A 114,021-nucleotide genomic window follows, 5' to 3' on the forward strand; every position below is an offset into this window, starting at 1 on the left:
TGGTTTCCATGGGCAATCCCCATGCCGTGCTGCTGGTGGACGACGTGATGGCGGCGGCGGTGCAGGCTGTCGGCCCCGCCGTGCAGGCCTTGCCGGCCTTCCCGAACAGTGTCAACGTCGGCTTCCTGCAGGTGCTCGATCGCGGCCACGTCCGGCTGCGCGTGTACGAGCGCGGGGCTGGCGAAACGCTGGCTTGCGGCACCGGCGCCTGCGCCGCCGTGGTCGCGGGCATTCGCCTGGGCCTGCTCGATTCGCCGGTGCAGGTGGATGCACTGGGCGGCACCCTGCGCATTGCCTGGCAGGGCGGGGATGCGCCCGTGCTGATGAGCGGCCCCGCCACCACCGTGTACCACGGTGAAATTGATCTGCCAGACCACCCCTGGCTTCCGGATGTTTCCAAGGTTCCTGCATGAACGCCAACGAATTTGCCCCCATTACCGAGCGCGATATCGCCGAATTCCTGATCCAGAACCCTGGCTTCTTCGAGCGCAATGCCGAGCTGCTGTCTGCCGTGCAGTTGGGCAGCGCGCACGGCCAGCGCGTGGTCAGCCTGCATGAGCGCCAGGCCGAGATGCTGCGCGACAAGATCAAGGTGCTGGAGCATCGCCTGGTGGAAATGATCCGCCACGGCAGCAACAACAGTGTGACAACCAACCGCCTGCTTAAATGGGCCACCGGCCTGTATCTGGAGCACGACCTGAACGCGCTGCCCGGCAAGATCTGCAACGACATGCGCGACGTGTTCATGGTGCCGCAGGCGGCGCTGCGCGTCTGGGGCGTCACGCCCGAATTTGCCGATCAGCCCTTCGCCCAGGGCGTGAGCGCCGATGCGCGCAACTTCGCCTCGTCCCTGAGCGCACCGTACTGCGGCATGCATGTGGGCGTGGAAGCCGTGAAGTGGCTGGAAGAGCCCACGCAGGCGGCCTCGCTGGCCTTGCTGCCGCTGCGCCCGGCCGGACAGCCGCGCGCGCCGGCCTTCGGCATGCTGGTGCTGGCGTCGCCCGATACCCAGCGCTATCAGGAAGACATGGCGACGGATTTCCTGGAGCGCATTGCCGAGATCGCCAGTGCAGCGCTGTCGCGGCTGACGACGCCGGGGCCATCCGGCACGGGCACGGCGCCATCCGTGGCAGAAGCCGCGCCGGCAGCCGATGCCACCGTCGCGGCCGGTGCGGCCCGGATGGCGGCTGTCGCACCCGCTGTTGGGGACGCCTCCTCCGGAGCCGCGGACGGCGCAGGGACAGCGCCCACCATGGAACCGGTAGAGAGCGTTACGAGCGAGAGCCGGTAACCGGGCTCATCGTCGCTCAAGCACGTCATGTCCCCCGCGCAAGCCCCTGCCAGTCCCGACGCAAACCTCGTCGCCGATCCGCTGGTGCTGCGCTACCTGGATTTCGTCCGCTTCGAGAAGCGCCTGGCCGCGCGCACCGTCACCCTGTACCAGGAAGACCTGCACAAGCTGCAGGACTTTGCCGCCGCCGCCGGCCAGAGGCTGGTGCAGGTGCAATCTGCCCACGTACGCCGCTGGATCGCCACCATGCACAGCCAGGGCCGCAGTCCGCGCGGCATCGCGCTGATCCTGTCCGGCTGGCGCGGCTTCTACCACTGGCTGGCGCAGGAGCGCCTGATCGCGCACAACCCGATCGAGGGTGTGCGTGCGCCCAAGGCGCCCAAGCCGCTGCCCAAGGCATTGCCGGTCGATGCCGCGATGCAGCTGGCGGATTTCCACAAGCCGGTGGCAGCCAGGCCGGATGCTGACAGCGGCTGGCAGGAGCTGCGCGATACCCTGATAGTGGAGCTGCTCTACGGCGCCGGCCTGCGTGTCGGCGAACTGGTCGGCCTGGATGCCGCCGCCGGGCCTGACGCCCGCGGCTGGCTGGATCTGGACGACGCCCAGGCCCACGTGCTGGGCAAGGGCAGCAAGCGCCGCAGCGTGCCACTCGGCAGCCAGGCTATCGCCGCGGCGCGCGCCTGGCTGGAGGCCCGCTCGGCGCTGCCGGTGGCGCAGCGCACGCCGGCCCTGCTGATCGGCCGCAACGGCACCCGCCTCACCGCCCAGTCCATCTGGCAGAAGCTGCGCCAGCGCAGCCAGCAGGCCGGCCTGGCCACCCCCGTGCACCCGCACATGCTGCGTCATTCCTATGCCAGCCACGTGCTGCAATCCAGCGGCGACCTGCGCGCGGTGCAGGAACTGCTCGGCCATGCCAACATCAGCACCACGCAGATCTACACGCGGCTGGACTTCCAGCATCTGGCGAAGGTCTACGATGCGGCGCATCCCAGAGCGAAAGTAAAAAAGGATTCTGATTCATGACAATTCCGAAAGTCAGTGTCATTAAGCAGGGCTTGCTTGAGGTGTTGCAGGACGGTCGTCCGCGATTGTTGCGTGAGACCGTGCCGGAACTGGCGAATCGATTCCAGTTGAGCCCTGAAGACCTGGCGGTACGACATGCTTCGGGTGCTTTGAAGTTCGAGAATCTGGTGCGCTGGGCGCGGCAGCACCTGAAAGATGATGGCGCTATCTCGATTCCAGATCGGGGCATGGTCCAGATAACAGACGTTGGAAGGCGACTCGTAAACGCTGGGGGAGATTTCATTGAGCTGCCTCAACCATCTCTAGCGTTCTCCTCCGAGGTGCAGCAGGGTATTCCACCCGTGCCGCCAGAAGAAGCGCTGGATGCAGCAGTCGAGTCCCTGGCTACGGAGTTGCGCGCCGATGTATTGGAGCGCGTCAAGCAGGTTACACCCCAGCAGTTCGAACGTCTGGTGGTCGATTTGCTGCTGGCCATGGGCTATGGGTTTGATGAATCATCAGGTCATGTCACCCGATATACGGGCGATGGAGGTATTGACGGGCTGGTGCACGAGGACAAGCTGGGTTTGAGTTCGATTTATGTCCAGGCCAAACGCTATACCGAGCAGAACGTGGGACGACCGGAAGTGCAGCAGTTCCTGGGCGCATTGACAGGAGCTGGCGCCGTCAAGGGGGTATTCATTACCAGCGCTGGATTTTCCCGGGATGCGCGCGAGTTCGCGACGCGTCTCCAGAATCAGAAAGTGGTTCTGATCGATGGACCACAACTGGCCCGACTAATGGTGGAGCATGGTGTCGGCGTTGCCACGGTCAAAACCATTGCCATCCAGCATGTGGATAGCGACTATTTCGATGCAGGGTGGAATCAAGCTTGACGCATCTCCGGCATGTCCATGGCTGCAAAAGGTTGCCATGTTGTCAATACAATGGCTTTTTCTTGTCAGGGCAGTGCACCCGACATCTATCTAATTCTTGTGCAGCCTAAGGCTGTGCGTATGGTTGAACAAGTATGGCCCTCATCCCCGCCACCATCCTCACCGGCTTCCTCGGCTCCGGCAAGACCACGCTGCTCAAGCGCGTGCTGACCGAGGCGCACGGCCAGAAAATCGCCGTCATCGAAAACGAGTTCGGCGAAGAGAACATCGACAACGAGATCCTGGTGTCCGACACGCAGGAGCAGATCATCCAGATGAGCAATGGCTGCGTCTGCTGCACCATCCGCGACGACCTGCGCGCCACGCTGCAGCTGCTGGCCGCCAAGAAGCGCAAGGGCCTGCTCGATTTCGAGCGCGTCATCATCGAAACCACCGGCATGGCCGATCCCGGCCCAGTGGCACAGACCTTCTTCATGGACGACGAAGTCGCCGAGAGCTACCTGCTCGATTCCATCGTCACGCTGGTCGATGCCAAGCACGCGCAACACCAGCTCGACGAGCGCCTGGAAGCGCAGCGCCAGGTCGGTTTTGCCGACCAGCTGTTCATCAGCAAGGCCGATCTGGTCAGCAAGCAGGAACTGCTCGACCTGCAGAACCGCCTGCGCGCCATGAACCCGCGTGCGCCGCAGAAGGTGGTGCACTTCGGCGAAGTGCCGCTGAACGAGGTGCTGGACCTGCGCGGCTTCAACCTCAATGCCGCGCTCGAGATCTATCCCGAGTTCATGGAGGCCGACGACCATCACCACCACGGCCATGCGCACGACTGCGATCATCACCACGCCGAAGGCGAGGCCTGCAACCACCATGGCCACCAGCACGCGGAGGATTGCGATCACCACCACGCGGAAGGAGAGGCTTGCAACCATCACGGCCACAAGCACGCCGAGGACTGCGATCACCAGCATGCCGAAGGCGAAGCCTGCAACCACCACGGCCACAAGCACGCCGACGATTGCGATCACCACCACGCCAAGGACGAGCCCTGCAACCACAAGGGCCACCACCACGCCCACCATCATCACCACGATGACGACGTGAAGAGTTTCGTCTACCGCGCGCGTCGCCCCTTCGATCCGGCCAAGCTGGAGGATTTCCTCGGCGCCATCGTGCAGATCTACGGCCCCAAGATGTACCGCTACAAGGGCGTGCTCGACATGAAGGGCACCAACCGCAAGGTGATCTTCCAGGGCGTGCACCAGCTCATGGGCAGCGACCTGGGCCCGGAATGGGGCAAGGACGAACAGCGCGAGAGCAAGATGGTGTTCATCGGCGTCGAGCTGCCGCGCGAGATTCTCGAGCAGGGTCTGAAGCAGTGCGAGGTGTGACATACCGCACCGCATCCGTGCGGATTGCGGTGCGCCATCGACATGTCACGTAAAACCCATACAATCCCTGCTTTTTTAGCGCCCATAATTAGCGAAAATCGCTTATTTGCCACCTGACAGGCATCCCGGCCGATCAGGCGAGGCAACAACAAGACAAGGGGGAGACACCATGGCCACCCATTCGCAGTCCAAGCCGGCTGCGCGCGCCGCCACTGGCAAGGCAGCGCCGCGCAAGAAGGCAGTGGCGGCCGGTATCACCCCTGATGAGGCCGTCCTTACCGCCGGCAACCCAGAGCCGCAGCCCGCTGCGGCAGTTTCCCGTTCCCGATCGACTGACATGACTGACACGTCCCTGAAAAAAGACGCCAAACTCGCCAACAACTGGAAGAAAAAGGCTCCGGAAGAGCTCTCCGATGCCGAAGTGCTGGCCATGCCCGAGTCCGAATACATGAACAACGCGCAGATGGCCTTCTTCCGCCACAAGCTGACGCTGCTGAAGGACGATATCCTGAGCAATGCCGGCCAGACCGCCGAGCACCTGCGTGAAGACGCCGTGGTCACGCCCGATCCGGCCGACCGCGCCACCATCGAGGAAGAGCACGCGCTCGAACTGCGCACGCGCGACCGCGAGCGCAAGCTGCTCAAGAAGATCGAGCAGTCCATCGCGCTGATCGACGCCGGCGACTACGGCTACTGCGACGAAACCGGCGAGCCGATCGGCATCGGCCGCTTGCTGGCGCGCCCCACGGCCACGCTGTCGCTCGAGGCGCAACAGCGCCGCGAGATGAAGCAGAAGCTGTTCGGGGACTGAGCCAGACGGCTGCCCCGGCCCTGGATGGCGCTGCCAGAGGGGCTTTCCCGGTTTTTAAAGACGGTACGGGCGTCGAGCTGGTGCGGCCCTGTACGTTGACTGCGCCTGTGTCCGTCCACTGTCACACTGCGCGTCCAGAATGAAAGATCACCGCCTGCGCGCTTGCAAAGCCGGGCGGTCATCCCCATCTGAGTCGCCATGGAACAGTATCACGGAACCACCATTCTCAGCGTGCGTCGCCAGACGCCCCAGGGCCTGCAGGTCGCCATTGGCGGCGACGGCCAGGTCACGCTAGGCCATATTGTCGTCAAGGGCTCGGCCCGCAAGGTGCGCAAGCTCTACAACGGCCAGGTGCTGGCCGGCTTTGCCGGCGCCACCGCCGACGCCTTTACCCTGTTCGAGCGTTTCGAGGCCAAGCTCGAGAAATACCAGGGCAATCTCACGCGAGCCGCCGTCGAGCTGACCAAGGACTGGCGCACCGACCGCGTGCTGCGCCGGCTCGAGGCCATGCTGGCCGTGGCCAACCGCGAAGCCTCCCTCATCATCACCGGCAATGGCGACGTGCTCGAACCCGAACTGGGCATCGTGGCCATCGGCTCCGGCGGCGCCTATGCGCAGTCGGCTGCCCGCGCGTTGATCGAGCACACCGACATGTCCGCCGAACAGGTGGTGCGCGAGTCGCTCCGGATTGCCGGCGACATCTGCATCTACACCAACCTGAACCACACGATCGAAACGCTGGACTTCCCGGCCTGAGCTAGCACCATGTCCTCCATGACCCCCCAGGAAATCGTCTCCGAACTCGACCGCCACATCGTTGGCCAGAACCAGGCCAAGCGCGCCGTCGCCATCGCCATGCGCAACCGCTGGCGCCGCCAGCAGGTCGACGAGAAGCTGCGCCCCGAAATCACGCCCAAGAACATCCTGATGATCGGCCCGACCGGCGTCGGCAAGACCGAGATCGCCCGCCGCCTGGCACGTCTGGCCGATGCACCCTTCATCAAGGTCGAGGCCACCAAGTTCACCGAAGTCGGCTATGTCGGCAAGGATGTGGACTCCATCGTGCGCGATCTGGTCGAAGTGTCGGTCAAGCAGACGCGCGAGCAGGCCATGCGCCGCATGCGCGCCAAGGCCGAGGACGCCGCCGAGGAGCGCATTCTCGATGCACTGCTGCCGCCCGCGCGCCCGGTGGGCGAGTATCCGGTCGCGTCCAGCTCCACTGACAACGCCACGCGCCAGGCCTTCCGCAAGAAGCTGCGCGAGGGCCAGCTCGACGACAAGGAAATCGAGATCGACCTGCTCGATCCTGCGCCCGCCATGCAGATCATGGGCCCGGCCGGCATGGAAGAAATGGCCGAGCAGCTCAAGGGCATGTTCAGCGCCATGGGGCAGGACAAGCGCAAGACGCGCCGCGTCAAGGTGGCCGAAGCCATGCGCCAGCTGATCGACGAGGAGGCCGGCAAGCTGGTGAACGAGGACGAGATCCGCACCCAGGCCATGGAGAACGCCGAGCAGAACGGCATCGTCTTCATCGACGAGATCGACAAGGTGGCCGGCAGTGCCGAGCGCAGCGGCGCCGACGTGTCGCGCCAGGGCGTGCAGCGCGATCTGTTGCCGCTGGTAGAGGGTACTACCGTCAGCACCAAGTACGGCATGATCAAGACCGACCACATCCTGTTCGTGGCTTCGGGCGCCTTCCACCTGAGCAAGCCGAGCGACCTGATCCCCGAACTGCAGGGCCGCTTCCCGATCCGCGTCGAACTGCAGAGCCTGTCGGTGGCCGATTTCGAGGCCATCCTGACGCAGACACAGGCTTCGCTGATCAAGCAGTACCAGGCCCTGTTGGCCACGGAAGGCGTTACACTGGAGTTCGCTCCCGAGGGCATCACGCGTCTGGCGCAGATCGCCGCCGACGTGAACGAGCGCACCGAGAACATTGGCGCGCGCCGCCTCTCCACCGTGATGGAGCGCCTGCTCGAAGAAGTCAGTTTCGACGCCGTCAAGCTGGCCGGGCAGACCCTGCAGATCGACGCTGCCTACGTCGATGGCAAGCTGGGCGAACTGTCCCGTGACGAGGATCTGAGCAGATACATTCTGTAATCAGTTTTTCTGTCTCAAGCAAAACTTTGAGAGCCTGACCCAAGTCGTTATTTTTGCAGCCATTTTTCGCTCGGATGGCTGCAAAACGCGGCGTAAGTGGTTGATTTCATTAAAAAAATCACGACCCGGACGATTGTTCCGGGTCTTGTTTCCTGATACAGTGTCGAAAAGTGGATTTAAGTGGTGAATATTGCCGCTGGCCACCTGTTTTTGGAGCTGTTTCAGGAATTCTGGCGTGTTTGAAGGTGCTTCTTCCCTCTCGGTGGATGCCAAAGGACGGATTGCGATACCGACCAAGTATCGTGCCGCCCTGTTGGAGGCCGCCCAGGGCAAGCTGCACATCACGCGCCACTTCCAGGAAGACTGCCTGCTGCTGTTCCCCGAGAACGAGTGGGTGCAGTTCCGTGAACGTGTGGCGGCCTGGCCGATGTCGGCCGCCTGGCAAAAGCGCATCGTGCTGAGCAATGCGCTGGGCCTCGACATGGACGAGAACACCGGCCGCGTGTTGCTCTCGCCCGAACTGCGCGAGGCCGCCATGATGGGCAAGGAAGCCCTGCTGCTCGGCAACGGCAGCCATTTCGAGCTGTGGGACAAGGGCGTTTACACCGCCAAGGAAGCCCTGGCACGTCAGCAGCCCCTGCCTGCAGCGCTGCAGGATCTCGTCTTCTGAGGGGTCGGCATGGACGCCAACTGGAAACACACCACAGTCATGCTGGGTGAGGCGGTCGAAGCCTTGGTGCACGACCCTGCCGGCTGCTACGTCGACGGCACCTTCGGTCGCGGCGGCCATACCCGTGCCATCCTCGGGCAGCTCAACGAGCAGGGCCGCGTCATCGCCTTCGACAAGGATCCCGAGGCCGTGGCCCATGCCAACGCCATCGACGACAGCCGCTTCTCCATCCGCCACGACAGCTTCACCGGCATGGAAGAGCTGCCGGCGCACAGCGTGGATGGCGTGCTGCTCGACCTGGGCGTGAGTTCCCCACAGATTGACAACCCGGCGCGCGGCTTCTCGTTCCGTTTCGAGGGCCCGCTGGACATGCGCATGGATCCGACGCGCGGCGAGAGTGTGGCCGAATGGCTCGCCCATGCCGAGACGGACCAGATTGCGGAGGTGATACGTGATTACGGCGAAGAACGGTTTGCTCAACAGATTGCAAAGGCGATTGTTGCTCGCAGACAGGAGCGGGGCCCTGTTGCAGGCACCGCAGAACTGGCCCAGCTCGTGGCTGGTGCGGTCAAAACCCGCGAGCCGGGTCAGGACCCTGCAACGCGGACATTTCAGGCTCTTAGGATTTTCATCAACGCAGAGCTTGAAGAGCTGCAGCAGACGCTGAAGGCCACGCTGCGCCTGCTCAAGCCGGGCGGGCGCCTGGTGGTGATCAGCTTCCATTCGCTGGAAGACCGCATCGTCAAGCAGTTCATGGTGCAGCACTCGCGTGAAGTATTCGACCGCCGCATGCCGGCGGCCTTTGCGCGTGCGCCCGCGCCCATGCGTCTGACCGATGTGACGCGTCTGCGTCCCACTGCCCAGGAAGTGCAGGATAACCCGCGTTCGCGCAGCGCCGTGCTGCGCTACGCCACCCGTACCGAGGTGCCGGCATGATGCGCCTCAACATGATTCTGCTCGCGGCCGTGCTCGGCAGCGCCTTCTATCTGGTGCAGCTGCAGTACGAGTCGCGCACCGTGTATACCGCCATGGACAAGACCCAGGCCGCGGCGCGCAAGCTCACCACCGAGCGCGAGACGCTCGAGGTGCAGAAGCGCGCCCAGACCGCCGCCCTGCGCGTGCAGGGCATTGCCCGCGAACAGCTGGCCATGCGCGAGGCCACGCCTTCCATCACCCAGTACGTCACCATCCGCAACGGGCAGGTGACGGTGAGCACGCCCGTGGCTGCCGCGGGGCAGACCAGCGCGGCCGGGAGGAAGCCATGATCCGTTTCGGCCGCCAGGATCGCCAGGACCGTCAGGACCGCGCTCTGCAGCGCAGCCTCAAGGGGGTCACCAGCGTCAAGGGCGTGAAGAACGTCTCGCTGGGTGCCAACCCGCTGCTGACCAGCCGCACGCCGGTCTGGCGCAGCCGCCTGCTGGTGGGCGGGCTGGCACTGGGCTTTGCCATCATGGCGGGCCGCGCCGCCTACGTGCAGATCTTCGGCAACGACTTCTTCCTGCGCCAGGGCGAGGTGCGCTTTGCGCGCACGCTCGAGATGCCTGCCAACCGCGGCCGCATCCTGGATCGCAACGGCCTGATCCTGGCTTCCAGCGTGCCGGCCGAAAGCATCTGGGCTTTCCCCGAGGAGGTGGACCAGGAGGAAGACGCTGCCAAGCTGCAGAAGATGGCCAAGCTGCTCGGCATGCCGATGAAGGACATCGAGAAGCGCCTCGATATCGAGAACAAGAACTTCGTCTATATCAAGCGCCAGGTCGATGAATCCATCGCCAAGCAGATTGCCGACCTGCACATCAAGGGCATCTACCAGCGCAAGGAATACCGCCGCCAGTACCCCGAGGGCGAGGCCGTGGCCCACATCGTCGGCTTTACCGACGTGGAGGACAAGGGGCAGGAGGGCATGGAGCGCACCTTCAACACCCAGCTGGCCGGCAAGCCCGGCTCGCGTCGCGTGATCAAGGACCGCCTCGGCCGCGTGATCGAGGGCGTGGGCGAACAGGTGCCGCCCACCGACGGCCAGGACATCCACCTGACCATCGACAGCAAGGTGCAGTACTTTGCCTGGCAGAAGTTGCGCGACGCCGTGCAGGCCTACAACGCAAAGGGTGGCAGCGTGGTGGTGCTCGACGTGCAGACCGGCGAGGTGCTGGCGCTGGCCAACTACCCGAGCTACGACCCGAACAACCGCAAGAACCTGTCCGGCGAGCAGCTGCGCAACCGCGCGCTCACCGACATCTACGAGCCCGGCTCCACCATGAAGCCGGTGACCGTGGCACTGGCACTGCAGCAGGGCAAGGTGACCCCGAACACGCTGATTGCCACCGGCAACGGCCGCATGACCATCGGCACCGCCAGCATCGGCGATACCCATGGCTATGGCACGCTCACGGTCGATGGCGTGGTGCAGAAGTCGAGCAACGTCGGCACCGTCAAGATCTCCCAGCGCCTCACCGGCGAGGACATGTGGGAGAACTTCAGCAACATCGGCCTGGGCCAGAAGCCCGACCTGCCGTTCCCCGGCATGGCTGCCGGCCGCCTGCGCCCGTACAAGAGCTGGCGCGAAGTGGAAAAGGCCACCATGAGCTACGGCTACGGCCTGTCCGCCAGCCTGTTCCAGCTGACGCGTGCCTACTCGGTGTTCGCGCGCGATGGCGTGATGATGCCGGTCACCCTGGTGCGTGACGGCGTGGTGGACAGCACCGGCAAGTTCAAGCCGCTCGAGAAGAGCGAGGGCAAGCGCGTCTACAGCCCGAAGGTGGCCAAGCAGGTGATGCACATGCTGCACCTCGTGACGCTGCCCGGCGGCACCGCGCAGCAGGCCCAGACCGTCGGCTACTCGGTGGGCGGCAAGACCGGCACCGCGCGCAAGCAGGAAGGCCGTGGCTATTCCTCGCAGAAATACCGTGCCTCGTTCGTGGGCGTGTCGCCGATTGAGTCGCCCCGCATCGTGGTGGGCGTGATGATCGACGAGCCTCGCGGCAGCATCTACGGAGGTGTCGTGGCCGCTCCGGTGTTCAGCGAGGTGGTGCAGCAGACGCTGCGCATTCTCGGCGTACAGCCCGACATGTCGGTGCAGCCGGGTGTGATTACCGATGCTCCGCAGGAGTCGCTATGACAGACAAGAACCTCCTGCCCCTGTTGACGACGCCGCAGCAAGCGGCGCAATGGTTGCGCCAGCACGCGTCCGTGCTGCGCACCGACAGCCGCAAGATCCAGCTCGGCGATGCCTTCGTGGCCTGGCCGGGCGCGGCGCATGATGCGCGTGCCCATGTGCTGGCTGCGCTGGAGCGTGGCGCTGCCGCCTGCCTGGTGGAAGCCGAGGGCGTGGATGCCTTCGACTTTGCACAGCCGCAGGCGCAAGCGCAGGTGGCGGGCCGCGTGGCGGCCTATGTCGGCCTCAAGCGTGCCACAGCGCTGGTGGGCGCCGAGTTCTACGGCCATCCGTCCGACGCCCTGGCTGTGATTGCCGCCACCGGCACCAACGGCAAGACCAGCACCGCCTGGTGGCTGGCGCAGGCGCTGTCGCAGGTCGCCGCACTGGACGGCCGCTCGCATGGCTGCGGCCTGGTCGGCACGCTGGGCGTGGGCCGCTTCGTCAATGGCCAGGCCGAGCTGAGCTACACCGGCCTGACCACGCCCGATCCGGTACTGCTGCAGGGCCAGCTGCGCCAGTTCGTGCAGCAGGGCGTGCAGGCCTGCGTGATGGAAGCGTCTTCCATCGGCATTGCCGAGCACCGTCTGGACGGCACCCGTATCCGCGTGGCGCTGTTCACCAACTTCACGCAGGACCATCTCGACTATCACGGCAGCATGCAAGCCTACTGGCAGGCCAAGCGCGCACTGTTCGACTGGGAAGGCCTGCAGGCCGCCGTCATCAATGTCGACGACGCCCAAGGCGAGCATCTGGCCCAGGAACTGGCGGGCGGTGCGCTCGATGTCTGGACCGTCTCCTGCGAAGGCAAGCCGGCACGTCTGGAGGCGCGCGACATCCACTATGACGCGCAGGGCCTGGTGTTCACGCTGGTGGAAGAGGGCGGCGAGAGCCAGCTGCTGCGCACCGCGCTGATCGGCCAGTACAACGTTGCCAACATGCTGGGCGTGCTGGCCTCGCTGCGCGCGCTGCAGGTGCCGCTGGCCCAGGCGGTGCCGGCCTGCAGCGGCCTGCTGCCGGTGCCCGGCCGCATGGAATGCCTCACCGCCGCAGGCCAGCCGCTGGTGGCGGTGGACTATGCCCACACCTCCGATGCGATCGAAAAGGCGCTGGAGGCGCTGCGTCCGCTGGCGCAGCAGCGTGGCGGCCAGCTCTGGTGCGTGTTCGGCTGCGGTGGCGACCGCGATCCGGCCAAGCGCCCGCTGATGGCACAGGCTGCCGAGCGCGGCGCCGACCGCGTGGTGGTGACCAGCGACAACCCGCGTACCGAAGACCCCAAGGCCATCATCGCGCAGGTGCTGTGCGGGCTGGAGCAGACCAACGGCGTGCTGGTGCAGGTCGACCGCGCGCTGGCGATTGCGGCGGCGGTGCAGCAGGCAGCGCCGCAGGACGTGGTGCTGGTGGCCGGCAAGGGGCATGAGGATTATCAGGAAATCAACGGGCAACGCACCCATTTCTCGGATCAGGAACACGTGCAGATGGCACTGGACAAGCGGGCGCAACAGGCCCGGGAAGGGGCCACCGCATGAACGCCCCGATGATGACTCTGGAGCAGGCAGCCCGTTGGCTGCCGCACGCCGTTCTGGTGGGCGATGGCGCCACTGCCGTGCAGCGCGTGCATACCGATACGCGCACGCTGCAGCCGGGCGACCTGTTCGTGGCGCTCAAGGGCGAGCGCTTCGATGCCAACAGCTTCTTGGCGCAGGCGCGTGAAGCCGGCGCCGTGGCAGCCGTGTGTCAGCCCGGCCAACTGGCCGCCATGGGCTGGAATGGTCTGGAAGTGGCCGACAGCAAGCAGGCGCTGGGCCAACTGGCCGCCGGCTGGCGAGCGCAGTTCAGGCTGCCGCTGATTGCCGTGACCGGCAGCAACGGCAAGACCACCGTCACGCAGATGATTGCCTCCATCCTGCGCGCGGCCGTGGGCGAGGCCGCGTTCTCGACCCAGGGCAACCTCAACAACGACATCGGCGTGCCGCTGACGCTGCTGCGCCTGCGCGACGCGCACCGTCTGGCCGTAGTCGAACTCGGCATGAACCATCCGGGTGAGATCGCCGGTCTGGCGCAGATGGCGGCGCCGACGGTGGCGCTGGTCAACAACGCCCAGCGCGAACACCAGGAATTCATGGGCACGGTCGAGGCCGTGGCGCACGAGAACGGCAGCGTGATTACCGCGCTGCCGGCCGACGGCATTGCGGTCTACCCCGCAGACGACGCCTACACCTCCGTGTGGCAGACCGTCTCCGGCACGCGTCCCAGCTTGCGTTTTGCGCTGGACGCAGCCAGCGGCGCCGAAGTGCACGCCACGCAGATCAGCTGGGTCGGCGCGCACTGGGAGGTGCAGGCGGTCACGCCGCACGGCCCGCTGTCCTTCACGCTGCAGGTGGCCGGTCGCCACAACGTCAAGAATGCCCTCGCTGCTGCCGCCTGCGCGCTGGCCGCCGGCGTGGCACTGCCCGCCATCGCGCAGGGCCTGTCCGGCTTCGAGCCGGTCAAGGGCCGTTCGCGTGCCTTCGAGGCGCAGTGGCAGGGCCGTGCCCTCACCGTGGTGGATGACAGCTACAACGCCAATCCGGATTCGGTGCGCGCCGCCATCGAGGTGTTGCGCGAACTGCCGGCCCCGCGCCTGCTGGTGCTGGGCGACATGGGCGAAGTCGGCGACCAGGGCGAGGCCTTCCATCAGGAAATCGGCCAATACGCCCGCGAGCAGGGCATCGAGCAGGTGCTGACGCTGGGCAGCCTGGCGCGCCATGTGGCGACGCAATTGCCGGCTGCGCAGCACTGTGGTGATGCCCCGGCCGACATGCCTGTGCTGCTCGACAGAATGCAGGCGTTGCTGCCGCAGGTGAGCAGCGTGCTGGTCAAGGGATCGCGCTTCATGCAGATGGAGCGCGTGGTGGAACTGCTGCAGCAGGCACAACAAGACAAGAAGGAAAATACATGCTGCCCGCACTGACCCAATGGCTGATGGAGCTGTACCCGCAGTACGGTTTCCTGCGCGTCTTCCAGTACCTCACCTTCCGTGCGGTGATGACGGCCATGACTGCGCTGATCCTGGGGCTGCTGGCCGGCCCCTGGGTGATCCGCCGCCTGCGCGAGCTGAAGATCGGCCAGCCGGTGCGCGGCTACGGCATGGAAACCCACCTGAGCAAGAGCGGCACGCCCACCATGGGCGGCATCCTGATCCTGCTGTCGATCGCGATTTCGACCTTCCTCTGGGCCGACCTGACCAACCGCTTCGTCTGGATCGTGTTGATCGTGACGCTGGGCTTTGGTGCCATCGGCTGGGCCGATGACTGGCGCAAGGTAGTGCGCAAGGATCCCGAGGGCATGCCCTCGCGCGAGAAGTTCCTGTGGCAGACGCTGATCGGCCTGGGTGCCGCGCTGTACCTGATGTTCAGCATCTCCGAGAGCGACAACTACCGCGTGATCCAGCTGGTGTACGAGTGGATCCGCTCCGGCTTCGACATCAACCTGCCTCCCAAGGCCGGCCTGATGGTGCCCTTCTTCAAGCAGATCAGCTACCCGCTGGGCGTGTTCGGTTTCGTGGCGCTGACCTTCGTGGTGATCGTTGGCAGCAGCAACGCCGTCAACCTGACCGACGGACTGGATGGCCTGGCCATCATGCCGGTGGTGATGGTCGGCTCGGCGCTGGGCATTTTCGCCTATGTCACGGGCAGCAAGGTGTTCTCGGGCTACCTGTTCCTGCCGCACATCCCGGGGGCGGGCGAATTGCTGGTGTTCTGCAGCGCGATGATGGGCGCCGGCCTGGCCTTTCTCTGGTTCAACACCCATCCGGCGCAGGTATTCATGGGCGACGTGGGCGCGCTGGCACTGGGCGGCGCGCTGGGCACCATCGCCGTGATCGTGCGCCAGGAAATCGTGCTGGCCATCATGGGCGGCATCTTCGTGGTGGAAGCGCTGTCGGTGATGCTGCAGGTGACCTACTTCAAGTACACCAAGAAGCGTACCGGCACCGGGCAACGTCTGTTCAAGATGGCGCCGCTGCACCACCACTTCGAGAAGAACGGCTGGCGCGAGACGCAGGTCGTGGTCCGTTTCTGGATCATCACCATGCTGCTGTGCCTGGCCGGCCTGTCCACCCTGAAGCTGAGGTAAGACCATGGGCGGCATTCTTGATCAAAAAAACGTGCTGATTCTGGGCTTGGGCATTTCCGGTCTGGCGATGGCGCGCTGGTGTGCCCGCCAGGGCGCCAGCGTGACCGTGGCCGACAGCCGCGAGGCACCGCCCAATCTGGCGGTGCTGCAGGCGGAGGTGCCGCAGGCGCGCTTTGTAGCCGGAGCGTTCAGTGCCGACCTTCTGGCCGGCAACTCCGTGCGTGCCGTCTTCGTCAGCCCTGGTCTGGCGCCGCAGGATACCGCCGCCGTACTGGAGCCGGCGCGCGCGCAAGGCCTGTGGGTGGGCGGCGAGCTCGACCTGTTTGCCCAGGCGCTGCGCACGCTGCAGCAAGAGCAGAGCTATGCCCCCAAGGTGCTGGGCATTACCGGCACCAACGGCAAGACCACTGTCACCTCGCTCACCACGCAGCTGGTGGAGCGCGCTGGCCTGAGCGTGGCCATGGCCGGCAACATCGGTCCTACGCTGCTCGATACCCTGTCTGCCGCGATCGACGCGCAGGCGCTGCCGCAGGCCTGGGTGCTGGAACTGTCCAGCTTCCAGCTCAACGACTGCACCAGCTTCGAGCCGACCGCCGCCACCATCCTCAACGTATCGCAGGACCATCTGGACTGGCACGGCGGCATGGAGGCCTATGTGCAGGCCAAGGCGCACATCTTCGGCCAGCAGGGCGTGGCGGTGCTGAACCGCGACGATCCGGTCGTGATGGCGCTGCTGCCGCAGCTGGTGCCGCAGAGCCAGCCGGGCACCAAGGCGGCCAAGGGCGAATTCCAGCGCAACTTGATCAGCTTCGGTTTCGGCATGCCGACGCGCCCGGGCGATTTCGGTCTGGAAGAAGTCAACGGCATGGTCTGGCTGGTGCGTGCCGGCGAGCAGGACGAAACGCTCAAGGGCAAGCGTGCCCGCGCCGCTGCCGAAGAGGAGCTGTTCATCCAGCGCCTGATGCCGGCCGATGCGCTGCGCATCCGCGGCCGCCACAACGCCAGCAATGCGCTGGCCGCGCTGGCACTGGCGCTGCAGACCGGTGCGCCGCTGGCGCCCATGTTGTACGGCCTGCGCGAATACCGCGGCGAGCCGCACCGCGTGGAGCCGGTCGGCATCGTGGAGCAGGTGGAGTATTTCGACGACAGCAAGGGTACCAATGTGGGCGCCACGCTGGCTGCCCTGAATGGTCTGGGCGCCGACCGCCGCCTGGTGGTGATCCTGGGCGGTGAAGGCAAGGGGCAGGACTTTGCCCCGCTGGCGTCCGCGGTGCAGCGCTGCTGCCGCGCCGTGGTGCTGATCGGCCGCGACGCGCCGCTGATCGAAACCGCGCTCAAGGACACCGGCGTGGCGCTGCTGCACGCCGACAGCATGCAGGCCGCCGTCAACACCGCGGCTGCGCAGGCGCAGGCAGGCGATGCCGTGCTGCTGTCGCCGGCCTGCGCCAGTTTCGACATGTTCAAGGACTATGCCGACCGGGCCCACCAGTTCTGCGCCGCCGTGGCGCAACTGGCCGAGGACCGCGGCGCTTCTCTGGAGGGAGCGGCATGAGTGCTGTACTGCCCGGCAATCCCGCCGGCAACCGCTGGCAACGTCTGCGCGACCGGTTCGCCCGTCCCGGCGCGGCGCTGCCGTGGCAACGCGAGAAGGACGAGAACGCCATCCCCGTGCGCATGCCAGCGTCCGCCTATGCACGCGCCCGCACGCCGCAGCTGACCATGGCCAACGTTAGCGTGGACCAGGCGCTGGTCTGGGTGATCGCGGCGCTGCTGCTGTGGGGCTTGGTGATGGTGTTCTCCGCCTCCATCGCCATGCCGGACAATCCGCGCTTTGCCAATTACGCGCAATCGCACTTCCTCACGCGCCACCTGTTCTCGCTGCTGATGGGCGGCGTGGCGGCGTTGATCGTGTTCCAGGTGCCGATCAACGTCTGGGAAAAATGGGCGCCGGTGCTGTTTATCGGGGCCGTGCTGCTGCTGATCGCGGTGCTGATCCCGGGCATCGGCAAGGGCGTGAACGGTGCACGCCGCTGGATTTCGCTCGGCATCATGAACTTCCAGCCATCCGAACTGGCCAAGCTGGCCGTGCTGCTCTACGCCGCCGACTACATCCGCCGCAAGATGGAAGTGCAGGAGCGCGAGCGCAATATGGGCGACATGGAGCGTTTCATCCGCGCCGTGGCGCCGATGGCCGTGGCCGTGGGCCTGGTCGGCGTGTTGCTGCTGCTCGAGCCCGACATGGGCGCCTTCATGGTGATCGCCGTGATCGCCATGGGCATCCTGTTCCTGGGCGGCGTGAACGCGCGCATGTTCTTCCTGATCGCCATCATCCTGGTGGGCGTGTTCGCGCTGATGATCGCCACCTCGCCCTGGCGCCGCGAGCGCGTGTTCGCCTATCTGGATCCGTGGAGCATGGAGCACGCGCTGGGCAAGGGCTACCAGCTCTCGCACGCGCTGATCGCGATCGGCCGTGGCGAGCTGTTCGGCGTTGGCCTGGGCGGCAGCGTCGAGAAGCTGCACTGGCTGCCCGAGGCGCATACCGACTTCCTGTTGTCGGTCATCGGCGAGGAATTCGGCTTCATCGGTATTGCCATCCTGATCGTGCTGTTCTTCTGGCTAACGCGCCGCATCATCGAGATCGGCCGCCAGGCAATCGCGCTGGACCGCACCTTTGCCGGACTGGCCGCGCAGGGCGTGGGCCTGTGGATCGGCTTCCAGGCATTGATCAACATCGGCGTGAACCTGGGCGCGCTGCCCACCAAGGGTCTGACGCTGCCGCTGATGAGCTACGGCGGTTCCGCCATCCTGATGAATCTGGTCGCGCTGGCCATCGTGCTGCGCATCGACCATGAAAACCGCACCCTGATGAAGGGAGGCAGCCTGTGAGCCATCCGAGCAAGACGGCCCTGATCATGGCCGGTGGCACCGGCGGCCACATTTTCCCCGGCCTGGCCGTGGCCGAGGCGCTGCGCGCGCGCGGCTGGAACGTGCACTGGCTGGGCGCGCCCAACAGCATGGAAAGCGAAAAGGTGCCGGCGCGCGGCTTTGCCTTCGAACCGGTCGAGTTCGGCGGCGTGCGCGGCAAGGGCCTGTCCACGCTGCTCAAGCTGCCGCTGCGCCTGAGCCGTGCCGTGGGCCAGGCCAAGGACGTGATCCGCCGCGTCAACCCCGATGTGGTGATCGGCTTCGGCGGCTATCTGACGGCGCCGGCCGGCATTGCTGCCGCGCTGCTGGGCAAGCCGGTGTTGCTGCACGAGCAGAACTCGGTGCCGGGCATGGCGAACAAGCTGGTCTCGAAGATGGCCAAACGCGTGTTCACAGCCTTCCCGAACGTGCTGGGCCATACCGCCAGGCCGCCGTTCGTCGACGGCAAGGTGAGCTGGGTGGGCAACCCGCTGCGCGAACCCTTCCTGCGCCAGCCACCGCCGGCCGAGCGCTTTGCCGAGCGTACCGGCCCGCTCAAGCTGCTGGTGGTGGGCGGCAGCTTGGGCGCCAAGGCGCTGAACGAGACCGTGCCCAAGGCACTGGCTCTGCTGGACGCCACGCACCGCCCGTGGGTGGCGCACCAGAGTGGCGAGAAACAGATCGAGGCACTGCGCCAGGCCTATGATGCCGCCGGCGTCGATGCCGCGCTGCTGCCTTTCATCGAGGACACGGCGCAGGCCTTTGCCGAGGCCGACGTGATCGTCTGCCGCGCCGGCGCCAGCACCGTGACCGAGATTGCCGCCGTCGGCGCTCCGGCCGTGTTCGTGCCCTTTCCCTTTGCCGTGGATGACCACCAGACCACCAACGCCCGCTTCCTGGTCGAAGCGGGGGGCGGCTGGCTGGCTCCGCAAACCCAGCTCACTCCCGAGTGGCTGGCCGAATTTCTGAAGAACGTGACGCGCGCCGAACTGCTGGACCGCGCGCAAAAGGCCAAGAAGATGGAAAAACTGCAAGCCACGGGAGCGATCGTGGCGGTGTGCGAGGAGCTCGTCGCATGAAACACGTCGTCAAGCACATTCATTTCGTCGGCGTCGGCGGCTCGGGCATGAGCGGCATTGCCGAGGTGCTGCTCAACCTGGGCTACACCGTGTCCGGTTCCGACCTGGCCGACAACGCCACCACGCGCCGCCTGGGCGCGCTCGGTATCCAGACGCATGTGGGCCACGCGGCCGATAACATCCAGGGCGCGGACGTGGTTGTCACCTCCACCGCCGTCAAGGCCGACAACCCGGAAGTGGTCGCTGCCCGCGAGAAGCGCATCCCCGTGGTGCCGCGCGCCATGATGCTGGCCGAGCTGATGCGCCTGCGCAAGGGTATCGCCATCGCCGGCACCCATGGCAAGACCACCACCACCAGCCTGGTCGCCAGCGTGCTGGCCGAGGCGGGTCTGGATCCGACCTTCGTCATTGGCGGCCGCCTGAACAGCGCCGGCGCCAACGCCCGTCTGGGCACCGGCGAATACATCGTGGCCGAGGCCGACGAGTCCGATGCTTCCTTCCTGAACCTGTCGCCCATCATGGCGGTCGTCACCAACATCGACGCCGATCACATGGAAACGTATGGCCACAGCTTCGCCAACCTGAAAAAGGCCTTCGTCGATTTCCTGCACCGCATGCCCTTCTACGGCCGTGCCATGCTGTGCATCGACAGCCCGGCCGCACGCGAGATCCTGCCCGAGGTGGGCTGCCCGGTCACGACCTACGGCATGTCCGAAGACGCGCAGATCCGTGCGCTGGATGTGCGCGCCGTCGGCAACCAGATGCACTTCCGCGTGCAGCGCAAGGACGACAACGGCCAGCTGTATGGCCCCGAACTGCAAGTGCAGCTGAATCTGGCCGGCGTGCACAACGTGCTCAACGCCCTGTCGGTCATCGGCGTGGCGATGGCGCTGAACATCCCGGATGAGGCCTTGCTCAAGGGCCTGTCCGAATTCAAGGGCGTGGGTCGCCGCTTCCAGCACTACGGCCCCTTCCCCTGCCGCGAGGGCGGCGAGTTTCTGGTGGTTGACGACTATGGCCACCATCCGGTCGAAATGGCCGCCACCATCGCTGCCGCCCGCGGGGCCTACCCCGACCGCCGTCTGGTGCTGGCCTTCCAGCCGCACCGCTACAGCCGCACGCGCGACTGTTTCGAGGACTTCGTCAAGGTCATCGGCAAGGCCGATCTGGCGCTGCTGGCCGAAGTCTATGCCGCTGGTGAAGAGCCCATCGTGGCCGCCGACGGCCGTGCCCTGATGCGCGCGCTGCGCGTGGCAGGCAAGGTCGAGCCCGTGTTCGTCGAGAAGATCGAGGACATGCCCGAAGCAATCCTCCACGCTGCCCGCGATGGCGACGTGGTGCTGAGCATGGGTGCCGGCTCCATCGGCGCCGTTCCCGGCAAGCTGGCCGCCCTGCAGGAAAAGGCCTGAACCGTCATGAGCAATACCATGAACACCATTGACGTCAAGGCGCTGGGCAAGGTCGCCGTGCTGATGGGCGGCCGCTCGGCCGAGCGCAAGATTTCGCTGATGTCCGGCCAGGGCGTGCTTGAGGCGCTGCGCGGCCGCGGCGTCGACGCCCACCCGTTCGATCCGGCCGAGCGCGACCTGTCCGAGCTCAAGCGCGAGGGTTTCGCGCGCTGCTTCATTGCGCTGCATGGCCGCTACGGCGAGGACGGCACAGTGCAGGGTGCGCTGGAACTGCTGGGCATTCCCTACACCGGTCCGGGCGTGATGGCCTCCAGCGTCGGCATGGACAAGATCATGACCAAGCGCATCTGGCTGTCGGAGGGTATTTCCACGCCGCGCTACCTGCAGATGGCCTCGCGCAAGCTGCAGGACGAGGGCGCGCTGGTGGCCTTCGTGGTCGATGCCGTGCAGCAGCTCGGCCTGCCGATGATCGTCAAGGCGCCGCACGAGGGATCGTCCATCGGCGTGTACAAGGTCAAGACCGCGGAAGAAGCCGCCAACGCCGTGCGCGAGGTGATCGCCATAGACAGCGCCGTGCTGTGCGAGAACCTGATCGTGGGCGAGGAGCTGACCTGCCCCGTCATCGGCACCGGCGAGCAGGCCCGTGCGCTGCCCGTGGTTCGCATCGTGGCGCCGGGTGGCGACTACAACTACGAGGAAAAATACTTCAAGGACAACGTGCGCTACCTGTGCCCGAGCGATCTGCCGGCCGAGCAGGAGCGTGCCATCCAGCAGATGGCACTCGAGGCCTACCTGGTGCTGGGCTGCCGCGGCTGGAGCCGTGTCGACGTAATGGTGCGTGGCAGTGACAGCCAGCCCTTCCTGCTCGAGATCAATACCTCGCCCGGCATGACCAGCCATTCGCTGGTGCCCATGTCCGCCAAGGCGAGCGGCATCAGCTATCCCGACCTCTGCCTGCAGATCCTGGCCAGCGCCAGCCTGGACGGCAGCAAGGCCGCCACGGTCTGAAGGGACAAGGAACACGCGCCATGCAAGCCCCGCAGCCCGTAACCACCACCACCGACATCCGGCTGATGAATGCAACCGCCTCGTTGCTGTTCGGCCTGGTGTTGCTGGGCGCGCTGATCAGCGCGGCCTGGTGGTTCACGCGCCTGCCGCAGTTCTCGCTCAAGGGCATCCAGGTGATGGGCCACACCACGCACACCACGCCATACGCGCTGCGCAGCCAGGTGCTGCCGCGCCTGACGGGCAACTTCTTCTCCATCAGGCTGGAAGAAGCGCGCGACGTGTTCGAGCAGCAGCCCTGGGTGCGCCAGGCGGTGGTCAGCCGCGTGTTCCCGAACCAGCTTGCCGTGCGCCTGGAAGAGCATGAGGAAGTCGCCTATTGGGGCAATGACGAGGAGGGCATGCGCCTGCTCAATCGCCAGGGCGAGGTGTTCGAGGGCAATCCGGAGGAAGTGGCCAACATCGAGCTGCCACGCCTGTCCGGCCCGGACGAGCAGTCGGCCGCGGTGCTGCTGATGTACCGCCGCCTGGGCCCGCTGTTCAACCCGCTGGAGGCGCGCATCACCGCGCTGGAACTGGATCCGCGCGGCTACTGGAGCCTGACGCTGAACAATGACACCGTGCTCAACCTGGGCAGCGGCAATGAACAGGAACTGGCGGCGCGTATCCGGCAGTTCGTGCAGACGATCGGCGCAGTGACTGCGCGCTATGGCCGCAGCTTTGCCGATCTGCAGTATGCGGATCTGCGCTACAAGACCGGCTACGCGCTGCGCCTGAAGGGGGTGGGGACGATGGAGTCTCCGGATGGCAACGCTGGCAAGCGCCAGCCAACGAAACCAAAGACATAAACAGCCATGGCAAAAGAATACAAGGATCTGGTCGTAGGCCTCGACATCGGCACCAGCAAGATCATGGTGGTGGTGGCCGAGGTGCAGGCGGACGGCGCGCTCAAGGTGCTGGGCCTGGGCGTGGCGCCCAGCAACGGCATGAAGCGCGGCGTGGTGGTCAACATCGAGGCCTGCGTGCAGAGCATCCAGCAGGCCGTGCGCGAGGCCGAGATGATGGCCGCATGCAAGATCACGCGTGTCATCACCGGCATCACCGGCAGCCACATCCGCGGTCGCAACTCGGTGGGCATGGTGGCGGTGCGCGACCGCGACGTGTCGCCCACCGACGTGGCCAAGGTGCTGGAGACGGCGCGCGCCATCAACATCAGCACCGACCAGCGTCCGCTGCTGATCGAGCCGCAGGAATTCGTGATCGACGGCCAGGAAGTGAAGGAGCCGATCGGCATGAGCGGCATCCGTCTGGAAGCCAAGGTGCACATCGTCACCTGTGCCCAGAGCGCGGCCGAGAACATCCTCAAGTGCGTGCGCCGCTGCGGCCTGGAGGTGGACCACCTGATGCTGAACCCGCTGGCCAGCAGCATGTCCTGCCTGACCGAGGACGAGCGCGAGCTGGGCGTGGTGCTGGTGGACATCGGCGCCGGCACTACCGATATTGCAGTGTTCGCTGGCGGCGCCATCCGCCACACGGCGGTGCTGCCGGTGGCGGGCGAACTGATCACCAGCGACATCGCCATGGCGCTGCGCACCCCGACCGAGGATGCCGAGGACATCAAGATGCAGAACGGCTGCGCCAAGCAGCTGCTGGCCGATCCGGATACGCATATCGAAGTGGCCGGCCTGAGCGGCCGTCCGCCGCGCCTGCTGAGCAAGCAGGTGCTGGCCGGCGTGATCGAGCCGCGCATCGAGGAAATTTTCTCGCTGGTGCAGAAGGAAGTGCAGAGCTCGGGCTTCGAGCACCTGGTGTCGTCCGGCGTGGTGCTGACCGGCGGCAGCGCCGTGATGCCCGGCATGGTCGAACTGGGCGAGGACATTTTCCTCAAACCGGTGCGCATCGGCACCCCGATCTACAACGGCGCCCTGGCCGACATGGTGACGCAGCCGCGTGCCGCCGTCGTCATGGGCATGCTGGAAGACGCCCGCCAGGCGCAGCAGCGCGGCTACGTGGCTTCGCGCAGCAAGAGCGACTCCGCCGTGCGCGGGGTGTTCGGCCGCATCAAGGATTTCATCGTGGGGAACTTCTGATGGCCATCCAGCAGAAACCCCTCGCGCAGGCACGCTGGCATGACAGCCGGCACGGGAAGGAACGCTTCCCCGCCGCATGAACCGGATTGGACGGGATTGCAAGCTCGTCCATGGCCCCGGCAGGCCCTAAACGCCAGACAGGCAAGTGATTTTTTTCAGAGACAGCAAGGTTAAACAGCAAGGAGAGCAAGATGCCCATCGAAATGATTGACACCGAAGAATTCCACGCAGGCACCCAGATCAAGGTCATGGGCGTGGGTGGCGGCGGCGGCAACGCCGTGCAACACATGATCGACCGCAAGGTCCAGGGCGTGGAGTTCATCTGCGCCAACACCGACGCGCAGGCGCTGACGCGCAGCACGGCGGACCGCGTGATCCAGCTCGGCACCACCGGCCTGGGCGCCGGCAGCAAGCCCGAGAAGGGCCGTGACTGCGCCGAAGTGGCCGAGCACGAGATCCGCTCCGCCATCGAAGGCGCGCACATGCTGTTCCTGACCGCCGGCATGGGCGGTGGCACCGGCACCGGCGCAGCTCCCGTGATCGCGCGCATCGCCCGCGAAATGGGCATCCTGACGGTGGGTGTGGTGACCAAGCCCTTCGAGTGGGAAGGTGGCCGCCGCATGACCAACGCCGATTCCGGCGTGGCCGAACTGGAAGCCAACGTCGATTCCCTGATCGTGGTGCTGAACGAGAAGCTGCAGGAAGTGCTGGGTGACGACGTGACCCAGGACGAAGCCTTCGCCCACGCCAACGACGTGCTGAAGAACGCCGTCGGTGGCATTGCCGAGATCATCAATGTGCCCGGCCACGTGAACGTCGACTTCGAAGACGTGAAGACCGTGATGGGCGAGCCCGGCAAGGCCATGATGGGTACGGCTACCGCCAGCGGCCCGGACCGCGCCCGCATCGCTGCCGAGCAGGCCGTGGCCTGCCCGCTGCTGGAAGGCATCGACCTGTCCGGCGCCAAGGGCGTGCTGGTGCTGATCACCGCGGCCCAGGGCAGCCTGAAGCTGAAGGAATCGCAGCTGGCCATGAACACCATCCGCGCCTACGCTTCGCCCGATGCGCACGTGATCTACGGTACCGCCTACGACTCCCAGATGGGCGACGAGCTGCGCGTGACCGTGGTCGCCACCGGCCTGAGCCGCCAGAACGCCCGCCGCATGGCGCCTCCCATGCAGGTCATCAGCCGTACCGGTACCGACGACATGCCTTACTCTGCAGCCATGCCGCAGACCAGCAGCCTGCCGAGCATGAGCGGCGTCTCTCCCGCCGGCACCGTGGGCGCCAGCGTCTGGGGCACCGGCCGTGACCGCACGCACGCTTCCGAGCGCGTCAGCCAGCTGTCTTCCAGCGGCATGGACGATTTCGAAATCCCGGCCTTCCTGCGCAAGCAGGCGGACTGAGACTCGTGAACACCGGTTGCGCCCTGGCGTAGCCGGAGCGTCGTACGCGCACCTGCAGGGGCAGGGCACGCGCAAGGACGCATGACTCTTCTTGCTTGCTTGCTGGCGTGCGCACGGTTGCCTGTCCGTGCGCACGCGGCCCAAGCGCCGGCCGGCATAAAGGCCACTTGAGAGAAACAAACTGTCGCAGCACCCGAGCGCATGGCGGCAGGCATCGGTGCCGATGATGGCCTCGGCCTATCGCGGGCATCGACAAAACCAAACACTCTGCAGGCGGGCAACTTCTACAATGGACGCATGCTAGAACAGAGAACCATCAAGACACAGACCAAGGCCGTGGGCGTGGGCCTGCATGGCGGTCAGCGGGTCGAGCTCACCTTGCGTCCGGCACCGGCGGACACCGGTATCATGTTCCGCCGCGTCGACCTCCCGGTTCCGGTCGAAATCCCGGTGACCGCGGAGTCCGTCACCGATACCCGTCTGGCCTCGACCATCTCCAATGGTGGCGTCAAGGTCAACACCGTCGAGCACCTGATGTCGGCCTGCGCCGGCCTGGGCATCGACAATCTGTATATCGACATCACGGCGGAGGAAGTGCCGATCCTGGACGGATCTGCCTCGTCTTTCGTCTATCTGCTGCAAAGCGCCGGCGTGGTCAAGCAGCGTGCACCGAAGAAGTTCGTGCGCGTGCTCAAGCCGGTGGAAGTGCGCGAGGGCGAGGGCGCCCAAGGCAAGTGGGCGCGGCTGGAGCCCTACCACGGCTACAAGCTGCGCTTCCAGATCGACTTTGCCCACCCGGCGGTGGATTCCACCGGGCAGAGCGTGGAATTCGACATGTCCACCGGCGTCTACACGCGTGACATTGCGCGCGCCCGCACCTTCGGCTTCACCAAGGATGTGGAATACATGCGCTCGCACGGCCTGGCCATGGGCGGCAGCTTGGAAAACGCCATCGTGCTGGACGACTACCGCGTGCTCAATGCCGACGGTCTGCGCTACGACGACGAATTCGCCAAGCACAAGATCCTGGATGCGATGGGCGACCTGTTTCTGATCGGCCATCCCCTGCTGGCGGCCTACAGCGCCTACCGTTCCGGCCATGCCATGAACAACCAGCTGCTGCGGGCGTTGCTGGCTCAGCCGGACGCCTACGAAATCGTCAGTTTCGACAACGAGCGCAACGCGCCCAAGGGTTTTGGCGAACTGGCCGTGCAGTGGTAAGTCGCGGGTGGCTCGCCTGAACCTGTTACGCTAGCGGCCATGGCCATTGTTCGCGTCCTCTTCATCCTCATGCTGCTGGTGAGTGCCGGCACCATGGGCCTGTACCTGTTCACCGGCAACGAGCGCTACAAGCGGCAGGCGCTGCGCCTGTTCAAGTGGACCATCATCGTGCTGTGCGTGTTCTTTGCGGTGCTGGTGATCGAGCGCATCTAGCCCATGGCGGGCAGCAGATGAACCGTGTGGTGCCAGCAACACCGTGGCAGAGGCGTCGACTTAAACCAACCAGCCTGTTCGAAACCCAGGACGGTTCGGCGCCAGCTTGTTGAACAGCCCAAGAGCAGCCTCAGTAGCTGCGTCCCCCCTTGAACAATGCATGCGTACGCCGCTGCAGCGGCGTGGCTTCGGCCAGCCGCGCCATCGCCTGCCCCGCATGGGCGTGCATGATCGCCAGCCCCAGCGCATCCGCCGCATCGGTGCCAGGCAGGCCGCTCAGGTTGAGCAGGCGGCGCGTCATTTCCTGGATCTGCGCCTTGTTGGCACGGCCGTGACCGGCCACTGCCTTCTTCATCTGCAGCGCGGTGTATTCGGCCACCGGCAGGCCGCTCGAGACCAGCGCCGCCAGGCAGGCGCCGCGCGCCTGGCCCAGCATCAGCGTGGCCTGCGGATCGACGTTGACGAACACGATTTCCAGCGAGGCGACATCCGGCTGGTAGGTCTGTGCGACTTCGCACACGCCCTCGAACAGCAGCTTGATGCGTGCCGGCAGATTGCCCTGGTGTGGCAGGGCGGGGTCGTCCGGGCGTTTTTCGTTAACGGTGCGGATGGTGCCGCTGGCCACGTAGCGCAGGCGCGGGCCGTCGGCTTCGATCACGCCGAAACCGGTGGTGCGCAGGCCGGGGTCGATGCCAAGGATGCGCATGGCGGCCTCAGGGCAGCTCCACGTCGCGCATGCGCGCGGCGATGGTACTGGCACGGCTGTTGAGATAGCCGGAATTGAAGTTCTGCTCGTAGAAGCGCGGGCGCGGCAGCATCACGGCGAGCTTGGCCGCCTCGTAGGCGCTGAGCTGCGCGGCGGGCTTGCGGAAGTAATACTGCGCAGCTGCCTCGGCCCCGAAGATGCCCTCGCCCCATTCCACGTTGTTCAGGTAGATCTCGAGGATGCGCTCCTTGTCCAGCAGCAACTCCAGATACTGGGTGAACACCAGCTCCTGTCCCTTGCGCAGCAGGTTGCGCTCGGGCGAGAGCAGCAGGTTCTTGGCCAGTTGCTGGGTGATGGTGGAGCCGCCGTAGACCTTGGGCGCCGGCACTGTGATGCCGGGTGGCATGATGCTGCCGTCGGCAATGCCGCGCAGTTGCGGATCGACCGGCTTGCCGCGCTTTTCCAGGCGCTCCACCTTTTTGCGTGCGCGTTCGCGGGCCTGCTCGATGCGCGCCTGCGCCTGTTGCAGACGTTGCTGATTGCGTGCTTCGGCGGCCGCGTTGCGGGCACGGGCCTGCTCGATCGCTTCCCACTCCACACCCTGGTGGTTGACGAAATCGCTGTCTTCCGAGGCGATCACGGCGCGTTTGAGGTTGTCCGAGATCTCGTCGTAGGGCACCCATTGCTGGCCCCAGGCCAACTTGCCGCTGGCCACCACGCGCGCCATTTCGGAGCGCTGGAAGCTGGTGGACTGCGGATCGACCACGCGCATCAGCGCGATGCGTGCAAAGAAAAACAGCTGCAGCAGAATGCCGGCCAGCAGCATCCATCCCAGCAGGCGCAACAGGCGTTTCATTGCGCGCTGCCTCCTGCCCTTGCGGCACGGGGAGCAGTGCATGAAGGACGAGCGGCGAACACGGCTTGCATCACGCGGGCTTTCCGGCGGCCGGGGCATCGACCAGGGCGCGCAGTTCGGCCAGCACCGGTGCCGTGTCCGGCGTCACGCCACGCCACAGGGCGAAGGCCAGCGCCGCCTGCTCCACCAGCATGCCGAGGCCGTCGCGCGGCGTGGCGCCGCAGGCCTGCGCGTGCTGCAGGAAGGGCAGGGCGGCGGCACCGTACATCATGTCGCAGGCAAGCGCACCCGGGGCGAAGCGGCGCCGGGGCAGCAGCAGCGGTGCCCCGCCCAGGCTGCTGGCGGTGCCGTTGAGGATGATGTCGAAGGCGTCCGAAAGGCTTGGGTCGTGCGGCGGTGCGTCGTCCAGAACGGCCGCCAGACTGCAGGCGCGCAGGGCGACGCCATGCTCCGCAGCGACCGATGCATGCAGTTGCACCAGATGCCCGGCCTTGTCCACGCTGCGGTTGGCCACCGTCACGCTGGCGGGGGCTTCCGCGAGCAGCGCGCCCAGCACGCCGGCGGAAGCGCCGCCCGCACCCAGCAGCAGCACATGGCGCCCCGCCAGCGGCACGCCGGCGTTGTGGCGGATGTCGCGCATCAGGCCGGCGCCGTCGGTGTTGTCGGCATGCAGACGCCACTGTCCGGCTTGCTCGCGCCAGATCAGGGTATTGGCAGCCTGCGCCAGTTCGGCCCGCGCGCTGCGTACGTCGGCGGCGGCAAAGGCTTCCAGCTTGAACGGCACCGTCACGTTGGCACCGCCGTAGCCTTCACCGCGCAGGCGTTCCAGCGTGGCGGCAAAGCCGTCTACCGGGCTGTCGATGGCGATGTAGCTGAGCTGCTGCCCGGTCTGCCCGGCAAAGCGCGCATGGATCCAGGGCGAGCGGCTGTGGCTGACCGGATGGCCGATCACGCCATAGCGTGCCGGCAGGGGGGAGGAAGTATCAGGCATGGCAGCAATCAGACGGTCTGGCCCGGAGTGCCGTCGGCTTCGGGCTCGTTCACGTCCACGGCAATATGCAGCGGACCGGCGTCAAGCTCCATGGTATCGTCCTCGGACTCGTCGGAGGGCAGGGTGGCCTGGCCGTCATCGTCCAGCCGGGCGATGACGCTGCCATTCACATCCAGCGCCATCAGGTTGACGCCACCCAGGCGCACGCGCACCTGCGCATTGCGCGGCAGCCCGTCGGCACCGATCACGTTGATCACCAGCGGCAGCGTGTTGGCGCGCACCAGGCCGTCCTTGATCACGCTGCAGTCCAGCTCGGTGATGCCGTGGCGCTGCACGTGCAGCAGCGTCCAGAAGCGTTCCATGCTGGCCTGGTAGGCGTTGTAGCCGGTATAGCAGGCGTCGAAGCCGGAGATGATGCCGAACAGGGCAGCATCCTTGGGCTTGAACGGTGCGGCCAGGGCTGCAGTGGCGCCGTGGCGGATGGCGGCGATCAGCTGCCACTGGTTCAGCAGGTCGACATAGCGGCGCAGTGGCGAGGTGCTCCAGGCGTAGCACGGCACGCCCAGGCCGGCGTGCGGCAGTGCCTTGGTGCCCATGCGCACCTTCACGCCGGGCGCGAGTGCCGCCTGGCTGCGGTAAATGCCCGGAATGCCGCCGTTGGCCAGCATCTGGCCCCAGTGGTGGTTCACCAGAATCATCGCTTCCGACACCATCAGGTCCAGCGGTGCGCCGCGCTGGCGCATTTCGATCACCACGGTTTCGCTGCCGTCCGGCGGCGTTTCCTTGAGCGATTCGTCGCGCAGCAGGCGGAAGTTGAAATCGGGGCGGGTGAAGGTTTCGGGTTTGCCGCGCACGATCTCGCGCCGTGCCTTCAATTGCTGTGCCAGGCGCCAGAGGAAGGCCAGTGCCGGGCGATGCGTCTGCAGTTGCGCCTGCGGCTCGGGGCTGTCGGCCGGAGCCGACAGCCATTCGGCGGTGACGACCTTTTCCAGCTGGTCCAGCCGCAGGTTGTCGACCACCGGCACCCGTTCGATGCGGCTCTCGGTGCCCTGCAGTTCCAGCGTGGCTTCGTCGAAGGTCGCGTAGAACGACAGCGCCGGGCGCGGCTGGCCGGCGCCCAGGGTGTAGTGCTGCACCACATCGTGCGGCAGCATGGTGATCTTGTAGCCCGGCATGTAGACGGTGGACATGCGCTGGCGCGCCACTGCGTCGATGGCGTCGCCCGGCTGCACGGCCAGGCCTGGCGCTGCGATATGAATGCCGAGCGTGACGCGGCCACTGCCCAGTCCGCTCACCGACAGCGCATCGTCGATCTCGGTGGTGCTGGAATCGTCGATCGAGAAGGCCTGCACCCCGGCCAGCGGCAGCTCCGAATCGTCGATGAGCGCGGGCTGCAGCGCCGGAAAGCCGGTGCCCTTGGGAAAATGCTCGAACAGGAAGCGCTGCCAGTGGAACTCGTAGGGCGAGTGGATGGCGCCGGCGCGCTGCAGCAGGTCGAGCGGGGCCATCTGTGCCTCTTTCGAGGCATGCACCACGGCCTTGTACTCGGGCGCGTTCTTGTCCGGCTTGAACAGGATCCGGTAGAGCTGCTCGCGGATCGGCTCGGGGCACTGGCCCTGCACCAGTTCGGCGGCCCAGGCGTCGATCTGTGCCTGGATGCGGGCCTTCTTCTCGATGGCGGCGAGCGCCTGCTGCACGATCTCGGCCGGCGCCTTCCGGAAGCGGCCCTTCACGCCGCCGGCACGGCGGAAATAGTGCGGCGCGTGGAACAAGGCCAGCAGCGTGGCGGCCTGCTCCACCAGCGACGGCGGATCCTGGAAGTAGTCGCGGGCCACGTCGATGAAGGTGAATTCTTCTTCGGGGGCAAATTCCCACAGCAGCTGCACATCCACCTCCTGGCTCAGCGCCTGTGCCTGGGCCAGCAGTTCGGCGGGAGCGGGCTTGTCGAAGCTGAGCACGATATGCGCGTGCTTGACCTTGACGCGCTTGCCGGAATCCAGCTCGATCTGGGAGGAACTGTCCGCCTGGGACAGGATGCGGCCGGCGAGGAACTTGCCGGAATCTTCGAACATTGCAAACATGGGGCGCTATTTTCCCATGCCTGCCGGTGTGCGCGTAAAGTTTTCGGCGACGCAGGCTGGCCGTCGTGCGCGCAGCCGTCTCAATTGCCGGGCGGCAGCTGCATCAGGTCGCTTTCGGTCAGCTTGCGCCCGGCCACGCCCAGCTTGCCGCGGGCACGCTGGATCAACTCGCGCACGTAATGCACGCTCAGTTCCAGGTCGCGTGCAATGGCCTTGGGCGCCTCGCCGCGCACATTGCGCACGCACACCTCCATCTCGCGCCGGGTCAGCGGCGTCAGGGAGACGCGGCTGGTCTGCTTCGGCAGGCGCTGCAAGTGTTTTTTCTGCCAGCGGTAGAGATGGGCGGGCAGTTCGAACTTGATATTTTCGGTATCGTCAAAGGAGAAAGGCTCGTCGATCTGGATGCGGTGAAAACCCATCCAGGCCAGCCCATAGGAGTTTTCCACGCCAGAGAGCGCGGCGTGCCGGATGCCGAAGCGCTGGAAGAACTCGCCCACGATTTCGTTGGAGCGCTGCATGGCCGTGCGACGGCGCGGCGCGCTGCCGGGCTCGCCGAAGTAATCGGCCACCGTGATGGCTTGCGGCTCCCACGGGAAATCCATGAATGGCTGCGCCACGCGGTCGTGCTGCGCCACGGCTGCATATTCCGTCACGAACTCCTGCGGCAGGCCTTGTAGCCAAATGACCTGTTCAATGATGACTTGACCATTGTCACGATGTCCGCGACCGGCAAATACAGCATCGAAGCGCACAAGATTCGCCAAGGCGAGAATCGATGCTTCCATACCTACTTTTTTTCTTCAAGTGTTTTTAAGGTTCAAAGCGCGATCAAGAAGCGCTTTGTTTATATGATTAACACTTTGCACGAAAATGTAAATAGAATTTGGAGCCCCGAACATTGGGGGTTGCCTGAAATTCATGTTACATGGGTAGGTGTTGCGTGCAGATGCCCGCGTTTTCGGGTCAGAAAAGCTGCAGGCCGGTCTGCCGCGCCAGCTCCGGCCAATGCAAATCAAAATCACTGATGGCATGGTCATTGCCCGCCAGCACGGTCTGGCGTGCATGGGCGTAGCGCGCCGTCATTTCGCGCCAGTCGAGCACCTCGTCCCCCTCGCAGATCAGGGCCCAGGCCGGAGCCCGGGTGCCGGCGTCCGCGCGCTGCTGTTCCAGTGCCAGCGTTTCCGCCTCAATCGCTTCCAGTTCGCCGATGTAGGCCGGGCTGAAGTAGAAGTGTTCCTCGGGCGCATGCCAGGCCGTGTTGTCACCGATGTAACGGGCCAGGTCGCGCGCGGGGTGCACGGCGGGATTGAGCAGCAGGCTGCGCCAGCCCTTGCGTGCCGCCATGGCCGCCGCGTAGAAGCCGCCCAGCGAGGAGCCGATGACCAGGCTGCCTGCCTGTGGCCAACCGTCCGTCAGCGCTTGCAGCAGGGCCATGGCGGCAGCAGGAGAGGGTGGCAGTTGCGGGCTGCACCACTGCACGTCGGGTCGGTGCTGCGCCATCCAGGCCCCCACATGCAGCGCCTTGGCCGAGCGCGGCGAAGAGCGGAAGCCGTGCAGGTAGAGCACATGGCTGACGGGTGCGACAGCTGTGCTCATGCCCATGGCCAGACTTTCTGGCGCTCGGCGGATTTCTTGCGCGCGCCGGCACCGGGTTCGAGTTTCCATTGCTGTTCGGGCGCGGCCGGCAGCGTCAGCGGCAGGCGCAGCAGCATACGGTCGCGCGCGACGAGGGCAGTGCAGCTGCGCTCCTGCGGCTTGCGGCCGGGCGGCAGATACGCCTGCACGTCGGCCAGGTTGCCGACGCGCCAGGCCGCATGGCTGCCCTTGGCCACGTCCGCCTCCTCCAGTTCGATGCCCAGCCATTCATCCCCTGCAGCCATGCCGGCCGCCTCGGCCACGCCGCCACGAGCCACGCCCAGCACGCTGATGCTGGCGCCTTCCTTGCAGCGCAGTCCCCACTGGCGTGCCAGCGGTGCCGGCGTCTGCACGATGCGCACGCCGGCGCGGCGCAGCAGCTTCTCCAGCGGCAGTTCGGCCGTGCCATGAACCCAGTCGCGCAGTTCGCGCGCAAAGCTGCGGCCACCCAGTTCCTGCAGCACGGCGGCCACGTCGGCCTCGCTCAGGCCGCGCAGTGGCTTCTGCCGGGCGTAGCAACGCTGGTAGAGCGTGCGCATCACGGCATCGAGCGTGGTGCGGCCTTCCTGGCGCAGCGTGAGGTCCAGGCACAGGCCGAGCAGCGCGCCCTTGGTGTAGTAGCTGACGGTGATGTTGGGGGTGTTTGCGTCCTGGCGGTAGTACTTGGTCCAGGCCTCGAAGCTGGATTGCGCCAGGCTGTGGATGAAACGGCCGGGCGAGGCCTGCACGCTGTCCACCGCCTTGTTGAGCAGCCTGAGGTAGCCGGCCGCGTCGATGCAGCCGGCGCGCAGCAGCAGCAGGTCGTCGTAGTAGCTGGTGAAACCCTCGAAGAACCAGAGCAGGTCGGTGTAGTTCTCGCGGCTGTAGTTGTAGGGCACGAGTTCGGCCGGGCGCAGGCGCTTGACGTTCCAGGCGTGGAAATATTCGTGGCTGATCAGGCCGAGCAGCGTGGTGTAGTCGTCGCCCGGCGTTTCGCCGGGGCGCGGCAGATGCTTGCGGCCGGCGATCAGGGCGGTGCTGTTCAGGTGTTCCAGGCCGCCGTAGCCTTCGTCGACGGTGCGCAGCAGGAATACGTAGCGCTCGAAGGGCACGGACTTGCCCGGCTTGTCGCCATGCCAGAAACGCATGGCGGCTTCGCAGATGCGGCGGGTGTCGGCCAGCAGGCGCTCGCCGTCGAAGGCCGGCGGCGGGCTGGCGATGACGAAGCGGTGCGGGATGCCGCACACGTCGAAATCCGCGCTCCAGAAGTTGCCCATCTCGAACGGGCTGTCGGCCAGGGTGTCGTAATCGGGCGCCAGATAGCTGCCGAAGCCGCGTTTGCCGGTGTTGCGCGGCGTCAGGCCGGTGGCGAGGCGCCAGGACTTGTCGGGGGAGAGCACTTCGATCAGGTGCGGCACATGGGTCTGGCCGCTGACCTGCAGGCACAAACTGGTGGGGTTGAAGAAGCCGCGGGCGGCATCCAGCCAGGCGGTGCGTACCGAATCGTCATGCGCGTAGACCTGGTAGCGCAGTTCCAGCGGAGCACCCGGCAGGCATCCGATTTGCCAGCGCTGCTTGTCGAGCTGGCGCACGGGGCAGGGCTTGCCGTCCTGCGTGGCGCTGAGGCACTGCAGGTGCCTGCTGAACTCGCGCACCAGATAGCTGCCGGGAATCCACACCGGCAGGCTGACTTCCTGCCGGATCTGCGGTTCGGCCACCCGCAGTGTGACGTGGAACAGGTGGGTATGGGGCTCGGGCGCACTAACGAGGTAGTGCAGCGGCGCACCGGCCGCAGAAGAGGGCTTGTTCTTGGGCATGCGGCAAGCATAGCGCAGCCGCGCGCCGATTACATGGAGCCGGCGGCTCCGGCCAGGCAGCTCATCACCGCCAGCACGGTGGCGTGGAAGCGCACGGTGAGCCATTCGCTCAGGCCGGCGCGCTCCCAGGTGCGGTCATCCACCACGTAGCAGATGACGAACATCAGGGCCAGGAAGGGCATGCCGGCAGCGGGGTGCATGAGCACGCCGAACCAGCCGGCAAAGGCGGCGAAGGCGCCCCAGATGAAGTGCAGCTTGGGCGCGTTGACGCCGGCACGCAGGCCGATGCCCCAGTGGATGCCGCCGAGAAACGCCACCACGATGCCGCCGTAGCTCGCCAGCGCCGCAGCGACGAAGCCGTGCAGTTCGTCATGCACCAGCCACATCAGCAGGGCCATGATCACCATCGGGATGGTTCCCAGATAGGCGATGGCGCGGATGAAGGTACGGCTGTGTTCAGGAAGCATGCGGTCAGGACCCGGAACGCCCGCAAGGGCACGAACGGAATGCAGCGTGCGGAAACGCCGACAAGCAACACCAAGATTACGTCTGCCAACTGACAGAAAGCTGAATCGGGCTGCTGTGCTCCATTGTGAAACAAAAAGCGGCTCCGGGGGAGCCGCTCCGGTGTCCACGTGGCAAAAAGCACACTTTGGCGCCTGCAGGCGCAGCGTTATTTGCTTTCTGCCAACAGTTTCTCGATCTGTGCGGTGGGGATGGCGCCGGGCACGCGCTTGCCGTTGCTGAACACCATGGCCGGCGTTCCGGTGATGCGGTATTTTTCGGCGAAGGCCACGTTGCGGCGCAACGCGGCGGTGTCGCAGCTGGCAGCGGGTGGCGTGGCGCGGTTCAGCATCCAGCTCGCCCAGGTCTTGCTGCGGTCTTTCGCGCACCAGATGTTGCGCGACTTGGTCATCGAATCCTCGCCCAGGATGGGCAGCAGGAAGGTGTAGACGGTGACGTTGTTGACCTTGGCCAGATCGGCCTCGAAGCGGTGGCAATAGGGGCAGTTGGGATCGGCAAACACGGCGACCTTGCGCGCGCCGTTGCCGCGCGTGGTGACGAAGGCATCCTGCAGCGGCAGCGCCTTGAAGTCGATCGCGGTGAGCTTCTGCGTGCGTTCATGCGTCAGGTCGCGGCGCGTCTTGGTGTCGAGCAGCGAGCCGTTGAGCAGGAAGTCGCCCTTGGCATCGGTGTAGAAGATCTCGGTGCCGTCCACGCGCACTTCGTACAGGCCGGGCATGGGTGTCTTGCTCACTTCGTCGATCTTGGCGAGCTGCGGCAGGCGTGCGGCGAGGTTCTTGCGGATGGTGCTTTCCTGCGCGTCGGATTCCTTGCAGCCGAACAGGGCCAGGGCGGCGAGGGACAGGATGAGCGGACGGGCAAACAGGGGCTTGTTCATGCGGGGAGAGATTCGAGGTGTTGCGGGCAGGTTGCGGAAGTGCGTCAGTCCATGGCGCGGCGGGCCACCCAGTCCTTCACCGGGCCGCTGCGCTCGAACAGGCTCATGCCGAGGTTGCGCAGCTGGCGCACGCCGGCGGCGTTGTGGGAGAACAGGCGCTGGATGCCGTCCATGCCGGCGATCAGCGGGGCGGTTTCGGCCTTGCGCGCGCGTTCGTACTGGCGCAGCAGGCGCATGTCGCCGGGGCTGCGCCAGTAGGGGCGGCCGCCGATGATCTGGTCCAGCAGGGCGACGTCGGCCAGGCCCAGGTTCAGGCCCTGGCCGGCCAGCGGGTGCACGCTGTGGGCGGCATCGCCGGCCAGCGCCCAGTTGTGGCGCGTGACGCCGTCGGCGCCGATGCGGCTGCCGACCCAGCGGCGCGCCAGCCCGAGCTGCAGCGGCCAGGCCACGCGGCGCTGCACGGCAACCACGTTGGGGGCATCGCTGGGCTGCAGATGGGCGGCGTTCTGCAGGTGGGCGGCGAAGGCGGCGTCGTCCAGCGCCAGCAGGTCGCCGACGCGGTTGCGGTCCACCGACCAGACGATGGCTACTTCGCGGCCTTCCGGTCCGTCCAGCGGCAGGAAGGCCAGGATGTCGCTTTCGCTGCCGCTCTGGTTGAACCACTGCCAGGCAATCTGCAGGTGGGGGGCATCCAGCGTGGCGCGGGTGGCGATGGCGGTCTGGCCATAGGGGGTGACGTCGTAGTCCACGCCGAGTTGCTGGCGCGTGCTGCTGTGCTTGCCCTCGCAGACCACGGTAAGCGGCGCCGGAGCGGCATCGGCCTGCTCGGCCGTGATCACGTCGATGCCGCTCTGGTACTGGCAGGCCTGCTGCAGCATGTGCTCCAGCGTGGGCACGTCGGCGATCCAGGTCATGGCTTCCTGTTCCATGCGCGAGGCATCGAACACGGTTTTGGCATGGCCATCGCCGAGCACGCGCATCTGCAGCACAGGGGTGGCACGCTCGGCGCCGGGCCAGCACTTGAGGCCGGCGAGCAGGCGCTGGGAGCGGTGGTTGATGGCGTAGGCACGGATGTCCGGCTGGTTGCCGGCGGGCGCGGGCGATTCGACCAGCCCCACGCGCAGGCGGTGGCGTGCCAGCAGCAGGGCGAGGGTGCGGCCGACGATGCCGCTGCCGCGAATGCAGACGTCGTGAGAACTGTAGGCCATGGCAATGCAAACAGGGAGCCGAAAACCGCATTGTAGGCGGCTGTGCCGGGCGGTCAGCCGTGACAGAGGGCAAATGTCGTCTGGTAGACCTTTGCGGACGGTTGTGCTACTCTGTTTGGCGTAGGACTGATCCTACCTGCGGTGCCAACATGCACCGATGGTATCGTTCAGACTGATACGGTATCTTCATATTTCTGACATGTTCCGGCGTTAGCGTTTTCAGTCTGCCTCGCGTGGAACCGTCGGAGTCGTGTCGTGGCAGGGCAGTTGCGCCTGCGTCAGGTGCGCTGTGGCCGTCGCCGAGGCGGTCATGCAGAAAGAACAAGGAGGAATGCTTCGCTGGCAGCGGGTTTGCCATGCTGCGTTCCGAGAGACAACACAGATCAAGAAGAGTCCGGCATGAAACACGTATTTGCTTCCCCCCGTCTACCCGCCGCACGTACGCGTGCGGCCGCCGAACTGTCTGCCGACATGGCTGCCCTGGGGCGTCAGTTTGCACAATGCCGCGCATCGGCCAGCCGCTGGTCGCAGGCGCGGGAACTGCTTCAGCGCGGCCTGGCCTATCCGGGCACGCATTTCGTCACCACGCTGCTGCTGGCGGTTGTCGCCTTCGAGGCCAGCCTGTCCTGGTTCTGACCGGCGGGTGATGCGACTTGCCGGCACTCAAGGGATTTTCATTACGCGCCGCCCTGGATGGACTGAGGGGATTCCGCTCCCCGATTGAGGCCCCGATCCGGGCCGAACTGTTCGGTCCGGCCCGTTTCCGCCAGCATGGCGAGCATCTGGCCGCCATCCACGAGGCCTACAGCCCGCACTGGCTGCGCAGCAAGCCGTTCTTTCCGCGCTTGCGCCAGAACATCGCCGACCTGCACAAGTCGCGTGAGGTGCTGGAGCAGCTGACGGCCGATGGCCGGCATCCGGGGCCGGCAGCGCAATGGCTGCTCGACAATGCCTCGGTGCTCGATGCGCAGGCGCTGGCCATCCGCGAGGGCCTGCCGCACAGCTTCTTCCGCAAGCTGCCGCGCCTGCGCAGCGAGCCGCTGGCCGGCCTGCCGCGGATTTATGGCGTGGTCTGGGCCTATGTCGCCCATGCCGACAGCCATCTGGATCCGGCGTTGCTGGAAGCCTTTCTCGTGGGCTATCTGGACGAGCGCTACCTGTCGCTGGCCGAACTGTGGTCCTTCCCCACCACGCTGCGGGTGGTGCTGCTGGAAAACCTGGCCCGGCTGGCCATGCGCACCGCCGCGCTGCAGGCTGCGCGCGATGCCGCCCACGGCTGGTTTGACGGCCCGGAGCCGCAGCGCACCATCCGGCAGCTGGATGTGCTCGAGCAGCGCTTTCGCCGGCTCGGGGTGGAAGATGCCTTCCTGCTGCAGGTCGACCAGCGCCAGGAAGACCTGTCGTACGAACACAGCCGGCAGCTGCATGCCTGGCTCAAGGTGCGCCTGCAGGATCCGGTGGGCACCGAGGCACGCCACCAGGCGGCGCTGACGGAGGACGAGCAGAGCATCCGCAACGCCATTACCACGCTGCGCAAGATCGATCAGGTGAACTGGCGCGAACTGTTCGCGCGCAACAATGCGGTGATGCGCATCATGGCCGGCTGTCCGCAGTATGTGGCCGAGAACCTGTCGACGCAGGATCGCACGCTGCATGCCGTCGAGCGGCTCGCGCGCAAGTCCCGTCGTGCCGAGCCGGAAGTGGCGCAGGCGCTGGTGGAACTGACGCGCCAAGGGCAGGGACCGGACGATCCGCTGGTGGCGCCGGCCTATTGGTGGGGCGGCGAGGGCGAACCGCGCCTGCGCCAGGCGCTCGGCCTGCCGGCGCGCCGGCTGCCCGCACGCAGCAGCCGGACGCGGCGGCGCTGGAATGCCTGGGCCTATCTGCTGGTGGTGGTGCTGCTCACCGGGTGGCTGACGCTGCGCCTGATGGATCTGGGCTACCAGGGCGAGGGCCTGCCTGGCTGGATGTGGGGCGTGACCGCCTATCTGCTGCTGGCGCCGCTGGCCGAGACGGTGGTGGCTCTGGTCAACCGCCTGATCAGCGAATCGGTGCCGCCCGCGGCGCTGCACCGCATGGGGCTGCGCCAGGGCATTCCGCTGGCGCACCAGACACTGGTGGTGATTCCCAGCATGCTGACCAGCGAGAAAAGCACGCGCGAGCTGCTGATCCAGCTCGAGCAGCACCATCTGGCCAACCCGGAAACCCATGCGCAGTTTGCCCTGTTGTCGGACTTTGCCGATGCGCCCACGGCCACGGAGGAGGGCGACAGTGCGGCGCTGGAGTTTGCCCGCGCGGGCGTGGCGGAACTTAACCGGCGCTACCCGGTGGAATCCGGGCGGCCGCTGCGCTTTCTGGTGTTGCACCGCACGCGCGAGTGGAGCGACACGCAGCAGTGCTTCATCGGCTGGGAACGCAAGCGCGGCAAGCTGGAGCAACTGGTGCAAGCGCTGGCCGAGGGCCGCGAGACGCCGCCGGCGCCGTTCATCGACCTCGGTGAGCTGTCGCGCGTGGCGCCGGGCGTGCGCCACCTGGTCACGCTGGACAGCGATACCGACATGCCGCCGGGCCGCCTGCGCGAACTGGTGGCGATTGCCGCGCATCCGCTGAACCAGCCGCATGTGGAGCCGGGCACGCGCTATGTCAGCCGTGGCTACGGCATCCTGCAGCCGCGCATTGCCACGCCGATGCCGATTGCCGAGGCGGGCACCTGGTTCCACAGCCTGTTTGCGGGCCGGCTCGGGGTGGACCCGTACAGCGCGGCCAGTTCCGAGATCTACCAGGACGTGTTCGGCCAAGGCACCTTCACCGGCAAGGGCCTGCTCAACGTGCAGGCCACGCACCAGGTGCTGGCCGGCCAGCTGCCGCCCGAACATGTGCTGAGCCACGACCTGCTGGAAGGCGCATTGCTGCGCTGCGCCGGCGTGAGCGACGTGACCTTTGTCGAGGACGCACCCATGCACGCCGACGTGGCCGCCTCGCGCCTGCACCGCTGGACGCGCGGCGACTGGCAGCTGCTGCCGCTGGTCGGGCTGCTGCTGCGCTCGCGCGTGCCGGTGATCAACTACTGGAAGGTGTTCGACAACCTGCGCCGCTCGGTGGTGGCGCCATTTTCTGCGCTGCTGCTGGTGTGGGTGGCGCTGACGCAGACGCTGCCGTTCCACTGGGCGCTGCTGGCCGTGCTGGCGGCCTATGGCGGCGGGCCGCTGCTGGGGGCGCTGGCCGGCCTGGCGCCGCACCGCGACGACATTGCGTTGCGCCACTTCTTTGCCGAGGGCTTCAAGGACCTGGGCCGCGCGCTGGTGACGCCGCTGTGGCATCTGGCCACGCTGCTGGATCAGGCCGTGCTGTATGGCGATGCCGTGATCCGGGCCGTGTACCGGCAGCTGGTGTCGCACCGGCTGTTGCTGGAATGGATGACGGCGGCGGCGGCCCAGGCCTCGGTGCGCACCGATCTGCCTTCGCTGCTGCGCAAGCACCGGGCCACGGTGGTGACGGCCGGCGTGCTGTTGCTGCTGGCGCTGGGGGGGAGCCTGGCCGGCTGGCCGGTGAACTGGGTGGCGCTGCTGCCCTTGCTGGTGCTGTGGGCGCTGGTGCCGGTGTGGGTCGCGCTGATCAGCCGTCTGCGCCCGCGCCCGCGCCGCGAGCGCATCACGCAGCAGCAGCGCAGCTACCTGTTCGAACTGGCGCACGACACCTGGCGCTTCTACGACCGCCACGTGGGCGAGGAGGACAACTTCCTGCCGCCCGACAACGTGCAGCTGCAGCCGTTCCAGATGGTGGCGCACCGTACCTCGCCGACCAATATCGGCATGTACCTGCTGGTGCTGGCCTGTGCACGGCAGCTCGGCTTCATTGGCCGTGCCGATCTGGTGGCACGGCTGCAGGCCACGCTGGCTACGCTGGACCGTCTGCCACGCCACGCCGGCCACTTCTACAACTGGTATGACACGCGCACGCTGGCGGTGTTGCCGCCGGGTTATGTCTCGACGGTGGACAGCGGCAACTGCTCCGGCCATCTGCTGGTGGTGGCGCGCGCCTGCGAGGAGGCCGCTGCGCTCGACCCGCAGGCGCTGGCCGAGCAGCACACGGCGCTGGAATGCACGCTGGAATGGTCGGCCATGCGGCTGCAACCGGTGCTGTCGCAACTGCAGCCGCTGGAATGGTTCCCCTCGGTGGCGGATCTGGTGCATGCCACGCCACCCAGCCCCGGCAGTGCTCCGATGGCGGCGCTGCTGGCGCGGGTGGAGGCATCGCGCGAACGTGCCGAACTGACGCGGCAGACGGCCAGTACCGCGCTGGAGCCGGCGCTGGCGCAACTGGCCGATCATCTGACCATTCTCGCTTCGCTGCTGCGCGACCGCCTGGCCGAGCCGGCCGTGCTGCAGGCGCAACTGCAGGCGCTGGGCACGCGCTGCCGCATGCTGGCGCTGGAGCCGGACTACCGCATCCTGTACGACAGCGACCGCCGCCTGTTGCACATCGGCCTGCGCACCGAAACCGGCGAGCTCGACGCCAACCACTACGACCTGCTGGCGAGCGAATCGCGCCTGACCAGCCTGGTGGCAATTGCCAAGGGCGATGTGCCGCCCGAGCACTGGGCGGCGCTGGGCAGGCCGTATTTCTTCAACGAGCGCGGGCTGGGCATCAAGTCCTGGTCGGGCTCGATGTTCGAATACCTGATGCCGACGCTGGTGCTGGACGAGCCGCCGGCGAGCGCGCTGGGCCATGTGACGCGCCAGGCGATCCTGGAGCAGCGCGCCGACGGCGAGGAGCGGGGAACGCCCTGGGGCATTTCCGAATCGGCCATCGCCGGGCAGGACCAGACGCTGGCCTACCAGTATGGCCCGCAGGGCGTGGCGGCGCTGGCGCTGCGCCGCACGCCGTCCGACGTGCGCGTGGTGGCGCCGTATGCCACCGCCATGGCGACCATGCTGTATCCGGGCGAGGCCATTGCCAACCTGCACCGGCTGCAGGAACTGGGCATGCGCGGCGACATGGGCTTCATCGAGTCGCTCGACTACTCGCCGCAGCGCCAGCTGGCAGGGCGCGTCTCGACGCCGGTGCATACCTACATGGCGCACCACCAGGCCATGAGTCTGGTCGCCTTCACCGACGTGCTGTGCGACAACGCGCCGCGCCAGTGGGCCATGAGCGATCCCTATCTGCGCGCCGTGGCGGCGCTGCTGCACGAGGCCACGCCGCGCGTGGTGCAGCCGCTGCAGCCGCCGTCCACGCGGCCGACGCCGAGCCGCGCCGGACCGACCTACATGGCGCAGCTGGAAGAGCCGCTGCTGGCCGAACCGTCCACGCTGCAACTGCTCAGCAACGGCAGCCACGCGGTCTGGATCAACAGCCGCGGTGCCGGCGTGAGCCGCTGGCAGGGCGTGGCGCTGACGCGCTGGCGCGATGATCCGCTGCGCGATGCCTATGGCAGCTTCCTGTATGTGGAACGGCATGAAGACGGGGTGGCCACGCCGCTGCGCCATTCGCTCACGCTGCTGCCCGCGCGCGATCCGCAGGCGCACTACCACGCCGAATTGCTGCCCGACCGCGCCCTGCTCAAGGCCCATTGGGACGACCTGGAAGCCCTGACCGATATCTGGGTCAGCGCCGAGGACGATTGCGAGTTGCGCCAGGTGCGGCTGGAAAACCTGGGCGAGCATCCGCTCGAGCTCACCATCAGCTACGCCTCCGAAATCACGCTGGCCGCACAGGCCGATGACGAGGCGCATCCGGCCTTTTCCAACCTGTTCGTGCGCACCCACTGGGACAAGGGCGACCGCGCGCTCTACCTGTGCCGCAAGCCGCGCCTGGCCGACCTGCAGCCGATGTACGCGGCGGCCTTCCTGGCGCACTGCGAAGCGGACATCGTGGCGGTGGAACCCTGTGCCGATCGCAACCGCTGGATCGGGCGCTACGGCTGTTCGGCCCACGTGCTTGGTGATGGCGGCTACACGCTGCTGCACGACGACCACAGCGTGCCCGAACTGCCGGGCATTGCCGTCGATACCGGGCTTGATCCGGTCGCGGTGCTGCGCGTGCGCGTGCGTATCCCGGCGGGCGTGCAGGCGCGGCTGGTGTTCGCCATGGCCGCTGCGCGCGATCCGGCGGTGCTGGAACAGCTGGTGGACCGCTACCGGCAGGAAGGCCACGTGAAGCGTTCCAGCAGCATGGCCAACACCATGAGCGGCGTGCGGCTGCACGAAATCCAGCTCGATCCCGATGCCTGGCGTGCGTTGCTGCGTGTGCAGACGCAGCTGTCGGCGCAGCACCACCGTGAGCAGCATCTGGCACTGCAGGGAGGGCGCCCGGCCTGTGACCGTCGCGCGCTGTGGCGCCATGGCATCTCGGGCGACCGGCCGCTGCTGGTGGTGACGATCCAGGAAGAAGCCGGCCTGCCGCTGGTGCAGCAGCTGCGCCGCTCGCTGCGGCTGTGGTCGGCTGGCGGGCTGGGCGTGGACATGGTGGTGATCAACGGCGAACCGGCGTCCTACCTCACGCCGGTGCAGCGCCAGTTGCAACTGATGCGCGAGCGTCTGGTGGCGCGCAAGGACGACCGCTGGCCCGAGCATCTGCGCGCGGCCATGTTCATCCTCAAGGATGACGACCTGTCGGACGACGAGCGCACGACCCTTCATCTGCTGGCCTCGCTGCGGCTGGCGGCCGACGGCCGCCCGCTGGCGCAGCTGATGCTGCGCAACGGGCATGGACAGGAGACCGCCGATGTGCCCGCTGTGGCTTCCGTGCCCTGTCGCCTGCAGGTGCCGCGCCTGGGCACGGCGGCAGGTGGCCGACTGGCACCGCCGCAGGGCCGCTTCGATCCGGCCGATGGCAGTTTCAGCTTCACGCTGGACGATGCGCACCGGCCCTCGCGCCCATGGATCAACGTGCTGGCCAACCCGGGTTTCGGCTGCCATGTGTCGGAAGTGGGCGCGGGCATGAGCTGGGCCGGCAACAGCCGCATGCACCAGCTCACGCCCTGGTCGAATGATCCGCTGGCCGATCCGGCCGGCGAGCGCCTGCTGCTGGAAGACATCGACGAAGGCCTGGTCTGGACGCTGGGCCAGGTGTGCGAAGGGCACGCCGTGCAGGTGACGCATGGCATCGGCTTCACTCGCATGCAGCAGCAATTGCCGGGGCTGGACGTGACGCTGACCTGGTGTGTGGACCGTGAACTGCCGGTGAAGCAGTGCGTGGTGATGCTGCGCAACATAGGTGCCAAGGCACGCCGTCTGCGCCTGGTGACGGTGGCCGAATGGGTGCTGGGCGCCTCGCGGCGCGAGCGCATGAGCGTGGCCACCCAGGTCGAGCAGCATGCCGTCGGCCCGCAGGGCGTGGGCCTGCCGCCGCCGCAGACGGCGCCGGTGCTGTACGCCACCCAGCTCGATCATGCGGGCGGTTTTGGCGACAGCACCGCCTTCCTCATGCTGCAGGCCCCTGCGGGCCAGCCGCAGCAGCCGGACTGGACCTGTGACCGGCGCGAGCTGTTCAATGCCGAGGGCTGCCCGGTGTTGCCCACGCGTTTTGGCCAGCGCAGCGGCCTGGGGCTGGATCCCTGCGCGGCGGTGAGCTGTCTGCTGACGGCGCAGCCGGGCGCGACGGTATCGGCCGTGTCCATTCTTGGTCATGCCTGGAATCCGCAGCAGGCGCGCCATCTGGCCGAGCAGGTGCGCAAGAGCCCGGTGAGCGAGCGCTTCGAGCAGGTGCGTGCCTTCTGGAACGCGCTGTGCGGCGCGCGCGAGGTGCATTCGCCCGATCCGGCGTTCGATGCGCTGATCAACCGCTGGCTGCCGTACCAGACCGTGGTATGCCGCCTGTGGGCACGTGCCGGCTTCTACCAGGCGGGCGGGGCCTTCGGCTTCCGCGACCAGCTGCAGGATGCGATGAGCATGGTCGGTCATGCGCCCGATCTGCTGGCACAGCAGATCCGCCGCAACGCCGGGCGCCAGTTCTCCGAGGGTGACGTGCAGCACTGGTGGCACGAGCCGGGCGGCGCCGGGGTGCGCACGCACTTCACCGACGATCTGCTCTGGCTGCCGCTGGCGCTGGGCCTGTATGTGGAACGTACCGGCGACCATGGCCTGCTGGACGAGCGGGTGCCCTTCCTGCAGGGCGCGCAGGTGCCGCCCGGGCGCGAGGATGTGTACGAATCGCCGCGCGTCAGCGAACATGTGGACAGCCTGTACGAGCACGGCGCGCTGGCCATCGACCGCAGTCTGCGCACCGGCGCGCATGGCCTGCCGCTGATGGGCACCGGCGACTGGAACGACGGCATGAACCGCGTTGGTCACGAAGGGCGCGGCGAATCGGTCTGGCTGGCCTGGTTCCTGTGCGAGGTGGTGCGCATGTACCTGCCGCTGGCGCGAGCGCGCCGCGATGGCGCCCGTGTGGCGGCCTGGGAACAGGCGCGCAACGGCTGGATCGACGCGCTCGAATCGGAGGGCTGGGATGGCAGCTGGTATCGCCGCGCCTTCTTCGATGACGGCTCGGTGCTGGGCAGCGCACGCAACACCGAAGGGCGCATCGACCTGATTGCCCAGGCCTGGGCGGTGCTTTCGGCGGCGGCCAACCCGGTGCGGGCGCGTACGGCGATGCAGCAGGCCGATCGCGAACTGTTCGACCACCAGCACCAGGTACTGCGCCTGCTGACCCCGCCGTTGCAGCATGCGCAGCCGAGCGCCGGCTACATCCAGGCCTATCCGCCGGGCGTACGCGAAAACGCCGGGCAGTACAACCACGGCGCCGTGTGGGGACTGATGGCCTTTGCACGCTTGGGGCAGGCGGGCGCGGCCTGGCGCGTGTTCCAGGGCATCAGCCCGGCGCACCGCTGGCAGAGCAGCCTGTTGGGCGAAACCTACGGGCTCGAGCCCTATGTGGTGGCGGCCGATGTCTATACCGTGCAGCCCTATGCCGGGCGCGGCGGCTGGAGCTGGTACACCGGCAGCGCGGGCTGGCTGATGCGAGCGGGGCTGGAATCGCTGTGCGGCGTGGTGTTGAAACACGACGTGCTGCACATCGACCCCTGCCTGCCGCCGCACTGGCAGGAAACCAGCGTCACGCTGCGCCGCGACGGCCGCAACTGGCGCGTGGTGCTGTGCCAGGGCGAGCGGGCGCTGCAGGCGGCGCTGGCGCGCGAGGGGCAGGAACGGGCGCATCCGGCCGGCACGCCGGTGATGCTGGAGGCCTTCCCGGCCAGCGGGGTGCTGGTGGTGGATGCGCTGCCGCAGCAATGGCGGCCACAGGTAGAATAGAAGGTTGTTTTAATTCAAGCGGCTAGCGCTTTCCAAGGAACTTCCATGAGCCTCAAATGCGGCATCGTGGGCCTGCCCAACGTGGGCAAGTCCACCCTGTTCAACGCCCTGACCAAGGCCGGCATCGCTGCCGAAAACTACCCCTTCTGCACCATCGAGCCCAACACCGGCGTGGTGGAAGTGCCCGATCCGCGCCTCAAGCAGCTGGCCGAGATCATCAACCCCGAGCGCATCGTGCCGGCCATCGTCGAGTTCGTGGATATTGCCGGCCTGGTGGCAGGCGCGAGCAAGGGCGAAGGCCTGGGCAACCAGTTCCTGGCGCACATCCGCGAGACCGATGCCATCGTCAACGTGGTGCGCTGCTTCGAGGATCCGAACGTGATCCACGTGGCGGGCAAGGTCGATCCCATCTCCGACATCGAGGTAATCCAGACCGAGCTGTGCCTGGCCGATCTGGGCACGGTGGAGAAGGCGCAGGTGCGCTATGGCAAGGCTGCTCGCAGTGGCAACGACAAGGAAGCCGCAGCGATGGTCAAGGTGCTGGAAAAAGTGCAGGCCGGTCTGCTCGAAGGCAAGCCCGCGCGCATCCTGGACCTGAACGACCAGGAAAAGGCACTGCTCAAGCCGCTGTGCCTGATCACCGGCAAGCCGGCCATGTTCGTGGGCAACGTGGCCGAGGACGGCTTCGAGAACAACCCGCTGCTGGACCGCCTGAAGGAATTTGCCAAGTTGCACGGCGATGCGCCGGTGGTGGCCATCTGCGCCAAGATCGAATCGGAACTGTCCGAGATGAGCGACGAAGACCGCGACATGATGCTGGAGGAAATGGGCCTGCACGAGCCGGGCCTGAACCGCCTGATCCGTGCCGGTTTCAGCCTGCTGGGGCTGCAGACCTACTTCACCGCCGGTGTGAAGGAGGTGCGAGCCTGGACCATCCACATCGGCGATACCGCGCCGCAGGCGGCAGGCGTGATCCATGGCGACTTCGAGCGCGGCTTCATCCGCGCGCAGACGATTGCGTTTGACGACTTCATCCAGTACAAGGGCGAGCAGGGCGCCAAGGAAGCGGGCAAGATGCGCGCCGAGGGCAAGGAGTATGTCGTCAGGGATGGGGATGTGATGAACTTTTTGTTCAACGTTTGACGCACACCCAAAGCCATGCGATAACCGCCAGTTAGAGCGGCAGGAAGGGGAGCACGCATGACGCCTGAAACGAAAGCACGTCTGCTGATCGACCAGAAACTGGAATCGGCCGGCTGGATCGTGCAGGACATGCGGCAACTCAATCTCTCTGCCGGCCTGGGCGTCGCGGTACGCGAATACCCGACGGATACGGGTCCGGCGGATTACGTGCTGTTCGTCAATCGTGTGGCCTGTGGCGTGATCGAGGCCAAGCGCGATAGCGCAGGCGAAAACCTGACGGTTACCGAGAAGCAGACCGAGCGCTATGCCACCGCAACGCTGAAATGGCGCAAGGACAATGCCCCGCTGCGCTTTCTGTTCGAGGCGACGGGACAGATTATCCGGTTCACCGACGGGCATGATCCCATGCCCCGGTCGCGCGAGATCTTCCACTTTTTCCAGCCGGAGCAACTGGCGGAATGGCTGGCGCAGGCGCACACCCTGCGTCGCCGGCTTGCAGAGCAAATGCCGGCCCTGCCGGAGCGCAACCTGCGGGATTGCCAGATCAGCGCGGTGACAGGTCTGGAGAAATCCCTGGCCCACAACAAGCCGCGCGCCCTCGTGCACATGGCGACCGGTGCCGGCAAGACCTTTACCGCCATTACCTCGGTCTATCGCCTGCTCAAGTTCGGTGGAGCCAAGCGCATCCTGTTTCTGGTGGACACGCGCAACCTGGGCAAGCAGGCGCACCAGGAATTCATGGCCTACACGCCGCCCGACGATGGCCGCAAGTTCACCGAGCTCTACAACGTGCAGCGGCTGGCGTCCAGCCACATTGATCCGCATGCCCAAGTGTGCATCAGCACCATCCAGCGCATGTACTCCATCCTGAGCGGGGAGCCCATCGACGAATCGGCCGAAGACCTGTCACTCAACGAAGTGCAGCAAACCCAAAAGCAGGAAAAGTGGGTGCGCTACAACGCGGCCGTGCCGGTGGAAACCTTTGATTTCATCATCATCGACGAGTGCCACCGCAGCATCTACAACCTGTGGAAGCAGGTGCTGGATTATTTTGATGCCTTCCTGATCGGCCTCACTGCCACGCCCGACAAGCGCACCTACGGTTTCTTCAACGAGAACATCGTGGCCGAGTACACCTACGAGCAGTCGGTGGCGGATGGTGTGAACGTGGGTTATGACGTTTACGAGATCGAAACCGAGATCACGCGCAAGGGGGCGGAACTGAAGGCGCGCGAATGGGTGGACCACCGCGACCGCCAGACCCGCAAGAAGCGCTGGGGCGAGACAGAGGAAGACACTGCCTACACCGGCAAGGAACTGGATCGTTCGGTGGTCAACCCGAGCCAGATCCGCCAGGTGATTCAGGCCATGAAGACGGCGGTAGAAACACAGATTTTCCCGAACCGCCAGGAAACGCCCAAGACCCTGATCTTTGCCAAGACCGACAGCCATGCCGATGACATCATCAACATCGTGCGCGAGGTGTACGGGCAGGGCAACGCCTTTTGCAAGAAGGTCACCTACCGTGCCGAAGAAGACCCGGACAGCGTGCTGAGCAGCTTCCGCAACGACTACCACCCCCGCATCGCCGTGACGGTGGACATGATCGCCACCGGCACCGACGTGAAGCCGCTGGAAGTGCTGCTGTTCATGCGCGACGTGCGCAGCAAGGGCTATTACGAGCAGATGAAGGGCCGTGGCGTGCGCAGCCTGGATGCCGATGGCCTCAAGCGCGTCAGCAACAGTGCCAGCGGTGCCAAGGACCGCTTCGTGCTGATTGATGCGGTGGGCGTGGAAAAGTCGCTCAAGACCGAAAGCCGTCCGCTGGAAAAGAAGCCCACGGTGGCCCTCAAGGACTTGCTGCAGGGCGTGGCCATGGGCAGCCGTGACGATGACACCGTGCTGTCGCTCGCGAACCGGTTGGTGCGCCTGGCCAAGCAGCTGGACGACAAGGCGCTGGCCCGTATTGAAAAGGCCAGCGGCGGCATTCCGGTGCGCGAACTGGGCAAGGCGCTGATTACGGCGCTGGATCCGGATGCGATCGTGCAAACCGCACTGGAAACGGCCAAAGCCCAGGGCATCACACGCAGCGAAGACACCCTGCTGTCGCAGGAGTTGGAGGCTGCCCGCCAGCAGCGCGTGGCCGCTGCCTGCGCTCCTTTCGATCGGCCGGAACTGCGCGATGAAATCGAGAGCGCCCGCCGCGAGCGCGAGCAGATCATCGACCATATCAACACCGACCAGGTGACGTTTGCAGGCTTTTCGGAGCAGGCCGAAGCGCAGGCCCGGGCGGTGGTGCAGGGGTTTGCCGATTACATCCGGCAGCACAAGGACGAGATTGCGGCGCTGGGCTTTTTCTACCAGCAGCCCTACCAGCGGCGCGCACTGGCGTTCGAGATGATCGAGGAACTGCACGAACAGTTGAGCAAGCCGCCGCTGCTGCTGACCACCGAAAAGCTGTGGAGCGCCTATGCGCGGGTGCAGGAAAGCCAGGTGCAGGGTGCGGACCGCAAGCGCCAGTTGACCGATCTGGTGAGTCTGGTGCGTTTTGCCATCGGGCTGGACAAGGAACTGAAGCCCTTTGCCGATGAAGTGGACCGCCGTTTTCAGACCTGGGTCTTTCGCCATAACGCCCAGCGCGCCACTGCCTTCAGCCCCGAACAAATGGAATGGCTGCGCCTGATCAAGGAGCATATTGCCAGCAGTTGCAGCATCAACCGCGATGATTTTGACTATGCGGAGCTGGCGGACAAGGGCGGCTTGCAGAAGGCTTGGGGGCTGTTTGGCAAGGAGCTGGATGGGTTGATGGAGGAGATGAATGTGGAGTTGGTGGCGTGAGTGAGTTGCCAAGTGGCTGGGCTGATGTCACGCTCAGCGATGTCCTGATTTCGGTTGTAGGTGGTGGCACACCATCTCGCAATGTCCCTGCCTTCTTTAAAGGGAGTATTCCTTGGTTCACTGTCAAGGACATGAAGTCCTTGAGGCCATTGGATGCGGAAGAGCACATTAGCGAGCTTGCGCTTGCTAACAGTGCCACCAACCTGATCCCGGCAAATACTTTGATCGTTGCTACGCGAATTGCATTAGGGCGAGCGATGCGGCCTACAGTCGCCTGTGCAATCAATCAAGACTTAAAGGCCTTGTTCTTTGGGAGCGGGGTTAGCGCTGATTTTCTTTTGTATTGGGTTGGAGCAAGTGAACGGATCATTAAAGATTTGGGCTCGGGGACAACAGTAAGTGGTATTCGCTTGGATGCTCTGAATGGCTTGCCATTGAAGTTGCCACCCGCTGCAGAGCAATCCCGCATTGTCGCCAAACTCGAAGAACTGTTGTTCGACCTAGATGCCGGCGTGGTCGAACTCAAGGCCGCGCAGCGCAAGCTGGCGCAGTACCGCCAGTCGCTGCTGAAAGCGGCTGTCGAGGGCTCGCTGACGGCAGAGTGGCGCAAGCAGAACGCGCCTGCCGAGACGGGCGCGCAATTGCTGGAACGCATCCTCGCGGAGCGCCGCGCCCGCTGGGAAGCCCAACAGTTGGCGAAGTTCGAAGCGCAAGGCAAGAAGCCGCCCAAGGACTGGCAGAGGAAATATCCTGAGCCGGTGCAGGCGGACACCACGGCGCTGCCGGAATTGCCGGAGGGGTGGGTGTGGGCGAGCGTGGATCAGCTGTCGGATTTTGTTCGAAACGGTCTTTCAAAGACACCCAACAATGACCAAAAGGGATTTCAAATATTAAGAATCAACGCTGTACGGCCAATGTCGGTGAACTTCGGCGCAATTAAACATATTGAAATCAGAGAGAGCGAAGCCGAGGACTACTGGGTCGAGGAGGGCGATGTTTTGGCCACTCGCTACAACGGCAGCGTTGATCTGTTGGGCGTTTTTGGGATGGTTAGAGGAGTGCATGAACGCACACTTCATCCAGACAAACTCGTCCGGATGAAGCCGGTTACCGGAGGGAAGCTGGGAGCGTGGATGGAGGTATGTGGCAATGTAGGCTTCTCTCGGAAGCATCTGGTGTCACGCGTAAAAACTACCGCAGGCCAAACTGGAATTTCTGGAAGCGATTTAAAGAAAACACCTATCCCGCTGGCGCCTGCTGCCGAGCAGGATATGACACTGACGGTGTTGAATGAACGGTTGGAAGCAGTCAAAGAGCTTGAGCAACCCATCGAGCATTCTCTCAACCAATCCGCTGCCCAACGCCAAAACATCCTCCGCGCCGCCTTCGCCGGCCAGCTGGTGCCGCAAGACCCCAACGATGAACCCGCCAGCGTCCTGCTGGAACGCATCCGCGCCGAGCGCGCCGCACAAGCGCCTGCACGCAAGCCGCGCGGCCCGAAGACCAGAAAGGCCGCCGCATGAACCGCGAGTCGCAAACCATGGACCAGAAATCCCTGCGCCTGGTCACCGGCAAAAGGGCCGACTTTGCCGCCCTGGCAGGTGACTGCGTCTGCTTTGCCAATGCTTCGGGTGGCAGCATTCTGATCGGCATTGAAGACGAGCAGGAATTGCCGCCTTCCGAACAACGCATTGATCCCGCCTTGCCGGAACTGGTGCGCAAGCGTGTGGCCGAACTCACGGTCAATGTCCAGGTGGTGCCTGAAGTGGTGACCGCTGCCAATGGCGGCGAATACATCGCCTTGAGGGTCGCGCGCGCTACTGGGGTGGCTTCTACCAGCGATGGTCGTTATTTCCTGCGTGTAGGCGACAGCTGCCGCCGGGTGCTGGGCGATGACGTGCTGCAACTCATCAACGACCGGCCTGCCGTGCCCTGGGAGGCGATGACCGGCATGCATATTGCATCGGGCCAGGCAGACGCCCACAAGGTGCGTGATGTTCTTGCAGCCCTGCGCGCCTCGGACCGGGTCAAGGTTGGCGTCAAGGGCATGGACGACGATGAATTGCTGGCCCACTACGGCCTGGCGGATGCTGGCGTATTGACCAACCTGGGCGTGCTGATTCTGGGCACCGCGCGGGATCGGGCGCGCCTGGGGACGGCCCCGATTGTGCAGGCGATCAAGTTCGATGAACTGGATCAGAAGATCAACAAGTGGCTGTGGGACGATTACGCGCTGTCTCCCGTTGAACTGGTGGATGCCATCTGGAACACCATTCCGGATTTTCATGAAAGTTATGAGCTGCCGGATGGCCTGTACCGCCAGCATCTGCCGGCGTATGACAAGCGGGTGGTGCGCGAACTGCTGGTCAATGCGCTGGTGCACCGCCCTTATACGCAGCGGGGCGACATCTTCCTGAATCTGCATCCCGACCGGTTCGAGATCGTGAATCCGGGGCGCCTGCCCCTGGGCGTGACGCCGCAGAACATGCTGCATGCCAATCGTCGCCGCAATGATCAGTTGGCACGCCTGTTTCATGACCTGCACCTGATGGAAAAGGAAGGCACCGGCTTTGACCTGATGTACGAGGTACAACTCTCGCAGGGGCGCTCGGTGCCGGTGGTGAAGGAAGGGGCAGACTCGGTATCCGTCACCATCGGGCGTCGTGTGCAAAAGCCTGCGGTCATCCGGCTCATGACGGAGGCGGACGAGCGCTTTCAGTTGCGTCCGCGCGAGCGCATTACGCTGGGCCTGCTGGCCGCACACGAGAGCCTGACAGCCCGTGAGCTGGCGGCTCATCTGGAGCTGCCCAACACCGAGGTGTTGCGGGGGAGTTGGCTGGGACGGCTGATGGCTCTGGGGCTGGTACAGTCATCCGGAAAAACGCAGGCCACCCGTTATTTTGTTCAGCCGGATTGGCTCAAGGGGGCAGGGCTGGATGGAAGAACCACCCTGAAACGCATGGAGCCACATCGCCTGCGTGCGCTGGTCGTGGAAGATCTGTCCCGTTACCCAGGCTCATCGTCTGTCGAGGTGCAGCAGCGCGTGGCTCCCGAGCTGGACCAGCGCACCATCCGGCGGGCATTGGAGGAGCTCCATGCAACCGGTGTGGTGAGGTACCAAGGTGAGCGCCGTTGGCGCCGCTACTGGTACGAGCCTAACGGACAAATCGACTGAAATGGCGGAAAAACTCACGCCAGTGTCCTTTAAAAAAACAAGAAATCTTAATAAATTCAATAACTTGATAAAGACATTCCAGGGATTTTTGTCTTTGGCCATGTGCTTTATGCATGATGACATGCCATGAATACTTCCACCCTCGTCCAGAAAGTCTGGAACTTCTGCCACACCCTGCGCGATGACGGCGTGGGCTATGGTGACTACCTGGAGCAGTTGACGTATCTGCTGTTCCTCAAGCTGGCACACGAATATGCACGGGAACCCTACAACCGCGATACGCGCATTCCGATGGGCTATGGCTGGTCCAGCCTGCGCGTAAAGACCGGCGAACCGCTGGAGGCGCAGTATCTGGCTATCCTGCACAAGCTCGGGCAGGAGCCGGGCATGCTCGGCGCGATTTTCTTCAAGGCGCAGAACAAGATCCAGGATCCGGCCAAGCTCAGTCGTCTGGTGCAGATGATTGATGCCGAGGACTGGATCAGTCTGGATACCGACACCAAGGGTGACCTGTACGAAGGCCTGCTGCAGAAAAACGCGGAAGACACCAAGAGCGGAGCGGGGCAATACTTCACGCCGCGTGCCCTGATCGAGGCGATGGTGGCTTGCGTGCGTCCCGAGCCGATGAAGACCATTGCCGACCCGGCCTGCGGCACCGGAGGTTTTTTCCTGGGTGCGTACAACTGGCTGAACCGACCCGAGGCCAGGCTGGACAAGCGCCAGAAGGCCTTCCTGAAAGACCAGACCTTCTTTGGCAACGAGATCGTTCCCAACACGCGCCGCATGTGCCTGATGAACCTGTTCTTGCACAACATCGGAGAGCTTGTGGGGGAACCTTCCATCGACCGCTCCGATGCGCTGATCAGCGAACCCGGGCGCAAGGTGGACTACGTGCTGGCCAACCCTCCTTTCGGCAAGAAAAGCAGCATGACCATCACCAACGAGGATGGAGAAGAAGACCGGGATGCGCTGACTTATGAGCGCCAGGACTTCTGGGAAACCACCTCGAACAAGCAGCTCAATTTTCTGCAGCACATCGTCAGCATGCTCAAGGTGGACGGCAAGGCTGCCGTGGTATTGCCGGACAACGTGCTGTTTGAAGGGGGCGCGGGCGAAAAGATCCGGCGCAAGCTGCTGGAAAACTGCGACGTGCATACCATCCTCCGCCTGCCGACCGGGATTTTCTATGCACAGGGCGTCAAGGCCAACGTGGTGTTCTTCGACAATGCGCCCAAGGACGGGCGCGTCCATACCCAGGGTATCTGGTTTTATGACCTGCGCACAAACAAGCACTTTACGCTGAAGACGCGCACGCTCAAGCTGGCGGACCTGCAGGACTTCATCCAGTGCTACCACCCGGAGAATCGCCACGAACGGCAAGAGTCGGAGCGGTTCAGGTATTTCAGTTACGAGGAACTGATGGCCCGGGACAAGGCCAGTCTGGATATTTTCTGGCTCAAGGATGAGAGTCTGGACAATCTGGATGACTTGCCGCCTCCGGATGTGCTGCAGCAGGAAATCATCGAGCACCTGGAGGCTGCCTTGTCGGCCTTTCGCGATGTGGCTGCGGCCTTGCCGAAAGTCCAGCCTGCTTCCTGAGCGCGGAGTTACCCGGCATTGCCTGACCTGTCCACCACCCTCTGGCTCTTCACCGCCGCCTTCGCCGCCAGCGCCCTGGGCGGCGTGCTGGGCATGGCCAGCGGCATTTTCATCGTGCCGATGCTGACGCTGCTGTTCGGGGTGGATATCCACGGCGCGATTGGCGCCAGCCTGATTTCGGTGATTGCGTGTTCCTGTGGCAGTGCGGCGGCCTTCCTGAAGGAGCGGCTGACGAATGTGCGGCTGGCCATCGTGCTGGAGACGGCGACGACGATTGGCGCGCTGACGGGAGTGTTCCTGATCGGGATGGTGTCCACCGCCTTTTTGTACGGGCTGTTTGCGCTGATCCTGCTGGTATCGGCGCGGCAGATGCTGGCGCTGCGCAAGGAGCGGGTGGCGGCCGAGACGGCTGATGCACGCAGCTGGTCGACCGCTCTGCTTCTGCATGGCACGTTTTCTGACCGGGTGCTGGGGCGCGAAGTGAGCTATCAGGTGGGTAATCTGCCGCTAGGGCTGGGCCTGATGTACGGGGCCGGCGTTATTTCCGCGCTGCTGGGGCTCCGGCGTGCTGAAAATTCCCGCCATGGACACGGCCTTGCGGCTGCCGATCAAGGTCTCGTCGGCTACCTCCAACTTCATGATCGGTGTGACGGCGGCGGCCAGTGCGGGGGCGTATTTCGTGCGTGGGGACATCGACATCGGCGTTGCCGGGCCGGTGGCGCTGGGTTCGGTGGTGGGGGGCCTTGCTCGGCGCGCGGTTGCTGATGGGCCTGCCGGCGGACCGGTTGCGGCTGTTCTTTGCCGTGGTGCTGGTGCTGCTGGCAGTGCAGATGGGGCTGAGCGCGCTGGGTGTCAGTCTGCCGGGAGGCGGTGCATGAAGCCGCAGGCTCCGAAAGGCATGGAGCGCCGCGATCTGTGGCTGGCAGCCCTGCTGTGGTTCGGCACCTGGCTGGCGTCGGGCGTGATTGCGCTGGGAATCGGGCTGGATCTGCTGCAGCGTTATGCCGGCATGCCCGCGATCGGCATCAGTGGGCTGACGCTGGTGACCGCAGGCGTCGGCCTGTTCATCCTGCTGTCGGTGGCGCGGGTGCTGGCGATGTTGCTGATGTTCCTGCGCGAGCGGGATCGCGTTTATGCGGGCATTGCCGCACTGGTGTTGCTGATCATGGCGGCCGGGGTATGGCTGGGGCTATAGCGCCGGGGAATAGCACGCAGGCGCGCAACTGCGCAACCGCCATCACGCCAGGCGCGATGCAAACCTCCTCCCCGAGACGATGGCCTATTTCACTTCGCCCTTGATCATCACCAGCAGCATCTTGAACCCGCCCAGCGGCTTGATGGCATGCGTGATGTTGGCCGGCATCAGCAGCGAGTCGCCTTCGCCCACGAGGTGCGTCACGCCGCCGATGGGCACTTCCGCGCGGCCCTCGACGCCGACGACGAGGGCATCATAGGGAGCGGTATGTTCGCTCAGCCCCTCGTTGCCGTCGAAGGCGAACAGGGTGACGCTGCCGGCGGAGTTCTTCACCAGCATGCGGCTTACGACGGCCTTGTCCTGGTATTGCAGCAGCTGCTTGAGGTTGCGCACTTCCGGTGCGCTGTCTTTGGCGTCCATGGCTTGCCTCCTTGTGAGGCTCAGTGTACGCCATGGGAGTGCTGGCTGTGCGCGGCGGCTGGGTAGCGGGCGATCAGGGATTCGAGCAGGGCATGCAGTTGCTGATGCCGCCCCGGGCCGATGACGCGGGCCTCGTGCTCTTCGAACTGGTCGAACAGGGTCTGCAGCGCTTCTGCGTCGAGCAGGTTTTCGGCCATGGGAAAGAGCACGTTGTTTTCCTTGGCGATATGGCTGCGCATGAGCGTGACGTAGCCGCGCAGGGCAGTGAGGAAGGCGTCGGGGCGAAACTCCGGGCCCAGCGCCTGTTCCATGGCCTGCAGCCAGGCGCGTCCCTGCGTGTGGTCGTGCAGCATGACGGCGATGGGGCCGCTTTCGGACGGCAGGCCGGCATGGACCATGGCGGGGAACAGGAATCCTTCTTCCTTGCCGTGGTGACAGCTGTCACCGAATTCGCGCAGAAAGCCGAGCAATTCCACGGCATCGCTGGCGGCGATGGGCTGGCCTGCAGCCAGGGCCCGGCTCATGCCATCCAGGAGCCGGAAAGAGGACAGGATGGCGTCGTGTTCATGCATGAGGTCGTCGATAGCCAGACTCATGGGGTTCTCCTTGTTGAAAAGTGGGCGGTATGGATCGCGCAGCTGATACAACAAAGAAAAACATCTGCCGATGTTCGTTTTATAAACGGATCGGCAGTGCAGGGCAAACACGGCGCCTATTCAGACATGGGTAGCGGGGCTATTGGGACGTCGAACGATTGGCTGCGTTCCACCTGGCCGCTACTGTTCCAAGGCGGCCTCAGCGGCTGCTGCCCCAGTACAGCACGCTGCTGCGATCGGGCGCAATGGCGAGTGCATGCTGCACGCCAGAACCGCCATCGGGTTCAGCACAGGCATAAGTGGTGTAGCCGTCGAGTTTTTTCGGGACCCATTTGCGCTCGAAAGCGGGGGCGGGCAACTGGGCTGCCTCGGCCGGCTGGCAGGCGGCCGGAGGTGCCCACTGGTGCTGGGCGGGCAGCGTGAAGGTCACCAGGCTTTCATTGCTGTCCAGGTTGTGGACTTCGCGGATGTTGCTAGCCTCTTCCGGCAGCCAGCGCGGGATCCAGCCCTGGTCCATAGCGCCGGCCTTGGCGGCTTCGATCTGGCTGGAATACTTGGCTTCCTGCACGTCGCCGGAGCAGGCGGCCAAGGTCAGGGTCAGGGTGGTGGCGGCGAACAGGGTGAGGGTACGAGTGCGCATGGATATGAGGTGGTTCTTGTAAAGCCGCGTTTATACGTCACTGTCGCAAATGAAACCGACCGAACGGTCACTTTTGTGCCTGCATGTGACGGTGGCCGCGAAGCCGTCACCTTTGGTCACGACTTCCGACGTTGAAGCGCGTGAATCAGGCCGTAGAGCGTCACGCCCAGCAGCAGAGGGTAGATGGCCAGCAGGTCGATGGCGAATCAGGATATCCATGCCAGTTCCTGTCACGTGGAAGGCAACGCATCACATGTCCATGTGTGCGATAGGGAATTTTGCTGCGCTATCATGGCTCCACTGTTTTTACTTCATGACTGCCATGTCCCGCAAGCCCCATTCCTCCCGCCGCCAGCTTCTCCAGATTTCCGCCGTCGCCACGCTGCTGCCCCTGATGGGCATGGCGCGCGCGCAATCTGCCCTGCCGCAGGTAGAGGTATGGAAAGACGCCAGTTGCGGCTGTTGCAAGGACTGGATCGCGCACATGCAAAAAAACGGCTTCCGCGTGCGTGCGCACGAGAGCGGCAACAACGCCATCCGCGCGCGCTTGGGGCTGGCGCAGCAGTATGCGTCCTGCCATACGGCGCTGGTGGGCGGTTATGTGATCGAGGGGCATGTGCCGGCATCGGACGTCAAGCGCCTGTTGGGCGAGCGTCCCAGGGCGCTGGGTCTGGCGGTGCCGGGCATGCCGATTGGCTCTCCGGGCATGGATGGCCCGGTCTACGGCGGCCGCCGCGACCCCTATGCCGTGCTGCTGGTGCAGCGCGACGGCAGCAGCCGCGTGTTCAAGCGCTACGCGTGACTTCCTGCACACGGATGCTTCGCCAGACCGGCTAGGATATCGGTATTGGCGCCACGGCGGCGCAGCCCGTAGATGCGCTGGGCGCATCGCGGCATTGCCCCCGTGTGCATGGCCCTTGCCAGACCTGATCGCCCCGGTCGAATCCGGGGCGATTGCTTTCTGGCTGCAACCCAAAGGAAAGCAGTGTTCAAGAATCTGATCGTGTACCGCATCGCTGCGGAGTGGAATGCCGGCGCGGCCGACATCGAGTCGGCGCTGGACGGGAGCCGTTTTGTGCCTTGCGGGCCGACGCAGCAGAAATCGCTGGGATGGGTGGAGCCGCGTGGCGAGCCCGGTGGGGCGTTGGTGGAAGTGGTGGGCGGGCACCTGCTGCTCAAGCTGATGACCGAGCAGCGCGTGGTGCCGGGCTCGGCCGTGCGCCAGCGCGTGGAAGAGATCGTGGCGCACATTGAGCAGACCACGGGCCGCAAGCCGGGCAAGAAGGAAACCAGGGAGCTGAAGGAACAGGCGCTGCACGAACTGCTGCCGCGTGCCTTCACGCGCCAGTCCGCCACGCGCGTGTGGCTGGCGCCGCAGGAGCGGCTGCTGGTGATCGATGCAGGCAGCCACTCGAAGGCAGACGAGATCACCACGCTGCTGATCAAGGCGCTGGACGGGCTCTCCCTCACGCTGGTGCAGACGGCCATGTCGCCCGCCGTGGCGATGACGCACTGGCTGGGCACGGGCGAGGAGCCCTACGCCTTTACCATCGACCGCGAGTGCGAGCTGAAGTCCACCGACGAGATGAAATCCGTGGTGCGCTACGCCCGCCATGCGCTGGACACCGACGAGGTGAAGCAGCACATCACCAGCGGCAAGGTGCCGACGCGCGTGGCCATGACCTGGAACGGGCGCGTGTCCTTTGTGCTCACCGACTCCCTGCAGCTCAAGAAGATCGATTTTCTGGAGGATGTGTTCGAGGACATGCCGGAGATCGACAAGCGCGACAAGGATGCGGTGTTCGATTCGGATATGGCGATCACGACGGGCGAGTTGCTGCAGCTGTTGCCGGATTTGATCGAGGCGCTGGGCGGGGAGCAGGTGCTCGGGGCGACGGCTGCGCCCGTGACGCCTTCGGCTGCGCAGGAGAGCGCTCAGGCATCGGCTGCAGCGCCTGCAATTCCCGAGGCTACGGATGCTCCTGCCATGGAGATGGCGACCAGCACGCCGCCGTGGGCAGACTGAAACAGCAGGCAGCAGGCAAGGCCGGATGGTGCATCATGCTGGCGGGGATGCGTGTTGTCCCCACTGGTGAGTCACCAGCGCAATCAGGTCGTATGCCAGCAAGGCGGACGGCGGTAGGCAGCCGTCATGGCTGTGGGGGCGTGCTTGACGCAAGCCCCTGCACCCCGCAGGGCAGAGCGCTTTCGCGGCATACTGGGGCATCCCTTGTACCGATTGGAGGCCCTGATGAGCGATCTGTCCGCATTCCCCATTACCGGCAAGTGGCCGGCGCAGCATCCCGACCGCATCCAGCTGTATTCGCTGCCTACGCCCAATGGCGTGAAGGCCTCGATCATGCTGGAGGAATGCGGCCTGCCCTACGAGGTGCATCGCGTCGACTTTGCCACCAATGACCAGCTGACGCCCGAGTTCATCTCGCTCAACCCCAACAACAAGATCCCCGCGCTGATAGACCCGGATGGCCCGGGCGGCCAGCCGCTGCCGCTGTGGGAAAGCGGCGCCATCCTGATCTACCTGGCCGAAAAAACCGGCAAGTTCCTGTCGCAGGACGCCGCGACGCGCTATCAGATCATCCAGTGGCTGATGTGGCAGATGGGCGGCGTCGGGCCGATGATGGGGCAACTGGGCTTCTTCCACAAGTTTGCCGGCAAGGAGTACGAGGACAAGCGCCCGCGTGACCGCTATGCCGCCGAAACGCGCCGCCTGCTGGGCGTGCTCGACAGGCACCTCGCCGGCAAGGACTGGATCATGGGCAGCGACTATTCGATCGCCGATATCGCCGTATTTCCCTGGGTGCGCAATCTGATCGGTTTCTACGAAGCGGGCGAGCTGGTGGGTTACAGCGACTTTGCCGAGGTGGACCGCGTGCTCAAAGCCTTTGTGGCGCGGCCCGCCGTGCAGCGCGGCCTGTTGATTCCGCCGCCGCCCAAGGCGCAGGACTGAGTCGCTTGCTACCGTCCGGCTGGGCCGGCATCAGCGTCGCGTTTGCGCAGCGCAAGGAGAGCGTCATGAACGAGCAGATTGAACCCGGGCGGCCGCCCGATTCCGGAGCCGCACCGCAGACGTTGGATGTTGATGCGACCAAGCAGGCCCATGCCGCTGAAGAATCCTGTACGGAGGGTGTTTGCCGGCCCGCAGACCTGGCCAACGCTGGTGCCAAACCGGAAACTGCCCATGCGGATCGTGATGCCACCGCCTCCGGGGCAACGGCGGCGCCCGCCCGGGATGCCGAACTGATCTACGTCGGCGACCCGATGTGCTCCTGGTGCTGGGGCATCGCGCCCGAGCTGGACCGGCTGCGCCAGCATGCCGCAACGCAGGGCATGGGGCTGGAAGTGATTCTGGGTGGCCTGCGACCCGGTGGCGGCGATGCCTGGACACCCAGGTTCCGCGACTTTCTGCGTCATGAGTGGCAGCAGGTGCATGCCCGCACCGGCCAGCCGGTGAGCTACGACTTGCTGCAGCGCGACCAGTTCAACTACGACACCGAACCGGCCTGCCGTGCCGTGGTAGTGGCCCGCGGCATGCGCGACGACGGCAGCGCCCCGGGACTGGACCTGTATGGCTTCTTCAAGGCGGTGCAGCACCGGTTCTATGCCGACAATGCGGATCCGTCCGAGGGGGAGTTCTACCGGCTGCCGTGCGAGCAACTGGGGCTGGATGCCGATGAATTTGCCCGCCGCTTTCCTGCGCCGCAGGCCATCGAGGCGACACGCCAGGATTTTGCGCTGGCCCGGCAATGGGGCGTGAATGCCTTCCCCACGGTGCTGCTGCGCGTGGGCCAGCAGCTCTATCTGCTGGCGCAGGGCTATGACTCGGCACAGGCCATGGGGCAGCGCGTGGAGGCGGTGCTGGCGCGGTAAAGGGTGCAGGCTGGGGTCAGCCATCAGCCATCAGCCATCAGCCATCAGCCATCAGCCATCAGCCATCAGCCGACCCCGCTCCGCACCATGCGGCCCATGTCAGCGGCGCACGGAACCCTGGTATTGCAACGCTCCATCCGGCGACAGCGTGTACTGGTCGAAATCCCGCGCCAGATGCAGCGTGCCGCCATACTGCAAAACGGCTTCGCGGCGCAGCTGCGCCATGCCGTCGCCATGATCGTAGCGCGGGCTGAAATGCGTGAGAATCAGGTTGGGCAGGCCGATGCGCTCGGCAAAGGCTGCGACCTGTTCGGCACAGCTGTGCATGCGTTCGGGGCCGACCTTGTCCAGCACCGGGCGGGTGTAGGTGGCTTCGTGCACCAGTAGCTGGGCATCGGCGCAGGCTTCGGCCAGCAGACCGGGGTCGGCATTGTCGCCGGCAATCACGGCGCGGACCTGTTCCACATGCCGGCACAGCACCTCCGTGCTGCGGATGGTGCGGCCCTGCCATTGCACGTCCTGGCCATCCTGCAGCTGGCGCCAGAGCGGGCCGCGCGGCAGGCCGAGCTGGCGCAGCGCGTCGCCATCCAGATGCGTGTGCGAGCGTGATATTTCCAGCCGGTAGGCCACGCTGGGCACGCGGTGCAGCAGGGCGTGGCGGTCGATGCGCAAGCCGGGGCGTTCCAGCACCACGGCGGGAGCGTCTTCCAGCGCCAGCGTTTCGAGCGGGTAGGGCAGGTAGAGGTCGCCGCAGCGGCGCGTAGCCTCCACCCAGTCGAGCACCACCTGCGGGGCGATCAGTTGCAGGGGGTTGGTGCGGCCATGCATGGCGGCGCTGGCCAGCATGCCCGGCAGCCCGTAGCAATGGTCGCCATGGGCGTGCGTGATCAGGATCGCCTCGAGATCGCGCACCGAGAGCTTCACGCGCAGCAGCTGGTGCTGCGTGGCTTCGCCGCAATCGACGAGCACCCAGGAGGCGCCAGGGCCGGTTTGCAGCGCCAGCGCGCTCATGTTGCGGCGGCGTGTGGGCACGCCGGAGGAGGTGCCGAGAAAGGTGAGGGTGAGCATGTCAGGATTCATGGTGCCACGGTTTCTTCGTGCCGGGCCCAGGGCGCGTTGGCCAGGCTGCTGGCGAGGTAGTCCAGCAGCGCCTGCACCCTGGCGGGCCGGCGTCGCCCGGGCGGGGTGACGGTGTGCAGCGCGACTGGCGCCACCTGCCATTCTTCCATGACCGAGAGCAGCTGCCCGGAGCGCAGTTCGCGCCAGACCATGAACTCGGGTTGCAGCGCCAGCCCCAGCCCCGCGAGCAGGGCGGGCATCAGGCCTTCGGCGTTGTTCACGCGCAGGGCGCCGTGTGTTTCCTGCGTGAGCTCGCCGTGGCGGGCATGGCGGAAGCTCCAGTTGGTCCCGCCGCGCGCGTAGGCATACTGCAGCGCCTTGTGCCGGGCCAGGTCACGCGGATGGCGCGGCTTGCCATGGCAAGCGAAATACGCGGGCGTGCCGACCAGCAGCAGGCGGATGGTGCACAACTGGCGCGCCAGCAGACTGGAGTCGACCAGATTGGAGATGCGCAGCGCCAGATCGAAGCGCTGCCCCACCAGATCGATGTGGTCATCGCTGAATTCGATGTCCAGCCGCACCTCGGGGTGCGCCTCGAGAAAGGCGGGCAGCAGCGGCGCCACGTAGTTCAGCCCGAAGGACATGGGCGCCGTCATCCGGATGAGCCCGCGCAGGCTGACGGATTGTTCGGCCAGCTCGGCCTCGACTGCTTCGCCTTCTTCCAGAATGCGGGTGGCGTACTCCAGCGCGGTCTGCCCGCTTTCGGTGAGCGACATGCGGCGCGTGGTGCGGTGGAACAGCATGGTCTGCATGCGCGCCTCCAGGCGCGTGATTGCCTTGGAGACGGTGGCCTGGGACAGGCCCAGTTCCTCCGCAGCTCTGGCAAACGAGCCGGTTTCGGCCACCTTGGCGAAGATGGCCCAGGCTTCCAGATCCGGCAGCTTCTTCATGGCAGTGCCTGCATGTGATTGGTTGAAAAATGGAAAGAGTGATATTCGATATTTTCTATTCTAATCATTCGGCGATTTTCCTACACTGGATTCATCGCGTTCGGATGGCGTCCGTCATGGGCTCCAGCTGATCGGTTCATCCCCCAATTCCAGGAGTTTTCATGAGCAACACCGCCATCCACAGTTTCACCAAGCGCCGCACCCAGTATGCCCTCGGCAAGCAGCTGCCGTTCAGCCAGGAGGCTGCCGCCAACCTCATCCAGGAAGCCATCCGCCAGGCGCCTTCCGCCTTCAACTCGCAGAGCTCGCGTGCCGTGATCCTGTTCGGCGCACAAAGCGTGAAATTCTGGGATCTGGTGAAGGAAGCGCTGCGCCCCATGGTGCCCGCCGAGAGCTTCGGCGCCACCGAGAAGAAGCTGGACAGCTTTGCTGCCGGCGCCGGCACCGTGCTGTTCTACGAAGACCAGGACGTGGTGAAAGGCCTGCAGCAGCAGTTTGCCGCCTATGCCGACAACTTCCCGATCTGGTCCGAGCACTCCACCGGCATCGCACAGTTCGCGGTGTGGACGGCGTTGGCCGAAGCCGGCATCGGCGCCAGCCTGCAGCATTACAACCCGGTGGTGGACGAGGCGGCGCAGAAGGAGTGGAATATCCCTGCTTCCTGGAAGCTGCGCGCGCAGATGCCCTTCGGCTCGCACGAGGCACCGTTCGGTGACAAGGCTTTCATGGACGACGCTGCGCGTTTCCGTGTGTTTGCCTGAAACCAAGCTCCTTGTGTCACTGGCGTGATGCGGTCCGGCCCAATCTGATCGGTATGCGCCGGTGCCAAAGCACAAAGGCCGGCACGAAAATGCCGGCCTTTGCCGTTTTCCCGCCAGCGCGCCTGTTTCGCAGCGAGGGCCTTATGCGTAGCTGCGCGCGTCCTCGATCACCTTGCCATCGTTGGCCAGGCTGCCTGGCGCGCAGAACACCACATCGGCACGCAGCTTGGTCACTTCGCGCACGGCGTCGGCGATGGCCTGCTGCAGTTCGGCGCTCTGCTCGGCGCATTCCACGTGCAGCGCCATTTTGTCGTTCGCCATCTCGCCGCTGACCACCAGCCGCGCCTTCTGCACCGCGGGGAAGCGCTTGGCCACCGTGGCCACCTGGCCCGGATGCACGAACATGCCGCGCACCTTGGTGGTCTGGTCGGCGCGCCCCATCCAGCCCTTGATGCGGGTGTTGGTGCGGCCGGTCGGGCACTGGCCCGGCAGCACGGCAGACAGGTCGCCGGTGCCGAAGCGGATCAGCGGATAGTCCGGGTTGAGCGTGGTCACCACCAGTTCGCCCACTTCGCCTTCGGGCACCGGGTCGCCCGTGCCGGGGCGCACGATCTCGACGATCACGCCTTCATCGAGCACCAGGCCTTCGCGTGCGCTGGTCTCGTAGGCGATCAGGCCCAGGTCGGCCGTGGCATAGCACTGGTAGCCCTGCACCCCGCGCTCGGCGAACCAGTCGCGCAGGCTGGGCGGGAACGCTTCGCCGCTGACCAGCGCCTTCTTCAGCGAAGGCAGTGCCACGCCCATGTCGGCGGCCTTTTCCAGGATGATCTTCAGGAAACTGGGCGTGCCGATGTAGCCGGCCGGCTTCAGGTCGCGCATGGCCTCCACCTGCTGCTCGGTCTGGCCGATGCCGCCCGGAAACACCGTGCAGCCCAGCGCATGTGCGCCGGTTTCCATCATCGAACCGGCGGGGGTGAAGTGGTAGCTGAAGCAGTTGTGCACCAGCTCGCCGCTGCGAAAGCCGGCGGCATGCAGCGTGCGCGCCATGCGCCAGTAATCCCTGCCCTTGCCCTCGGGTTCGTAGATCGGGCCGGGGCTGGCGAACACACGCGCCATTTTCGGGCCCATGCCGATGGCGGCAAAACCCCCGAACGGGTTCTCGGCACGCTGCGCCTGCTGGCGCTCCAGCAGCTCGTACTTGCGGATCACCGGCAGCGTGGCGAGCGCTTCGCGGCTGGTGATGCCGGCGGCGTCGATGCCGGCCAGCTGTTCGGCCATGGCCGGTGCGTTCTGTTGCGCGTAGGCGATCTGCCTGGGCAGGGCGGCGAGCAGGGCGGCTTCGCGGTCGGCGGGGCTGCGGTTTTCGAGGGAATCGTAGAAGGTATGCATGGCTTGTGCGTTTTCAGGCTGCAGAAGGCCTTCCCGCGCATCCGCGCAGGAAGCATGGAAGGGGTATTCGTTCGACGAAGCCTGCAGGAACTGCGGGGGCGCAGGCCGGAGTCCGGACAGCGCTCAGGCCGCCCGGAGTGGAAACATCAGGCCAGCCAGCGCTTGCGGCGCTTGTAGCTCTTGACTTCCTTGAAGCTCTTGCGCTCGCCGCCGCCAACGCCGAGGTAGAACTCCTTCACGTCCTCGTTGCTGGCCAGATCCTTGGCGGTGCCGTCCATCACGATGCGGCCGCTTTCCATGATGTAGCCATAGTCGGCGTAGCGCAGCGCCATGTTGGTGTTCTGCTCGGCCAGCAGGAAGGTGGTCTTTTCCTTGGTGTTGAGATCCTTCACGATCTCGAACACTTCTTCCACGATTTGCGGCGCCAGGCCCATGGAGGGCTCGTCCAGCAGCACCATGTTGGGGTTGCTCATCAGCGCGCGGCCGATGGCGCACATCTGCTGCTCGCCGCCGGAGGTATAGGCGGCCTGGCTGGTGCGGCGCGTCTTCAAGCGCGGGAAGTAGTTGTAGACCTTTTCCAGGTTGGCGGAGATCTCGCCCTTGTCCTTGCGCGTGTAGGCGCCGGTGAGCAGGTTCTCCTCGATGGTGAGGTGGGCGAAGCAGTGGCGGCCTTCCATCACCTGCACCACGCCGCGCTTGACCAGTTCGGCCGGGTTCAGGTTCTGGATCTGCTCGCCGCGGTACTCGATGGTGCCCTTGGTCACCTCGCCGCGCTCGCCGGCCAGCAGGTTGGAAATGGCACGCAGCGTGGTGGTCTTGCCGGCGCCGTTGCCGCCCAGAATGGCGACCACGCTGCCTTGCGGCACGGCCAGGGATACCCCCTTGAGCACCAGGATCACGTGGTTGTAGATGACCTCGATGCCGTTGACGGTCACCAGCGCCGGTGCAGTCAGTGGCGAGCGGGTGTCGGTGGCGGTAGCGGTGGCTTCCATGGGCTTGTCTCCGTTATCAGTATGGGTTGCGGCCTTGCATCTGGCGCGGCACTGGCAAGACGACGCGGGGCATCAGCTTGCCGCTGCCGGAACAGCGGGGCTCCCGGGGGAGCCGGCAACCCTGCATGGGCAGGGTTGCCAGACAGCGCATCAGCTGTTGCAGTCGGCTTCTTCGCGGGCCTTGATGCCCTTTTCGCCGGCGTACTTCTCGGCACCTGCCTTGATCAGCGGATCAACCACGGCGGGGTCGGCCTGGATCCAGTCGGACACCGGCGCCCACTTGCTGCCATCCCAGGTCTGCACGCGGGAAGCGGTGGAGCCCATGTGGTCCTTGCAGCTGGTGCTGATCGGGTGCACCATGTCGCCGAAGCCCAGCTCGGCCAGCTTCTCTTTCGTCAGCTTCAGGTTTTCCATGCCCCAGCGCACCTGCTCTGCGGTCATGACCTTGCCCTTGCCGAACTTCTCCTGGGCGGCGCGCACGGCTTCCACACCCAGCATCTGGATCACGACGCCGCGGTTGTACAGCACGGTACCCACTTCGTCCTTGCTGTTGGCGGTGCCGTTGCCCTTCTCGTACACGTGCTTCAGGATGTCCTGGATCACCTTGGGCTCCTGGCCGGAGGCGTTCAGCGTCAGGGCGTTGTAGCCCTTGGCGCCGGCAGCCACGTCCTTGACGTCAGGCTCGGCACCCGCCCACCACACGCCGTACATCTTGTCGCGCGGATAGCCGGTGGCCTGTGCCTCCTTGATGGCGGTGGAGTTCATCACGCCCCAGCCCCACAGCAGCACGTAGTCGGGCTTGCTCTGGCGCACCTGCAGCCAGGTGGCCTTCTGTTCCACGCCAGGGGCGGTCACAGGCAGCATCTGCAGCTCGAAGCCATGCATTTCGGCGCGCTTCTGCAGCAGGGGGATCGGCTCCTTGCCGAACGGGCTGTCGTGGTAGACCAGGGCGATCTTCTTGCCCTTGAGCTTGTCCAGACCGCCTTCCTTGGTGCCGATGTGCTGGATCAGCGCGTCAGCGGCGGTCCAGTAGCTGCCCATCAGCGGGAAGTTCCACTTGAAGAAGTCGCCGTTCTGCGACACGGACAGGCCGTAGCCGAAGGTCATCAGCGGGATCTTGTCGACGGGAGCCTTCTCCGTCAGGGCGAAGGTAATGCCGGTGGACTGGGGATCGAACAGGGTCACGCCGGGCTTGGTCTTCAGGCGCTCGTAGCACTCCACGCCGCGGTCGGTGGCGTAGCCGGTCTCGCACTCCTCGAAGGAGATCTTCACGCCGTTGATGCCGCCATCACGCTCGTTGATCATCTTCAGGTAATCCTGCTTGCCATCGGCCCACGGGATGCCGTTGGGAGCGTAGGGGCCGGTACGGTAGGACAGCAGCGGGAAGAACTGCGTATCACCGGTGGCAGCGGGAGAGCCGCCAGTGTTGCCGCCGCCTGCAGCAGCAGTGGTGGTGGCGCCGGAGGCACCGCCGGAAGCGGCCGGGGCAGAGGCGGTTTCCTGCTTGCCGCAGGCCGACAGGGCCAGGGCTGCGGCAATGGCGATGCCGGTCAGGCCGGTGCGGAGGGTCAGTGCGTTCATGGGGTTGTCTCCTTGGTTATGAACTCGGATGAACAGGGTGCTCAGGTTGTCAGAAATTTGACAGAATTTGGTTTGGTAATTTCCCGGAGATCAGTGCGGGAACGGCCAGATGCGCAGTTTCTGCTTGGCCATGGCCCAGAGCTTGGCCAGGCCGTGCGGCTCTACGATCAGGAACCACACGATCAGCGCACCGAAGATGATGTATTCGATGTGCGAGATGGTGGCGGTGGACACCTGGGCGCCGAACAGGCCGGCGACGAAGGGCAGGAAGTTGGTCAGGAAGATCGGCAGCAGCACGATGAAGGCGGCGCCGAAGAAGCTGCCCATGATCGAGCCCATGCCGCCGATGATCACCATGAACAGCAGCTTGAAGGACACGTCCACGTTGAAGGCGCCCGGCTCCCAGGAGCTCAGGTGGATGAAGCCCCACAGCGCGCCGGCCATGCCCACGATGAAGGAACTGACGGCAAAGGCGGACAGCTTGGCGAACATCGGGCGGATGCCGATCACGGCGGCAGCCACGTCCATGTCGCGGATGGCCATCCACTCGCGGCCGATGGCGCCGCGCACCAGGTTCTTCACCAGCACGGCGGTGACGACCAGCACGGCCAGGCAGAACACGTAGCGGGCCATGGGCGTATCCAGCGGGATGCCGAAGAAGCTCAGGTTGCTGACGGACACGGAGCCGGAAGCGGAGTTGTTGGTCAGCCACTTGATGCGCAGGAACATCCAGTCGCTGAAGAACTGGGCCGCCAGCGTGGCCACGGCCAGGTACAGGCCCTTCACGCGCAGCGAGGGCAGGCCGAACAGGATGCCGAACAGCAGGGCGCAGACGCCGCCGAAGATCAGCGCCGCAACCAGCGGCACGCCCGGCAGGCGTACGAACAGGTTGTAGGCGCCATAGGCACCGACGGCCATGAAGGCGCCGGAACCCAGCGAGATCTGGCCGCAGTAGCCCACCAGCACGTTCACGCCAAGCGCAGCCAGACACATGATGACCAGCGGGATCAGGATGGCGGTGAACCAGTAGGGTGTGGCAATCGCCGGAATCACCAGGAACACGGCAGCCAGCAGCAGGATCATGAACAGGCGGTCCTGCTTGATCGGCAGCATGGCCTGGTCGGCGCGGTAGGTGGTCTTGAACTGACCGTTTTCGCGGTAAAGCATGGGAAAGTCTCCAGGTTTTATCGTTATGGGTTACACGCGATCGATGATCTTTTCACCGAACAGGCCTTGCGGACGGAACAGCAGGAACACCAGGGCCAGCACGTAGGCGAACCAGATCTCGATGCCGCCGCCGACCATGGGGCCGATGTAGACCTCGGACAGCTTCTCGCCCACGCCGATGATCAGGCCGCCGATGATGGCGCCGGGCACGGAGGTGAGGCCGCCCAGGATCACCACCGGCAGGGCACGCAGGGCCACGGTTGCCAGGGAGAACTGCACGCCGAGCTTGGAGCCCCAGATCATGCCGGCCACCAGGGCCACCACGCCGGCCACGCACCACACGATCACCCAGATGCGGTTGAGCGGGATGCCGATGGACTGGGCGGCCTGGTGGTCATCGGCCACGGCGCGCAGGGCACGACCGGTGGTGGTCTTCTGGAAGAACACGGACAGGCCTGCCACCAGCACTGCGGCAATTGCAGCGGCAATCAGGTCTTCCTTGTTCACCAGCACGCCACCCTCGATCACGCTTTCCAGGATGATCATCGGATCCTTGGGCATGCCGATGTTGATGGAGTAGATCTCGCTGCCGAACAGGGTCTGGCCGATGCCTTCGAGCAGGTAGGTGATGCCCAGCGTGGCCATCAGCAGCGTGGCGCCTTCCTGGTTGACCAGATGACGCAGCACGAAGCGTTCGATGGCCCAGGCCACCACGAACATCACCAGCGCCGCACCGATGAAGGCGACGATGTTGGCGACGATCATGTTGTTGATCCCCAGGTATTTGGGAATCCATTCAGCCAGGCGGGCCATGGCCAGCGCCGCGAACAGCACCATGGCGCCCTGGGCGAAGTTGAATACGCCGGATGCCTTGAAAATCAGCACAAAGCCCAGCGCGACCAGCGCGTACAGCATGCCCGTCATCAGGCCGCCGAGCAGGGTTTCCAGAAAAAATCCCATTTTGAAATCTCCTTGATGGCGGGTTTAGTGACTGGCGCCCAGGTAGGCCCGGATCACGTCTTCGTTGTTGCGCACTTCGTCGGGGCTGCCGTCGCCGATCTTCTTGCCGTAGTCCAGCACCACCACGCGGTCGGAAATGTCCATCACCACGCCCATGTCGTGCTCGATCAGCACGATGGTGGTGCCGAACTCGTTGTTCACGTCCAGGATGAAGCGGCTCATGTCCTGCTTTTCCTCGACGTTCATGCCGGCCATCGGCTCATCGAGCAGCAGCACCTGCGGCTCCATGGCCAGCGCGCGGCCCAGGTCGACGCGCTTTTGCAGACCGTAGGGCAGGGTGCCCACGGGCGTCTTGCGGTAGGCCTGGATTTCCAGGAAGTCGATGATGCGCTCCACCTTCTCGCGGTGCGCGATTTCCTCGCGCTCGGCCGGGCCGATGCGCAGCGCCTGCATGAAGATGTTGCTCTTGATCTTCAGGTTGCGGCCGGACATGATGTTGTCCAGCACGCTCATGCCCTTGAACAGCGCCAGGTTCTGGAAGGTACGGGCCACGCCCATCTCTGCCACCTGGCGGCTGTTCATGTGGTCGAAGGTCTTGCCGCGGAAGGTGATGGAGCCTTCGGTCGGCGTGTAGACGCCGTTGATGCAGTTCAGCATCGAGCTCTTGCCGGCGCCGTTGGGGCCGATGATGGAGCGGATCTCGTGCTCCATCACGTTGAAGCTGATGTCGGTCAATGCCTTTACGCCGCCGAAGCGCAGGCTGATGTTCTTGATGTCGAGAATGACGTCGCCGATTTTCTTGGTAGTCATGATGCGGTCTTTCCGTCAGGGGGTCAGGCAGCGGCCCGGGTGGCGGGGAAGGTCTTGGCATCGGCCAGCTTGAGGGTGGCGCTCACCTTGCCGGTGCGGCCGTCCTCGAACTTGACCTGGGTCTCGATGAACTGCTCGGGCTTGCCCTCGTACAGCGCATCCACCAGAACCTTGTACTTGTCGGAGATGAAGCCGCGGCGCACCTTGCGCGTGCGGGTCAGCTCGTCGTCGTCCGGATCGAGTTCCTTGTGCAGCACCAGGAAGCGCGTGACCTGGGTGTCTTCCATGCCTTCCTCGCGGGCCAGGTCGGCGTTGACCTTCTCCACGCAGTCGCGCACCATTTCCAGCACCTGCGGCTTGGCAGCCAGATCCACGTAGCCGCCATAGGGCAGACCCTGGCGCTCGGCCCAGTTGCCCACCGCCTCGTAGTCGATGTTGATGAAGGCCATCACCTCGTTGCGGTCGTGGCCGAAGCACACGGCTTCCTTGATCTGCGGGAAGAACTTGAGCTTGTTCTCGATGTAGTTGGGCGCGAACATGGCGCCGCCGGCGAGCTTGCCCACGTCCTTGGCGCGGTCGATGATGCGCAGCTGGCCGTCGTGGTCGATCACGCCGGCGTCACCCGTCTTGAAGTAACCGTTCTCGTCGATTACTTCGGCGGTTGCGTCGGGACGCTTGTAGTATTCCTTGAGCACCGACACGCCCTTGACCAGCACTTCGCCGTTCTCCGCAATTTTCAGTTCGATGCCGGGAGCGGCTTCGCCCACGGTGTTGAGTTTGACGCGGCCGTTCTTCTGCAGGCAGACGTAGGCGCAGGTCTCGGTCTGGCCGTAGAGCTGCTTGAGGTTGACGCCAATGGAGCGGAAGAAGCGGAACAGGTCCGGGCCGATGGCGGCGCCGGCGGTGTAGGCCACGCGGATGCGGCTCAGGCCCATCACGTTCTTGAGCGGGCCGTACACGAACCAGTCACCCAGCTTGTATTTGATGCGGTCGCCGAAGCCCACGCTCTGGCCGTCGAGAATGTCGGAGCCGACGCGCGTGGCGACGTTCATGGCCGACTTGTACATCCACTGCTTGAGCTTGCCGGCATCTTCCATGCGGATGGAGACGGAAGTCAGCATGCCCTCGAACACGCGGGGCGGCGCGAAGTAGTAGGTGGGGCCGATCTCGCGCATGTCGATGGATAGCGTTTCGGCCGATTCGGGGCAGTTGATGGTGAAGCCCACCACCAGCCACTGGGCGATGGAGAACAGGAAGTCGCCCACCCAGGCCGGCGGCAGGTAGCAGATCATGTTGTCGCTGGTCAGCAGGCCGTCGACTTCCTTGCTGCCCTGGGCTGCGCCGATGAAGGCGCGGTGCGTCTGGCACACGCCCTTGGGCTTTCCGGTGGTGCCGGAGGTGTACAGGATCACGGCCACATCGTCGGGCTGCACCTGCTCCAGCGCCTGGGCGTAGAAGCCGCTGTTCTGCTGCTCGAACTTGCGGCCCAGCTCGAACAGCTGCTCCACGCTGATCAGGCCGGGCTCGTCGTAGTTGCGCATGCCGCGCGGATCGTCGTAGATGATGTGCGTGAGGCCGGGCAGGGTCTCGCGCAGTTCCAGCATCTTGTCGACCTGTTCCTGGTCTTCGGCGAACACGAAGTGGATGTCGGCATCCTGCAGCACGAAGGCCATCTCGGAAGCCACCGCATCCTGGTACATGGGCACCGGAATGCCGCGCAGGCTCTGCACTGCCAGGAAGGTCAGGTACAGGTGCGGGCGGTTGTTGCCGGCAATGGCCAGGTTGTTGCCGGCCTTGAAGCCGAGGCTGGCCAGGCCGCAGGCCATCCAGCGCACTTCGTCAGCCGCGCGCTGCCAGGTCCAGGTCTGCCAGATCCCGTACTCTTTCTCACGCATGGCGTGCTCGTTGGGGCGCTGGCTTGCATGCTCCAGCAGCAATCGGGGGAAGGTCATGTTCATGCGCTTGCCTCGTTGTCTCCGTGATGTTTGTAAAAGCCCGTTGCGCGTGTTACATGCCGCAACGCACCAAATGTCTGCGATGAATGGTAGCGGCGACTTTGTTGTTTGGGTGTCTTTATGGCGACAATCTAGGGCATTCCCTCTTTAGGTTTAACCCTGATGGATGAAGAGGGGTTTTGGCTGGCATAGTGGATGGACATTGCCGTCAAGAGGTTGTTTCACCGACAATTCCGGTCGCGCAAACCGCTATTCCCTTCCGAACATGATCCCGACCCCTAGCCTTACCCTGCTGGAGCGCCGCCGCGCCGCAAGCCAGGACGAACTGGAAACTATTGCCTGGTGGCACGTCCTTACCCCAGAATGCCAGCGGCGCGTGCGCGATGACATGGTCGTCGGCCAGGTGCATGCGGGAGAGCTGGTCTGCCGCACGGGACGGGCCCCTACCTACTGGTTCGGCCTGCTCGAGGGCCTGCTCAAGATGAGCAACGACAACGTCAACGGCCAGAGCATCACGTTTTCGGGCGTGGCACCGGGCGGCTGGTTCGGCGAGGGTACGCTGCTCAAGCGCGAACCCTACCGCTACAACATCCAGGCCTTGCGCACCAGCATGGTGGCGGCCTTGCCGATCGACACCTTCCATGAGGTGCTGGACCATTCGATCGGCTTCAACCGCTTCATCATGAACCAGCTCAACGAGCGCCTGGGCCAGTTCGTGGCGGCGCGTGAGACCGAGCGGCTGAACAGCCCGAACATGCGGGTGGCGCGCAGCCTGGCGGCCTTGTTCAATCCGGTGCTGTTTCCGGCGGTGGAGGAAGTGCTGCGCATCACGCAGCAGGAACTGGCGTATCTGGTCGGTCTCTCGCGCCAGCGCGTGAACGAGGCGCTGACGGTGCTGGAGTCGTACGGGGCCATCCGCGTGGCCTATGGCGGGTTGATCGTGTCCGACCTGCAGTTGCTGCGTACTGGCACCTTCGAGCGGCAATGAGCGTGGAGGGGTAGGGCGAGGCCATCCGGTTGCACAGTTGCACGGCTGGTGCGGGTGCGACTGGTGCGGCGTGGTCTGCAGCAGCAATTAACGCTGGCTGCCGCAGGCCGGGCGCGGGATAATGCGCCATGAGTTCCGATACCCCCAAACCGCGCCGCACGCTCTCGCGTCCGGCCAAGCCGGTACAGCCTGATTCCGGCGCCGCTTCATCCTCCTCCCGCAACGCACCGCTGCGCAGCAAGGGCAGCCAGTCGCAGTCGCCTGCGGGCAAGCCGGGTGCGCCGATGCGCTCGGTTCGCAGCAATGTGTGGCGTGCCGATGCGCCGCCCAGGCCTGCTGCCCAGCCGGGCGATCGTTTCGGGCGCGAGGACAGTGGCGGACGGGGCGAGCGCGGAGAACGCGGAGAACGCGGAGAGCGTGCTGCCCGTGCCCCTTATGGCCAACGTACCGAGCGGCCCCGGGCGGGCCGGCCGGAAGGGGATCGTCCGCAGCGCGGCGACTGGCCGGATCGTCCGGCGCGGCCACCGCGCACGCGTGATGACGATGGAGCGCCGGAGCGACAAGGCCGTTTCGAGCGGCCCATGCGGAGCGAGCGAGGCGAAGCTGCGGAGCGCCGGCCGCGATTCCGGGATGCGGCGCCTCCGGACGCAGAGCGCAAGCCTCGTTTTGCGGATCGGGGAGCTCCCGATGCAGAGCGCCGACCGCGGTTCCAAGGCGATGTACGCCGTGATGCAGAGCGTCCATCGCGGTTCGGGGAGGATGATCGCCCGCGGCGGGCCCCTTTGCCGCCGGCAACCCGCACGCAACCCGGACAGATGTCGCCCGCCAAAGCGCAGCCGCAACCCGTCGCGGCACACGCCGAAGGCATGCGCCTGAACAAGCGTCTGGCCGAGCTGGGGCTGTGCTCACGCCGCGAAGCCGACGAATGGATTGCCCGGGGCTGGGTGCTGGTGAACGGCCAGCGGGCCGAAACCGGCCAGCGTGTCGGACCCGAGGACCACATCGACGTGGAACAGGCCGCGCATGGCGAGCAGGCGCAACGCGTCACCATCCTGATCCACAAGCCTGTCGGCTACGTCAGTGGCCAGCCCGAGGACGGCTACCAGAGTGCAGCCAGCCTGATCAATGCGCGCAGCCGCTGGCGTGAAGACAGGCATCCCCAGCGTTTCAGCCCGCAACAGTTGCGCGGGCTGGCGCCGGCCGGCCGGCTGGATATCGACTCTACCGGCCTGCTGGTGCTGACGCAGGACGGCCGCGTGGCGCGCCAGCTGATCGGAGAGGCCAGCACGGTGGACAAGGAATACCTGGTGCGCGTGGAATACGACGACGGCGGTCGAGTGGTGAGCGAGAACGTCGAGGCGGTGTTCCCGCCGGATCAACTCGCCCTGCTGCGCCATGGCCTGAGCCTGGACGGCCAGCCGCTGCTGCCGGCCCAGGTCGACTGGCAGAACCCCGAGCAGCTGCGCTTTGTGCTGGTCGAAGGCAAGAAGCGCCAGATCCGCCGCATGTGCGAAGCCGTGGGCCTGAAGGTCGTCGGCCTCAAGCGCATCCGCATCGGGCGGGTGATGCTGGGTAATCTGCCGGTGGGGGAGTGGCGCTATCTGGGAGCGACAGAAGGATTCTGAAAAACTGCAAGATGCCTCACAGGCGGCGCAGGGTAATGCGGCGTGTCATGCACGATCCAGCGCATCCAGCACCCCCTGCACGCGCTGGAGGACTTCCGGCGGCATGGTGATGGGCCTGCCCCACTCGCGCGTCGTCTCTCCGGGCCACTTGTTGGTGGCATCCAGCCCCATCTTGCTGCCCAGTCCGCTCACGGGCGAGGCAAAGTCCAGGTAGTCGATCGGGGTGTTCTCCACCAGCATGGTGTCGCGCGCGGGGTCGCAGCGCGTGGTCATGGCCCAGACCACGTCGTTCCAGTTGCGCACGTCCACATCCTCGTCTACCACGATGATGAACTTGGTGTACATGAACTGGCGCAGATGGCCCCAGATGCCCATCATCACGCGGCGCGCATGGCCGGGATAGGCCTTGCGGATCTGCACTACCGCCATGCGGTAGCTGCAGCCTTCCGGGGGCAGGTAGAAGTCGGTCACTTCCGGCAGATGGCGTTGCAGCAGCGGCACGAACAGTTCGTTCAGCACCTGGCCGAGAACGGCCGGTTCGTCCGGCGGGCGGCCGGTGTAGGTGGAGTGGTAGATGGCGTCGTGGCGTTGGGTGATGCGATCGACGGTGAAAACGGGAAACTCGGCCCGCTCGTTGTAGTAGCCAGTGTGGTCGCCGTAGGGGCCTTCCAGTGCATGCGCATAGCCGCTGGGGTGGCTGGCGTCGGACTGGATATGGCCTTCGAGCACGATTTCCGCATGTGCCGGCACCTGCAGCTTGCTGCCCAGTGCCGCGGCCACTTCGGTCTTGCTGCCGCGCAGCAGGCCGGCAAACTGGTATTCGGACAAGGCATCGGGCACGGGCACCACTGCGCCCAGCAACGTGGCGGGATCGGCGCCCAGCGCCACCGCCACCGGAAACGGTGTGCCTGGATGCGCCAGCGCATGCTCCCGGAAATCCAGCGCGCCACCGCGGTGCGGCAGCCAGCGCATGATCAGTTGCTTGCGAGACAATAGCTGCTGGCGGTAGATGCCCAGATTCTGGCGCGGCTTGTGCGGCCCGCGCGTGATGGTCAGGCCCCAGGTGAGCAGCGGCGCCACGTCGCCGGGCCAGCAGTGCTGGATCGGCAGCGCCGTCAGGTCCACCTCGTCGCCTTCCTGCACGATCTGCTGGCAGGGCGGATGCGACACCGTGCGTGGCGCCATGTGCCAGAGCGATTTCAGCAGCCCGCTCATGCCGATCATCTCGCGCAGGCCCTGCGGGGCGGAGGGCTCCTTCATGTCGGCCAGTACGCTGCCCAACTCGCGCACCTGCGCCAGTTCCTGTACGCCCATGGCCTGCATCACGCGTTGTGGCGTGCCGAACAGGTTGCCCAGTACCGGAAGCTGGTGTCCGGTCGGCCGGGTGAACAACAGTGCCGGACCGCCGCGGCGCAGCGTGTGGTCGCACACGGCCGTCATCTCGAGATGGGGCGAGACGGGCTCTGCAATGCGGCGCAGCTGGCCGGAGCTTTCCAGTTGCTGGATAAAGTCGCGCAGGTCGCGGTACATGGATGGCGTCTAATGGGAATGGCTATGGGGCAGGATGGCGTTTTCGCGATAGTGCGGGCTGGCGGAATCTCCTGCGTGGGCGGGCGGCTCCATCGGGTCAGCCGCCGAGGTGGCAGGAGGGTGGCTTGTGTCCAGAACGCCTGATTCCCTGTTGGCGCACACTGTGCTGGTGCGCACAGCAGAGGCATTCGGCAAGCCGCTCCATCCTTCCGACAGCGCCTGCGGCACGTCGATCAGGTCCAGTACCCGCGCCACGCAATGGCGCACCACATCGTCCACCGTCTGCGGATGCTGGTAGAACGCCGGCACAGGCGGATAAACGATGGCGCCCATCTCGGTCACGGAGGTCATATTGCGCAGGTGCGCCAGATTCAGCGGCGCCTCGCGTGCCACCAGCACCAGACGGCGGCGTTCCTTGAGCATCACATCGGCGGCGCGCGTGAGCAGGTTGTCGCCCAGCCCGTGCGCGATGGCCGCCAGCGTGCGCATGGAACAGGGCGCCACCACCATGGCGCTGCAGCGGAACGAGCCGCTGGCAATGGTGGCGCCGACGGCGTTGATGTCATGCACCTGATACGCCAGCGCGGCCAGTTCATCCGGCCCCATATCCAGTTCGTGCCGCAGCGTGAGCCACGCGGCATCGCTGACCGTCACATGCGTTTCGATATCCGGCTGCGCCCGCAGGGCCTGCAGCAGGCGCACGGCCAGCACGGCGCCGCTGGCGCCGGAGATACCGATCACGATGCGGCGCGTGCTCATGAAGCGTGCCGCGCCTGTGCGTGGGCGCGGGGTGTCATGCCGGCCGGCCCTCGCTCCCGTCGCCACCCGCGCTGGCCGGAATGCTTGAGCAGCCAGAAGCGTCTTCAGTCGGCGAGGAGGATACGTCTTGCCCCGGCTCGCCATGCGCCCCCACCAGCGAAGCATTGCGCTGCGGCAGCGGCTCTGCCTGCAGATCTGCCAGCACATGCCCGATCACTTCCTCTGCCTGTTCCGGATCGAAATCCTGGTGCAGCTTCTTGCGCACGCCCTGTTCCTGCAGCTGAAAGTGGCGATCCGGCGTGATCGTATGTCGCGCCAGCGTGTTGTTCACGCATTGCAGCTGGCAGCCATCCAGCGCAATGATGGGCCGGCCAGAGCGCGCCAGCTTGACCAGCGAGGGCACATCGCCGCCGACGCCGGCAATGCAGGACATCTCGGCCACGCCGCGGCGATCGAGTTGCAGGGCAACATGGTTGGCCAACTGGGCGGCGCTGGAGCAGCCGGAGCAGGAATACACCAGCGGATGCTGGTCACGGGGTTTGGACATGGGGACTCCTTCGAACTAACGGAGCGAAACAATCAATCAGTGGTGCGGCAGATGCTCCCGCAGGCGCTGCAGAACGTCGCGCGGGTGGGGCGGGCGCGGCAGCTTGCCCAGGTCGGGCAGGCGGAACTGGCGCGGATCGAACACCGGCAGCTCCATGGCGTCGAGTGTGTTCTTCACCATCAGGCCGAGTTCGGTATCGCCTTCCATGCTCAGGCGGCGGTTGAAGAACAGCGTGTCGGGGTCCTGCGAGCGGCGTGCCAGCGCGATGAAATCGCTGGCGTGGGCGCGAATGGTCAGGTCCGGCGGCCCCTGCACGCTGTGCAGTGGCGCAAAGCGCGTGCCCTGCCACTGGAAATCGCAGTGGATGCCGGCATCGCGGATTTCCAGCCGCAGCGGCCGGCCTGCCAGCGCCTGGGCCACATCCTCCGGCAGCTGGCGCGCCAGTGTCAGGTTCAGCGCGCCCACAAACAGCAAGGCCCCGGGCCAGCGGGGCAGGTGCTGCAGCACGCCAGACACCGGGCCGGGCAAAACGAAGTCATCGGGGATCAAACGGGAAGACATGCGGGTTTCCTTCCAAAGTGTCCGGGCTTCACGCCGGTACAGCGATCTGCTCCATGCCCGAGCGGCCGTGCCAGTAGCCGTTGCAGGGCTGGTCCGGCAGCAGCGGCAGCATCTGTGCATGGGCGTCGGCCGGTGTCAGGCGCTGGTCGAGCGCGTCGCGCCACAGCTGCACCAGTTCGCGCATATGCAGCGATTGCGGGCTCAGGCGCAGCACCTCCACCCCCATAGCCTGCAATGTGGGCAGTTCCTGCACGAGGTTGCAGACATGGGCGGACTGCGTCTGGATGCCGTTGAGCGTGAGAAAGCCTTCGCCCTCGCGCGTCTGCAGCAACAGGCCGTCGGGGTAGTCGATGCAGCTGAACTGGCAGTCGTCCTTGGGCAGGTTGCGGTGGCGGGCGGTAAAGCAGCGCGCGGAGAATGCCAGCGGCATGCGGCCCAGCGCAAACACCTCGGTCTGCAGGCCGTGGGGGCGCTGCTGTTGCAGCACCTGCAGCTCGGTCTGCGCCATCTCCAAAGGCGGCACCCAGCGTACAGCGCCGAGATCGGCCATCCACTGCAGGGCAGGCTGGTTGTACAGGTTCAGATGCGGACCGGCGACGAACGGCAACTTGCCGGCCACCATCTGCACCGCGCCCATGTCGTTGGCCTCGACCAGAAAATCGCCGTTTTCGACGATGCGGCGCGCCACGGCGGCGTCGCTGCCGGATTCGATCAGCACCTGGGTCGACAGAATGGCCTGCTTGCCCGCATCGCGCAGCATGCGCGCCACGTCGATCCAGTCGGCCAGGCGCAGCTCGTGCCGGCGCGAGCAGACCGCTTCGCCCAGGTAGACCAGATCCACCGGCGTTTCGGCTATCTGCTGGTAGAACTCGAACACCGTCTCGCGCGGCCAGTAATACAGCAGCGGCCCGAGGGCCAGCTGCATGGAGGGGGAAGCTTGTGCCGGATCACTGGGCATGGCGGATTTCCAGAAAAAGAGTGACAGGGAAGTCCATGGCTTATTTCCAGGGCCGGTGGTAGGCGCCCAGGGTCTGCTGCTGGCCTTCGGACACGTCAGCCAGCGCCGTCATCCAGCCCGAGCGCGGCGTGTAGCGGTGCGGGTTCTCGTGGCAGTGGTCCAGCGCTTCGCGCAGCACGCGCGTCACTTGCGCCACATAGGCCGGGCTGCGCTGGCGCCCTTCCACCTTGATGGCGCGCACGCCCATGCGGTAGAGCTGCGGCAGGATGGACAGCGTGTTCAGGCTGGTCGGCTCCTCGATGGCGTAGTAGCCGTCCTCGCTGCGCACATCGCCCACGTCGAAGCGGCCCTTGCACAGCGTGGGATAGCCGGCGCTTTCGCCTTCGCCGTAGCGGTCGATCAGCACGCCGTTCAGGCGCGCCTCCAGCCCCTTGGGCGTTTCCTGCCAGCGCACCGCCTTGGCGGGCGAGCACACGCCGTGCGTGTTGGGCGCCTCGCCGGTGGCATAGGACGACAGCTGGCAGCGTCCCTCCACCATCACGCACAGGCTGCCGAAACCGAACACCTCGATCTCCACCGGCGTCTTGTCGATCAGCTGCTCCACCTGCGTCAGCGAGAGCACGCGAGGCAGCACGGCGCGCGAAATGCCGAACTGCTCATGGTAGAAATTGATGGCTGCGGCATGCGTGGCCGAGCCCTGCACCGACAGATGCAGGCGCACACCGGGATGGCGGCGCGCCGTGTACTGCATCAGGCCGGGGTCGGCCATGATGATGGCGTCTATCCCCATGTCGGCCGCGCGATCCACCGCGCTGCGCCACACATCCACCGAATCGCTGCGCGCATAGGTATTGAGTGCCAGCAGCACCTTGCGCCCGCGCGCATGGGCATACGCGATGCCGGCGGCGATGGCCTTGTTGTCGAAATTCAGGCCCGCGAAGTTGCGGGCATTGGTCGCGTCCCTGAAACCCAGGTAGACGCAGTCTGCGCCATGGTCGACAGCCTGCTTCAGTGCGGGCAGGCTGCCGGCGGGGCAGACCAGTTCCATCGGGGGCTGTACCACGTCCGTGGCCAGCCCGGGATTCATTGCTGTCATCGGGAATGGCAGGGCTTACTGGCGCACGAAATCGATTACCACCCCCTCCGCGTCGCGCTGGCGGTAGGTGATCTGCACGCCTTCGCCGTAGCGGGCGACCATCTGGTGCAGCAGGGGGATCGGGTCGTGGTCGTTCACGAAACGCATGGTTTCGCCGGCCTGCAGCGCATCGAGTGCGCCGAAAATGGCGGCGTGGCGGAAACGCTTGGCGATGCCGCGGGCATCGAAACCATAGATGGCGTCGGCACGCGAATGGTCGTGCGGCATGCCGACGGGCTGCAGCGGAATGGTAGGCATGGGTCTCTCCTCAGCTTCGAAGAAGTGGAATGGGGAGTGTTCACCCAAAGTGCCACCAGGGCCTTGACGTGAAGCAATGAAGTGCCGATGCGCAGCCGGCTTGAAAAAAGATACGGCTTGTGAAGTCAGTTCAACAGCCAGTGCTCCTGAACAGGCAAGCGCAGCCTTCGAGAACCGGCGCTCCATGCTGGCGAGAACTCAGGCACTCGCCTCCAGCACGCGCAGCAGTTCCTCGCCATAGCGCTCCAGTTTGGCATCCCCCACGCCGCTGGTGCCGCGCAGCGCGCTGAGCGTGCCCGGATCTTCTTCGGCGATCGCGGCCAGCACGCTGTCATGGAAGATCACGTAGGCCGGCACGCTGTGCGCCCGCGCCACCTCGCTGCGCCAGGCCTTGAGCGCCTCGAAACGCGCCTGGCCGGCCTGGTCCAGATGTGCGGCAGCACTGGCACGCTTGCGCCCGCTGCCGTCGCGCTGCCCGCGCTTGCGCGGCGTGGCCACCACATGGCGCAACTGCAGCGTCTGTTCGCCGCGCAGGATAGGTCGCGCCGCCGCCGTCAGCCGCAGTGTGTTGAAGTGCGCGCTGTCCACCTGCAGCGCCCCCAGCGCCACCAGTTGCCGCAGCACGCCGCGCAATTCGGTCTCGCTGCTGTCGGGTGCCAAGCCGTAGGTGCTGAGACTCTCGTGCCCGAACTGCCGCACCTTGTCGGTATCCTTGCCGCGCAGCACGTCCATCACATGGCCGGCACCGAAGCCGATGCCGGTTTTTTCGTGCAGGCGGTACACGGTGGAGAGCAGCTTGCGCGCCAGTTCGGTGGCATCCCACACCTCGGGCGGGTGCAGGCAGTTGTCGCAGTTGCCGCAGGGGTGCGAGGCCTCGCCGAAATAGCCCAGCAAGCGCACACGCCGGCAATCGGTCGCCTCGGCCAGCGCCAGCAGCGCATCGAGCTTGCCGGTCTGCACGCGCTTGAAGGCATCGTCGGCCGGGCTGTCGTCGATCATGCGGCGCTGGTTCACCACATCCTGCAGGCCGTAAGCCATCCAGGCCTGCGAAGGCAGGCCATCGCGCCCGGCCCGGCCTGTTTCCTGGTAGTAGCTCTCGATATTGCGCGGCAGATCCAGATGCGCGACAAAGCGCACATCCGGCTTGTCGATGCCCATGCCGAAGGCGATCGTCGCCACCATCACCACGCCTTCCTCGCGCAGAAAGCGGTCCTGATTCGCCTGCCGCGTGGCGGCATCGAGCCCTGCATGGTAGGGCATGGCGTCGATGCCCTCGCGCACCAGCGCCTCGGCCACTTCCTCCACGCGGCGGCGGCTCTGGCAATACACCACGCCGGCATCGCCTTCATGCTCGTTTTCGATGAAGCGCTTGAGCTGCGCCAGCGGATCGCGCTTTTCGACGATGGTGTAGCGGATGTTGGGCCGGTCGAAGCTGCTGACGAACTGCTGCGCCTGCTGCAGCTCCAGCCGCTCGGCAATGTCCTCGCGCGTGATGGCGTCGGCGGTGGCGGTCAGGGCAATACGCGGCACGCCGGCAAACTGCTCGTGCAGGAGAGTGAGCTGACGGTATTCCGGCCGGAAATCATGGCCCCACTGGCTCACGCAATGCGCCTCGTCGATGGCGAACAGGGCCAGTTGCCCGCGCTCGTACAGGCGTTGCATCAGGCCCAGAAAGCGCGGCGTGACCAGCCGTTCCGGCGCCACGTACAGCAGCGTCAGCCGCCCGCCGAGCAGATCCTGCTCCACCTGCTGCGCTTCGCTGGAAGACAGCGTGGAATTGAGAAACGCCGCTGCAACGCCCGCCTCATGCAGCGCGCCCACCTGGTCGTGCATCAGCGCCACCAATGGCGACACCACAATGGTGCAGCCATGCCCCAGCCGCTGCCGCGCAATGGCCGGAACCTGGTAGCACAGCGACTTGCCGCCGCCCGTTGGCATCAGCACCAGCGCATCGCCACCTGCCACCACCGTATCAATGATGGCCTGCTGTTGGCCGCGGAAGGCGGGATAGCCGAAGACTTGCTGCAAGATGGTGAGAGGGGAGCTTTCAGACATAACGCTGTGTCAAAAATTAGTATATTTGTATTATATTCTTGCAGATGAGCGGGTGGAATTTCAAGACTGAGGGCAGCATGCGCAACGGTTCGAAAGAAGTGCCCCTGTACATCGCAACAAGAGACTTCAACGTGTCGTTGTATTGCCTGCGAATGGTCCGCCTTCTTGCACGCTCTGCAGTCCTCCGGCACCAAGCGGTTTGCCGAAATCAACCAACTAGGTTAAAGTTCATCATGGAAAAGCAGACGCCGCACCGCAGATTGGCTGTGGTGAAGGCCTTGGTTCAGGCTGGAAAGGTGCGTACGACACATGCAGCCCGAATCGGCGCCAACGAACTCGGCCTGCGTTTTTCCGACATGCTGCAGGTCGTGATGGAACTGGATTCCGGCGATTTTTACAAGAGCATGACCACCCATGTCGATCATACGATATGGCAGGATGTCTACCGCCCACGCACGTCGGCCGGAGACATCTATCTGAAACTGACAGTGATGGAAGACGTCCTGATCGTCTCCTTCAAGGAGCTCTGACCATGAAATGTCCTGTTTGCGGCGGAGCGGATTTGATCCGGGATACGCGCGGCCTGCCATACACCTACAAGGGTGAAACAACCATCATCGCTGCGGTGACGGGGGACTTTTGTCCGGCTTGCGGCGAATCGATCCTGGATGCAGCAGAGTCCGATCGCGTCATGCATGCCATGCAGGCTTTTTCGCGCGAGATCAATGCGGCTTTGGTTGATCCCGATTTCATTGCGGCAGTGCGCAAGAAGCTGGAGCTGGATCAGCGCGAGGCCGCCGAGATCTTTGGCGGTGGAGTGAATGCGTTTTCCCGTTACGAAACAGGCAAAACCAAGCCGCCACTGGCCTTGGTCAAACTGCTCAAACTGCTCGATCGCCACCCAGACCTGCTCGCCGAGGTCCGGGCAGCTTGAATCAGCAGCATCAGCGCCGGCGTGCCGCCTCATAAATCGGCATCAGCTTCGGCAACGCCGCCCGGATGCGCGCCGTGCGGTCCGATGCCGACGGATGGCTCGACAGGAAGGACGGCCCCTGTCCCGCGCCCGCTGCCGCCATCTTGTCCCACAGCGTCAGCGCCGCAGCGGGGTTGTAGCCGGCGCGCGCGGCCAGTTCCAGGCCGTAGATGTCGGCCTCGTTCTCCATCTGGCGCGAGTAGGGCATGTCCAGCGCCACCTGCTTGGCGATGCCGGCCAATTGCGTGCCGCCCGATCCGAGGCCGATCAGCGCACCGCCCAGCGAAATCGCCAGATCACCCACCGCCTGCTGCGAGATCTGCTCGCGCGAATGCTCGCGGAAGGCGTGTGCCATCTCGTGGCCGATCACCACGGCCAGTTCATCGTCGGTCATGCCCATGCGGCGCAGCAGGCCGGTGTACACCGTCACCTTGCCGCCCGGCATCACGTGGGCGTTGAGTTCATTGGTATTGATCAGCACCAGTTCCCACGGCCAGCGGGCTGCATCGGGACGGAACTGCGCCACATGCGGAATCAGGCGGCGCATTACCGTGCTGACGCGGTTGTATTCGGGGCCGCTGGTCACCAGCTCACCCTGCGCCCGCGCCTTGGCGTTCTGCTGGTTGAAAGCCTGCTGCGAGGCCTGCACGACTTCAGCCTCGGACACCACCATCAGTTGCGAACGCTGGCCGCCGGCCACGGAGCCGGTGGTGGTACTGGCACAGCCCGCCAGCAAGGCGGTGGCGGTCACGGCCAGCAGGCCGTGGCGGAACATCGGGCGCAGAGAAGTCATGGAGGCATCCTTTCACAACAGGTTTCTTGTCCGGGGCCACAGCCCCTCCCTTCGGCGCATGGTATGCGAAAACCGCGCGACGCAGGCAAGGGGTTGTAACCTGAAGCCGGTTTGATGCCCCATCGGCGGAACTAGTTCACGCCGGCTTGAAACACTTCGCCCCGTCCCCATCTGCCGGGTTCGCCCTCGTCCGGAGGGCCCAACCACAGAACGAACCCAAGGCAACCACCATGAGTACCCATACCCATGCATTCCAGGCCGAGGTCGCACAACTGCTGCACCTGGTCACCCATTCGCTCTATTCCAACCCCGACATCTTCGCGCGCGAGCTGATCAGCAACGCATCCGACGCCTGCGACAAGCTGCGATTCGAGGCGCTCAACAACCCCGCGCTGTACGAAGACCAGCCCAACCTCGAGGTGCGCGTCTCCATCGACAAGGCCGCCAAGACCATCACCATTGCCGATAACGGCATCGGCATGAGCGAGCAGGAGGCCATCGACAACCTGGGCACCATCGCCAAGAGCGGCACCAAGGATTTCGTCAGCAAGCTCACCGGCGACCAGAAGGCCGATTCGCAGCTGATCGGCCAGTTCGGCGTCGGTTTCTACTCCGGCTTCATCGTGGCAGACAAAATCACGGTGGAAACGCGCCGTGCCGGCCTCAAGCCCGAAGAAGGCGTGCGCTGGGTCAGCGGCGGTGCCGGCGATTTCAGCACCGAAACCATCACCAAACCCGGCCGCGGCACCAGCATCACGCTGCACCTGCGCGAAGACAAGCTGGACTACCTCAACAGCTACAAGCTCAAGAGCATCATCAGCCAGTATTCCGACCACATCGGCCTGCCCATCCTGATGCCCAAGGAAGAGTGGAAAGAGGGCGAGGAAGGCCAGCCCGGCGACATGGTGCAGACCGGCGAATGGGAACAGGTCAACGAGGCCAGCGCCCTGTGGACGCGTCCCAAGAAGGACATCACGCCCGAGCAGTACAACAACTTCTACCAGACGCTGGCGCACGACTTCGAAGACCCGCTGGCCTGGAGCCACAACAAGGTCGAGGGCAACACCGAATACACGCAACTGCTGTACATCCCGGCGCGCGCCCCGTTCGACCTGTACCAGCGCGACCACAAGCACGGCCTCAAGCTCTACGTGCGCCGCGTCTTCATCATGGACGAGGCCGAATCCCTGCTGCCGCAGTACCTGCGCTTCGTCAAGGGTGTGGTCGATGCCTCCGACCTGCCGCTGAACGTCAGCCGCGAACTGCTGCAGGAAAGTCGCGACATCAAGACCATCCGCGAAGGCAACACGCGCCGCGTGCTGTCCATGCTGGAAGATATGGCCAAGCAGCAGGCCACGCCGCCGGAAAGTGCCGAAGGCAAGACCGACGTCGGCTCGGGCGAATCCGTGCCGGCCCCGGAACCGGTCGAGACCGAGGAAGGCGTGACCGACGTGGTGGACAAGAGCGAAGCCGCACCCGCCGCCGAAACTGCCGCCGCCTTTGCCGAGCAGAAGACCGGCGCCAGCAAGTACGCCACCTTCTACGCCGAATTCGGCGCCGTGCTCAAGGAAGGCCTGGGTGAAGACACCGGTAACCGCGAGCGCATCGCCAAGCTGCTGCGCTTTGCCAGCACCACGACCGACACGGTCAGCGTCAGCTTTGCCGACTACAAGGCGCGCATGAAGGAAGGCCAGGAGGCGATCTACTACATCACCGCCGACAGCCTGTCTGCCGCGAAGAACAGCCCGCAGCTGGAGCTGTTCCGCAAGAAGGGCATCGAAGTGCTGCTGATGGCGGATCGCGTGGACGAGTGGGCACTGAGCTTCCTGCACGAGTTTGACGGCACGCCGCTGCAAAGCGTGGCCAAGGGCGCGGTCGACCTTGGCAAGCTGCAGGACGAGGAGGAGAAGAAGGCTGCCGAGGCTGCGCAGGAAACCGCCAAGCCGTTGCTGGAAAAGATCAAGGAGGTGCTCAAGGATGAAGCGCAGGACGTGCGGGCCACCACGCGCCTGGTCGATTCCCCGGCCTGCCTGGTGTCGCAGGAACACGGCATGAGCGTGCAACTGGCGCGCATGCTCAAGCAGGCCGGCCAGCCGGTGCCGGACATCAAGCCGGTGCTGGAGGTCAATGTCGATCACGCGCTGATCCGCAAGCTGGCCGAGGTGCAGGACGATGTCACGCGCTTTGCCGACCTGGCGCAGGTGCTGTTCGACCAGGCGCTGCTGGCCGAAGGCGGCATGCCGGCCGATCCGGCGGCCTATGTGCGCCGGGTGAATGCGCTGCTGGCGTAACGCGCTGCGGCACATGCACTGAGAGGGATGGCGGGGCCATCCCTTTTTTCTGCGGATAATGGCGCTCTGCGACGCCGTCACCGCCGTCACCGCCGTCACCGCCGGCCCGGAATCTGCCTCTGATTGTCGTCTGGCTGCTGCCCGCCCATTGCTCCCTGTTGCTCATGTCTGCCGATCTTCTGCCACCTTCCCTGCTGGCCGTGCAGCAGGCCACGCGCGCCCACCAGCGTGCGCATGGCTGCAACGCCCACACTTTCGAGGACGGCGCCGGGCTGTGGCAACTGGTGGCCGCCCATCAGCCGCGCCGCGTGCTGGAGCTGGGCACGGGGCTGGGCTACAGCGCCTGCCTGATGGCACTGGCCAGCCCGGAAGCCATCGTGCAGACACTGGAAGGCGATGCGCAACATGCCGGCCTGGCGCGCGAGCACATTGCGCAACTGGGCCTGCAGCAACGCGTGCAACTGCACGAAGGTTCGTTCTCGGTCACGCTGCCGGCGCTGGAGCTGGCCCCAGGCAGCCTCGATCTGGTGTTCTTCGACGGCAACATGCCCGCCTTCGTGCTGGTGCAGCATTTCCATACGCTGCTCGCCCCCGGCGGCTTGCTGGTCTGCGCCAACCTGGAGCTCAACGGCCCGCAAGGCGCCCGCCGCGCCAAGGCCGAACTCAGCGATTCCGCGCGCTGGCAGCGCCTGCCCGGCCTGGAAAACGGCCTGACCTGGGTGGCACAAAAAAGGGGCGATGCGGCACTGCAACATGAAGTTACGCAATCTGGCCCATAATGCCGGCATGTCGAACTTCCAGCAGGCCCTTGCCCTGGCCGCCCATTCGCTGACCCTGAGCAATCCGAACCCCCGCGTCGGATGCGTCGTCGTGGACGCGGATGGCCGCACCCTGGGGGAGGGCTTTACCCAGCAACGTGGTGGCCCGCATGCCGAAATCATGGCCTTGCGCGATGCCGCCAGCCGAGGTGAGGACGTGATCGGCAGCACCGTCTACGTCACGCTTGAACCCTGTGCCCACCACGGCCGTACGCCGCCGTGCTGTGATGCCCTGATCGCCGCCCGTGTCAGCAAGGTGTGCATCGCCCTGCGCGATCCCAACCCGCTGGTGGCCGGGCAGGGCATTGCCCGCCTGCAGGCAGCCGGCATTGCCGTGGAAATGGCGCCCGCCGAGGTGGAGGCCGAGGCGCGCGAAATCAACATCGGCTTCATGCAGCGCATGGAGCAGGGTGTGCCCTGGGTGCGCCTCAAGACCGCGTCCTCGCTCGACGGCATGAGTGCACTGGCCAATGGCGAGAGCCAGTGGATCACCGGGGACACCGCCCGCGACGACGTGCAGCACTGGCGCGCCCGTGCCTGCGCCGTGCTGACCGGCAGCGGCACGGTGGTGGCCGATGATCCCCTGCTCAATGTGCGCCTGCCCGGTGCCACGCGCCAGCCGCACCTGGTGATCGTGGACAGCCGCCTGCGCACGCCGCCCACGGCGCGCCTGTTCGGCGTGCCGGATCGCAAGGTCTGGATCGTCACCGTCGACCGCAACACCCCCGGCCGCGACGAGCGCCGTGCCGCCCTCGAGGCCGCGGGCGCCGAAATCATCACGCTGGATGCCGGCATGGACGGCCGCAGCGACCTGCGCGAACTGATGCGCGAACTGGGCCGGCGCGAGGTCAACGAAGTGCATGTGGAAGCGGGCGCCATCCTCAACGGCGCCCTGCTCGAGGCCGGCCTGGTGGATGAGTTGCTGGCCTATGTGGCGCCCATGCTGCTCGGTCCGGGGCGGCCACTGGCCGAACTGCCGCAGCTGCAGCGTCTGTCGGACGCCTCGCGCTGGGGCCTGCACCGCATGGAAGCGGTGGGCGACGATCTGCGCCTGCAGCTGCGCAAGCGCAAGACGGCCTGAGCCGCCGCTCTTGCCTCACGGCACCGATGCCGCCGGCCAGGCCGTGCGAAATTGCCGCCGTGGCCGGGAACTTGTCCGGTTCCGGCACTATCTCACGGGTATGGCCACGCAGGTGCAACACCGCTACCCAAACGGCCGGGCAGGCGCTAGTATTTTCAGCATCAGGGCGCCGAGCCGACTGCATGCCGGCGCCGCTAAAGGACACCGTATGAAAACGACCGCACACCGCATCCTCCTCACCACCGCACTGGCGGGCGCCACGCTGCTGGCCGGCTGCGCCAATGGCAGCTTCCACCCCGGCCTCTCGGTGGGGCTGGGCATCGGCAGTGGCGGGCGCGTGGGTGGCGGCGTGTCCATCAGCACACCCATCGGCAATCCCGGCGGGCCGGTGGTGGGCAATATCGGCATTGGCGCCGGCAGCGGCGGCGGTGGTGTCGGCATTGGCATCGGCATGGGCGGCAGCACGGTGCTGAACCAGCCTGCGGTCGACAGTCCGCCGCCGGCCCGGCTCCCCGCACGCACGGATGGCGCTGCCCCGGCCGACTGGGCCCCGGTGAGCGGCAAGGCTGTCACCAGCCAGACCGTCAACCAGGCACCCGCCGGTTCCGCCTTCCGCGACTGGCCCTGGGGTGTGCAGCGCGTTTCTCCCTGAGCCGGCGACCAGGCAGCGGGCCTTCGCAGCGCATGTTGACGGGGAGTGCAGCGTCATCGTGCCGGGCGTTGGCGCACCCCGCGCGTGATGCCCCTCGGGGCGAGCGTGCTTCGCTCCACGGGCAGCAAAAAGCCCGCGCAGCCGCACTGACTGCGGCCCGCGGGCTTTGCTCTGCGCATCCAGGGGGTTGATCCCCCGGTGATGGCTTACTTGGCGCTGTAGTCGTACACGCCGCGGCCGGTCTTGCGGCCCAGGTGGCCGGCAGCAACCAGTTCCTTCAGCAGGTAGCAGGGGCGGTACTTGCTGTCGCCGAACTGCTCCAGATACACCTCCATCACGGCCAGGCACACGTCCAGACCGATCATGTCGGCCAGGGCCAGCGGGCCGATCGGGTGGTTGCAGCCCAGCTTCATGCCGGCGTCGATGTCTTCCGGCGTGGCCAGGCCTTCGGCCAGCACGAAGAAGGCTTCGTTGATCATGGGCACCAGGATGCGGTTGACGACGAAGCCCGGAGCGTTCTTCACGGTGATGGGCGATTTGCCCAGGTGCTCGGCCAGGGCCTTGACGGTGTCGTGCGTGGCGTCGCTGGTCTGCAGGCCGCGGATCAGTTCGACCAGGGCCATCATCGGCACCGGGTTGAAGAAGTGCATGCCGATGAACTTGTCGGCGCGCTTGGTCTGTGCGGCCAGCTCGGTGATGGAGATGGAGGAGGTGTTGCTGGCGATGATGGTCTCGGCCGGCAGCAGCTCGTCCAGCTGCTTGAGGATCTTGTTCTTGATGTCGGGGTTCTCGGTAGCGGCTTCGATCACCAGCTGGCAGCCCTTCAGGTCGTCATAGCTGGTGCTGCCCTTGACCAGGGCCAGAGCGGCTGCCTTGTCGGCTTCGCTGATCTTCTCTTTCTTGATCAGACGGTCCAGGCTGCCGGCGATGGTGGCCAGGCCCTTCTGTACGGCGGCCTCGGCGATGTCGACCATCACCACGTTGATGCCCTTGGTGGCACATGCCTGGGCGATACCGTTGCCCATGGTGCCGGCGCCAACGATGCCGACGGTTTGAATGCTGTTGCTCATGCGAATGCTCCGTGAGTGGACAAAATTAACCCCGCTATCTTAACGCCGCGGGGTGACAGATTCGTGCAGAGAGCTTGACGTATGCGTCATTTGGGACGCGCCCCCGTGCCTATTGCACGGGAGCGGGTGGCAGAAATGCTGCACTGCAGCTTATTCGGCGGCAGCGGCTTCGCGCTTCTGGCGGCGCTGCTCCATTTCCGCACGCATCTGCTGTCCGTCCAGGCCGCTGATGAGGGGGCTGGCGGCCGGATAGGCAATGCTTTCCTCCAGCACCATGTGGTCGTTGTAAAGCTCCAGGAACAGCTGGATCTGCTGGTACAGCATGTCCATGTCGAACCAGCTGTTGCCGGATTCGGCGGCCGACAGCGAGGGTTCGATCTCGAGCCAGTTCTGCTCGATCCAGCCGTGGTCCTGCACCAGCTGGCGCGCGGTATGGGCCAGTTCCGCTTCGTGCGAGGCCAGCAGCGGCGGGAAAATGTGGCGCTCTTCGTCCAGATGGTGCTGGCGGGCGTTGGTGTCGAGCCAGGCGCGTACTTCGGCGGTTTCGGCGCGCACTTCGGCGGTCAGGCCATCGTCGCGCATGGCATCGGCCAATGCCTTCAGGCGCAGCAGCTTGGCCTCGATCTCTCGGTGGGTCTGGTCCAGGAATGCGAAGGCGGCATTGCCCTTGCCTGCGGTGGCTTTGCTGTCAGTCATGGTCACTTCCTACGTCATGGCGCTTGCGCATCACCTGCACGGACCATCCGCAGCAGCTGCGCAAAGCGTCGGGCCAGGCCGGCCCTTGCTGTCCATTGTGATGGCAATTTCCTGACAGCGACCTTGCGCTGGCGCAACTCGGTGGAACTTTTTGCTGCTTTGCAGCAAAACTGTCCGGCAAACGCGGTTTCAGCGAAAAAGAACCGGTTGCTGGCTGCCTGCGCCATGGCTGTGACAAGGGAGCAGCGGAGGAAGGTGGGGATTGCGGATGAGGCGGATGAGGCGGATGAGGCGGATGAGGCGGATGAGGCGGATGGAGGGATGGGGGATGGGGGATGGGGGATGGAGTGCGGCGGCGAGAGGCACTGCCGGGGATCAGCGGGCAAAGCGGCGCCGCGTCAGCGCCAGCGCCACCCAGAAGGACAGCGCCGCCGTCCCTGCCAGAACCCCCAGATGCAGCCACGCCTGCTGCGGCCATTCGCCCAGGAACAGCGGTCGCACCAGCAGCACCGCCTGCGACAGCGGCAGCCATTCGGCCACGTGCCGCACCAGCGGCGGCAGCTGCGATTGCGGAAAGAACACGCCCGACAGGAACATGGTCGGCGTCAGGAACAGCGTGAAGTAATAGGTGAAGAAGTCGTAGCCGCTGGCCAGTGCATTGAAAATCAGCGCCATGCTGGCAAAGCAGATGCCCGCCAGCAGCAGCACGGGCAGCACGGCGATCAGCGTAGTGGCGTGGCTGATGCCCAGCGCCAGCATCACCATCAGGATGGCGGTTGCCGAAAAAATCGCCTTGAAGCTGGCCCACAGCATCTCGGCCAGCACAATGTCGTCGAGCTGCACCGGCGCGTTCAGGATGCCGTCCCAGGTTTTCTGAACATGCATGCGCGAGAAGGCCGAATACAGCGCCTCGAAGCTGGCGGCGTTCATGGTGCTCATGCAGATGCTGCCGCTGGCAATGAACAGCAGGTAAGGCATCGTATGGCCATCGACTGTCACATTGCCGATCAGTGCCCCCAGGCCGTAGCCGAAGGCCAGCAGCCACATCAGCGGTTCGGCGATGTTGCCGATCAGGCTGGGTACGGCGAGCTTGCGCCAGACCAGGAAGTTGCGCAGAAAGACCGGCCACCAGCGCTTGCTCAGCTGCGGTGGCGCCCAGTGCGAGAGCTGCTCGCTCAGCGCGGTGGTGGCAGGGGGCTGGATGGCGGGCATGGGTCAGGCTCCTTCGCGGATCTGGCGGCCGGTGAGCTTGAGGAACAGGTCCTCCAGATTGGCGGGGCGGTGCAGCGTGCGCACATGCGCCTCGCGCTGCAGCGCGGCCAGCAGCGGGCCGGCCTGGCGCGTGTAGAAGAACACCGTTTCGCCGCTCACCTCGGTGCGATCGGCCAGGCGGGCCAGATCGGACGTGGCCAGTGCGCGAGCATCGGTGCCATATACCTCCACCACATCCGGCTCCAGATGCTCCTCGATCAGCGCGCGCGGCGCACCTTCGGCCATGATGCGGCCATGATCCAGCACCACCAGGCGGTGGCACAGGCGCTCGGCCTCATCCATGAAGTGCGTGGTCAGCAGGATGGCGGTGCCCTGCTGCAGCAGCCATTGCAGGCGTTCCCACATCAGATGGCGCGCCTGCGGGTCCAGCCCGGTGGTGGGCTCGTCGAGCAACAGCAATTTGGGCGCGTTGATCAGCGCGCGTGCCAGGCTCAGGCGCCGCTTCATGCCGCCCGAGAGCTCGCCCGGCTTGGCATCGGCCTTGTGCGTGAGCGCGGCAAACTCCAGCAGTTGCGGAATGCGTTCGCGGATCTGCTCATCGGGCAGGCCGAAATAGCGCCCGAACACCAGCAGGTTCTCCGCACAGGTGAAATCCGGGTCGAGCGAATCGAATTGCGTCACCACGCCCAGATGCTGCTTGATGGCCAGTGCATCGCGCGGCATGCTCAGGCCGTCGAAGGCGCGGATCACGCCGTCATCGGGCGCGGTCAGGCCCAGGCACATGCGCAAGGTGGTGGTCTTGCCCGCACCATTGGGGCCGATGACGCCCAGGCATTCGCCGGGCGCGATGCGGAAGGAGACGTCGTCTACGGCCGTGAATTCGCCGAAGCGCTTGTGCAGGTGCTCGACGGCAAACAGCGGCGGGGCGGGTAGCGTGCTCATTGGAAAGCCACTTCCTGGAAGCTGCGCAGCTTGCGGCTGTGCAGTTGTCCGGTGGCGCCGGTGCGCAGCAGTTCCAGTGCGCGGATGCCGATGCGCAGATGCTGGTCCACCCGCTCGCGGTAGAAGTGGTTGGCCATGCCCGGCAGCTTGATCTCGCCGTGCATGGGCTTGTCGCTCACGCACAGCAGGGTGCCGTAGGGCACGCGGAAACGGAAGCCATTGGCGGCGACGGTAGCGCTTTCCATGTCGATGGCGATGGCCCGGCTCTGGGTGAAGCGCTGCGCCGGAATGTTCTGCGCGTCCAGCTCCCAGTTGCGGTTGTCGGTGGTGGCCACAGTGCCGGTGCGCAGCACCGCCTTCAGATCGTCGCCCTGCAGCTGCGTGACGTCGGCCACGGCCTGCTGCAGCGCCTGCTGGATCTCGGCCAGCGCCGGTACCGGCACCCACAGCGGCAGGTCCTCGTCCAGCACATGGTCCTCGCGCACATAGCCGTGCGCCAGCACGTAGTCGCCCAGCAGCTGGCTGTTGCGCAGGCCGGCGCAGTGGCCCAGCATCAGCCAGGCGTGCGGACGCAGCACGGCCACGTGGTCGGTCATGGTCTTGGCGTTGGCCGGGCCGACGCCGATGTTGACCATGGTGATGCCGGCATGGCCGGGGCGCACCAGGTGGTAGGCTGGCATCTGCGGCAGGCGCTGCGGGTGCGCGCCCTGCACGAAGCCGTCCGGGCTGCCGTGCGACACATGGTGCATCACCACGTTGCCGGGCTCGACAAAGGCGGTGTAGCCGCTGTCCGGGTCCTGCATGGCGGCCTGGCCCAGACGGATGAACTCGTCGATGTAGAACTGGTAGTTGGTGAACAGCACGAAGTTCTGGAAGTGGCGGGCCTCGGTGCCGCTGTAGTGGCGCAGGCGCTGCAGCGAATAGTCCACGCGCGGGGCGGTGAACAGGGCCAGCGGCAGGGCGCCGCCGCGTACGTGCTGCGAAGTGCCGTTGGCAATGCCGTCGTCCATGCTGGCCAGGCCGGGCCAGTCGAAGGTGGCGTGCATGCGCTGGCGCTGTTCCACACCGAGCGTGCCCTCCACCACCTCATGCGGATCGAGCGCGAAATGCAGCGCGATCGGCTGGTGGCTGGTGGCGACCTCGAGCGGGGCGGACGGATGGTTGCGCAGCAGCAGTTCGAACTGGGTGCGGTAGTAGTCGGCGAACAGGAAGGGATCGGTCAGCGTGGTCTCGAACACGCCGGCGTGGGCCACGAAGCCGAAGGTGTGGCGCTGCTCGCCGCGCGGATGCTGCGTGGCCTCGTGCGTGTGGATGCGCACCAGCGGATAGTAGGCACGCACCGGCTGCGGCAGGCTGCCTTCGGCGATGAAGCGGCGGAACTGCTCGCGCAGATGCTCGATGGATTGCCGGTAGATCGCCTGTACCTGCTGCAGCGCGGCATCGGCATCGGTAAACGGCTGGGGCGCCACGTAGGGCGGAGTCAGTGGGCTGGGAGCTTTCATGAACGTCCTGGCTGTCGCGGGGCACGCCGTGCAGCGTGCACGGCGCAAGGTGCGAACCATTGTACGCAGCGCGGGCGACGATGCCGTGTCGGCGCATGGCGCGCGAGCACGCCCCTCGGTTGCGCAACCTGACGGGCGCCTGCCCGGAAACACGGCTTGCCTGTTGTGCCCCATCAGGGGCCGGCAAGAAAAAACGCGCCGGCAGGCGAACTGCGGCGCGTTCTTGTGCGGGATGCAGGCGGCCCGCGAAAGGGGCGCAGCCTGCCGTTCCCGGGCCGGATTACAGCGCGGGGATGCGCAGTTTCTGGCCGGGGTAGATCTTGTCCGGGTGGGACAGCATGGGCTTGTTGGCCTCGAAGATCACCATGTACTTGTTGGCATCGCCATAGTATTTCTTGGCAATGGCGGACAGGGTGTCGCCGCTCACCACGTCGTGGTACTGGGCATCGGAGCCGCCGCCGTCGGCCACGTTCATGTTGTTGTCCACGTCCTTCACGGCAGCCACGTTGCCGGCAGCCAGGGTGGCTTTTTCGGCGGCTTCCTTGTTGGGAGCGTCGCCGGTCAAGGTGACCTTGCCGCTGGCGCCGTCGAACATCACGTTCAGGTTGGAGAGGCCAAGGTTCTGTGCCTCAATGTAGCTCTTGATGGCAGCGCCGGCTTCGGCGTTGAGCTGGGCCAGGGAAGCGGTGTCATTGGCCGCTGCGGCTTCTTCCACCTTCTTGTGGCCGAACAGTTTTTCGCCGGCTTCCTTGATAAAGCTGAACAGTCCCATGTTTTCTCTCCTTGGTTGTGAGTGATGAGAGTTGCAGCGTATCCGCAAAACATGACAGGTACGCAACAGCCCCATGCAATTATGGTAAGTAAGCGTCAACAATTCCACATGCGCGCCCATAATGCGCCCATGACATTCCTTGCAGTAGATATCGGCAACACGCGTCTGAAATGGGCGCTCTATGCCCAGCCCGCTCCGAATGCCCGCTTGCTGGCCCATGGTGCCGAGTTTCTCGAGAACATCGAGAAGCTGGCCGAAGGGCCGTGGAAGGCCTTTCCTTCAGCGCCCTCGCGCATGCTGGGCTGCGTGGTGGCCGGCGATGCGCTCAAGCGCCGCGTCGAGGAACAGATGGAGATCTGGCCCGATCTGGAGCCACGCTGGGTGGTGTCGCGCTCCGAGCAGGCCGGAGTCGTCAATGGTTACGAATTGCCCAACCGCCTGGGGGCGGACCGCTGGGTGGCCATCATCGGTGCCCGTCACCGCATGCTGCGCGCCTGCGAGGGCCAGGCACCGCGCCCGCTGGTGGTGGTGATGGTGGGCACGGCCGTGACGGTCGAGGCCATCGACACCGAAGGCAGGTTCCTCGGCGGCATCATCCTGCCGGGCCACGGCATCATGCTGCGCGCACTCGAATCGGGCACGGCCGGCCTGCACGTGCCCACGGGCAATGTCACCGAGTTTCCCACCAACACCAGCGATGCACTCACCAGCGGCGGCACCTTCGCCATTGCCGGGGCGGTGCAGCGCATGGTGCGCCATGTGCGCGCCCACTGCGGCATGCAGCCCATGTGCATCATGACCGGCGGCGCCGGCTGGAAAATGGCACCCTACATGGAAACGCCGTTCGAGCTGGTGGAAAGCCTGATTTTCGACGGCCTGCTGGCCATGGCGGCCGATGCGCATGCGCGCCAGCGTGCCGACCAGGCGGCCCGGCTGGCGGCCCAGGCCGAGGCGGGGGCACAGCAGCAGGGCGGCGGCACCGAAGCATCGCCGCCGCAATCGGCTGCCATGCCAGAGTCCTCGGCCGGCTTGCCCTGCCAGATGCAGGACGGCGCCATCCGCACGCCGCAAGCCTGAATCCATGCACACGCTGGAGCAACTGCGCCTCGGCGAGTTGGGCGGTGCGCATTTGCTGCGTCTGCACGAAATCGTGGCCCGGCTGCAGCCTGTATTTTCGATGGAGACACCATGATGAGCACCCCTTCTTCCCTGGCACCGACCGTGACCCTGGGCAATGGCGTGGCCATGCCCCGGCTTGGCCTGGGTACCTGGCCGATGGACGATGCCCAGGCGGCCCGCGTGGTCGCCCGCGCACTTGACATGGGCTACCGTCTGATCGATACCGCGGAAAACTACCGCAACGAGCGTGGCGTGGGTGAAGGCCTGCGTGCCTCGGGCGTACCGCGCGAGCAGGTGTTCGTCACCACCAAGTTCAACAAGCAGTGGCACAGCGTGGAGGGCGTGCAGCAGGCCTGCGACGCCAGTCTGCAGCGGCTGGGGCTGGACTATGTGGATCTGCTGCTGGTGCACTGGCCCAATCCCGACCAGGATCGCTACGTGGAGGCCTTCCAGGGCATGGTGCGTTTGCTGGAGGCGGGCAAGGTGCGCGCCATCGGCACGTCCAACTTCAAGCACGCACACCTGCAGCGTCTCTTCGATCTGGGGCTGGTGCCGCATGTGAACCAGATCCATCTGGACCCCTATCACGGACGCAGCGACGTGGTGCAGGTGCACCGTGAGCGCGGCATTGTCACCGAATCCTGGAGCCCGCTGGGCCGTGCCGGAGCCCTGTTGCAGGAGCCGGCCATTCTTGCGGCGGCAGAGCGCCATGGCCGCACCGCCGCACAGGTGGTGCTGCGCTGGCATACGCAGCAGGGCTATGTGCCGATTCCCAAGTCCGCCGATCCGCTGCGCCTGCAGCAGAACCTGGACAGTTTCGGCTTTACCCTGTCAGACGAGGAGATGGCGGCCATCAGCGCGCTGGATCGCGTGGATCCGGCGATGCTGGATTCGGATGTGTTCGGGCACTGAAGGCTTACAGCACGGGCGCCAGCCAGCGCTCCACCACTTTCACCCACAACGTGGCGCCGGCGGGCAGCAGCGCGTCGTTGAAATCATAGCTGCCGTTGTGCAGGGTGCATGGGCCGCCGCCATGGTCCGCCATGCGGTGCGAGCCATCGCCATTGCCGATGAAGAAGTAGCAACCCGGCTTGTGCTGCAGCATGAAGGAGAAATCCTCCGCCGCCATGGTCGGCGTCTGCTTGTGCACATGGTGCGCGCCCAGCACGCTGCTGGCTACTTCATGGATGAAATGCGCCTCGTCGCGGCTGTTGATGGTGGGCGGGTAGTTGCGTTTGAAGTCGAATTCGCATTCCATGCCGAAGCCGCGCGCCAGATTCTCCGACAGCACGCGCATGCGCTGCTCGACGTGGTCCAGCACTTCCAGCGTGAAGGTGCGCACCGTGCCCTGCAGCGTGCAGGATTCCGGAATCACGTTGGTGGCATCCCCGGCCTCCAGCATGGTCACCGAGATCACGGCCGAGTCGATGGGCGAGATGCTGCGCGAGACAATGGTCTGGAAGGCCTGCACCAGCTGGCAGGCGACCGGCACCGGATCGTTGGCCGTGTGCGGCAGCGCCGCATGGCCGCCCTTGCCGCGCAGGGTGATGTGAAATTCGTTGCTTGAGGCCATCACCGGCCCGGGAGATGCTGCCACGTCGCCCGCCGGCAGGCCCGGCCAGTTGTGAAAGCCGAACACCGCGTCCATCGGAAAGCGCGTGAACAGGCCATCCCCGATCATGGCGCGCGCGCCCGCTCCGCCTTCCTCGGCGGGCTGGAAGATGAAGTACACGGTGCCGTTGAAGATGCGGTGTTTCGCCAGATACTGCGCGGCGCCCAGCAGCGTGGCAGTGTGGCCGTCGTGGCCGCAGGCGTGCATCTTGCCGGGATGCTGGCTGGCATGCGCGAAGGTGTTGTCCTCCTGCATGGGCAGAGCGTCCATGTCGGCGCGCAAGCCGATGGCGCGCGGCGAGTTGCCGCTGCGCAGGATGCCGACCAGCCCGGTGCCGCCCAACCCGCGTACCACTTCGATGCCCCATTCCTGCAGCTTGCGTGCCACCAGGTCGGAGGTGCGCACCTCCTCGTAGCACAGCTCGGGATGCGCATGGATATCGCGCCGCAGCGCGATCAGGTGGTCCAGTTCGGCGGCCACTTCGGGCAACACCTGCAACTGACGGGAAGCAATGGCAACAGTCATGCACAAAGTTTAGCGCCTTGGCACGCGCTTGTCAGGACGGGATCCGATCTTGCGTGTTGCACTGCGTCGTGCCGGTATGGCCTCCATGCCAGAATGGGCGCCAACCCTTTGTCCGGAGAGCCCATGTCGCAGCCAATTCCCCTTGATCCTGAATCCATACCCACGCAGGCGGACGCCGAAACGCGTGCCATGCCGCCGAGTGGCGCAGAGAAACCGGCGACGGACGGTGCGCGGCCATTCCGCATCCTGATGGTGTGCCTGGGCAATATCTGCCGCAGCCCCACGGCGCAGGGCGTGATGGAGCAGCAGGTGGCCGAGGCGGGCCTGCGCGGGCAGATCCAGGTGGATTCGGCCGGCACCGGCGACTATCACATCGGCCACGCGCCCGATCATCGTTCGCAGGAGCATGCGCTCAAGCGCGGCTACGACATTTCCGGCCAGCGGGCACGCCAGCTGGCGGATGCGGATTTCGAGGAATTCGACCTGATCCTGGTGATGGACGAGGCCAACGAGCGCGACGTGCTGGCGCGCTGCCCGCGGCAACATCGCGACAAGGTGAGGCGGCTGGCGGTATTCGGCAGCCAGCCCCAGGTACTGGAAGTGCCCGATCCCTACTTCGGCGGTGCCGACGGCTTCGAGCATGTGCTTGATCTGGTGGAGGACGCCTGCGCGGGCGTGCTGGCCCGGTTGCAGCAGGGCGCGGACAGCAAAATGCCGCCCGCAGGCGGCATGGAAGGCTGACAGGCTGCGTCAGCGTGCAGGGACTCTGGCGGCTTGTCGCTCGCCAGGCCTCTGCAGCATCAGCGCATCAGGACAGGCTGTTGATCAGGTCGATGTACTGCTGCTTGGCGGCGTCGGTGCTGGTGCCCTTGAGGGCGTTCCAGGCATCCCACTTGGCGCGTGCCACGATGTCGGCAAAACCCGGCTTGGCGGCGCTGTTGTCGCCTTCGGTGGCCTGCTTGTACAGGCTGTAGATTTTCAGCAGGGTCTGGTTGTCGGGCTTTTCGCTCAGCTTGGTGGAGTTGGCCACGGCGGCTTCGAAAGTGGCGTTCAGGTCGGTCATGCTTTGTCTCCTGGGGAATTGTTCAACAGCCATCCCTCCCGCCTGGGCAGAAGGGGCGTGCGCCCATTGTAGCGATTATTGAACGATCGTGCTTTTTTGTTGCAACAGGATGTGATCGACGACGGGGCCGGCGCGGAAGCCGCTGACCAGCTGCAACAGCACGCGCGTGATGCCGTCCACGTCGTTGGCCTGCATCAGGCCCTGCAACTCGACCAGCCGCTGCTGCAGCTGCGGCCAGGGCAGGTGCTGTTCGTGCGCCTTCATGATGCGCGGATGCTCGGTCGGCTGCGGGTTGTCGCCGATCAGCAGTTCCTCGTAGAGCTTCTCGCCGGGGCGCAGGCCGGTGACCTGGATGGCGATGTCGCCGGCCGGGTTCTGCGCGTCGCGCACGGTCAGGCCGGAGAGGGCCACCATCTGCCGCGCCAGCTGCGCGATCTGCACCGGCTCGCCCATGTCCAGCACGAACACATCGCCGCCCAGGCCCATGGCACCGGCCTGCAGCACCAGTTGCGCGGCTTCGGGAATGGTCATGAAGTAGCGCGTGACGTCTGCATGCGTCAGCGTGATCGGGCCGCCGTTGGCGATCTGCTGGCGGAACAGGGGCACGACCGACCCAGAGGAGCCCAGCACGTTGCCGAAGCGCACCATGGTGAAGCAGGTGGTGTTCGGGGCGGGCGTCGGTGCGCCATTCGTTCCAGGCTGGCCATTGACGGCGCCAGCGGAGGCACCGGCCCAGACGCCCGCCTGATCGAGTGCCGCGAAATCTACTGTCCGGCTGTCCGCCAGCGCCTGCAGGCACAGCTCGGCCAGGCGCTTGCTGGCGCCCATCACATTGGTCGGGCGCACTGCCTTGTCGGTCGAGATCAGCACGAACTGGGGCACGCCGGCCTCTAGTGCCGCTCGCGCCACCGTGAGGGTGCCGAACACATTGTTGGCCAGGCCCTGCACCGGGTTGTGCTCCACCATGGGCACATGCTTGTAGGCCGCCGCGTGGTACACGGTGGCCGGGCGCCAGGTGGTGATGATCTGGCGCATGCGGTGCAGGTCGCGCACATCGCCCAGCAGCGGTACCAGCGCCGGGTTGCCGGGCAGGGTCGCCACCAGCGCATGCAGTTCGTGGTAGATGCGGTAGAGGGCAAACTCGCTGTGCTCCACCAGCAACAGCGTAGTCGGGCCCTGTTGCACGATCTGGCGGCACAGCTCGCTGCCGATGCTGCCGCCTGCGCCGGTCACCAGCACCACGCGCTGCTGGATGTCGCGTGCAATCAGTTCGGCCCGCGGCGGCACCGGGTCGCGGCCCAGCAAGTCTTCCACGTCCAGTTCCTGAAACTGCTGCACCGCCGCCTGGCCGCTGGCCAGTTCGACCATGCTGGGCACGCTGCGCACGTGCACGGCCAGCCCCTGCAGGCTCTGGATGATGGCATTGCGTTCCGGCCGCGTCAGGCGTGGAATGGCCAGCAGTACGTCACTCACGTCGCTGTCGCGCACTACCTGCGGCAGATCCTGCGGCGCCCACACTTCCACACCATTGATGCTGCGGCCGATCTTGACCGGGTCGTTGTCGACGAAGCCGATCAGCGTGTAGTTGCGCGTGCTGTGGATGGCTGCCGCCGTCTGGATGCCGGTTTCTCCGGCGCCGTAGATCAGCAGCCGGCCGCGCTGGCGCATGTCCTGGCTGCCGGTGTACATGAACAGGCCGCGGATGAAGGCACGGTTGCCGCCGATCAGCAGCAGGAACAGGATGGGCTGCAGGGCCCCTACGCTGCGCGGCACATGCGTGGGGTTGCCCACGAACACCACATAGCAGCAGAAGATCACGCCATACACCGCAATCGCCTGCATGGTGGTGACCATGGCCGAGAAGCCGGTGTAGCGGAAGATGGCGCGGTACAGCCCGAACTTGACCATGATCGGGATCGCCAGCAGCGGCGCCAGCAGGTAGGTGACGGTCTGGTCGAGGTGCGGCAGGATCCAGCGGTCCTCGCGCAGGCTGATGGCCAGAAACAGCGCCAGCCAGGCGCAGAGCACGTCCACCCCCATGGCCAGAAACTGGCGCGGCAGGGTGTGGCGGTTGAAGATGCGGGATTGCATGGGAAGAGGAATTCAGGGCTTGAGCAGGATGCCCAGCGTCATGCCGATGATGCGCAGGTCCAGCCAGAAGCTGCGTTCGCGCACGTACTGGCGGCACAGCGCCAGCTTGGCCGGCAGGATGGTGTCGACATAGGTCTGCTCGGGGTTGCTGCTTTGCGCCAGCAGCGTGCTTTCGCTGCGGTATTGTACGGAGGCCAGGTCGGTGATGCCGGGTCGCACGCTTAGCACTTCGGCGCGCACCTCGGCCGGGTAGAGCGCCACGTAGCGCGGCACTTCGGGGCGCGGGCCCACGATGCTCATGTCGCCCAGCAGCACGTTGATGAGCTGCGGCAGCTCGTCGAGCTTGTAGGCGCGGATGAAACGACCGCTGCGGGTAATACGCGCATCCTCGCCCACGGTGATCTGCAGGCCGGCATTGTTCTGGCGCATGCTGCGGAACTTGTAGATGCGAAAGGGCTGGCCGTGGCGGCCGATGCGCTCCTGGCGGAAGAACACTGGGCCGGGCGAATCGCGCTTGATCCAGACGGCAATGCCCAGCAGCACCGGCGCGAGCAGCAGCAGGCCGATCGCGGAGGCGGCGATGTCGAACAGGCGCTTGAGCAGAAGGGAGCGCATGGGGTCAGTGCCGACGGGCAGAGGATCGCTCAGCCCAGAATGGCATGCAGCGCCGCGATGATGCGCTCCTGCTCGCCATCGCTCATGGCCGTGAACAGCGGGATGCTGAACATGCTCTGGTAGGCCTTGTCCGCTTCCGGGAACATTTCAGGCGTGAGCTGGTAGCGGTCGCGCCAGTAGGGCTGGCGGTGCAGCGGCACATAGTGCACGCTGGTGCCGATGCCGGCATCGCTGAGCTGCTGGATCACTTCGTCGCGCGTGAGTCTGGCGTTCTCGGCCAGGCGCAGCACGAACAGGTGCCAGGAGTGCACATCGCCGGCCGGGGCGTCGGCGGGCAGGATCAGCGGCAGTTCCTTCAGCGCATCCAGATAGCGCTGCGCCAGTTGCTGGCGGCGCTGCAGGAAGGAGGGCAGGCGCTTGAGCTGCACGCGGCCCAGCGCGCCAGCCATGTCGGTCATGTTGTACTTGAAGCCGGGCGCCACGATCTCGTAATACCAGGCCGGTGTCTTGCTGGTGAAGCGGTCGAAGGCATCGCGGTTGATGCCGTGCAGGCGCATCACCTTCATGCGCGCGGCCAGCGCCTCGTCCTTGGTGATCACCATGCCGCCTTCGCCGGTGGTCATGGTCTTGTTGGCGTAGAAGCTGAACACGGCAGCATCGCTGGGCAGTTGGCCCACCAGCGTGCCCTTCCAGGTGGTGGGCAGGGCGTGGGCGGCATCTTCCAGCACACGCAGCTGGTATTTTTGCGCGATTGCAAAAATCCGGTCCATGTCACAGGCCAGACCGCCATAGTGCACCGGCATGATGGCCCTGGTGCGCGGCGTGATGGCGGCCTCGATCTTGCACGGGTCGATGTTGAGCGTGACCGGATCGCAATCGACCAGCACCGGATCGGCCCCCAGATAGCGGATCACCTCGGTAGTGGCGGTGAAGGTCAGCGTGGGCGCGATCACCTCGTCGCCGGGGCCGATGCCCATGGCTTCCAGCGCCAGATGCAGGCCGGCCGTGGCGGAGTTGACGGCAATGCTCTGCACGCCGCCGCCCAGGTAGTCACCAAACTCCTGTTCGAAGGCGCGCGTTTCCGGGCCGGTGGTGACCCAGCCGGAACGCATGGCATGGGCAACGGCGGCGATTTCTTCCTCGCCGATGTCGGGGCGGGCGAAGGGGATGAAGGCGGGAGTATTCATGACAGGGGGTATTGTCGCAGGTGGAGCAGTCACGCAACCGTGGCAGGACGCTCAAGCGTCAGGAGGTGGGCAGGGCGCAACAGCATGTGGAACGATATCAGGAGCAACTCTCGATAAAGCGCTGCGCCAGCACCGGATAGGTGTGATTGGCCAGCACGAACTGCCGTCCCGCTTCGCCCATGCGCTCGCGGGTCGCGGCATCCAGCCGGGCCAGTTCGCGCAGTCCGGCGGCAATGGCCGGCGGATCGGCCGGTGGTACGGTAATACCGCAGCCCGCTTCAGCCACCGGATCGTTGCCGGCTTCCACCGAGTGCAGCACCACGCAGCGCGCCATCATGTAATCCATCAGCTTGTTCGGCGCGATACCGAAGCGGTAGATCGGCACGCGCTGCCAGCCGATGTAGGCGATGTCCACTTGGGCCAGAAAGGATGGGATCTGCGCCTTCGGAATCGGATCGAAGAACGCAACCTGGTCCAGCCCCAGGGCAGTGGCCTGCCGTTGCAGCGCGGCCTTTTCGTGGCCGTCGCCTACCAGCACGAAGCTGAACGGTTCATTGCGCAGCAGTTCGGCCGCCTGCAGCATCACATCGAGTGCGTTCGGGGTGCCATGCGAGCCGGCGTAGCCGACTACCGTGCGGCCAGCCGCTTTCTGCGCCACTATGTGCGCAACGATATCCTCGCGCAGCGCGGGCGCATCGCCCTGCCATTCATCGAGCGTGATGCCATTGGGCACGATGTGCAGCTTGCGCAGGTCCAGGCCGTGGCTCTGCATGTGATCGGCCACCTTGGGCAGCATGCTGACCACTACATCGGCATGTTTGTAGGCATGGTTTTCGGCAGCCTGGCACAGCATGATGAAGGGATGGCGCGGCGACATGCCGCCCAGCTCGATCGGCGACAGCGGCCACAGATCGTGCACCTCGAATACCAGCTTGCAGGGCTTGCCCGTCTTGCGCGTGAGGCGGGCGATGCGTTCGGCCACCCAGATGTCCATCGGGTAGGTGCTGCTGGCGATGACCACGTCGGGCTGGAAGGTACGCGCGATCTGTGGCGCGTCCGTCCAGACCTGGCGCAGAAATGCCCAGATGTTCTTGACGCGGCCCAAGCCGTTGCCTGCGTAGGGCGGGGAGGGGTACCAGTGGTAATCGATGCCATCGATGATCTCGGACCAAGGGCCGGCAGCACCCGGCCGCACAGGCTGCTTCGCCCGCACATGGCTGTAATCCGCCGCCACCATGCGCACCTGATGCCCCGCTTGCACCCATTCGCGGGCCAGGTAGTAGGGGCGGTATTCCATGCCGTGCAGCGGGCTGCCGGCGTAGTGGTTGAGATAGAGAATGTTCATGACAAGCGTTGCAGTGTCAGCACCAGACGCTCCACTGCAGGGGGAAACAGGCCGTGGTCGTGCACCCACTGGCGGTTGTTTTCGGCGATGACGTCGGCCCGCTCCAGCAGAAGGGGCAGCATGGCCGCGCTACGGGTGCCCAGCTCGGCACTGCCGACGCGTTCGGGCACGATCCAGCCATTGTCGCCATCGCGCACCAGCTCGTGGTTGGCCGGCAGATCACTCAGAAGCGGAACGCAGCCGTGCGCCATGGCCTCCAATACCGACACGGCCACCGAGTCGCTCTGCGGCTGGCTGATGTACCACTGCGCCTGATCGTATTGCAGCGCCTGCTCGGCAGCGCTCAGTCGGCCGACGAAGCGGATGCGCTGCTGCAGCCCTTCCTGCTGCACCCAGCGCTCCATGCCGGCGCGCTCGCTGCCGTCATTGGCGACCATCAGTTGTGCCTCGGGCTGCCAGGCGGCGATGCTGCGGAACAGCTCCAGCACGCGGAAGGGCCGGTAGATCGGCTCCAGGCCGCGGTTGGCATAAAACAGCCAAGGCTGTTTGAGACTGCCCGGCGCGGGCGGCAATGCATCCAGCCCGAACGGAAAAGTCAACACCTCGCGCGCGCCCAACTGCTGCATCACCGCCGTCATGTGCTGCGAATCGCTGGTGCACAGCGTGGCATGGCGCAGAATGGCCTGCGTCAGCCGGCGATACAGCTTGCTGCGCTGCGGCGTCACCAGAATGTCGCTGCCCCAAGCCGAGGCCAGCACGCGCCCGCGCAGATGCCAGAGGCGATGCGCCAGCAGCACCAGCGTGCCGTGCGAGGTGAGGTAGTGCGGGTTGATCCAGTCGGCGTCGATGCGGCTCAGCCAGCGCGCCACGACGGGCAGCTTGCGCAGCAGCGCGATATTGCCGCCGCCGTGCGCCGGATCGGTGTTCAGGGCCAGGCGGCGTCCGGCGGGCACCAGGGCTTCCAGTTCGGGCGCGAAGCCGCGGCTGGAGCAGACCCACAGCTCCACCAGAGGCGCCAGTGCACGTGCCCACTTGAGCAGGTGCGGGCTGTTGCCGTCGCCCACCAGCGCGTAGCGCAGGGGCGCTTGTTCAGTGGGAGGAGCTGGCAGGGAAGAGAGAGAGCCTTCAGTCATGGCGAGGCGAGTGTACCGCGCAGAGCGGATAGCATGGCTTGCGGGGCTTGCGGGGCTTGCGGGGCTTGCGGGGCTTGCGGGGCTTGCGGGGTTTGCGTCTGGCAGGCATTGGGCCAATAGGCCTGGAAGATCCAAACAGTGGCCACGGCGCGTATGGGGTAGGGCATGCGAGGCCTTAGTCGCGAGGCAGGGCGCCGGCCCAGCTCTCGTAAGCCGCCCGGTATTCGGGATGTGATGCCAGCCAGCGCGCATCCTGCGAGCGCGTGTCGCCTACCACCTGAGCGGGGTTGCCCGCCAGCACCGCAAAGTCCCCGAACGTGCCGCGTACGCGACTGCCAGCCGCCACCAGGCAGCCCTTGCCCAGCGTCGTCCCTGCCTCGATCACGCTGTGCGGACCGATAAAGCAATGCGCCCCAATCGCAATCGGTGCCCGGATATCACTCGGCTGGCTGCCATCGGCTGCCGCTTCTGGTGCGCCGGACAGCCGCGCCGCCACCCGCACGCTGCGATGCGTGCTGTGGCTGACGATGCTAATGAAATTTGTCACCTGCGTGCCGCGCCCGATGCGCACGCCGTTGCTGGCCTCAATGAAATTGAAATGGCCGATGAACACGTCATCGTCCAGTTCCAGCCGGTCTTCGTGCTCGATGCAGGTGCTGGGCGAAATGCGCGTCAGCGGCAGCGCACGGCTCTGCTGCATTTCACCGAACAGCATGCGGAAAAACAGCGCATGCCACGCACGGCGGCGCAGCCGGTTGAAGGCAGCGCGCAGGCGGAGCGAAGGGCTGGGGCTGGACATAAGGGGCTATTGTCGGTGATCTGGAGCGCTCATCTGGACTGAAGCATCTCGATGCACGTCGTTTTCAGTGATTCGGCGGCGCTGCTCTGCAGCATGTCAAGGCGTGCCTGTTGTATTGGCCGACAACGCTGTGCCGTTTCATGGCATCTCCTCCACCAGTTCCTTCACCCCGGGCTCGGCCGGATCCTGCGGCTCCGGCTCCGGAATCGCCGGCCAGAACGCCAGCCGCCAGAAATAGATGCCGAAATACAGCACCATCGCCGCAGACACGGCCCAGGCTCCGGCGATCAGCCCGCCAAGGCGCAGCCCCAGCGCCAGCGCCAGCACAAACGCCAGCTGTCCCACCAGCGCCCAGCGGAAGGCCCAGCGCTGCGCTTTCCAGGCCATGGTCACCACCGCCAGCGGCGCAGCCACGAAATGGGCCGCGATATATGGTGCCAGCGCGCGTGCCAGTTCGCCGGCGTCGCGCCACTGCTCGCCAAACACCAGGTGGAACAGCCACGGCCCGGCAATCATCAGCACGGCCATCAGACTCAAGGCCACCGCCCCCAGCAGCAGCATGATCTGCCGCACGGCGCGCTGCGCATCGGCCGGCCGGGCGTTGGCCAGACGCGGATACAGCGCCTGCGACACGGCACTGCCCACCAGCGTGGCCGGCGCCTTCAGGTAGCGCAAGGCCAGCCCCCAGAAACCGGCGGCAGCCTCTCCGGACCAGGCAATCAGCAAGGCCACGGCCAGCGCATCCTGCAGCGTACCGAGAAAGGCGTGCGGGGTATTCAGCAGAGGGAAATCGCGGTATTTGGACGCAACACGGCGGAGGTCATCCGCTTGTATGGCATCGTTCGTCAACGGAAGATCCGGCTTGTCTTTGGGCAGCAACGGCAGCACGCCACGCCACCCAGCCGCAGGAGCAGGGCGCAGCAGCACCAGGCTGGCGATCATCGCCGCAGCGATCGGAGCGGCCACCAGCGCCCAGGCCGATGCGCTGCCCGCAGGCGAACGCGCCTGCCACCACAGCGCGGCCCCCAGCAGCACCTGCAGCACCGCCGTGCCGCCATACTGCAGCACCCGGCTGATCGCCAGCGCCCGGAAGCGCTGCGCCCGGTTGCTCCACATCGTCAGCAACTGCAGCAATCCCGCTGCCACCACCGCCAGCGGCAGCAGCCCGGGCAGCGGCAGATACCCCCAGCGATGCAGCGCCCACGCCAGCGGCAGGCTCAGCAGCAGCACGGCCAGCAAAATGCGCAGGCTCAGCGCCAGCAGACTGTCCGCCTCACGCGCCTCCCGCGCCATCGGCAGGGCGAACTCGTACCGCGCGCAGGCCACCACCGCCACGGTCGCGGCGATGGTGCTGAAACTGGTAAACACGCCGAACGCTTCCGGCGTAAACAGGCGCGTGATGACGGGCCCCAGCAGCAGGGGGATCAGCTGTGCCAGCGCACCGCCGGCGAGCAGCGTGAGGGTAGAGCGCAGCAGGCTCATGGGGCTTTGCGTGGTGGCGCCGCGGCGAACGGCCTGCTTGCGTTCGAGACGTCGTTCAGGTCCATGACAGGGCAATCCACCGTCACTTGGCAGCCGCCTGCCTCAGCGCCTGCATCACCGCCTCCTGCTGCGCCAGCGTCAGGTCTGCGCTCATCGGCAGGCTCATCACTTCCGCGGCAAGGCGGTCCGCCACCGGAGTGGGGCGCTCGCACAGGCCGGCGTAGGCCGGCTGGCGGTTCATCGGTACGGGGTAGTGCACGGCCGTCGGAACGCCGGCAGCCTTCAGGCGCTCTTGAATCTGATCGCGGTTGGGCACACGCACCGTGTACTGCCCGAACACGCTGTTGCGGTCCGCGCGCTGGTGCACGCGCGCAATGCCGGCCGCGTCGCACGCGGCGTTGTACAGCTGTCCGCGCACCAGGCGCTCCTGCAGCTCCCAGTCAAAGCGCTCCAGCTTGGCCAGCACGATGGCGCACTGCAGCGTGTCCATGCGCCCGCCCACGCCCACGCGGGTGTGCGTGTAGCGCTTGCTTTGGCCGTGGATGCGAATCTCGCGGCAGGCCTGCGCCAGCGCGTCATCATTGGTAAAAATCGCGCCGCCGTCGCCATAGCAGCCCAGCGGCTTGCTCGGGAAAAAGCTGGTGCAGCCGAAGGTGCTCAGGTTGCAGCTCTGGCGATCGCGGTAGATGGCGCCGAAACTCTGCGCTGCATCCTCGATCACCGGCAGCTTGCCATGGCGCGCCGCGATGGCGTTGATGGCGTCCATGTCAGGCACCTGCCCGTACAAGCTCACCGGCATGATGGCGCGCGTGCGCGGCGTGATGGCGGCCTCGATCTGCGTGGCGTCGATCAGGCCGGTGTCTTCCTCCACATCCACCCACACCGGGATCCCTCCCAACAGCAGAATCACCTCGGCCGTGGCGGCAAAGGTGAACGGCGTGGTGATCACCTCGTCGCCCGGCTTCAGGCCGAGCGCCATCAGGCTGATCAGCAGCGCTTCGGTGCCGCTGGATACCGTAATGCAATGCCTGGCGCCCGTGCGCTCGGCCAGCGCGGCTTCCAGTTCTGCCACTTCGGGCCCCATGATGTACTGGCCATGGTCCAGCACGCGCTGCATGCGTTCGGCGACGCGGTCTTTCAGCGCGGCGTATTGGGTCTTGAGGTCGATGAAATCCATTTTGATCAATTGTGGGTGGTGCATTCATGCCTCGGAAGCATGGAGATCCAAGGCGGACCTGATCCATTCAGGCACCGGCTTATCCAACTCAGAAAAAGCACTGTCTGCGTACACGACATACGGGTGCATGGGCTTGCTCCAGTTGTCGTAGATGAATGCAATGTCGACGAGCGGCAGAACCTTTGGCAAGTTTTTGAGGCTTTCCGTGTAGCGTCGACGAACCACGTCTGGATCAATGAAGTGCAATCCGCGTTCGGCGCGCTCGCGAACCCGTTCAATATTGCACTGGGGGTCAGGCAACCCAACGTAGTGCAATTCGATCCAGTAGCCGGCATCCCTGGCTTCCTTGATCCGGTGCAGGATGGTAATTCCGGAAAGCGTGGTTTCAAGCGAAAAGCTTTTGCGGCTTGCAACGACCTTGCGAAAGCGCCTTAGTGTCTCTTTTGCAGCCTGGATATCAACGGAGCGGGGATTCCGGGGCTCAATTTCGCGCGCAACGGCATCGGGATCGAGATGCAGCATGTCTGGATACGTATCCTGCTGCCGCTCCCGCATGGTAGATTTGCCGGCGCCGTTAGCACCGGAGTAGAACACCGCGAGGGGAGGCTGTTTCATTGCGTGCGCATTTTGCGCAGGACGACACTCCGGCCATCAGGATAGTGACGCACGATTTGCCCATTCGCATCCGGCTCCACGATGGAGTGATGCTTGCGATACTCCGCAAAATACGCCTCTGATCGCTGAGCTGTTTGCAGCGCGCGTGCAACAGCTTGCAAAGCCAGATGCTGCGGTGAAGTTGGATGGGCTTTCATGGACTCGTGTGACTCTTGCAATTGCCAAGGCATTGTAAAGCTCAGGGGTGCATCCCGCCAGCTTACGGTCTTTCCTGTAGTGTCACAGTGCGCCCGGCCAGCAGATACCGCTCGCCTGTATGCGGGCAAACCGCCTCTTTTTCGCCTTCCAGCGGCAACTCCAGCCGCTCCCCAAACCGGCTCATCCAGCCGATCTGCCGCGCCGGCACGCCCACCACCAGCGCAAAATCCGGCACGTCCTTCTGCACCACGGCCCCGGCACCGACAAAGGCGTAGCGCCCCACCGTGCTGCCACACACGATGGTGGCATTGGCGCCAATCGTGGCGCCCTGTTTCACCAGCGTACGCCGGTATTCGTCCTTGCGCGTCACGGCCGAGCGCGGGTTGTACACATTGGTAAACACCATGCTCGGCCCGCAGAACACGTCATCCTCCAGCGTCACGGCGTCATACACGCTCACGTTGTTCTGAATCTTGACGTTGTTGCCGATCACCACATCGTTGCCGACAAACACGTTCTGCCCCAACGAGCAGCGCTCGCCAATCCGCGCGCCGGCGCAGACATGCACCCAGTGCCAGATGCGGGTGCCAGCGCCGATGCGGGCGCCTTCGTCGACGATGGCGGTGGGATGGATGGAGAAGGATAGGGACACCATGGATCCTCAAGATTGTGATTCGTAAGCTGCCAGTTGTCTTTCGGACTCAGCCCAGGGCAAGCGTCTGCCCTGGTCGCGCATTTTCTGCAGCGCGGCGCGGGCCACCTGCGCCGTAATGCGTTGTTGATGCACCATTTCCATCAGCAACCAAACACTTCCCTTTACCTCGACTGACTCTGTCTCCGCGGCTTTCCGTAACGCCCTGTCGCCGGTCAGAAGGGGGCAGCCATGCTTGCGTGCCAGAATCAGAGCAAACAGATCGTTGCGACTAGGGACACGATATGCCTTGCCAAGCGATAGCACCTTGCTGATGTCTTCAGCGTCCATGGTATGTATCAGCAGACCCAAGTGAGGCAAATCGCTTTGCATTGCCTCCAGCTCTTCATGGTAGAGAATATCCGGAACTGCGAATGTGCAGTCCAGGCTGAAGATGGGGAGCAACAGTCCACCAGCCTCCATGTCAATCAGGATGTTCGCGTCACTAATCAAGAGCAGCATGCTCATCCTTGACGATGCGGAACTCCTTCAGCTGAAGCAGGGACATGCTCAGCAGCTCTGCTGCCTTGGATTCGCCAATGCAATCTTCGGCCAATGCACGCAAAACCCAGTGCTGGAACAGCTGCGCTTCTTCAGAAGGGTAGGCAGGGCCGGGTTCCACCCGCCGCCATCCTTTCATGCTGAACAATCGGGCATACCGGGTACGGTATGCCTCCGAGATGATGCCCAGATCCAGCGCACGGTACAGAATGCCTGCCATTGACAGGCCAAATTCACTTTTAAGAAGTGACAGTTCCTTCATTTCAATGGATGTGCGATGCGTGCCCAAGGTGAAGAAAACTGCGGGCCGCGGAAACAGAAAAGCGCCGGCAAAACGGTTACAGGCACGCTCTTCGTCCAGTTCTTCGGCGAGCCGGCCACCCAACATCAAATGCCCCAGCTCATGGGCCAGCGTGAAGCGTTGCCGATCGCCTGGCCAGTGCCGTCCGACAACCACAACCGGCTTGCCTTGAACATGCGCAGCCAGTCCATCAAACTTCTGATCGGCATCGCCATCGACCATGAAAACGCGAATACCCCAGGCTTCGAGCACGTCTACCAGCGAGGGAATGGCATCCAGCCCAAGCTGCCAGGCGCCGCGCACTGATTCTGCAGCAGTCTCAATTTCGTCCCATCGCGTGATCCGATCAGGCAAACCCTCGATGGGCTCAAATGCGCGGGTGCAGGCGGGCGCGAACAGTGACTCCAGCTCCAGACGACGTTCGATCAGGTCAAGCAACTCGTGCGTGATGGCCTGCAAGCGCTTTTTCGGCAGTGTGCTTCGCTTGCGGTACTCTACGGTTTCTAGTGTCACCTCTTCCTGCAGGAAGAAATATTCCGTGCGTACATTCAGC

General features: G+C 65.4%; 99 protein-coding genes and 4 pseudogenes (2 of these 103 cut by a window edge). 50 read left to right on the forward strand and 53 right to left on the reverse strand.

Annotation, left to right across the window (positions count from 1 at the left end):
* From dapF to KKQ75_RS12075, 25 genes are all read left to right on the forward strand, one after another.
* Positions 1 to 413, forward strand: partial view of a diaminopimelate epimerase gene (gene dapF / locus KKQ75_RS11955; protein ID WP_213362417.1) — the end only. It extends 493 nt beyond the left edge of the window; only the last 413 of its 906 coding nucleotides appear in the window; its start codon lies off the left edge, out of view; it ends in the stop codon at positions 411 to 413.
* Positions 410 to 1,291, forward strand: coding sequence for a DUF484 family protein (locus tag KKQ75_RS11960; protein WP_349772158.1), 882 nt, complete (start codon positions 410 to 412; stop codon positions 1,289 to 1,291). The genes dapF and KKQ75_RS11960 overlap by 4 nt, the downstream gene beginning before the upstream one ends.
* Positions 1,292 to 1,318: 27 nt before the next feature.
* Positions 1,319 to 2,314 (forward strand): tyrosine-type recombinase/integrase, encoded by a 996-nt coding sequence (locus KKQ75_RS11965; protein ID WP_213362418.1) that lies wholly within the window; start codon positions 1,319 to 1,321, stop codon positions 2,312 to 2,314.
* Positions 2,311 to 3,189, forward strand: coding sequence for a restriction endonuclease (locus KKQ75_RS11970; protein WP_213362419.1), 879 nt, complete (start codon positions 2,311 to 2,313; stop codon positions 3,187 to 3,189). The genes KKQ75_RS11965 and KKQ75_RS11970 overlap by 4 nt, the downstream gene beginning before the upstream one ends.
* 134 nt (positions 3,190 to 3,323) lie before the next feature.
* Complete coding sequence (locus KKQ75_RS11975; protein WP_213362420.1) at positions 3,324 to 4,574, forward strand: CobW family GTP-binding protein; 1,251 nt, start codon at positions 3,324 to 3,326, stop codon at positions 4,572 to 4,574.
* A 169-nt stretch (positions 4,575 to 4,743) separates the two neighbouring features.
* Positions 4,744 to 5,385, forward strand: a complete 642-nt coding sequence (dksA, locus tag KKQ75_RS11980) for an RNA polymerase-binding protein DksA (protein WP_250131085.1) — start codon at positions 4,744 to 4,746, stop codon at positions 5,383 to 5,385.
* A gap of 198 nt (positions 5,386 to 5,583) precedes the next feature.
* Positions 5,584 to 6,141, forward strand: coding sequence for an ATP-dependent protease subunit HslV (gene hslV / locus KKQ75_RS11985; protein ID WP_213362421.1), 558 nt, complete (start codon positions 5,584 to 5,586; stop codon positions 6,139 to 6,141).
* Between the two features lie 9 nt (positions 6,142 to 6,150).
* Positions 6,151 to 7,485, forward strand: coding sequence for an ATP-dependent protease ATPase subunit HslU (gene hslU, locus KKQ75_RS11990; RefSeq protein ID WP_213362422.1), 1,335 nt, complete (start codon positions 6,151 to 6,153; stop codon positions 7,483 to 7,485).
* 235 nt (positions 7,486 to 7,720) lie between these two features.
* A complete protein-coding gene (locus KKQ75_RS11995) occupies positions 7,721 to 8,155 on the forward strand; it encodes a division/cell wall cluster transcriptional repressor MraZ (protein WP_213362424.1) in 435 nt (144 codons plus the stop codon).
* 9 nt (positions 8,156 to 8,164) lie between these two features.
* Entirely contained in the window at positions 8,165 to 9,091 is a 927-nt protein-coding gene (rsmH, locus tag KKQ75_RS12000; protein ID WP_213362425.1) for a 16S rRNA (cytosine(1402)-N(4))-methyltransferase RsmH, read from the forward strand.
* Positions 9,088 to 9,420, forward strand: coding sequence for a cell division protein FtsL (gene ftsL, locus KKQ75_RS12005; RefSeq protein WP_213362427.1), 333 nt, complete (start codon positions 9,088 to 9,090; stop codon positions 9,418 to 9,420). Before rsmH ends, ftsL begins: the two co-directional genes overlap by 4 nt.
* A complete protein-coding gene (locus KKQ75_RS12010; protein WP_213362429.1) occupies positions 9,417 to 11,270 on the forward strand; it encodes a peptidoglycan D,D-transpeptidase FtsI family protein in 1,854 nt (617 codons plus the stop codon). Before ftsL ends, KKQ75_RS12010 begins: the two co-directional genes overlap by 4 nt.
* The gene (locus KKQ75_RS12015) at positions 11,267 to 12,835 is read left to right on the forward strand and encodes a UDP-N-acetylmuramoyl-L-alanyl-D-glutamate--2,6-diaminopimelate ligase (RefSeq protein WP_213362431.1); all 1,569 of its coding nucleotides are present in this window, start codon (positions 11,267 to 11,269) and stop codon (positions 12,833 to 12,835) included. The genes KKQ75_RS12010 and KKQ75_RS12015 overlap by 4 nt, the downstream gene beginning before the upstream one ends.
* A gap of 8 nt (positions 12,836 to 12,843) precedes the next feature.
* The gene (locus KKQ75_RS12020; RefSeq protein ID WP_213362817.1) at positions 12,844 to 14,259 is read left to right on the forward strand and encodes a UDP-N-acetylmuramoyl-tripeptide--D-alanyl-D-alanine ligase; all 1,416 of its coding nucleotides are present in this window, start codon (positions 12,844 to 12,846) and stop codon (positions 14,257 to 14,259) included.
* A complete protein-coding gene (gene mraY, locus KKQ75_RS12025) occupies positions 14,244 to 15,422 on the forward strand; it encodes a phospho-N-acetylmuramoyl-pentapeptide-transferase (RefSeq protein ID WP_213362434.1) in 1,179 nt (392 codons plus the stop codon). Before KKQ75_RS12020 ends, mraY begins: the two co-directional genes overlap by 16 nt.
* Before the next feature lie 4 nt (positions 15,423 to 15,426).
* The gene (gene murD / locus KKQ75_RS12030) at positions 15,427 to 16,974 is read left to right on the forward strand and encodes a UDP-N-acetylmuramoyl-L-alanine--D-glutamate ligase (RefSeq protein ID WP_213362435.1); all 1,548 of its coding nucleotides are present in this window, start codon (positions 15,427 to 15,429) and stop codon (positions 16,972 to 16,974) included.
* Positions 16,971 to 18,308, forward strand: a complete 1,338-nt coding sequence (gene ftsW, locus KKQ75_RS12035; protein ID WP_213362436.1) for a putative lipid II flippase FtsW — start codon at positions 16,971 to 16,973, stop codon at positions 18,306 to 18,308. The genes murD and ftsW overlap by 4 nt, the downstream gene beginning before the upstream one ends.
* Positions 18,305 to 19,405, forward strand: coding sequence for an undecaprenyldiphospho-muramoylpentapeptide beta-N-acetylglucosaminyltransferase (murG, locus tag KKQ75_RS12040; protein ID WP_284069730.1), 1,101 nt, complete (start codon positions 18,305 to 18,307; stop codon positions 19,403 to 19,405). The genes ftsW and murG overlap by 4 nt, the downstream gene beginning before the upstream one ends.
* Entirely contained in the window at positions 19,402 to 20,814 is a 1,413-nt protein-coding gene (gene murC / locus KKQ75_RS12045; RefSeq protein ID WP_213362437.1) for a UDP-N-acetylmuramate--L-alanine ligase, read from the forward strand. Before murG ends, murC begins: the two co-directional genes overlap by 4 nt.
* A gap of 6 nt (positions 20,815 to 20,820) precedes the next feature.
* Entirely contained in the window at positions 20,821 to 21,822 is a 1,002-nt protein-coding gene (locus KKQ75_RS12050) for a D-alanine--D-alanine ligase (RefSeq protein ID WP_213362438.1), read from the forward strand.
* A gap of 20 nt (positions 21,823 to 21,842) precedes the next feature.
* On the forward strand, positions 21,843 to 22,667 hold the full coding sequence (locus tag KKQ75_RS12055; RefSeq protein WP_213362439.1) for a cell division protein FtsQ/DivIB: 825 nt from the start codon (positions 21,843 to 21,845) through the stop codon (positions 22,665 to 22,667).
* Between the two features lie 6 nt (positions 22,668 to 22,673).
* Entirely contained in the window at positions 22,674 to 23,909 is a 1,236-nt protein-coding gene (gene ftsA, locus KKQ75_RS12060) for a cell division protein FtsA (RefSeq protein WP_213362442.1), read from the forward strand.
* A 191-nt stretch (positions 23,910 to 24,100) separates the two neighbouring features.
* A complete protein-coding gene (gene ftsZ, locus KKQ75_RS12065) occupies positions 24,101 to 25,315 on the forward strand; it encodes a cell division protein FtsZ (RefSeq protein WP_213362443.1) in 1,215 nt (404 codons plus the stop codon).
* A gap of 297 nt (positions 25,316 to 25,612) precedes the next feature.
* A complete protein-coding gene (gene lpxC / locus KKQ75_RS12070; protein ID WP_213362445.1) occupies positions 25,613 to 26,536 on the forward strand; it encodes a UDP-3-O-acyl-N-acetylglucosamine deacetylase in 924 nt (307 codons plus the stop codon).
* 39 nt (positions 26,537 to 26,575) lie between these two features.
* Positions 26,576 to 26,749 carry a hypothetical protein gene (locus tag KKQ75_RS12075; RefSeq protein WP_213362446.1) on the forward strand — a complete coding sequence of 58 codons (174 nt, stop codon included), beginning with the start codon at positions 26,576 to 26,578 and terminating at the stop codon, positions 26,747 to 26,749.
* Between the two features lie 130 nt (positions 26,750 to 26,879).
* Here KKQ75_RS12075 and ruvC read toward each other — a convergent pair whose 3' ends face one another.
* From ruvC to KKQ75_RS12125, 10 genes are all read right to left on the reverse strand, one after another.
* Positions 26,880 to 27,455 (reverse strand): crossover junction endodeoxyribonuclease RuvC, encoded by a 576-nt coding sequence (ruvC, locus tag KKQ75_RS12080; RefSeq protein WP_213362447.1) that lies wholly within the window; start codon positions 27,453 to 27,455, stop codon positions 26,880 to 26,882.
* Positions 27,456 to 27,462: 7 nt separating this feature from the next.
* On the reverse strand, positions 27,463 to 28,311 hold the full coding sequence (locus tag KKQ75_RS12085) for a transglycosylase domain-containing protein (RefSeq protein WP_213362448.1): 849 nt from the start codon (positions 28,309 to 28,311) through the stop codon (positions 27,463 to 27,465).
* Between the two features lie 70 nt (positions 28,312 to 28,381).
* Positions 28,382 to 29,302, reverse strand: a complete 921-nt coding sequence (gene aroE, locus KKQ75_RS12090) for a shikimate dehydrogenase (protein WP_213362449.1) — start codon at positions 29,300 to 29,302, stop codon at positions 28,382 to 28,384.
* 8 nt (positions 29,303 to 29,310) lie between these two features.
* On the reverse strand, positions 29,311 to 31,383 hold the full coding sequence (locus tag KKQ75_RS12095; protein ID WP_213362451.1) for a ribonuclease catalytic domain-containing protein: 2,073 nt from the start codon (positions 31,381 to 31,383) through the stop codon (positions 29,311 to 29,313).
* 80 nt (positions 31,384 to 31,463) lie between these two features.
* A complete protein-coding gene (locus tag KKQ75_RS12100; protein WP_213362452.1) occupies positions 31,464 to 32,036 on the reverse strand; it encodes a helix-turn-helix transcriptional regulator in 573 nt (190 codons plus the stop codon).
* A gap of 310 nt (positions 32,037 to 32,346) precedes the next feature.
* Complete coding sequence (locus tag KKQ75_RS12105; RefSeq protein WP_213362454.1) at positions 32,347 to 32,979, reverse strand: YqiA/YcfP family alpha/beta fold hydrolase; 633 nt, start codon at positions 32,977 to 32,979, stop codon at positions 32,347 to 32,349.
* The gene (locus tag KKQ75_RS12110) at positions 32,976 to 34,814 is read right to left on the reverse strand and encodes a M61 family metallopeptidase (protein WP_213362456.1); all 1,839 of its coding nucleotides are present in this window, start codon (positions 34,812 to 34,814) and stop codon (positions 32,976 to 32,978) included. The genes KKQ75_RS12105 and KKQ75_RS12110 overlap by 4 nt, the downstream gene beginning before the upstream one ends.
* 29 nt (positions 34,815 to 34,843) lie before the next feature.
* Positions 34,844 to 35,281 (reverse strand): DUF3429 domain-containing protein, encoded by a 438-nt coding sequence (locus KKQ75_RS12115; protein ID WP_213362458.1) that lies wholly within the window; start codon positions 35,279 to 35,281, stop codon positions 34,844 to 34,846.
* Between the two features lie 206 nt (positions 35,282 to 35,487).
* Entirely contained in the window at positions 35,488 to 36,216 is a 729-nt protein-coding gene (locus tag KKQ75_RS12120; RefSeq protein WP_213362460.1) for a DsbC family protein, read from the reverse strand.
* Between the two features lie 44 nt (positions 36,217 to 36,260).
* The gene (locus KKQ75_RS12125; RefSeq protein ID WP_213362462.1) at positions 36,261 to 37,424 is read right to left on the reverse strand and encodes an FAD-dependent monooxygenase; all 1,164 of its coding nucleotides are present in this window, start codon (positions 37,422 to 37,424) and stop codon (positions 36,261 to 36,263) included.
* Positions 37,425 to 37,823: 399 nt separating this feature from the next.
* On the opposite strand from KKQ75_RS12125, the gene KKQ75_RS12130 reads away from it, so the two are divergent.
* The 9 genes and pseudogenes from KKQ75_RS12130 (at position 37,824) to KKQ75_RS12170 (ending at position 56,628) form a co-directional block, all read left to right on the forward strand.
* Positions 37,824 to 38,060, forward strand: a complete 237-nt coding sequence (locus KKQ75_RS12130) for a hypothetical protein (protein WP_213362464.1) — start codon at positions 37,824 to 37,826, stop codon at positions 38,058 to 38,060.
* A 17-nt stretch (positions 38,061 to 38,077) separates the two neighbouring features.
* The gene (locus KKQ75_RS13155) at positions 38,078 to 46,678 is read left to right on the forward strand and encodes a GH36-type glycosyl hydrolase domain-containing protein (RefSeq protein WP_213362466.1); all 8,601 of its coding nucleotides are present in this window, start codon (positions 38,078 to 38,080) and stop codon (positions 46,676 to 46,678) included.
* Positions 46,679 to 46,723: 45 nt separating this feature from the next.
* Positions 46,724 to 47,821, forward strand: coding sequence for a redox-regulated ATPase YchF (gene ychF / locus KKQ75_RS12140; RefSeq protein ID WP_213362467.1), 1,098 nt, complete (start codon positions 46,724 to 46,726; stop codon positions 47,819 to 47,821).
* A 57-nt stretch (positions 47,822 to 47,878) separates the two neighbouring features.
* A complete protein-coding gene (locus KKQ75_RS12145) occupies positions 47,879 to 50,659 on the forward strand; it encodes a type I restriction-modification enzyme R subunit C-terminal domain-containing protein (RefSeq protein ID WP_213362468.1) in 2,781 nt (926 codons plus the stop codon).
* Positions 50,656 to 52,182, forward strand: a complete 1,527-nt coding sequence (locus KKQ75_RS12150) for a restriction endonuclease subunit S (RefSeq protein WP_213362469.1) — start codon at positions 50,656 to 50,658, stop codon at positions 52,180 to 52,182. Before KKQ75_RS12145 ends, KKQ75_RS12150 begins: the two co-directional genes overlap by 4 nt.
* Positions 52,179 to 53,834, forward strand: a complete 1,656-nt coding sequence (locus KKQ75_RS12155; RefSeq protein WP_213362470.1) for an ATP-binding protein — start codon at positions 52,179 to 52,181, stop codon at positions 53,832 to 53,834. The genes KKQ75_RS12150 and KKQ75_RS12155 overlap by 4 nt, the downstream gene beginning before the upstream one ends.
* A 126-nt stretch (positions 53,835 to 53,960) precedes the next feature.
* The gene (locus KKQ75_RS12160; protein WP_213362471.1) at positions 53,961 to 55,433 is read left to right on the forward strand and encodes an HsdM family class I SAM-dependent methyltransferase; all 1,473 of its coding nucleotides are present in this window, start codon (positions 53,961 to 53,963) and stop codon (positions 55,431 to 55,433) included.
* A gap of 27 nt (positions 55,434 to 55,460) precedes the next feature.
* Positions 55,461 to 56,311, forward strand: a pseudogene (locus KKQ75_RS12165) (sulfite exporter TauE/SafE family protein).
* On the forward strand, positions 56,308 to 56,628 hold the full coding sequence (locus KKQ75_RS12170) for a DUF1634 domain-containing protein (RefSeq protein ID WP_213362472.1): 321 nt from the start codon (positions 56,308 to 56,310) through the stop codon (positions 56,626 to 56,628). The pseudogene KKQ75_RS12165 and the gene KKQ75_RS12170 overlap by 4 nt, the downstream one beginning before the upstream one ends.
* 84 nt (positions 56,629 to 56,712) lie before the next feature.
* Here KKQ75_RS12170 and KKQ75_RS12175 read toward each other — a convergent pair whose 3' ends face one another.
* The 3 genes from KKQ75_RS12175 to KKQ75_RS12185 all read right to left on the reverse strand — a co-directional run bounded on the left by KKQ75_RS12175 (position 56,713) and on the right by KKQ75_RS12185 (position 58,284).
* Entirely contained in the window at positions 56,713 to 57,048 is a 336-nt protein-coding gene (locus KKQ75_RS12175) for a cupin domain-containing protein (protein ID WP_213362474.1), read from the reverse strand.
* A gap of 20 nt (positions 57,049 to 57,068) precedes the next feature.
* Positions 57,069 to 57,644, reverse strand: coding sequence for a hemerythrin domain-containing protein (locus tag KKQ75_RS12180; RefSeq protein WP_213362476.1), 576 nt, complete (start codon positions 57,642 to 57,644; stop codon positions 57,069 to 57,071).
* A gap of 199 nt (positions 57,645 to 57,843) precedes the next feature.
* On the reverse strand, positions 57,844 to 58,284 hold the full coding sequence (locus KKQ75_RS12185) for a hypothetical protein (protein WP_213362478.1): 441 nt from the start codon (positions 58,282 to 58,284) through the stop codon (positions 57,844 to 57,846).
* Positions 58,285 to 58,606: 322 nt separating this feature from the next.
* On the opposite strand from KKQ75_RS12185, the gene KKQ75_RS12190 reads away from it, so the two are divergent.
* From KKQ75_RS12190 to KKQ75_RS12205, 4 genes are all read left to right on the forward strand, one after another.
* Entirely contained in the window at positions 58,607 to 59,086 is a 480-nt protein-coding gene (locus KKQ75_RS12190) for a DUF411 domain-containing protein (RefSeq protein ID WP_213362479.1), read from the forward strand.
* Positions 59,087 to 59,269: 183 nt separating this feature from the next.
* Positions 59,270 to 60,310, forward strand: coding sequence for a recombination-associated protein RdgC (locus tag KKQ75_RS12195; RefSeq protein ID WP_213362480.1), 1,041 nt, complete (start codon positions 59,270 to 59,272; stop codon positions 60,308 to 60,310).
* A gap of 225 nt (positions 60,311 to 60,535) precedes the next feature.
* Positions 60,536 to 61,252: a glutathione S-transferase N-terminal domain-containing protein gene (locus KKQ75_RS12200; protein WP_213362481.1), complete on the forward strand. Its 717-nt coding sequence runs from the start codon at positions 60,536 to 60,538 to the stop codon at positions 61,250 to 61,252.
* A gap of 65 nt (positions 61,253 to 61,317) precedes the next feature.
* A complete protein-coding gene (locus tag KKQ75_RS12205; RefSeq protein WP_213362482.1) occupies positions 61,318 to 62,172 on the forward strand; it encodes a DsbA family protein in 855 nt (284 codons plus the stop codon).
* A 99-nt stretch (positions 62,173 to 62,271) separates the two neighbouring features.
* Here KKQ75_RS12205 and KKQ75_RS12210 read toward each other — a convergent pair whose 3' ends face one another.
* Positions 62,272 to 63,240: a ribonuclease Z gene (locus KKQ75_RS12210; protein WP_213362483.1), complete on the reverse strand. Its 969-nt coding sequence runs from the start codon at positions 63,238 to 63,240 to the stop codon at positions 62,272 to 62,274.
* A gap of 8 nt (positions 63,241 to 63,248) precedes the next feature.
* Entirely contained in the window at positions 63,249 to 64,181 is a 933-nt protein-coding gene (locus KKQ75_RS12215) for a LysR family transcriptional regulator (protein WP_213362484.1), read from the reverse strand.
* A 161-nt stretch (positions 64,182 to 64,342) separates the two neighbouring features.
* On the opposite strand from KKQ75_RS12215, the gene KKQ75_RS12220 reads away from it, so the two are divergent.
* The gene (locus tag KKQ75_RS12220; RefSeq protein ID WP_213362486.1) at positions 64,343 to 64,942 is read left to right on the forward strand and encodes a nitroreductase family protein; all 600 of its coding nucleotides are present in this window, start codon (positions 64,343 to 64,345) and stop codon (positions 64,940 to 64,942) included.
* A 141-nt stretch (positions 64,943 to 65,083) separates the two neighbouring features.
* Here KKQ75_RS12220 and KKQ75_RS12225 read toward each other — a convergent pair whose 3' ends face one another.
* The 7 genes from KKQ75_RS12225 to KKQ75_RS12255 form a co-directional block, all read right to left on the reverse strand.
* Positions 65,084 to 66,331 carry a phenylacetate--CoA ligase family protein gene (locus tag KKQ75_RS12225; protein WP_213362488.1) on the reverse strand — a complete coding sequence of 416 codons (1,248 nt, stop codon included), beginning with the start codon at positions 66,329 to 66,331 and terminating at the stop codon, positions 65,084 to 65,086.
* A gap of 146 nt (positions 66,332 to 66,477) precedes the next feature.
* Positions 66,478 to 67,323 (reverse strand): ABC transporter ATP-binding protein, encoded by an 846-nt coding sequence (locus KKQ75_RS12230; RefSeq protein WP_213362490.1) that lies wholly within the window; start codon positions 67,321 to 67,323, stop codon positions 66,478 to 66,480.
* 150 nt (positions 67,324 to 67,473) lie between these two features.
* Positions 67,474 to 68,904 carry an ABC transporter substrate-binding protein gene (locus tag KKQ75_RS12235; protein ID WP_250131087.1) on the reverse strand — a complete coding sequence of 477 codons (1,431 nt, stop codon included), beginning with the start codon at positions 68,902 to 68,904 and terminating at the stop codon, positions 67,474 to 67,476.
* Between the two features lie 90 nt (positions 68,905 to 68,994).
* The gene (locus KKQ75_RS12240; RefSeq protein WP_213362492.1) at positions 68,995 to 70,071 is read right to left on the reverse strand and encodes a branched-chain amino acid ABC transporter permease; all 1,077 of its coding nucleotides are present in this window, start codon (positions 70,069 to 70,071) and stop codon (positions 68,995 to 68,997) included.
* A 30-nt stretch (positions 70,072 to 70,101) separates the two neighbouring features.
* Positions 70,102 to 71,031, reverse strand: a complete 930-nt coding sequence (locus KKQ75_RS12245) for a branched-chain amino acid ABC transporter permease (RefSeq protein ID WP_213362493.1) — start codon at positions 71,029 to 71,031, stop codon at positions 70,102 to 70,104.
* Positions 71,032 to 71,055: 24 nt separating this feature from the next.
* Positions 71,056 to 71,841: an ABC transporter ATP-binding protein gene (locus tag KKQ75_RS12250; RefSeq protein ID WP_213362494.1), complete on the reverse strand. Its 786-nt coding sequence runs from the start codon at positions 71,839 to 71,841 to the stop codon at positions 71,056 to 71,058.
* A 23-nt stretch (positions 71,842 to 71,864) separates the two neighbouring features.
* Entirely contained in the window at positions 71,865 to 73,799 is a 1,935-nt protein-coding gene (locus tag KKQ75_RS12255; protein WP_213362495.1) for an AMP-dependent synthetase/ligase, read from the reverse strand.
* 262 nt (positions 73,800 to 74,061) lie between these two features.
* Between KKQ75_RS12255 and KKQ75_RS12260 the strand changes: the two genes are divergently transcribed.
* Together KKQ75_RS12260 and KKQ75_RS13110 are read left to right on the forward strand one after the other, a co-directional pair.
* Complete coding sequence (locus KKQ75_RS12260; protein ID WP_213362496.1) at positions 74,062 to 74,784, forward strand: Crp/Fnr family transcriptional regulator; 723 nt, start codon at positions 74,062 to 74,064, stop codon at positions 74,782 to 74,784.
* Between the two features lie 815 nt (positions 74,785 to 75,599).
* The gene (locus tag KKQ75_RS13110; RefSeq protein WP_250131088.1) at positions 75,600 to 76,409 is read left to right on the forward strand and encodes a pseudouridine synthase; all 810 of its coding nucleotides are present in this window, start codon (positions 75,600 to 75,602) and stop codon (positions 76,407 to 76,409) included.
* A gap of 45 nt (positions 76,410 to 76,454) precedes the next feature.
* On the opposite strand, the gene ubiD is transcribed toward KKQ75_RS13110, so the two are convergent.
* From ubiD to recQ, 8 genes and pseudogenes are all read right to left on the reverse strand, one after another.
* Positions 76,455 to 77,939: a 4-hydroxy-3-polyprenylbenzoate decarboxylase gene (gene ubiD, locus KKQ75_RS12270; RefSeq protein ID WP_213362498.1), complete on the reverse strand. Its 1,485-nt coding sequence runs from the start codon at positions 77,937 to 77,939 to the stop codon at positions 76,455 to 76,457.
* A 189-nt stretch (positions 77,940 to 78,128) separates the two neighbouring features.
* Positions 78,129 to 78,698, reverse strand: a pseudogene (locus KKQ75_RS12275) (UbiX family flavin prenyltransferase); the annotation flags it as partial.
* 228 nt (positions 78,699 to 78,926) lie between these two features.
* Positions 78,927 to 79,245: pseudogene (locus tag KKQ75_RS13115) on the reverse strand (putative zinc-binding protein); the annotation flags it as partial.
* 36 nt (positions 79,246 to 79,281) lie between these two features.
* Complete coding sequence (ubiT, locus tag KKQ75_RS12285) at positions 79,282 to 79,806, reverse strand: ubiquinone anaerobic biosynthesis accessory factor UbiT (protein ID WP_213362501.1); 525 nt, start codon at positions 79,804 to 79,806, stop codon at positions 79,282 to 79,284.
* 28 nt (positions 79,807 to 79,834) lie between these two features.
* Positions 79,835 to 80,731 carry a ubiquinone anaerobic biosynthesis protein UbiV gene (ubiV, locus tag KKQ75_RS12290; RefSeq protein WP_213362821.1) on the reverse strand — a complete coding sequence of 299 codons (897 nt, stop codon included), beginning with the start codon at positions 80,729 to 80,731 and terminating at the stop codon, positions 79,835 to 79,837.
* 73 nt (positions 80,732 to 80,804) lie between these two features.
* Positions 80,805 to 81,860: a ubiquinone anaerobic biosynthesis protein UbiU gene (gene ubiU / locus KKQ75_RS12295; RefSeq protein ID WP_434087727.1), complete on the reverse strand. Its 1,056-nt coding sequence runs from the start codon at positions 81,858 to 81,860 to the stop codon at positions 80,805 to 80,807.
* A gap of 15 nt (positions 81,861 to 81,875) precedes the next feature.
* Positions 81,876 to 82,157, reverse strand: coding sequence for a DUF2249 domain-containing protein (locus KKQ75_RS12300; protein WP_213362502.1), 282 nt, complete (start codon positions 82,155 to 82,157; stop codon positions 81,876 to 81,878).
* Positions 82,158 to 82,355: 198 nt separating this feature from the next.
* Entirely contained in the window at positions 82,356 to 84,212 is a 1,857-nt protein-coding gene (recQ, locus tag KKQ75_RS12305) for a DNA helicase RecQ (RefSeq protein WP_213362503.1), read from the reverse strand.
* A 233-nt stretch (positions 84,213 to 84,445) separates the two neighbouring features.
* Between recQ and KKQ75_RS12310 the strand changes: the two genes are divergently transcribed.
* Positions 84,446 to 84,742: a type II toxin-antitoxin system MqsR family toxin gene (locus KKQ75_RS12310; protein ID WP_213362504.1), complete on the forward strand. Its 297-nt coding sequence runs from the start codon at positions 84,446 to 84,448 to the stop codon at positions 84,740 to 84,742.
* A gap of 2 nt (positions 84,743 to 84,744) precedes the next feature.
* A complete protein-coding gene (locus KKQ75_RS12315; RefSeq protein ID WP_213362505.1) occupies positions 84,745 to 85,146 on the forward strand; it encodes a type II toxin-antitoxin system MqsA family antitoxin in 402 nt (133 codons plus the stop codon).
* Positions 85,147 to 85,156: 10 nt separating this feature from the next.
* Here KKQ75_RS12315 and KKQ75_RS12320 read toward each other — a convergent pair whose 3' ends face one another.
* Positions 85,157 to 85,978 (reverse strand): M48 family metallopeptidase, encoded by an 822-nt coding sequence (locus tag KKQ75_RS12320; RefSeq protein WP_250131089.1) that lies wholly within the window; start codon positions 85,976 to 85,978, stop codon positions 85,157 to 85,159.
* A 230-nt stretch (positions 85,979 to 86,208) separates the two neighbouring features.
* Here KKQ75_RS12320 and htpG point away from each other — a divergent pair, with 230 nt between their 5' ends.
* The 4 genes from htpG to KKQ75_RS12340 all read left to right on the forward strand — a co-directional run bounded on the left by htpG (position 86,209) and on the right by KKQ75_RS12340 (position 90,820).
* A complete protein-coding gene (gene htpG / locus KKQ75_RS12325) occupies positions 86,209 to 88,269 on the forward strand; it encodes a molecular chaperone HtpG (RefSeq protein ID WP_213362507.1) in 2,061 nt (686 codons plus the stop codon).
* Positions 88,270 to 88,433: 164 nt separating this feature from the next.
* Complete coding sequence (locus KKQ75_RS12330; protein ID WP_213362508.1) at positions 88,434 to 89,048, forward strand: O-methyltransferase; 615 nt, start codon at positions 88,434 to 88,436, stop codon at positions 89,046 to 89,048.
* Positions 89,023 to 90,168, forward strand: coding sequence for a bifunctional diaminohydroxyphosphoribosylaminopyrimidine deaminase/5-amino-6-(5-phosphoribosylamino)uracil reductase RibD (ribD, locus tag KKQ75_RS12335; RefSeq protein WP_250131090.1), 1,146 nt, complete (start codon positions 89,023 to 89,025; stop codon positions 90,166 to 90,168). The genes KKQ75_RS12330 and ribD overlap by 26 nt, the downstream gene beginning before the upstream one ends.
* 208 nt (positions 90,169 to 90,376) lie before the next feature.
* Positions 90,377 to 90,820 (forward strand): hypothetical protein, encoded by a 444-nt coding sequence (locus tag KKQ75_RS12340; RefSeq protein WP_213362509.1) that lies wholly within the window; start codon positions 90,377 to 90,379, stop codon positions 90,818 to 90,820.
* 206 nt (positions 90,821 to 91,026) lie between these two features.
* Here KKQ75_RS12340 and KKQ75_RS12345 read toward each other — a convergent pair whose 3' ends face one another.
* From KKQ75_RS12345 to lysM, 7 genes are all read right to left on the reverse strand, one after another.
* On the reverse strand, positions 91,027 to 91,890 hold the full coding sequence (locus KKQ75_RS12345; RefSeq protein WP_213362510.1) for a 3-hydroxybutyryl-CoA dehydrogenase: 864 nt from the start codon (positions 91,888 to 91,890) through the stop codon (positions 91,027 to 91,029).
* Between the two features lie 150 nt (positions 91,891 to 92,040).
* Positions 92,041 to 92,586, reverse strand: a complete 546-nt coding sequence (locus KKQ75_RS12350; protein ID WP_213362511.1) for a hemerythrin domain-containing protein — start codon at positions 92,584 to 92,586, stop codon at positions 92,041 to 92,043.
* A 14-nt stretch (positions 92,587 to 92,600) separates the two neighbouring features.
* On the reverse strand, positions 92,601 to 92,813 hold the full coding sequence (locus KKQ75_RS12355) for a hypothetical protein (protein WP_213362512.1): 213 nt from the start codon (positions 92,811 to 92,813) through the stop codon (positions 92,601 to 92,603).
* A 148-nt stretch (positions 92,814 to 92,961) separates the two neighbouring features.
* Entirely contained in the window at positions 92,962 to 93,798 is an 837-nt protein-coding gene (locus KKQ75_RS12360) for an ABC transporter permease (RefSeq protein WP_213362513.1), read from the reverse strand.
* Between the two features lie 3 nt (positions 93,799 to 93,801).
* Positions 93,802 to 94,740 carry an ATP-binding cassette domain-containing protein gene (locus KKQ75_RS12365; protein ID WP_213362515.1) on the reverse strand — a complete coding sequence of 313 codons (939 nt, stop codon included), beginning with the start codon at positions 94,738 to 94,740 and terminating at the stop codon, positions 93,802 to 93,804.
* The gene (locus KKQ75_RS12370; RefSeq protein ID WP_213362517.1) at positions 94,737 to 96,242 is read right to left on the reverse strand and encodes an AMP nucleosidase; all 1,506 of its coding nucleotides are present in this window, start codon (positions 96,240 to 96,242) and stop codon (positions 94,737 to 94,739) included. Before KKQ75_RS12370 ends, KKQ75_RS12365 begins: the two co-directional genes overlap by 4 nt.
* Positions 96,243 to 96,522: 280 nt before the next feature.
* Positions 96,523 to 97,014 (reverse strand): peptidoglycan-binding protein LysM, encoded by a 492-nt coding sequence (gene lysM / locus KKQ75_RS12375; protein ID WP_213362518.1) that lies wholly within the window; start codon positions 97,012 to 97,014, stop codon positions 96,523 to 96,525.
* Between the two features lie 129 nt (positions 97,015 to 97,143).
* On the opposite strand from lysM, the pseudogene KKQ75_RS12380 reads away from it, so the two are divergent.
* Positions 97,144 to 97,908: pseudogene (locus KKQ75_RS12380) on the forward strand (type III pantothenate kinase); the annotation flags it as partial.
* A 297-nt stretch (positions 97,909 to 98,205) separates the two neighbouring features.
* Entirely contained in the window at positions 98,206 to 99,045 is an 840-nt protein-coding gene (locus tag KKQ75_RS12385; RefSeq protein WP_213362521.1) for an aldo/keto reductase, read from the forward strand.
* Between the two features lie 4 nt (positions 99,046 to 99,049).
* On the opposite strand, the gene KKQ75_RS12390 is transcribed toward KKQ75_RS12385, so the two are convergent.
* On the reverse strand, positions 99,050 to 100,270 hold the full coding sequence (locus tag KKQ75_RS12390; protein ID WP_213362522.1) for a M20 aminoacylase family protein: 1,221 nt from the start codon (positions 100,268 to 100,270) through the stop codon (positions 99,050 to 99,052).
* 189 nt (positions 100,271 to 100,459) lie between these two features.
* Here KKQ75_RS12390 and KKQ75_RS12395 point away from each other — a divergent pair, with 189 nt between their 5' ends.
* The gene (locus tag KKQ75_RS12395) at positions 100,460 to 101,011 is read left to right on the forward strand and encodes a low molecular weight protein-tyrosine-phosphatase (protein ID WP_371686334.1); all 552 of its coding nucleotides are present in this window, start codon (positions 100,460 to 100,462) and stop codon (positions 101,009 to 101,011) included.
* 67 nt (positions 101,012 to 101,078) lie between these two features.
* Here the strand turns inward: KKQ75_RS12395 and KKQ75_RS12400 are convergent, their stop codons facing one another.
* The 14 genes from KKQ75_RS12400 to KKQ75_RS12465 all read right to left on the reverse strand — a co-directional run.
* On the reverse strand, positions 101,079 to 101,333 hold the full coding sequence (locus KKQ75_RS12400; RefSeq protein ID WP_213362523.1) for an acyl-CoA-binding protein: 255 nt from the start codon (positions 101,331 to 101,333) through the stop codon (positions 101,079 to 101,081).
* A 75-nt stretch (positions 101,334 to 101,408) separates the two neighbouring features.
* Positions 101,409 to 103,424 carry a polysaccharide biosynthesis protein gene (locus KKQ75_RS12405; protein ID WP_250131091.1) on the reverse strand — a complete coding sequence of 672 codons (2,016 nt, stop codon included), beginning with the start codon at positions 103,422 to 103,424 and terminating at the stop codon, positions 101,409 to 101,411.
* A gap of 12 nt (positions 103,425 to 103,436) precedes the next feature.
* A complete protein-coding gene (locus KKQ75_RS12410; protein WP_284069731.1) occupies positions 103,437 to 104,039 on the reverse strand; it encodes a sugar transferase in 603 nt (200 codons plus the stop codon).
* 29 nt (positions 104,040 to 104,068) lie between these two features.
* Complete coding sequence (locus KKQ75_RS12415) at positions 104,069 to 105,226, reverse strand: DegT/DnrJ/EryC1/StrS family aminotransferase (protein ID WP_213362524.1); 1,158 nt, start codon at positions 105,224 to 105,226, stop codon at positions 104,069 to 104,071.
* Between the two features lie 97 nt (positions 105,227 to 105,323).
* Positions 105,324 to 106,571, reverse strand: a complete 1,248-nt coding sequence (locus KKQ75_RS12420) for a glycosyltransferase family 4 protein (RefSeq protein WP_213362525.1) — start codon at positions 106,569 to 106,571, stop codon at positions 105,324 to 105,326.
* Positions 106,568 to 107,704 carry a glycosyltransferase gene (locus KKQ75_RS12425; RefSeq protein WP_213362526.1) on the reverse strand — a complete coding sequence of 379 codons (1,137 nt, stop codon included), beginning with the start codon at positions 107,702 to 107,704 and terminating at the stop codon, positions 106,568 to 106,570. Before KKQ75_RS12425 ends, KKQ75_RS12420 begins: the two co-directional genes overlap by 4 nt.
* Before the next feature lie 175 nt (positions 107,705 to 107,879).
* The gene (locus KKQ75_RS12430; protein ID WP_213362527.1) at positions 107,880 to 108,503 is read right to left on the reverse strand and encodes an acyltransferase; all 624 of its coding nucleotides are present in this window, start codon (positions 108,501 to 108,503) and stop codon (positions 107,880 to 107,882) included.
* Positions 108,504 to 108,641: 138 nt separating this feature from the next.
* On the reverse strand, positions 108,642 to 109,985 hold the full coding sequence (locus KKQ75_RS12435; protein WP_213362528.1) for a lipopolysaccharide biosynthesis protein: 1,344 nt from the start codon (positions 109,983 to 109,985) through the stop codon (positions 108,642 to 108,644).
* A gap of 82 nt (positions 109,986 to 110,067) precedes the next feature.
* Entirely contained in the window at positions 110,068 to 111,162 is a 1,095-nt protein-coding gene (locus tag KKQ75_RS12440; protein ID WP_213362529.1) for a DegT/DnrJ/EryC1/StrS family aminotransferase, read from the reverse strand.
* Positions 111,163 to 111,186: 24 nt separating this feature from the next.
* Positions 111,187 to 111,777 (reverse strand): zeta toxin family protein, encoded by a 591-nt coding sequence (locus KKQ75_RS12445; RefSeq protein ID WP_213362530.1) that lies wholly within the window; start codon positions 111,775 to 111,777, stop codon positions 111,187 to 111,189.
* A complete protein-coding gene (locus KKQ75_RS12450) occupies positions 111,774 to 111,974 on the reverse strand; it encodes a hypothetical protein (protein ID WP_213362531.1) in 201 nt (66 codons plus the stop codon). Before KKQ75_RS12450 ends, KKQ75_RS12445 begins: the two co-directional genes overlap by 4 nt.
* Before the next feature lie 62 nt (positions 111,975 to 112,036).
* Positions 112,037 to 112,630, reverse strand: a complete 594-nt coding sequence (locus KKQ75_RS12455) for an acyltransferase (RefSeq protein WP_213362533.1) — start codon at positions 112,628 to 112,630, stop codon at positions 112,037 to 112,039.
* A 6-nt stretch (positions 112,631 to 112,636) separates the two neighbouring features.
* Positions 112,637 to 113,128, reverse strand: coding sequence for a DUF3368 domain-containing protein (locus tag KKQ75_RS12460; RefSeq protein ID WP_213362534.1), 492 nt, complete (start codon positions 113,126 to 113,128; stop codon positions 112,637 to 112,639).
* On the reverse strand, positions 113,112 to 114,021 hold the 3' portion of the coding sequence (locus KKQ75_RS12465; protein WP_213362535.1) for a helix-turn-helix domain-containing protein. Its footprint extends 155 nt past the window's final position; only the last 910 of its 1,065 coding nucleotides appear in the window; its start codon lies off the right edge, out of view; the stop codon is at positions 113,112 to 113,114. The genes KKQ75_RS12460 and KKQ75_RS12465 overlap by 17 nt, the downstream gene beginning before the upstream one ends.

Origin of the sequence: Brachymonas denitrificans (genome assembly GCF_907163135.1) — a bacterium.
GTDB lineage: Bacteria > Pseudomonadota > Gammaproteobacteria > Burkholderiales > Burkholderiaceae_C > Brachymonas > Brachymonas denitrificans_A.

Coding starts and splice junctions, on each gene's coding strand:
- KKQ75_RS11960 (WP_349772158.1), top strand. CDS start 410: ATGAACGCCAACGAATTTGCCCCCATTACCGAGCGCGATATCGCCGAA.
- KKQ75_RS11965 (WP_213362418.1), top strand. CDS start 1,319: ATGTCCCCCGCGCAAGCCCCTGCCAGTCCCGACGCAAACCTCGTCGCC.
- KKQ75_RS11970 (WP_213362419.1), top strand. CDS start 2,311: ATGACAATTCCGAAAGTCAGTGTCATTAAGCAGGGCTTGCTTGAGGTG.
- KKQ75_RS11975 (WP_213362420.1), top strand. CDS start 3,324: ATGGCCCTCATCCCCGCCACCATCCTCACCGGCTTCCTCGGCTCCGGC.
- dksA (WP_250131085.1), top strand. CDS start 4,744: ATGGCCACCCATTCGCAGTCCAAGCCGGCTGCGCGCGCCGCCACTGGC.
- hslV (WP_213362421.1), top strand. CDS start 5,584: ATGGAACAGTATCACGGAACCACCATTCTCAGCGTGCGTCGCCAGACG.
- hslU (WP_213362422.1), top strand. CDS start 6,151: ATGTCCTCCATGACCCCCCAGGAAATCGTCTCCGAACTCGACCGCCAC.
- rsmH (WP_213362425.1), top strand. CDS start 8,165: ATGGACGCCAACTGGAAACACACCACAGTCATGCTGGGTGAGGCGGTC.
- ftsL (WP_213362427.1), top strand. CDS start 9,088: ATGATGCGCCTCAACATGATTCTGCTCGCGGCCGTGCTCGGCAGCGCC.
- KKQ75_RS12010 (WP_213362429.1), top strand. CDS start 9,417: ATGATCCGTTTCGGCCGCCAGGATCGCCAGGACCGTCAGGACCGCGCT.
- KKQ75_RS12015 (WP_213362431.1), top strand. CDS start 11,267: ATGACAGACAAGAACCTCCTGCCCCTGTTGACGACGCCGCAGCAAGCG.
- KKQ75_RS12020 (WP_213362817.1), top strand. CDS start 12,844: ATGATGACTCTGGAGCAGGCAGCCCGTTGGCTGCCGCACGCCGTTCTG.
- mraY (WP_213362434.1), top strand. CDS start 14,244: ATGCTGCCCGCACTGACCCAATGGCTGATGGAGCTGTACCCGCAGTAC.
- murD (WP_213362435.1), top strand. CDS start 15,427: ATGGGCGGCATTCTTGATCAAAAAAACGTGCTGATTCTGGGCTTGGGC.
- ftsW (WP_213362436.1), top strand. CDS start 16,971: ATGAGTGCTGTACTGCCCGGCAATCCCGCCGGCAACCGCTGGCAACGT.
- murC (WP_213362437.1), top strand. CDS start 19,402: ATGAAACACGTCGTCAAGCACATTCATTTCGTCGGCGTCGGCGGCTCG.
- KKQ75_RS12050 (WP_213362438.1), top strand. CDS start 20,821: ATGAGCAATACCATGAACACCATTGACGTCAAGGCGCTGGGCAAGGTC.
- KKQ75_RS12055 (WP_213362439.1), top strand. CDS start 21,843: ATGCAAGCCCCGCAGCCCGTAACCACCACCACCGACATCCGGCTGATG.
- ftsA (WP_213362442.1), top strand. CDS start 22,674: ATGGCAAAAGAATACAAGGATCTGGTCGTAGGCCTCGACATCGGCACC.
- ftsZ (WP_213362443.1), top strand. CDS start 24,101: ATGCCCATCGAAATGATTGACACCGAAGAATTCCACGCAGGCACCCAG.
- lpxC (WP_213362445.1), top strand. CDS start 25,613: ATGCTAGAACAGAGAACCATCAAGACACAGACCAAGGCCGTGGGCGTG.
- KKQ75_RS12075 (WP_213362446.1), top strand. CDS start 26,576: ATGGCCATTGTTCGCGTCCTCTTCATCCTCATGCTGCTGGTGAGTGCC.
- ruvC (WP_213362447.1), bottom strand. CDS start 27,455: ATGCGCATCCTTGGCATCGACCCCGGCCTGCGCACCACCGGTTTCGGC.
- KKQ75_RS12085 (WP_213362448.1), bottom strand. CDS start 28,311: ATGAAACGCCTGTTGCGCCTGCTGGGATGGATGCTGCTGGCCGGCATT.
- aroE (WP_213362449.1), bottom strand. CDS start 29,302: ATGCCTGATACTTCCTCCCCCCTGCCGGCACGCTATGGCGTGATCGGC.
- KKQ75_RS12095 (WP_213362451.1), bottom strand. CDS start 31,383: ATGTTTGCAATGTTCGAAGATTCCGGCAAGTTCCTCGCCGGCCGCATC.
- KKQ75_RS12105 (WP_213362454.1), bottom strand. CDS start 32,979: ATGAGCACAGCTGTCGCACCCGTCAGCCATGTGCTCTACCTGCACGGC.
- KKQ75_RS12110 (WP_213362456.1), bottom strand. CDS start 34,814: ATGCCCAAGAACAAGCCCTCTTCTGCGGCCGGTGCGCCGCTGCACTAC.
- KKQ75_RS12115 (WP_213362458.1), bottom strand. CDS start 35,281: ATGCTTCCTGAACACAGCCGTACCTTCATCCGCGCCATCGCCTATCTG.
- KKQ75_RS12120 (WP_213362460.1), bottom strand. CDS start 36,216: ATGAACAAGCCCCTGTTTGCCCGTCCGCTCATCCTGTCCCTCGCCGCC.
- KKQ75_RS12125 (WP_213362462.1), bottom strand. CDS start 37,424: ATGGCCTACAGTTCTCACGACGTCTGCATTCGCGGCAGCGGCATCGTC.
- KKQ75_RS12130 (WP_213362464.1), top strand. CDS start 37,824: ATGAAACACGTATTTGCTTCCCCCCGTCTACCCGCCGCACGTACGCGT.
- ychF (WP_213362467.1), top strand. CDS start 46,724: ATGAGCCTCAAATGCGGCATCGTGGGCCTGCCCAACGTGGGCAAGTCC.
- KKQ75_RS12145 (WP_213362468.1), top strand. CDS start 47,879: ATGACGCCTGAAACGAAAGCACGTCTGCTGATCGACCAGAAACTGGAA.
- KKQ75_RS12155 (WP_213362470.1), top strand. CDS start 52,179: ATGAACCGCGAGTCGCAAACCATGGACCAGAAATCCCTGCGCCTGGTC.
- KKQ75_RS12160 (WP_213362471.1), top strand. CDS start 53,961: ATGAATACTTCCACCCTCGTCCAGAAAGTCTGGAACTTCTGCCACACC.
- KKQ75_RS12170 (WP_213362472.1), top strand. CDS start 56,308: ATGAAGCCGCAGGCTCCGAAAGGCATGGAGCGCCGCGATCTGTGGCTG.
- KKQ75_RS12175 (WP_213362474.1), bottom strand. CDS start 57,048: ATGGACGCCAAAGACAGCGCACCGGAAGTGCGCAACCTCAAGCAGCTG.
- KKQ75_RS12180 (WP_213362476.1), bottom strand. CDS start 57,644: ATGAGTCTGGCTATCGACGACCTCATGCATGAACACGACGCCATCCTG.
- KKQ75_RS12185 (WP_213362478.1), bottom strand. CDS start 58,284: ATGCGCACTCGTACCCTCACCCTGTTCGCCGCCACCACCCTGACCCTG.
- KKQ75_RS12190 (WP_213362479.1), top strand. CDS start 58,607: ATGTCCCGCAAGCCCCATTCCTCCCGCCGCCAGCTTCTCCAGATTTCC.
- KKQ75_RS12200 (WP_213362481.1), top strand. CDS start 60,536: ATGAGCGATCTGTCCGCATTCCCCATTACCGGCAAGTGGCCGGCGCAG.
- KKQ75_RS12205 (WP_213362482.1), top strand. CDS start 61,318: ATGAACGAGCAGATTGAACCCGGGCGGCCGCCCGATTCCGGAGCCGCA.
- KKQ75_RS12210 (WP_213362483.1), bottom strand. CDS start 63,240: ATGCTCACCCTCACCTTTCTCGGCACCTCCTCCGGCGTGCCCACACGC.
- KKQ75_RS12215 (WP_213362484.1), bottom strand. CDS start 64,181: ATGAAGAAGCTGCCGGATCTGGAAGCCTGGGCCATCTTCGCCAAGGTG.
- KKQ75_RS12220 (WP_213362486.1), top strand. CDS start 64,343: ATGAGCAACACCGCCATCCACAGTTTCACCAAGCGCCGCACCCAGTAT.
- KKQ75_RS12225 (WP_213362488.1), bottom strand. CDS start 66,331: ATGCATACCTTCTACGATTCCCTCGAAAACCGCAGCCCCGCCGACCGC.
- KKQ75_RS12230 (WP_213362490.1), bottom strand. CDS start 67,323: ATGGAAGCCACCGCTACCGCCACCGACACCCGCTCGCCACTGACTGCA.
- KKQ75_RS12235 (WP_250131087.1), bottom strand. CDS start 68,904: ATGAACGCACTGACCCTCCGCACCGGCCTGACCGGCATCGCCATTGCC.
- KKQ75_RS12240 (WP_213362492.1), bottom strand. CDS start 70,071: ATGCTTTACCGCGAAAACGGTCAGTTCAAGACCACCTACCGCGCCGAC.
- KKQ75_RS12245 (WP_213362493.1), bottom strand. CDS start 71,031: ATGGGATTTTTTCTGGAAACCCTGCTCGGCGGCCTGATGACGGGCATG.
- KKQ75_RS12250 (WP_213362494.1), bottom strand. CDS start 71,841: ATGACTACCAAGAAAATCGGCGACGTCATTCTCGACATCAAGAACATC.
- KKQ75_RS12255 (WP_213362495.1), bottom strand. CDS start 73,799: ATGAACATGACCTTCCCCCGATTGCTGCTGGAGCATGCAAGCCAGCGC.
- KKQ75_RS12260 (WP_213362496.1), top strand. CDS start 74,062: ATGATCCCGACCCCTAGCCTTACCCTGCTGGAGCGCCGCCGCGCCGCA.
- KKQ75_RS13110 (WP_250131088.1), top strand. CDS start 75,600: ATGTCGCCCGCCAAAGCGCAGCCGCAACCCGTCGCGGCACACGCCGAA.
- ubiD (WP_213362498.1), bottom strand. CDS start 77,939: ATGTACCGCGACCTGCGCGACTTTATCCAGCAACTGGAAAGCTCCGGC.
- ubiT (WP_213362501.1), bottom strand. CDS start 79,806: ATGTCTTCCCGTTTGATCCCCGATGACTTCGTTTTGCCCGGCCCGGTG.
- ubiV (WP_213362821.1), bottom strand. CDS start 80,731: ATGCAGCTGGCCCTCGGGCCGCTGCTGTATTACTGGCCGCGCGAGACG.
- ubiU (WP_434087727.1), bottom strand. CDS start 81,860: ATGACAGCAATGAATCCCGGGCTGGCCACGGACGTGGTACAGCCCCCG.
- KKQ75_RS12300 (WP_213362502.1), bottom strand. CDS start 82,157: ATGCCTACCATTCCGCTGCAGCCCGTCGGCATGCCGCACGACCATTCG.
- recQ (WP_213362503.1), bottom strand. CDS start 84,212: ATGTCTGAAAGCTCCCCTCTCACCATCTTGCAGCAAGTCTTCGGCTAT.
- KKQ75_RS12310 (WP_213362504.1), top strand. CDS start 84,446: ATGGAAAAGCAGACGCCGCACCGCAGATTGGCTGTGGTGAAGGCCTTG.
- KKQ75_RS12315 (WP_213362505.1), top strand. CDS start 84,745: ATGAAATGTCCTGTTTGCGGCGGAGCGGATTTGATCCGGGATACGCGC.
- KKQ75_RS12320 (WP_250131089.1), bottom strand. CDS start 85,978: ATGACTTCTCTGCGCCCGATGTTCCGCCACGGCCTGCTGGCCGTGACC.
- htpG (WP_213362507.1), top strand. CDS start 86,209: ATGAGTACCCATACCCATGCATTCCAGGCCGAGGTCGCACAACTGCTG.
- KKQ75_RS12330 (WP_213362508.1), top strand. CDS start 88,434: ATGTCTGCCGATCTTCTGCCACCTTCCCTGCTGGCCGTGCAGCAGGCC.
- ribD (WP_250131090.1), top strand. CDS start 89,023: ATGAAGTTACGCAATCTGGCCCATAATGCCGGCATGTCGAACTTCCAG.
- KKQ75_RS12340 (WP_213362509.1), top strand. CDS start 90,377: ATGAAAACGACCGCACACCGCATCCTCCTCACCACCGCACTGGCGGGC.
- KKQ75_RS12345 (WP_213362510.1), bottom strand. CDS start 91,890: ATGAGCAACAGCATTCAAACCGTCGGCATCGTTGGCGCCGGCACCATG.
- KKQ75_RS12350 (WP_213362511.1), bottom strand. CDS start 92,586: ATGACTGACAGCAAAGCCACCGCAGGCAAGGGCAATGCCGCCTTCGCA.
- KKQ75_RS12355 (WP_213362512.1), bottom strand. CDS start 92,813: ATGGCGCAGGCAGCCAGCAACCGGTTCTTTTTCGCTGAAACCGCGTTT.
- KKQ75_RS12360 (WP_213362513.1), bottom strand. CDS start 93,798: ATGCCCGCCATCCAGCCCCCTGCCACCACCGCGCTGAGCGAGCAGCTC.
- KKQ75_RS12365 (WP_213362515.1), bottom strand. CDS start 94,740: ATGAGCACGCTACCCGCCCCGCCGCTGTTTGCCGTCGAGCACCTGCAC.
- KKQ75_RS12370 (WP_213362517.1), bottom strand. CDS start 96,242: ATGAAAGCTCCCAGCCCACTGACTCCGCCCTACGTGGCGCCCCAGCCG.
- lysM (WP_213362518.1), bottom strand. CDS start 97,014: ATGGGACTGTTCAGCTTTATCAAGGAAGCCGGCGAAAAACTGTTCGGC.
- KKQ75_RS12385 (WP_213362521.1), top strand. CDS start 98,206: ATGAGCACCCCTTCTTCCCTGGCACCGACCGTGACCCTGGGCAATGGC.
- KKQ75_RS12390 (WP_213362522.1), bottom strand. CDS start 100,270: ATGACTGTTGCCATTGCTTCCCGTCAGTTGCAGGTGTTGCCCGAAGTG.
- KKQ75_RS12395 (WP_371686334.1), top strand. CDS start 100,460: ATGCCGCCGAGTGGCGCAGAGAAACCGGCGACGGACGGTGCGCGGCCA.
- KKQ75_RS12400 (WP_213362523.1), bottom strand. CDS start 101,333: ATGACCGACCTGAACGCCACTTTCGAAGCCGCCGTGGCCAACTCCACC.
- KKQ75_RS12405 (WP_250131091.1), bottom strand. CDS start 103,424: ATGCAATCCCGCATCTTCAACCGCCACACCCTGCCGCGCCAGTTTCTG.
- KKQ75_RS12410 (WP_284069731.1), bottom strand. CDS start 104,039: ATGCGCTCCCTTCTGCTCAAGCGCCTGTTCGACATCGCCGCCTCCGCG.
- KKQ75_RS12415 (WP_213362524.1), bottom strand. CDS start 105,226: ATGAATACTCCCGCCTTCATCCCCTTCGCCCGCCCCGACATCGGCGAG.
- KKQ75_RS12420 (WP_213362525.1), bottom strand. CDS start 106,571: ATGAACATTCTCTATCTCAACCACTACGCCGGCAGCCCGCTGCACGGC.
- KKQ75_RS12425 (WP_213362526.1), bottom strand. CDS start 107,704: ATGACTGAAGGCTCTCTCTCTTCCCTGCCAGCTCCTCCCACTGAACAA.
- KKQ75_RS12430 (WP_213362527.1), bottom strand. CDS start 108,503: ATGTCCAGCCCCAGCCCTTCGCTCCGCCTGCGCGCTGCCTTCAACCGG.
- KKQ75_RS12435 (WP_213362528.1), bottom strand. CDS start 109,985: ATGAGCCTGCTGCGCTCTACCCTCACGCTGCTCGCCGGCGGTGCGCTG.
- KKQ75_RS12440 (WP_213362529.1), bottom strand. CDS start 111,162: ATGGATTTCATCGACCTCAAGACCCAATACGCCGCGCTGAAAGACCGC.
- KKQ75_RS12445 (WP_213362530.1), bottom strand. CDS start 111,777: ATGAAACAGCCTCCCCTCGCGGTGTTCTACTCCGGTGCTAACGGCGCC.
- KKQ75_RS12450 (WP_213362531.1), bottom strand. CDS start 111,974: ATGAAAGCCCATCCAACTTCACCGCAGCATCTGGCTTTGCAAGCTGTT.
- KKQ75_RS12455 (WP_213362533.1), bottom strand. CDS start 112,630: ATGGTGTCCCTATCCTTCTCCATCCATCCCACCGCCATCGTCGACGAA.
- KKQ75_RS12460 (WP_213362534.1), bottom strand. CDS start 113,128: ATGCTGCTCTTGATTAGTGACGCGAACATCCTGATTGACATGGAGGCT.